Origin of the sequence: Micromonospora sp. NPDC005305 (genome assembly GCF_040607315.1) — a bacterium.
GTDB lineage: Bacteria > Actinomycetota > Actinomycetes > Mycobacteriales > Micromonosporaceae > Micromonospora.
This window is the reverse complement of the sequence record NZ_JBEXGL010000002.1, coordinates 1-113,236: the sequence shown is the minus strand read 5'-3', so window position 1 is coordinate 113,236 and position 113,236 is coordinate 1. Positions and strand designations below refer to the sequence as shown.

Here is a 113,236-nt window from a genome sequence, read left to right as displayed (position 1 = left end):
GGCGAGGGCGTCCGGCACGGTGGCCTGCTGGATCTCGAACGGGGTGGTGATGCCCTGCCGGGCGAGCGCCTCGACCAGCTGGCGGGGCAGGCCGAGGGCGGCGAAGTCAGGGGTGTCGACGGTGGGGTCGGCGGACGGGGACGTGCCGGTGGCAGCGAACGTGGTCAAGAAATGCCTTTCGAGCGGGGCGCATCTTCGCGATGGCCGCCGCGGCTTCGTCACGCCGCCGATTCGCCCGCAAGATCGCCCATGGGCGCGCAACGGGCGCGCCAGGTCAGTGATCTCCACCAGTGTACGGCGGCGCGGCGAACCTGCCACCGCGCCGCGAGGGCGTAGTGGGCGGGCTCACCCCGGTCACCCGCCGGTGATCCCGCTCAGCGCGTCGTTGGCCAGGAAGACCACCACCAGGCTGATCGCGACCAGCAGTGCCAGCGCGCCGGCCAGGACGATCACGACCTTGGTGTTGCTCGACCGGGTCGCCGGGGCGTCCTCGGTCCAGCCCTGCGCCAGGATGTGCCCGGTGAGTGAGCCGGAGTTCTCCAGCGGGTTGCCCTGCGGGAAGGAGACCGTGGCGAAGCCCGGCCCCTCGGTGCCGCCGCCGTACACGCTGCCGGCCGGGCCGCCCGGCGCGGCGGTCGGCCCGGGGGTGCGGCCGGCCGGCGCGGACCCGTGCCCGGTGGGGTTGGTCGACGGCGGCCAGGTCGGCAGGGCCGGGGCCGGCACCGCCGGTGGCGCGGTGGGCAGCGGCGGCGCGGCGGACGGCCCCGCGGCCCACGGCGCGGCGGGCCCGCCCGGCTGTCCGGCGCCCGCGAACGCCGTCGACCCCGGCACCCCGGCCATGGCGGGCGGCGGCGGGAACGGCGGCGCGGGCATCGGGCCGGGCGGCGGCGGAGGCGGGGGCATCGGCGGTCCCGGCGGCGGCACCGGCGGGCCCGGCACCGGGGGCACCGGTCCCGGCGGGGTCGGGCCCGGCGGCGGTGCGGGCACCGGCGGCGCGGGCCGGAACGGGGGCTCCGGCGCCGGCCCGGGCGGCGCCGGGGAGGGCGGGGTCGGACCGGGTACGGGGGTCGGCGCCGGCTCGGGCTCCGGCACGGGCGGCGTCGGGGGCTGGGCCGGCTCCGGGGGCTGGGCCGGCTCGGGCGGCTCGGGATTGACCGGGCCGGACCGGTAGACCTTGGCGGTGCCGGACGTGCCGGCGACCGCGGCGGCGACCTCGTCGGCCGAGGCCCGGGTCAGCCCGGGGACCGACGCGCTGGCCCGGGCCTGTCCCTGAGCGGGCACGGAGGGCTTCGCGGCCGGCGGCTGGCCGGGGTCCGACGCCTCCGCTCCGGGGCGTTCGGCGGCGGCGAACGCGGACCAGGTCGAGGGCGGCGGAACGGAGGCGCCGGGCTGGCGCCGGTCCAGCGGCGGGACCGACTCCGCGGGACCGCCCGCCCGGTACGTGGTGGCGGTGGCCGGCGCGCCCGCCCGATCCTCGGCCGGCGGCGGTGCCGCGGCGCCGGCGACGCTCACCCGGGCCCGGGCGACGGCCACCGGGGCGTCGTCCTGGCCCGGCCGCTCCTCCACGGCGTCGGCCGGCCGGTCGGCGGCGTCGGGCGCGGATCCGGGATGGACCGTCTCCGCCGGAACGTCCTGCTCGCCCATCTCGCCCCTCCGCGCCCACGCTCGCCCCCGACCGTGGCGCCGGCCGGGCGTGCCTGGATCTCACCGTGCCACATTCCGGCCCGGGAGCACAGCCGGAGTGGACGGTTGGGTCAGTCGGTGGCGCTCGCGCTCGCCGAGGTGCTCCCGGCCGCGCTGCCGGTCGGGTCCGCGGCGTCGCCGGTCGGCACGGCGGCGGTGCTGGTCGGCGGCGCCGAGGTGGGCGAGTCGGTCGGGCTCGGCGGCGGCGTCGTGGGCGGCGTCGTGCTCGGCGAGGTCGACGGGGTGGGCGTCGGGCTCGACGTGCTCGGCGTCGGCTTCGGCGTGGCCGTCTTCGTCGGCTTGGGCGTCGTCGGCTTCGGCGTCGCGGTCTTGGTCGGCTTCGGCGTGGGGCTGGGCTTCGGCGGGGTGGCCGGCGGCCTCGGGGCCGGTGGCGGGGTCGCCGGGGCGGGGACCGCGCCGAGCACCCGGGTGGCCGCGTAGAGCCGGGACCACCGGACCACGGAGATCTTGACGACGTCGCCGGTGCGCGGCGCCTCGACCATCTTGCCGTTGCCGATGTACATGGTGACGTGGTGGATGCTCGTCCAACTGCTGCCCGAGGCGAAGAAGAGCAGGTCGCCGGGGAGGAGCGCGTTGGGGTCGACCGTGCGGGAGCGCGTGGCGTAGTACTGGTCCCGGGAGACGCGGGGCAGGCCGTGGTAGCCGGCCGCCTGGTAGGAGGCGAGCACCAGGCCGGAGCAGTCGAACCGGTCCGGCCCCTCGGCCGCCCAGAGGTAGGGGTCGCCGAGCTGGGCGAGGGCGTAGCGCACCGCGGCCAGCGCCCTCGGGTCGGCGACCCGCCCGCTGACGCTCTGGTTGACGACGTACGAGCTGCCGATCTGCTGCTCGGCGGCGTCCTCGAGGCGCTCGATCTCGCGCAGCTTGGCGGCGTTGTCCCGGCGGAGCTTGAGCAGCGCGGCTTCCTGCTTGTGCAGGTCGGTCTCGACCCGGGTGTACTCCGCGGTCTTCTCGGTGGCGCGCCGCTCGGCCGAGGCGTGCGCCTGGCGGGCGACCTGCTCCGCGGTGGTGGCCCGGGCCAGCTCGCCGGTCACCGCGGTGGTGGCGCCCTCGGCCTTGTCGCCCCGGGTGATTCGCTGGAGGTTGGCGAGGTCGCGCAGGCTGGCCCCGAACTCGCCGGGCGGCAGCGCGGCGTCGGCCTTGACCGCGTCGGCGGCGGCGGTCTTCGCGTTCTCCTGGGCCCGGACGAGCGCGTCCTGGGCCTCCTTCAGCCGGGCGGCGGCCAGCGCCAGGTCCGCCTGCGCGGTGTCCCGTTCGCCCTTGATGCTCAGCAGGGTGTCGCCGAGCTGGGCGACCTGCGCGTCGACCTGGTTGATCTGGGCGATCAGCGGCCCGTCGGCGGGGTTGGTGACGCCGGGGAGGCCCGGGGTGGCGCCGGGCACGCCGGTCACTGTGCCGGGCAGGCCCGGGACGGCGCCGGGCACGGTGGGAAGCTGGAGGGTGCCGGCGGCCCGGGGACGGGAGCCGGCGTCGGGGACGCTGTCGGGCAGCGGGTCGGCCCAGGCCGGGGTGGCCAGCGCCGCGGCGGCGACCGCCCCGAGCAGGGCGGACCAGAGCGCCGGACGCAGTACCGGCGAGATCACCGGATTCCGGTTTCGTCGGCGTCGGTCCTGGGTGCTCTCGGCCATTCCGCTCCCCGTCGTCTGGTGCTTTTCGCGCGAGGTGGGCGCGCTGAGGCAGGACGGTACCGGTGTGTGTTCCGCCCCATCCTGTCTTACCTCACGAACGCAGCTATGTCGATGTGCGGAGGGTGACGACCGGCCGGGAGTCCGGTGAAGTAGGTCGCTGCGGTTGACCGGGTCGCCGGGTCGTCGGTCGCGCGACGTACGCTCGACCGGGACCGCAGGTGGAAGGGACGTGGCTTTCGATGGACGCCGGACTCAAGCGCGAGCTCGAAGCGAAGGTCTACGCGGGGGAGCGGCTCACCCGCGCGGACGGCATCGCCCTCTACGAGAGCGACGACCTCGCCTGGCTGGGGCGACTGGCCCACCACAAGCGCACCGAGATGAACGGTGACCGGGTGATGTTCAACGTCAACCGGCACCTCAACCTCACCAACGTCTGCTCCGCGTCGTGCGCGTACTGCTCGTTCCAGCGGAAGCCGGGTGAGAAGGACGCCTACACGATGCGCATCGACGAGGCGGTCCGCAAGGCCAAGGAGATGGAGGACGAGCAGCTCACCGAGCTGCACATCGTCAACGGCCTGCACCCGACCCTGCCCTGGCGCTACTACCCGAAGGTGCTCCGCGAGCTGAAGGCGGCGCTGCCGAACGTCAAGCTCAAGTGCTTCACCGCGACCGAGGTGCAGTGGTTCGAGAAGATCAGCGGCCTGAGCGCCGACGAGATCCTCGACGAGCTGATGGACGCCGGCCTGGAGTCGCTGACCGGCGGTGGCGCGGAGATCTTCGACTGGGAGGTCCGGCAGCACATCGTCGACCACGCCTGCCACTGGGAGGACTGGTCGCGGATCCACGCCCTGGCCCACAGCAAGGGCATGCAGACCCCGGCGACGATGCTGTACGGCCACATCGAGGAGCCCCGGCACCGGGTCGACCACGTGCTGCGGCTGCGCGAGCTGCAGGACGAGACCGGCGGCTTCGCGGTCTTCATCCCGCTGCGCTACCAGCACGACTTCGTGGACTCGGCGGACGGCAAGATCCGTAACAAGATCCAGGCGCGCACCACGATGGCCTCGCCGGCCGAGTCGCTGAAGACGTTCGCCGTCTCGCGGCTGCTCTTCGACAACGTGCCGCACGTGAAGAACTTCTGGGTGATGCACGGCCTCTCGGTGGCCCAGCTGTCGCTGAACTTCGGTGTCGACGACCTGGACGGCTCGGTCGTGGAATACAAGATCACTCACGACGCCGACTCGTACGGCACGCCGAACACCATGCACCGCGAGGACCTGCTGAATCTGATCTGGGACGCGGGCTTCCGTCCGGTCGAGCGGAACACCCGCTACGAGGTCGTCCGCGAGTACGACGCGGCTCCGTCGCTCGCCGAGCGCCGCGCCGAGCCGCAGCAGGTCTGGGCCTGACCGCACGCCGATGAGCACCGAGGAGCAGCAGCGCAGCTTCCCCCGGCGGGACGCCGAGGGGCGGATCCTCACCCTGGGCGACCTGCTCGGGGTGAGCCTGGCCGGGCTGGTGATCGGGGTGCTGGCGCTGGTGCTCTTCGAGTGGGCGTTCGCCACCATGGGCGCGGGCCGGTTCGGGCGGACCAACGGCTGGCTGGCGGTGATCCTGCCGCTCTGGCTGTTCTGGGACGACTTCCGGGCCTGGGAGTTCGGCGCGGCCCGGGTGCTCGCGGCGCTGGCCGGGATCGCGCTCGGCGTCCTCGCCGGGCTGCTGGCGGCCGGTCTCGCCGCCGGGCTGCCGGCGCTGGTCTCCGGCGCGCTGGCCGCGGCGGTGTTCACCGTGGTCTACGCGGTGGTCTGGTTTCATGGCGTGCACTGGCTGGCCCGGCGGACGGGCTGAGGCGTGGAGAGAGAAGGAAGTGCTGGCTTGAGCGCGGCGGTCAAGTACACGCTGGGCCGGATCGGGCTGTTCGTCGGCGTGCTGGCGGCCCTCTGGTTCGTCGAGATGAACATGTTCCTGCGGCTGATGCTGGCGCTGGTCTTCTCCGCCGCGCTGTCGTTCTTCCTGCTCCGCGGCTGGCGGGACGAGATGGCCGGCGAGATGTCGGAGGCGTCCGAGCGGCGCCGCGCCGAGAAGGAGCGGCTGCGCTCCGCGCTGGCCGGGGACGACCAGGCCGAGCGCACCGACGAGCGCCGCGAGAGCTGACCTTCGCGGAACGGGGCAGCGGAGAACGCCGCCGGCCGCTAGGGTCTGCCGCCGTGAGTTTCCTGAACACTGTCAACGGGTGGCGGACGAAGGTCTTCGTCTGGATCGGCCTGCCGGTCATCGCCGCCATCGGACTTATGCTGAGCGTCACCGACCTCGCGCCCACCTGGGAGGCGAAGAACGGTGGCGGCACGCCGGGCACCTTCACCGCGGTCCACGAGGACTGCGGCCGGCGCAACTGCGAGTGGCGCGGCACCTTCGTGGCCGACGAGGGCGGTGCCCGCCGCGCCGACGTGATCCTCTACGACGCGCCCGACGGCCTCGCCCCCGGCGCCACCGCCCCGGCCCGGGACACCGGCGCCCGGGCGGGGGTCTTCTCCACCACCGGCGGGTCGACGTACCTGCTGGTGACCGGGCTCGCCCTGGCCGGGGTGGCCGCCCTGGTGGCCTGGGTGTGGATCATCGTGCGGGCGATCCGGAACCGCCGGCGGGCGAAGCAGCCCGCCGCCCCACCCGCCTCCTTCGCCCCGTCCCTCTGACGAGACCCGGGCCCGGCGCGATCCCCCACCGGGGACCGCGCCGGGCCCGCGGCGTTTCACCAGTTGGTCGAGCCCGGGACCACCGGCCAGGGCCGGTTGGTGGGCTTGATCAGGTACGCGATGCCCCCGGAGCCGGAGGCCACGGTGCCGTTCGCCCGGTAGCGCTTGGTGCGCAGCCAGATCTGCTCGAACTGCTCCCGCTTGTAGACGTTGCGCACCGCGTCGTCGGACGACGAGGCGGGGTCGTTGACGATCACGTCACCGTCGGCGGTGAAGCCGACGATCACGAACAGGTGCCCGGAGGTGCCGTAGTTCGCCCCGTCCAGCTCCTGGGCCAGGAAGGACTGGGAGGTGATCACCGGGATGCCGGCCTTGATGAAGCGTTCCACCTCGTCCAGCGAGTGCATCCGGGTGACCCGGGCGTCCAGGCCGGGGAAGCTGGCCGCGTACGCGGTGTTGAACGGCCAGTTGCCGGCGCCCTCGTACTCGTAGTCGTAGGTCATCCGGGCGGCGTGGTCGACGGTCGGGTCGGCGTAGCTCGGGTCGACCCAGGCGATGTCCTCGGCCGAGGGCTTGCGGCCCCAGTACTCCACCACCATCTCGGTGGAGGTGGGGGAGCACCAGGCTTCCCCGCCGCCGTCGTACTCGGGGTACTCCCCGACGTGGATGTTCTGCGAGTAGCGCGGCACGGCCAGTTCCCGGCCCCAGGCGATGCCGCCCTTGCTCGGGGCGACGGTGAAGCGGTCCGGCACGTTGGAGCTCATCGCGCCGAGCATCCAGACCCGCGGCGAGGCGGTCTGTCCCGGCGCGCGGTAGAGGGTCAGCCGGAGCTGGTAGGACCGCAGCAGCACGCCGGCCTTGGCGTCGTCGATGGAGAACGTGTCGGTCCAGATGGTCGACCAGGGGTCGCCCTGGCCGTCCAGCGTGGACCGCTTGATGTCCTGGTCGCCCGACGCCCAGCGGCCCATGACGTACCAGGGGGTCTGCTGCCCGGTGTTGTAGGTGCCGTGCAGCTCGACCTGGATCCAGGTGCCGGCCGGGGTCGCGGCGTTCCACGAGGCGACCAGTTCGCTGGCGTCGAAGCCGACCTGCCGCTCCGGCGAGGTCCAGGTCGCGTACTCCCAGGTCCGGGTCGTGCCGGTGTGTTCGTCGGTGAACTCGGTGGTGCCGGCCGGGCGGCCCATGGTGATCCCGGTGCGGTGCCCCGGGATGGCGAAGGTGCCCTGGTGGCTGCCGCCACGCCAGTCGGGGTACTTGGACCACTCCTGGAAGGTGATCTGCTCGTCGTGCGAGACGGCCGGCAGGTTGTTGCCGGCGTGGGCGGGTGCCGTCACACCGACGAGGGCGAGCGCGGCGGCGCCGACGAGGGCGACCGCACGCAGGGCTGGTCTGACCATGTGCACTCCGTGAGGTGGGAAGGGCTTCGTTGCTGTTCACTGTCGCGCCTGGAGGGAAGTTTCGCCAGAGGGTGACACATGGAAAATCATTGCCGGCGTGAGGACGCGGTCGGGATGGAAGCACGTAGTGATGAATGTTGATATGACCATGTGACTCCTGGTGAAGTGTGCGGACAACGGGATCGCCCGTACCCCGAGGAGGTTGTCCATGGCCCTCCGCACGTCCCCGCTCCGCCGCCGGCTGGCCCTCGCCGCCGCCGTCGGCCTGACCCTCGTCGCCGCGGTCACCGGCCCGGCCGCCGCCCGGCCCGTCCCGGGCGGCGAACCGGCCGCCGTCGCCTACCGGGTGCTCGGCCCGCGCACGCTCGCCGACCGGAGTGCCGTCGCCCGCACCGGCGCGGCCATCGACCACTCCGAACACGGCGTGCTGCACGTCACGGCCACCACCGCCGAGGCCGCCGCGATCACCCGGCTCGGCTTCCGGCTGGAGAAGGACGTCGCGCCGGCCGCGGCCCCCGGCGCCGTGGCGTACGCCTTCCCGCCCGCCGACTCCAACTACCACGACTACGCCGAGTTGACTTCGGTCGTGAACACGGTGGTCGCCGACCACCCGGCCATCGCGCGCAAGCTCAGCATCGGGCGGTCCTACCAGGGCCGGGACCTGATGGCCGTGAAGATCTCCGACAACGTCGGCACCGACGAGAGCGAGCCGGAGATCCTCTTCAACGCCCAGCAGCACGCCCGCGAGCACCTGACCGTCGAGATGGCGATCTACCTGCTCAACCTCTTCACCGACAACTACGGCAGCGACTCCCGGATCACCAACCTCGTCAACTCCCGCGAGATCTGGATCGTCCCCACGGTCAACCCGGACGGCAGCGAGTACGACATCGCCACCGGCTCCTACCGCTCCTGGCGAAAGAACCGGCAACCCAACAGCGGCTCCTCGGCCGTCGGCACCGACCTGAACCGGAACTGGTCGTACCAGTGGGGCTGCTGCGGCGGCTCGTCCGGCTCGACCTCGTCGGAGACCTACCGTGGCCCGTCCGCCTTCTCCGCCCCGGAGACCGCGGCCCTGCGCACCTTCGTCAACAGCCGGGTCGTCGGCGGGGTGCAGCAGATAAAAGCGAACATCGACTTCCACACCTACTCGCAGCTGGTGCTCTGGCCGTACGGCTACACGTACAGCAACACCGCCACCGGGATGAACGCCGACCAGTACAACACCTTCGCCGCCATCGGCCGGCAGATGGCGTCCAGCAACGGCTACACCCCGGAACAGTCCAGCGACCTCTACATCGCCGACGGCACGAGCATCGACTGGATGTGGGGGACCCACAAGATCTGGGCGTACACCTTCGAGATGTATCCCGGGTCGGCCTCCGGGGGCGGCTTCTACCCGCCCGACGAGGTGATCCCCGCGCAGACCTCCCGCAACCGGGAGGCCGTGCTGGTGCTCTCCGAGTACGCCGACTGCCCCTACCGGGCGATCGGGAAGCAGAGCCAGTACTGCTGAGCACGAGCCACGGTGGGGCCCCGTAACCGGGGCCCCACCGTGGCTCCCGTCCGGACGATCTCCGCTGGTCATGCGCTACGGTGGCACCGACCACCCCGCAGCGAAGCCGGTGCGAAACCGGCGCTGTCCCGCAACTGTGATGCCCCGCACACGGCGTCGGCCCCGGCCGGCGCCGACACCTGTGGGGGGACGAGTCAGGTCGCCTGCGGCACGGTCGCGACTCGCGCTCTCGAGGAAGGGCGCCTCGCGGACGGGCCCGCCCAGGTCCCTGTCGGCGAAGCACCACGCTCCTCGACCGACAGGAGGACCGATGTCCAGACGTACCCCCCGGCTCTTCGCCGCCGCCCTCGCGGTCGGCGCGCTGCTCCTCGGCGGCTGCGCCGAGAAGACCTCGAACGACACCCCCGCCGCCGGCGGCAGCGGCTCGGCGGCGGCCGCCTTCCCGGTCTCCGTCGGCAAGCTGACCCTGGAGAAGCGCCCCGAGAAGATCGTCTCGCTGTCGCCGTCGACGACGGAGATGCTCTTCGCCATCGGCGCCGGCAAGCAGGTCACCGCCGTCGACGACCAGTCCAACTACCCGGCCGAGGCGCCGAAGAGCGACCTCTCCGGCTTCCAGCCGAACGCCGAGGCGATCGCCGCCAAGGCACCCGACCTGGTGGTGCTGGCCAACGACCTCAACAAGATCGTCGACCAGCTCACCACGCTGAAGATCCCGGTGCTGCTCACCCCGGCGGCGACCACCCTTGACGACACGTACCAGCAGCTCACCGACCTGGGCAAGCTCACCGGCCACCCGGCCGAGGCGGACGCCGTCACGAAGAAGATGAAGGACGACATCGCGGCGCTCACCAAGGACCTGCCGCAGCGGGCGAAGAAGCTCACCTACTACCACGAGCTCGGCCCGGAGCTGTACAGCGCGACCAGCAAGACCTTCATCGGCTCGATCTACACGCTCGCCGGCCTGGAGAACATCGCCGACCCGGCGGACGCCGACGGCAAGAGCGTGGGCTACCCGCAGCTCTCCCAGGAGGTCATCGTCAAGGCGAACCCCGACTTCGTCTTCCTGGCCGACACCAAGTGCTGCAAGCAGACCCCGGAGACCGTCAAGGCGCGCAGCGGCTGGGCCGGCGTCACCGCCGTGAAGAACAACCAGATCGTCGGCCTGGACGACGACGTCGCCTCGCGCTGGGGCCCGCGGGTCGTCGACCTGCTCAAGGCGATCATCGACGCCACCGCCAAGGTCCCGGCCTGACGGTGACCGTGCGACCGGCGGACAACCCTCACCGGCCGGCCGGGACGCCCCGCGCGTCCCGGCCCGCCGGCGCGCCCGGCACGCCCCGGCCCGCGCCTGGTGACCGGGCCGAGCGGGGTGCGTCCGCGGCGGGCGGCGGCGAGCCCCCGGCCGGACCGGGTGCGGCGGTCCGGCCGGCCGGGCTGCGCACCCGCTGGCTGCTCGCCGGCATCGTCGCCGTGCTGGTGGCGCTGGTGGCCGGCGTCTCGCTCGGCCCGGTCAGCCTGCCGCCGGGCAGCGTCGCCGCCGAACTGCTCAACCTGCTGCCCGGGGTGCACCTCGACAGCGGGCTCACCGAGCGGGAGATCGCCATCGTCACCGAGCTGCGGCTGCCCCGGGTCGTGCTCGGCCTGCTCGTCGGCGCCCTGCTCGCCCTGGCCGGCGGTTGCTACCAGGGCGTCTTCCGCAACCCGCTGGCCGACCCGTACCTGCTGGGTGTGGCGGCCGGGGCCGGGCTCGCGGTGACCGCCGCGATCGCGCTCGGCGCCGGGGCCGGCGGGGCGCTCACCGGGATGCCGCTCACCATCCCCCTGGCCGCGTTCGTCGGCTCGCTCGGCGCGGTCGTCATGACGTACCTGCTCGGCGCGGCCGGCGGGCGCGACCGGTCACCGGCCACGCTGATCCTGGCCGGGGTGGCGGTCTCGGCGTTCCTCGCCGCCGGGCAGACCTACCTGCTGCAACGGAACTCCGACAGCATCCAGCAGGTCTACTCCTGGCTGCTCGGGCGGCTGGCCACCGCCGGCTGGCACGACGTCCGGCTGGTCCTGCCCTACTTCGTGCTCACCGCCGTGGTGGTGCTGCTGCACCGGCGCGAGCTGGACGTGCTCTCCGTCGGCGACGACGAGGCCACCAGCCTCGGCCTGCACCCGCAGCGCTCCCGCTACCTGCTGATCGCCGCCGCCTCGCTGGGCACCGCCGCCGCGGTCTCCGCCTCCGGCCTGATCGGCTTCGTCGGCATCATCGTGCCGCACACCGTACGGCTGCTCGCCGGGTCGAGCTACCGGGTGATCCTGCCGCTGTCGATGCTCTTCGGCGGCGCGTTCCTGGCGCTGACCGACGTGGTCGCCCGCACCGCCGCCGCCCCCGCCGAGGTCCCCATCGGCGTGGTCACCGCCCTGCTCGGCGGCCCGTTCTTCGTGCTGGTCCTGCGCACCGCCCGCCGGGTGCTGACATGAGCGCGCCCGCCGTCGAGCTGCGCGGCCTCCGGGTCGAGCTGGGTGGCACGCCCATCCTGGCCGGCGTGGACCTGTCGGTCGCGGTGGGCGAGTGGGTCACCGTGATCGGCCCGAACGGCGCCGGCAAGTCGACCCTGCTGCGCGCCGTCGGCGGCCTGCTGCCCGCCCCGAACGCGGTCTCCCTCTTCGGTACGCCGATCAACTCCCTCCGCCGCCGCGACCGGGCCCGGGTGGTGGCCACCGTGGCGCAGTCCCCGGTGGTGCCGGCCGGCATGCCGGTCCTCGACTACGTGCTGCTGGGACGCACCCCGTACATCCCGGCGCTGGGTCGGGAGTCCGCCGCCGACCTGGCCGCCGTGCACGAGGTGCTGGACCGGCTCGACCTGGGCGCGTTCGGACGCCGCGAGCTGGCCACCCTCTCCGGCGGCGAGCGGCAGCGGGTCTTCCTGGCCCGGGCGCTGGCCCAGGGCGCCACGCTGCTGCTGCTCGACGAGCCGACCAGCGCGCTGGACATCGGGCACCAGCAGGAGGTGCTTGAGCTGGTCGACCAGCTTCGCCGGGAGCACGACCTGACCGTGCTCGCCACCATGCACGACCTCTCCATCGCCGGCGAGTACGCCGACCGCCTGGTCCTGCTCGCCGAAGGGCGGGTGGCCGCCGCGGGCCCACCGCAGGAGGTCCTCACCGAGGCCCTGCTGGCCCGCCATTACCGCGCCAACGTCCGCGTCATCCCCGGCGACCACGGCCCCCTGGTGGTCCCCGTCCGCCCCCGCTGAAAGGAGGGGCCCCCTCTTAACGCCTCCGGTAGAGGAGGGGGCCCCTCCTAACACGGGGTCAGCGGAGGGCCGTGACCGAGAAGAGCGCGCCCTGGGGGTCGCGGAGCGCGGCGCTGCGGCCGGCCGGGTTGTCCCGGGGTGGGACGAGGATGGTGCCGCCCAGCTCGGCGGCCCGGGCCGCGGTGGCGTCCGCGTCCTCGACCGCGAAGTAGACCGTCCAGTAGGCCGGCAGGTCCTCGGGCAGCGGCTCCAGCTGCGGCATCATGCCGGCGACGATCCGGGCGCCGCACCGCCATCCCGTGTAGGTGACCGGGCCGGACGGCTGCTCCTCGGGGTGCCAGCCGAAGACCAGCGCGTAGAAGTCCTTCGCCCGCTCGGGGTCGGGCGTGACCAGCTCGTTCCAGCACATCGAGCCGGGGGCGTTGAACAACTCCGCCCCGCGCATGGCCATCGGCTGCCAGACGCTGAACACCGCACCGGCCGGGTCGGCGAGGACCGCCATCCGGCCCTGGTCGAGGACGTCGAACGGGGAGACCACCACCTGGCCGCCGGCCGCCTCCACCCGGGTGGCGACCAGGTCCGCGTCGTCGGTGGCCACGTACGTCGACCAGACCGGCACCTGGTCCGGCGCGGCGGGCGGCCCCGCCCCGGCGACGGCTCGGCCGTCCTTGAGGAACGTGGTGTAGCCGCCGTCGGCGGGCTCCGCCGCCACCCGGCCGGTCCAGCCGAACAGCTCCGGGTAGAACCGTTTCGCGTCGTCCAACCCGGGCGTGGCCAGGTCGGCCCAGCAGGGCGTGCCGGGCTCCACGCCGTCCACGCTGACCCCTCTCGCCGGGAGCGGCCCCGCTGGCACGCCCTGCCGGCATCGTGGCACCGTCCCGCCGGCCACCGGGCCGGATTCGGACAAAAGGTCAGGTGAAGCGGCGTCCCTCGTCCCGGCGGTACGCCCACCCGGCGACCGCCGCGAGCGTCACCACCCAGACGACCAGCATCACGAGGGCCCGGGGGTCGGGCCGCCAGTCGGTGACGGCCGCCCACATCAGCTCGACCGCTCCGCGGGTCGGCAGGTAGGGGGCGATCGCCTGGATGAAGCCGGGCGCGTCGTCCGGGCCGGAGAGCAGGCCGCCGCCGAAGGCCAGCGGGAAGAACACCACCTGGGCCACCACGATGGCCGCCTTGCTCGGCAGCGAGTAGCCGATGGCCATGCCCAGCAGGGTGAACGGCACCGAGATCACCGCCACGCCGGCGAGGCCCAGCAGGAACTGCACCGGCGTCACGTGGGCCGCGGTGGCGACCGCGGCGATCACCACCACCGGGATCATCGAGAAGTAGGTCAGCACCAGGCCGGCCAGGATCCGCCCGGCCAGGCGTGGCCCGGGACCAGCCGGGAGGGTGCGGGTGTACGGGTTCCAGGGCTGGTCGCGGTCCTCGGCCACGCCGATGCCGTACTGGAAGATGTTGGCGCTCATCACCGCGAAGGTGACCATGGCGGCGGTGGCGTAGGTGGCGCCGGCGGCGTCGTCACCGGCGAACGGCACCACGAAGAAGAGCATGGCGGCGGCGGGGAAGAAGGCGCTGCCGACCACCGCGACCGGGATCCGGACGATCTCCAGGAGCTGGTAGCGGGCGTGGACCAGGGCGAGCGGCACGGCGGTCTCCTAGGCGGGGGTGGGTGCGGGCCGGTCGCCGGCGGTCAGGGTGAGGAACGCCTCCTCCAGCGAGGTGGGCCGGACCTCCAGGTCACGGAACGCCACGCCGGCGGTGACCAGGTCCCGGACGAGCTGGTCGGCGTCGGTGGTGAGCAGGTGCGTGCGTCCTTCGGCCTGTTCGGTGGCCACCACGCCGGGCAGCGGCGGCAGATCGTCGGCGACCAGGCTGACCCGGCGTACGCCGACGATGCCGCGGATCGCCGCCACCGAGTCGTCGGCGAGGACGCGGCCGTGCCCGATCACCACCACCCGCTCGGCCAGCGCCTCCACCTCCTCCAGGTAGTGGCTGCTCAGCAGCACCGTGCCGCCCTCGGCGTGGAAGGCCCGGACGGCCTCCCACAGGGTGCGCCGGGCCTCCACGTCCAGCCCGGTGGTGGGCTCGTCGAGGACCACGAGCCGGGGCCGGCCGACGAAGGCGAGCGCCACGGCCAGCCGGCGGCGCTGCCCGCCGGAGAGCCCGCCGGTCTGCCGGCGCACCTGGTCGCTGAGGCCGAACCGGTCGAGCAACTCGTCCCGGGGCACCGGGTCGGGGAAGTGCGCGGAGACGAAGTCGACCACCTCGCCGACCCGCAGCGTGCCGGGCAGGCCGGTCTCCTGCGGGGTCACCCCGAGCTGGCGGCGGCTCGCCGGGTCGCGCGGGTCGCCGCCGAGCAGCTCGACCCGGCCGGCCGTGGGCCGGCGCAGCCCGACCAGCAGGTTGAGCAGGGTGCTCTTGCCGGCACCGTTCGGGCCGAGCAGGCCCACCAGCTCCCCGGCGCGGACGGTCAGGTCGACCCGGTCCAGTGCCAGCACCTCGCCGTAGCGGCGGCTGACCTGGTCGGCGCGGGCCAGGATCATCGTCGGGCTCCTCAGGGGTTGCGGTGCCGGGCGGGGCATGCAATCACCTGTGTACCGTGCCGGTGCGAGTTCCACTGCCCCGCGCGGACGGGTGCCGATCGCCTACTGTGGTAATCCCGTTGTCCGGCCGCGCCGGCGACGGGTGACTGTCGACTGGACACTGGGGAGGGTCCGTGACGAGTCCGAGCAGGAACCTGGAGGTCCAGCCGGAGGCGTTGACCGCTTTCGCCGCCGCGTCCCGGGACCGGGCCGGCCGCTTCCGCGAGCTGCGCCGGGTCTTCCACGACGGGCACGTGCCCCGGCACGCCTTCGGCATCATGCCGGCGTCGTTCGGCCTCGCCGCCGCGTACGCCGAGCAGTTCGAGGCGTGCCTGCAGGGGCTGGAGGACGGCGCCGAGGTGATGGCCGACATCGCCGAGGGGATCAGCGACACCGCCGACGCCTACACCGGGACCGACGTGGCGACCACCGACATGTTCACGCCGGGCGGCTGAGGGAGCCTGATGAGCACCGAGGCGTTGCAGCGCAACAAGACCTACTTCGAGCAGATCGTGGCGGGCACGCCCGACCCGTTCAAGCCGCTCTCCAACGCGGTGCTCTGGCCGTTCGAACAGCTGCTGGAGCTGGTCGCCGGCGAGCCCGACGACCTCATGCAGGCGGCCCAGCTCGCCCTCACCACCGGCGAGGCGGTGCGGCAGATCGCCGGCGACCAGATCGCCGACCGGGCTCGGCTGCGCGGCGCGTGGGACGGCGACGCGGCGGAGAAGTTCCACGCCTCGATGGAGTCCGTCGAGGAGGCGATCGAGGAGCTGGCCAAGGGGCTGGACGGCACCAAGGAGGTGCTGGTCGACGCGGCGAACGCCGCGGTCGACGCGTTCAACCTGCTGGTCGAGCTGATCCTGGAGTTCCTGCTCTGGTTCCTGACCGAGGTGATCATCGCCGCGGTGGCCGCCGTGCTCAGCGCGGGCGTGACGCTGGCCGCCACGGTCGTCCGGGTGCTGGCCCGGCTGGCCACCACGGTCGGCCGCATGGTCAAGATCGTGGCCCGGTTCGCGGAGATCCTCACGAAGCTGGTCGCCAAGCTGCAGCGGGTCGCCGAGCTGCTCATGGAGTACCGCCGAGTGGTGCTGGAGCTGAAGAAGGCCAAGAAGGCGTACCGGCTCTGGAACAAGTCCGGTTACAGCCGGGAGGGGCTCTCCTTCATGGCGAAGCGGACGGCCATCCTCTTCCCCGGCAAGTTCGCCATCAACCAGGCCTCGCCGGTGAACGTGAACGGCATCGGCGGCGCGCTGCTCGACACGGGGGTCGGCCTGCACGACGTCTCCGACGGCCACAAGGACCGCAACTACCTGGTCGACGGCACCTACTCGGAGGACCTGGGGCCGTACACCAAGGGCGTGCAGAACGTCTTCGACTCGATCGTGAACTGAGAGGCAGCCATGACCTTCCCGGCCCTGGACCGGATCGAGGCGCTGGCCCGCAACCTGGACGGGTGGCAGCGCGAACTCGGCGCGCGGATGGCCGAGCTGGAGCAGAGCAGCGCCGAGGGGGTGAGCGACTCCGGCCTCGTCACCGTCACGGCGGCCGCCGACGGCAGGATCCTCTCCACCGAGATCAACGCGCGGGCCATGCGGCTCGACTCCTACACGCTCGCCGAGGAGTTCACCGCCGCGGCGAACCGGGCCCAGGAGGCCGCCGCCGCGCGGGTCCGGGAGATCGTCGGCGAGGTGATGGGCGCCGCGCCGGCCGCCGAGCGCCCCAGCGACGACGGCTACGGCCACGACCGATACTGAACCGATGGACCAGACCGCATACCGGGACCGGATCGGCCAGCTCGTCGAGCCGGGCGAGCGGGTGCTGGCGTACGCGGAGGCCGAGGCGGCGAACGGCGCGCCTCCGCCTCCGCCGCCCGAGGCGGCGAAGCCGGAGGCGCCCGTGGGCCGGGTGAGCATCGGGGCCGTGCTGCTCAACGTGATCTCGCCGCTGGTCAGTTGGGCCTGGGGCGATCGGCTGGTGGACCGGGTGGTCTGGGGGATCGCCGGGCGCGGCGCGCCCGGTTCGGCGGCCTCCCGCCTGTGCCACGCGCTGCGCCCGCCCGGCCCGGACCTGGCGGTGCGGGACACCCTGCTGGTGGCCACCGACCGGCGGCTGCTGGTCTGTGTGAGCGGGCCGAGGAAGTTGCTGTCCCGCCGGGCGGACGACGAGCGGTCCGTGGCGGAGACCGGGATCGCCTGGTCGGCGTCGCGGGCGGAGGTGGCGTCGGCCCGGGTGGGTTGGCACCGGCTCAACCCGAAGCGCCTGCGCCTCGACTTCGCCGACGGCTCGTGGCTGGCCTTCACCGTGCCGATCGCCGAGTCCGGCCGCCCGCTGCGGGACGTCGCTGCCGCCCTGTCCGCCTGAGCCGGCCCGGCGCGTTTGCCGCCGGTTGGTCGCCGGCGGCCGTCCATCGCGTCGCGCGACCGGTCAGCCGGCCGCCGGCGCGTCCGGCGGCACCGGTCAGCCGGCCAGCGGGGCGGGCAGCGGCTCGCGGTGCAGCACGGCCAGGCGGGACACCGCCCGGGTCAGCACCACGTAGAGGCGGTGCAGGCCGCGCGGCTCGGCGGCCACGATCGCGGCCGGCTCGACGACCACCACGTGGTCGTACTCCAGGCCCTTGACCAGGGTCGCCGGGACGACCGTGACCCGCGCCCCGGCCTCCACGTCGTCGGCGGTGGCGGTCTCGACGTCCGCCTCGGCGAGGGCCGCGCGGAGCCGGTCCACCGTGTCGTCGGCGGCGATCACGCCGACCGATCCGTCGTGCGCGAGCGCCGTCCACACCTCGGCCACCGCCGCGGCCGTCAGATCGTCGACGGTACGCACATCGAGCGTCCCGTCGCGGCGCAGCGACTGCGCCGGGGGCACGTCGACGGCGAGCGCCGGCAGCAGCCGGTTGGCGAAGGCGACCACCGCGGCCGGCACCCGGAAGCCGATGCTCAGCGGCACCACGGCCGCGTCCGGCTTGCCCAGGTGGGCGAGGGACTCCCGCCAGTCGGTGGCCGCCCAGGGCGCGGTGCCCTGGGCCAGGTCGCCGAGGAGCGTGATCGAGCCGTGCTCGCTGCGCCGGGCGATGGCCCGGCACTGCATCGGGGAAAGATCCTGCGCCTCGTCGACGACCACGTGCCCGAAGCCGGCGGGCCGCTCCAGCAGCCCGGCGGCCTCGTCGATGAGCACCGCGTCGGCGGCGGTCCACCGGGTCGCCTTGGGGGTGCGCCCGACCGGGCCCGACCGGAACAGGTCCTGCTCCTCGGCCGTGAGCAGGCCGTCGGCGGCGGCGGCGAGCGCGGCGGGGTCGGTCCGCAGCCGGTGCAGCAGCCCGTCGGGGGTGAGCGCCGGCCAGACCGTGTCGAGGAACTCGGTGACCGGCTTCGCCCTGCTCATCCGGCGCAACCAGGCGTCGCTGGGCGACTCGGCCCGGCGGGCCTCGGACTGGCGTTGCAGCAGCCCCACCACGCGGGCTCGGACCCGGTCCCGGCCGGTTGCGTACGGCAGGTCCTCGCGGCGGGTCTCCTCGACCAGCCGGTGCAGCGGGTCGAGGCCGATCCGCCAGCGGAACGAGCCGTCCGAGACCATGATCGGCTCGGTGGGCGTGCCGATGTGCGCGTCGACCGCGCGGCGCAGCACCTCGGCCATCCGGACGTCGTGCTTGAGGGCGGCCACCGCCGGGTCGTCGACCGCGCGGACCGGCACCCGCACGACCAGGTCCTCCACCGTGGCCTGCTCGACCTCGACCTCGCCCAGCGCCGGCAGCACCGCCGCGATGTAGGACAGGAAGGCCCGGTTCGGCCCGACGATCAGCACGCCCGACCGGCGCAGCCGCTCGCGGTGCAGGTAGAGCAGGTACGCGGCGCGGTGCAGCCCGACCGCCGTCTTTCCGGTGCCCGGCGCGCCCTGGACGCAGATCGAGTCGGCGAGGTCGGCGCGGACCAGCTCGTCCTGCTCGGGCTGGATGGTGGCGACGATGTCCCGCATCGGGCCGACGCGGGGGCGCTCGATCTCGGCGGTGAGGATGCGGCTGGCCGTCCCCAGCTCCTCGCCGCGGTCCAGGCGCTCGTCCTCGAAGCTGGTCAGCACTCCGGAGCTGAACCCGAACCGGCGCCGGACCGCGACGCCCTGCGGGTCCCGCGCGCTGGCCCGGTAGAACGACCGGGAGACCGGCGCCCGCCAGTCCAGCACGAGCGGCTCGCCCAGCTCGTCGGTGACGTGCCGGCGGCCGACGTGGTAGTCGCGCCCCGCATGGTCGGGATCGATGTCACCGAAGTCGAGCCGGCCGAAGAAGAGCGGCGTGGTCGGGTCGTCGGCGAGTTCCTTCACCCGCCGGGCCATGTGCCGGCCGAGCTGCTCGGCGGTGTACGCGTCCCCGGCCACCTTGTCGCCGGTGGCGAAGAGGGACTCGGCGCGCTCGCGCATCCGGCGCAGCGCCGCGCGGGAGGTGTCCAGGTGGGCGCGCTCGGCGACGAGCTCGGCGTCCAGGGTCTGTTCTTGGGCGTGCAGGGTCATCCACGTACTCCTCGTCACGGGGAACAACGCTGCCGCTCGCGTCTCCGACCTCGGGTCGGCGCGGGACGTCCTGTGCGGTGCTACTCACCACGGCCGTCAGGCGGGACAGGAAGCCTACTCCGGCCGGGCCGGTGGGCAACCGAATTTCCCCGGGCCCCGGCCGAGGCGGGATCATGGGTGGCATGACCGAGGCGCGTCCGGAGCAGCGCCGGGTGACGATCAGCGACCCGCAGGTGATGCGGGCCCTGGCCCACCCGGCCCGTATGGCGATCATGGAGCATCTCAGCACGGTGGAGGGCGGTGCGACCGCCACCGAGTGTGCCGAGATCGCCGGGCTCTCGCCGAGCGCGACGAGCTACCACCTCCGGGAGCTGGCGAAGTTCGGCCTGATCGAGGAGGCCCCGAGCCGGGGGGACGCCCGGGAGCGGGTCTGGCGGTCGTTCAGCCCGTCCTACCACGTCGAGTCGGGGCAGGACGCGGACTCCGAGGCCCGCGCCGCCGAGTTGGCCCTCGTCGACGCGCACCTGGCCCGGGACGGTCAGCGGGCCCGGGACTGGATCCGGCGCGCACCGGACGAACCGAGCGACTGGTATCGGGCGGCCTGGTTCAGCGACAGCCTGCTCCAGGTCACCGCCGAGGAGTTGACCGAGCTGAACGAGGCCGTCCAGGCGCTGCTGAACCCCTATCGGCGCCGGCTGCGGAAGGACCCGCCGGAGGGCGCGCGCACGGTCGCCGTGCAGTACCGCACGCTGCCGATCGACTGATCCAGGGTTGCGCCGACCAGGTGTGAAGGATTATTTTCGAAATATGTCCTTCGCATCTGGTCCGTCGCGCTGGCCGGACGTCTGGCTCGCCACCGCCACCCGGGGCGTCTCCAGCTGCGGGGACTTCCTCGCCGCGAGCGCGCTGACCCTGGCCCTCCAGTCCGCCGGGGCCGGCGGCCTCGCCGTCTCCGGCTTGCTCCTCGCCGCCACCCTGCCGCTGGTCGCGCTCGCCCCGCTGACCGGCCGGCTCGCCGACCGGGTGGACAGCCGGGTCCTGCTGGTGACCGCCGGGCTCGCCCAGGCCGCGATCTGCCTGGCGCTCGCGTACGCCGGGCACCCGGCCTTGGTCATCGCGCTGGTGGCGCTGCTCGCGGCCGGGCTCGCGGTCACCCAACCGGTGCTCTCCGCGCTGGTGCCGGTGATGGTCCGGGCCGAGGACCTGCCCCGGGCCGGAGCGCTGAACCAGACCGCCGGCACGCTCGGCGCGCTCGCCGGGCCGGCGCTCGCCGGGCTGCTCGTCGGCCAGTTCGGCACCCGGGTGCCCCTGCTCGTCGACGCCGTCAGCTACCTCGCGCTGGTGGTGGCCGGCCTGCTCATCCGTACCCGGCGGGGTGGCCGGCGGACGACGGCGCCGGCCGCCAACGGTGCCACCCCGCCGCCCGCGTGGCGGTTCCGGCGCGATCCGCTGCTCATGGTGATGGTGGGCAGCCTCGCCGCGGTGATCGCCGCGGTCGGCGCCATCAACGTCATCGAGGTCTTCTTCATCCGGGAGACCCTGCACAGCACCACGACGGTCTACGGCCTGGTCACCGGCGCCTGGCCGCTGGGCATCGTGGTCGGCGGCTGGCTGTTCGCCCGGCTCGCCCGCCGGCTCACCGACGACGGGGCGCTGCTCGGCGCCGGGCTGGTCCTGCTGGGCGGCTGTTGCCTTGCGGTGCTGGCCTCGGCCGCGGTGCCGTCGGCCTGGCTGCTCGTGCCGATCTGGCTGGTCGGCGGGGTGGGCAACGGCGGCGACAACGTCTTCAACAACCTGCTGCTGGCCCGGCGGGTGCCCGAGGCGGCCCGGGGCCGGGCCTACGCGATCTTCGGCGCCGCGGCCCAGGGGGCCGGGATGGCCGGCTACCTGATCGGCGGCCTCCTGCTGGAGGTGGCCGCGCCCCGGCCGCTGGTCGCCGGCTGCGGGGTGGCCGGGGTGCTGGTGGTCGTCGCGGCGGCCTGGCCGGTGTGGCGGGCGGTCCGTGCCGAGCGCGCCGCGCCCGCCGCCGCGCTCGGAAGCGAGCCGCGTGGGGAGTTGGCCACTTCGACCCCCTCCCGCTGAGCCGGCCCGGTGCGGCAGGGATACGGTCGGGTCATGTCCGATCGCACCGCCCGCCCCCGCGTGGGGCACATCCAGTTCCTCAACTGCCTGCCCATCTACTGGGGGCTGATGCGGTCCGGCGCGCTGATCGACGTCGACCTGCACAAGGACTCGCCGGACCGGTTGAACGCCGGGCTGGTCGCCGGTGACCTGGACATCGGCCCGATCTCGCTCGTGGAATACCTGCGGCACGCCGACGAGCTGCTGCTCCTGCCGGACCTGGCGGTCGGCAGCGACGGCCCGGTGCTGTCGGTCAACGTCGTCTCCACCCGGCCCCTCACCGAGCTGGACGGCGCCCGGGTGGCGCTCGGCTCCACCTCGCGTACCGGGGTGCTCCTGGCCCAGTTGCTGCTCGGCGAGCGCTACGGGGTCCGGCCCGAATACTTCCGCTGCCCGCCCGACCTGACCCAGATGCTGCTGGAGGCCGACGCCGGGGTGCTGATCGGCGATGTGGCGCTGCGCGCGCTCTACGAGGCGCCGCGCAAGGGCCTGGCGGTGACCGACCTCGGGCAGGCCTGGCGCGAGTGGACCGGGCTGCCCATGGTCTTCGCCGTCTGGGCGGTTCGCCGCGAGTTCGCCGCCGCGCACCCCGGGCTGGTCAAGGAGGTGCACGAGGCGTTCCTGCGCTCGCGTGACCTGTGCCTGGCCGAGCTGGACCAGGTGGCCGAGGCGGGGGCCCGCTGGGAGCCGTTCGACGCCGAGACCCTGGCGACCTACTTCCGTACCCTCGACTTCTCGCTGGGCGAGCGGCAGGTGGCCGGCCTGCGCGAGTTCGCGCGCCGCGCCGCGGCGATCGGCGAGGCCCCGGCGCTGCCCGCGGGCGGCCCCGAGTTCTTCCAGGGCTGACCCGCCCACAACAGCGATGTGGCGGTGTCCCGGGGTCGGGACACCGCCACATCGGCGAGCGGGGGACGCGCGGGTCAGGTCGCCGGGCGGAGCAGCGCCTCGGTGATCTTCTCGCAGTTCTGCATGCCGTAGTCGTAGCCCATGTCGATCGGGTAGCGGACCATCACGCCCATCGTCCAGGTGTCGCCGATCGCCAGGCAGTTGATGTGCATCTCCTGCTCCTTGGTCCGGTCGATCCAGCCGTTCTTGATGGCGATGGTCTTCCGCTCCGTGGTCGGGAACGCCTTGCGGATGCCGAAGTCACCGGCGCCGCGGACCAGCCGCATCTCGTTCAGGAGCCACTTGGTCCACTTCGGTCCGGCCGCGCGGCCGTCGTCGATGCAGCGGCCGAGCCGGGCGGTGTCGCGGGGGGACAGCTCCGTCCGGCTCCAGCCGCCGTCGGTCGCCACCTTGCTGTCGGTGAGGTCGCACATCTCGATGAGGCGCTTGATCGAGGCCGACCGGCCGACACCGTTGTAGAACTGCTCGGCCCGGGTGTTGTCGCTGTCCCGAATGATCTTCGTGGCGTCGGCCAGCTTGGCGTCGCTCGGCGTCTGCCCGGCGTCGGCCGCCCGGCGCAGGTAGTCGGCGACGATCCACGACTTGATCATCGAGGCCGTGGTGCTGGTCTCGGCCATGTTCTTCGAGCCGATGATCTCGCCGGTCCGCTTGTCCAGCACGCTCCAGGCGTACCAGCCCTTGATGTTCAGATCGAGGTTCTTCGCCTCGAACGGCAGCGGCGCGAGCGAGGGCGACGGGGACGGCTCGGGGCGCGCGTTGCGGTCCGGCGGGGTGCCCGTGGACCGGCCGGCGCTGGTGGTGGCCGGGTGCGAGGCGGCCGTCGGCCGCAGCGGCGAGCCGGGGACCAGCCGGAGCGAGACGAGCACCAGGCCCACCAGGATCACGGCGACGGCGCTGTAGAGCAGGGGCCGTCGGTCGCTGCCCGGCCGGCGCCGGCTGCCCGCCATCAGAGCTTCCCGACCGGCTGCGGCACCTTGAGCGCGGCGCCCGGCTGCGGGGTGACCAGTTGGGTGGCGACGCTGGCGCAGACCTTCGCGCCGTACGAGGGGGTCTTCGTGTTGCCGGCGCCGGGGTAACGCATCATCACGGCCAACGTCCAGTCGTCGGTCACCGCGAGGCAGTTGACGTGCCACTGACCGTCGGCCCAGAGCATGGTGAAGCCGTTCTTGATGCTGACCGGCCCCTGCGATGTGATCGACTCGGGCAGGCCGTCGACGATGCCCCAGTGACCGCCCTGGACGGTGGTGGACTTCTGATCCTTGACGCTGCCGCGCACGTTGGCCATCTCGTTCAACACCCACTTCGTCCACTTCGGCCCGGCGGCGGTGCCGTCGCCGATGCAGTCGCCCATGCGCACCGCGTCCTGCGGCGACATCTGGGTGTACGCCCACTTGGCCTTGGCGGGTTCAATCTTCGTGTCGGTCAGCTTGCACATCTTGATCAGCCGTTCCAGCACCGGCTTGCGCCCGCCGGCGTTGTAGAGCGCCTCGGCCGAGATGTCGTTGCTGTCCCGGATGGCGGTCTCGGCCTGCTTCTTCCGCGTCGCGCTGGGCGCCTTGTCGCGGAGGTTACGCAGGTAGTCCGAGACGATCCACGCCTTGATCATCGACTCGGTCGAGTTGGTCGAGGTCATGTTCGGCGCGCCGTTGATCTTGCCGGTCTTCCGGTCCATCAGCGCCCAGGAGAAGAACTTGCCCTTGAAGTCCACCGAGACCGGCCCGGCGGCCAGCGTCGGCTCCGGGGGCGCGCTGGGGGCAGGCGCGGGAACCTGCGCCACGCCGCCGCCGATGCCGCCCAGGCCGTCGCCGTCCGAGAACTTGGCGTACGCGGCGGGGACGAGCATGACGCCGCCGATGAGGACCGCCACGATGGCGAGCACCATGGTCACGCGAGGTCGCATGAGTGGGTGAACTCCAGGTTGTCTGGCCGGGGGGACCGGCGCTTCCGAATGTGTTTCGGCCTGATCGCCGGGGCCGGGGGAGCGGGCCTGGAGCCGTGGCGATCGTCAGCAGCCGATCGGTGTGCCGGGCGAAGTCTACTTCCGGACACGCCGGATGCCAGGTCCCTAGGGCCGGCAACTCGCCGTGAAGGCGGGACATTGGACCGCTATGCCGCCCTTGTCAGGATTCATCTTCGTGGCGTGGTCGAGGTCACATGGTTTGCGCAGGTCAGGCCTTGTCACAGGAAGCGGTCGTGCGGTGACAGAAGGTGGGTCGGGAAACCTGTTACACCCTCTGGTGTCATCGCGCGCGAGCTGTAACACTGGCCTCATGTATGGCAATGACTTCGCCCCGCCCGAGGACGGCCCGGGCGGCGGCCTGCTCGGCGAGGTGGAGGCGGCGGAGGCCGCGCTGCGCGAGGCGGCGGCACGCGCCCGGCGCGGCGGGCCGGCGCCCGACGAGGACTTCGCGGCGTACTTCACGGACGTGATCGACGCCGACCAGAAGATCGAGCCGCGCGACTGGATGCCGGAGGCGTACCGGAAGACGCTGATCCGGCAGATCGCCCAGCACGCGCACTCCGAGATCATCGGCATGCAGCCGGAGGGGAACTGGATCAGCCGGGCCCCGTCGCTCAAGCGCAAGGCGATCCTGCTGGCCAAGGTGCAGGACGAGGCCGGCCACGGCCTCTACCTCTACGCCGCGGCGGAGACGCTCGGCGTCAGCCGGGACGAGCTGGTCGAGCTGCTGATCGACGGCCGGCAGAAGTACAGCTCGATCTTCAACTACCCGACGCTGACCTGGGCCGACGTGGGCGCGATCGGCTGGCTGGTGGACGGCGCGGCGATCGTCAACCAGGTGCCGCTGTGCCGCTGCTCCTACGGCCCCTACGCCCGCGCCATGATCCGGGTCTGCAAGGAGGAGTCGTTCCACCAGCGCCAGGGCTACGAGATCCTGCACACCATGGCCCACGGCACCCCGGAGCAGAAGGCCATGGCCCAGGACGCGCTGGACCGCTGGTGGTACCCGTCACTGGCCATGTTCGGCCCCCCGGACGGAGACTCGACGCACAGCGCCCAGTCGATGGCCTGGAAGATCAAGCGCTTCTCCAACGACGAGCTGCGCCAGCGCTTCGTCGACATGTGCGTGCAGCAGGCGGAGATCCTCGGTCTCACCATCCCCGACCCGGACCTGCGCTGGAACGAGCAGCGGCAGGCCCACGACTACACCCAGCCCGACTACGACGAGCTGATGCAGGTGATCAAGGGCAACGGGCCGTGCAACCGGCAGCGGATGGAGCACCGGCGCCGGGCCCACTCCGACGGCGCCTGGGTGCGGGAGGCCGCCTCGGCGTACGCGGCGAAGCAGCGGAACAAGGAGAAGGTGGCGGCATGAGCATGGATCACTCACCGCTGTGGGAGGTGTTCGTGCGGGCCCGGCGCGGGCTGTCGCACACCCACGTCGGCAGCCTGCACGCCCCCGACGCCGAGCTGGCCCTGCGCAACGCCCGCGACCTCTACACACGGCGCCAGGAGGGCGTCTCGATCTGGGTGGTGCCGGCGAGCGCGATCACCGCGTCCAGCCCGGACGAGAAGGACGCCTTCTTCGACCCGGCGGCCGACAAGGTCTACCGCCACCCCACCTTCTACGAGGTGCCGGACGGGGTGGCCCACCTGTGAACGAGCTGTTCGATTTCACGCTCGGGCTGGGCGACGACGCGCTGATCGCGGCGCAGCGGCTCGGCGAGTGGACCTCCCGTGCGCCGGAGATGGAGGAGGACATCGCACTGGCCAACATCGCCCTCGACCAGCTCGGCGCGGCCCGCCTCCTGCTCACGTACGCGGGCGAGCTGGAGGGAGCCGGCCGGGACGAGGACGCGCTGGCCTACCTGCGCGGCGACCGGGAGTTCCGCAACTGCCTCCTGGTCGAGCTGCCCAACGGCGACTTCGGCGTGACCATGGCGAAGCTGTTCCTCCTGGCCGCCTACCAGCTCCCGCTCTACACCGCGCTGAGCGGGTGCGCCGACGAGCGGCTGGCCGCGATCGGGGCGAAGGCCCGCAAGGAGTCGGCGTACCACCTGGACCACGCCTCGCTCTGGGTGAAGCGGCTCGGCGACGGCACCGAGGAGTCGCACCGGCGCATGCAGGACGCGGTCGACCAGGTGTGGCCGTACACCCATGAGCTGTTCACCGCGGACCCGGCGGCGCCGGTCGACCCGGCCACCCTGCGGGCCGACTTCGACGCCGTCGTGTCCGCGGTGCTCGACGAGGCGACGCTGACCCGGCCGGCCGACGGCTGGGCACCGGGCGGTGGCCGCGACGGCGTCCACACCGAACACCTCTCCTACCTGCTGGCCGAGATGCAGGTGCTGCACCGCGCCCACCCCGGAGCGCGCTGGTGAGCGCGAGGAGTGCAGCGGAGCGGAGCCCCGCAGTCGCGAACGCAAGCAGGCACTGGTGACCGATCCCAGGGCGGCCGTGGCGGCGGTGGTCGACCCGGAGATCCGCGTCGTCACCATCGACGAGCTGGGCATCCTGCGGTCGGTCGACGAGGACCCGGGCACCGGCCGGGTCGTCGTCACCATCACCCCCACCTACACGGGCTGCCCGGCCATGGACGTGATCCGGGCGGACATCCGCCGCGCGCTCACCGCCGCCGGCCACCCGGACGCCGAGGTCCGCACGGTCTACGCCCCGGCGTGGAGCACCGACTGGATCTCCGAGGGCGGCCGGGCCAAGCTGTCCGCCGCCGGCATCGCCCCGCCCGCGCCGGCCGCGCGGGGCGGCGGCGTCGTCCCGCTGACCCTGTCCGTCCGCTGCCCGCGCTGCGGCTCCCCGGAGACCGAGCAGGTCAGCCGGTTCGGGTCCACCGCGTGCAAGGCCCTGTGGCGCTGCCGCTCCTGCTCCGAACCCTTCGACCACCTGAAGGCGCTGTGACTGTCACGATCACCCGACCGGTCCGCCGCCGGCCGGCCTTCCACCCGCTGCCCGTCGCCGCCGTCGACCGGCTCACCGACGACGCCGTGGCGATCACCTTCGCCGTGCCCGAGGAACTGCGGGAGATGTTCGCGTTCTCCGCCGGCCAGCACCTCACCGTGCGGCTTCCCGCCGGAGGCGGGCTCACCGGCTCCGCTGGTGAAGGCGGGGCGGACGTGCGGCGGTCGTACTCGATCTGCTCGACCCCCGACGAGCTGGCCCGGCACGGCCGGCTGCGGATCGGGGTGCGGGAGGTTCCCGGCGGTGCCTTCTCCGCGTACGCGTGCGGCGCCCTGCGCGGCGGCGACACCGTCGAGGTGCTGCCCCCGCTCGGGAACTTCACCTCCGCGTTCGCCCCGGACCGGGTCCGCCACTACGGCGCGGTGGTCGCCGGCTCCGGCATCACCCCGGTGCTCTCGCTGGTCGCGACCGCACTGTCCGTCGAGCCGGCCAGCACCTTCACCCTGGTGTACGGCAACCGCACGGCGAACACGGTGATGTTCGCCGAGGAGTTGGCCGACCTGAAGGACCGGTGGCCGACCCGGCTGCACCTGGTCCACGTGCTCTCCCGGGAGATGGGCGAGTCCGCGCTGCTCTCCGGGCGGATCGACGCCGACCGGCTGACCCGGCTGCTCGACACCGTCGTCCCCGGCGAGGCGATCGAGGAGTGGTTCCTCTGCGGCCCGTACGGGATGGTGGTGGACGCCAAGGCGGTCTTCGCCGACCGGGGCGTGGCCGACTCGGCCGTGCACGCCGAACTGTTCCACGTCGACGCCCCGCCGGAGCCGGTCCGCCGCCCGTCCGACGAGCCCGGCACCGGCGCCGAGGTGACGATCGTGCTGGACGGGCGCTCGTCGAGCTTCACCATGGGCCACGACGAGCGGGTGCTGGACGCCGCCCTCAAGGTCCGGGGCGAACTGCCCTACGCCTGCAAGGGCGGGGTCTGCTCGACCTGCAAGGCCAAGGTGGTCGCCGGCGAGGTGACCATGGCCCGCAACTACGCGCTGGAGCCGGACGAGGTGGCCGCCGGCTACGTCCTCACCTGCCAGTCCAGCCCGGTCACCGACAAGCTCACGGTCGACTACGACGCCTGACGGCACGCCGCGTGCCGGTCCCGTCCGCACGCGAGGACCGGCACGCGGCGGTAACCGTCAGCGGTTCGCGCCGAGGCAGAGCACCAGTTCCTGCGATCCGTCCCGCTGGGTGTAGGCGGCGACCGCGCCGGAGAACCGCTCGCACTGGGCGTCGTCCGTGGTGTCCTCGATCTTGCCGAGGACGACGTAGGCGGCCGACTGGTCGCCGCAGTCGACGACGTTGACGAACGGGTCGGTGCTCAGGCCGGAGGCGCTGACGCAGGCGCCGACGTCGGCGTAGGACGGGTCGGTGGAGATCGACCAGCCCACGGCGAAGGCGATCGCCACGGGTATGCCGAGACCAAGCACCGCCGCCCGCCGGAACACCGGCTTGCCCGGCGTCGCGGGCGTGCCCGGAGCGCCCGGCACCGGCTCGCCGAGGCGGCCGAGCCGGACCCGGGTCACGAGGTTCCCGATGAGGAGCAGCGGCGTGATGATCATGGAGATGGGACCCCACCAGCCCTGCCAGAGCGTCTTGGCGCTCAGGTCCCGGCAGAGGGCGATGCCGCACGACCGGCAGAACGGGCCGCGCTGGGTGAGGGTGCGCATGAGGAGGAGGAAGCCCTGGTGCCCGTGAAGGGTCCCCTTGATCGCGGGGACCGAGCCGCAGCAGCGGCAGGTGAGGGTGGCGCCGGGCCAGGCCGCCGGCTGGGGCGCGGGCGGGACCTGTGGGGGATTGGCGAACGGTGCGGTCACGATTCTTCCTTGATCGAAGTCTGAGAGCACCGCACGATAAGCCAGGACCAGCAACTTCGTTGTCCCGCCGATGCGACCCGTAGAACAAATCGTTCTACACTCGGAGCATGGAGCAGATCGCGGTCCGGGAACTGAACCAGCACACGAGCCGGGTGCTGGCTCGGGTGCGTGCGGGGGAGACGGTCGAGGTGACCGATCGCGGGCAGCCGATCGCCCGCCTCGTCCCGGTGCTGGCCGGCGACGCGCTCCTCGGCCGCCTGGTTGCCGAGGGGCGGGCGACAGCACCGACCGCGGCCGGGCCGATTCCGATGCCGCCGGTGCTCGGCGATCCCGCGGTGGACGTCGCGGCCGTCCTAGCGGAGGCGCGGGACGAGGAGCGCTGGTGATCTATCTCGACTCGGCGGCGGTCATCAAGATGCTCCGACGCGAGGATGAGACGCCTGACCTGATCGCCTGGCTCAACGACCACGCCGGAGCGCCGCTCGTCTCGTCGGCGCTGGTCGAGGTCGAGGTACCGCGAGCGTTGCGTCGTGCCGCGCCGCAGGCGCTGGTCGGCGTCCCGTCGGTGCTGGGGCGGCTCTACCGGGTCGAGATCGACGCGGCGGTCCGGGCGGCGGCCGGTGCGTATGCCGAACCTCTGTTGCGCAGCCTGGACGCCATTCACCTCGCCACGGCGCAGGCCCTGGCCCGCCAGGCCGGGGCCGACTTCGTCGCGTTCGTCACCTACGACCGGCGACTGTTGGACGCCGCGAAGTCGGTCGGTCTTGCGGTGGCCAGCCCCGGGATGAACTGAGCCGGGTGGAGGGGTCACATCGCCGAGCACCCCTGGCAGGCTCGGCGCTCCACCGGCGTACCCTCGGGGACGTGACGGTGAGCCGGGAGATCGACGACATCCTGCAGCGCGGCGCGGACGGCGGGCGGATCACGCCCGAGGAGGCCCTGCTGCTCTACACCGAGGCGCCCTTCCACCCGCTGGGCGAGGCGGCGGACGCGGTGCGCCGGCGGCGCTACCCGGACAACATCGTCACGTACCTGATCGACCGCAACATCAACTACACGAACGTCTGCGTGACGGCGTGCAAGTTCTGCGCCTTCTACCGTGCCCCCAAGCACAAGGAGGGCTGGACCCACCCGACCGAGGAGATCCTGCGCCGCTGCGGCGAGGCGGTCGAGCTGGGCGCCACCCAGGTGATGCTCCAGGGCGGCCACCACCCGGACTACGGCGTGGAGTACTACGAGGAGCTGTTCTCCTCGGTGAAGCAGGCGTACCCACAGCTCGCCATCCACTCGATCGGCCCGAGCGAGATCCTGCACATGGCCAAGGTCTCCGGGGTGAGCCTGGACGAGGCGATCGGCCGGATCAAGGCCGCCGGGCTGGACTCGATCGCCGGCGCGGGCGCCGAGATGCTGCCGGACCGGCCGCGCCGGGCCATCGCGCCGCTCAAGGAGTCGGGTGCGCGCTGGCTGGAGGTCATGGAGCTGGCGCACCGGCAGGGCCTCGAATCGACCGCGACCATGATGATGGGCACCGGCGAGACCCACGCCGAGCGGATCGAGCACCTGCGGATGATCCGCGACGTGCAGGACCGCACCGGCGGCTTCCGCGCGTTCATCCCGTGGACGTACCAGCCGGAGAACAACCACCTGAAGGGCCGCACCCAGGCGACCACGCTGGAATACCTGCGGCTGGTCGCGGTGGCCCGGCTCTTCTTCGAGACGGTGCCGCACCTGCAGGCGTCGTGGCTGACCACCGGCAAGGACGCCGGCCAGCTCGCCCTGCACATGGGGGTGGACGACCTGGGCTCGATCATGCTGGAGGAGAACGTCATCTCCTCGGCCGGCGCCCGGCACCGTTCGAACCTGCACGAGCTGATCTCGATGATCCGCACCGCGGACCGCATCCCCGCCCAGCGGGACACCCTCTACAACCGGCTCGCGGTGCACCGGACGCCGGCCGACGACCCGAGCGACGACCGGGTGGTCTCGCACTTCTCCTCCATCGCCCTGCCGGGCGGCGGCGTCGGCAAGTCCCTCCCGCTGGTCGAGGCCAACTGACTTCGTTCCGTCCACCGAACGGCCGGCCCGACGGCCTCCCAGGTAACAGGACGGCGGCGACCAGCGCGACCCTGGCCCGCGCGACGCTGCCGGCGGCTACGCTGCGCCTGACGGTCGTCCTCCATCGGCCCGCGAGGGTCGTTCACATAACGCACAGCAGCAGGGGCGGGATGGGTCACCATCCCGCCCCTGCTGTTTGTGTCTCCCCAGAGGACGGAGGAATCCGTCGAACGGTTCTGGCGCGTCCCGACGTCGCTCCGGTAGCGTCCGTTCGTTCCGAGTCCCGCGCCGACCGAGGGTGGCGGTGCCGGCGGCGGCCTGCCGGTGACCGGTGTGCAGGTCGGCCTCATCGGCGGCGTCGGTGGAGCGATCCTGCTGGCCGGCGGGGCGCTGCTGGTGCTCTCCCGCCGCCGGAAGGTGGTCCTGGTCACGCCGACCGACGAGCGGACCGAGGACTGACCGACCGACCTGGACAGCGAGCGGGCGCCGGTGGGCGACCACCTCGCCCTTTCGCGTACCCGGGAGGAGTCGGGCGCGGGTCGGCTGGCAGAGTGGAGGCGTGAGCCGTACCCCCCAGGGCCAGCGCGCCAGCCTGGACAAGCAGCCGCACGAGGTCGCCGCCATGTTCGACGGCGTGGCCGCCCGCTACGACCTGACCAACACCGTGCTCTCCTTCGGGCAGGACCGGTTCTGGCGGCGGGCCACCCGGGCGGCGTTGGGGCTGCGTCCGGGCGAGCGGGTGCTGGACGTGGGCGCCGGCACCGGCGTCTCGACCGAGGAACTGGCGCACTCCGGGGCGTACGCGGTGGGCGCGGACCTGTCGCTCGGCATGCTGCACGCCGGCAAGCGCACCCGGCCGGGGGTGCCGCTGCTGGCCGGGGACGCCCTGCGGCTGCCCTTCGCCGACGCCAGCTTCGACGCGGTCACCATCTCCTTCGCGCTGCGCAACGTCAACGACACCGACGCGGCGCTGCGTGAGCTGGCGCGGGTGACCCGGCCGGGCGGCCGGCTGGTGGTCTGCGAGTTCAGCACCCCGGTCAACCCGGCGTTCCGCACCGTCTACCTGTCGTACCTCATGCGGTCGCTGCCGGCGGTGGCGCGCACGGTGTCGAGCAATCCCGATGCCTACGTCTACCTGGCCGAGTCCATCCGGGCCTGGCCGGACCAGGCGGCGCTGGCCGCGCGGATCGGCGCGGCCGGCTGGGGCCGGGTGGCCTGGCGCAACCTGACCGGCGGCGTCGTGGCGCTGCACCGCGCGACCCGGGCGTGACCTCCGGGCCGGCGAAACCGGCCTTTTCGTGAATATCCGTTTTAGGTCTACTTTGTCCCGTAAGCTCGCCCCCATGACGGGACCAGACCGAGCGACCACCGACGACGACGCGGCGGAACTGATCGCGCAGCTCCGGGACCTGGCCGGCGCGGATCCCGCCGACGTCCGCCAGGTGGTCGCCGAGGTGCTGGCCGCACTCGACCGCGCGGCCGGCGGCGCGCTGCGCGATCACCTGCCGGAGGCGATCCGGCTCGACGCCGGCCTGGGGCCGGCCACGGCCGCGCGCTCCTGACCGCCGGACAGGCTCCGGCCCGGCCTGTTTCCGCGAGTTAGGCCCCCCTCAGCGCATACAGGTGTAACGCCGGTCATAGACTCCAACCCGATCGGCTTGTGAAGCATTTCACGAGCATGCGGGAGGAGGCGCGGATGACCGCGGTGGAGAACGACGCCGACGTCATCGTCGTGGGCGCCGGTCCCGGAGGATCGGCGACGGCGTACCACCTGGCGCGGCACGGCGTACGCGTGCTGCTGCTGGAGAAGACCGAATTTCCCCGGGAGAAGGTCTGCGGCGACGGGCTCACGCCCCGGGCCGTGCGGCAGCTCATCCGGATGGGCGTGGACACCTCGCCCGAGGCCGGCTGGCTGCACAACAAGGGCCTCCGGGTGATCGGCGGCGGGGTACGCCTGGAACTGGACTGGCCCGACCTGGCCAGCTTCCCCAACTACGGCCTGGTCCGGACCCGGCTCGACTTCGACGACCTGCTCGCGCAGCGGGCCGTCGCCGCCGGGGCGAAGCTGCGGACCAGCGTCAACGTGCTGACTCCGGTGCTAGACGCGGACGACCGCGTGATCGGGGTGCAGGCCGAGGTGGGCCCGGACAAGGAGCCGGCCACCTTCCACGCGCCGCTCGTGGTCGCCGCCGACGGCGTCTCCGGCCGCTTCCCCCTCGCCCTCGGGCTGGCCAAGCGGGAGGACCGGCCGATCGGCGTGGCGGTCCGCCGCTACTACCGCTCGCCCGCCAAGCACGACGACGACTACCTGGAGTCCTGGCTGGAGCTGCGGGCCAAGGGCAACGACGCGCTGCTGCCCGGCTACGGCTGGATCTTCGGCCTCGGCGACGGCCGGGTGAATGTCGGCCTTGGCGTGCTCAACTCCTCGTCGGCGTTCGGCAAGACGAACTACCGGCGGCTGCTCACCGACTGGCTGGCCAACACCCCCGAGGACTGGGGGATGACCGACGAGGCCAACGCGGAGGGGCCGATCCTCGGCGCCGCGCTGCCCATGGGCTTCAACCGGGTCCCGCACTACACCCGCGGGGTTCTGCTGGTCGGCGACTCCGGCGGCATGGTCAACCCGTTCAACGGCGAGGGCATCGCGTACGCCATGGAGTCCGGCGAGCTGGCCGCCGAGGTGGCGGTGCAGGCGCTGGCCCGGCCGGCCGGCGCGGAGCGGGAGCGGGCGCTGCTGGCGTACCCGCAGGAGCTGAAGGCCCGCTTCGGCGGCTACTACCGGCTCGGCGGGATCTTCGTGAAGCTCATCGGCCGGCCCGAGGTCATGCGGATGGCCACGAAGCACGGCATGCCGCACCCGATGCTCATGCGCTTCGTGCTCAAGCTGCTGGCCAACCTCACCGACCCCCGGGGCGGGGACGCCATGGACCGGGTCATCAACGCGATGACGAGGGTGGCACCCGCCGTGTAGACCACCGGTCCCGGCCCCCGGGACCGACAAAGATCGACCCCCGCCGTCGAGGTCGTGAGGGACGTGAATAGTGTGATTTTCGCCAACCACCGAGGCCAGGGAAGGACGAGCAGGAGACAACGATGACGCTCTCTCCTTACGCACCGATCATCGGGCTGTTCGCCCTCGCCGCGGGGTTCGCGCTGTTCTCCGTGGCCGCCGCCCGATTCGCCGGCCCCCGGCGTCTGAACAAGGCCAAGCTCGAGGCGTACGAGTGCGGCATCGAACCGAGCCCGCAGCCGGTCGGCGGAGGCCGGTTCCCGATCAAGTTCTACCTGACGGCGATGCTCTTCATCGTCTTCGACATCGAGATCATCTTCCTCTACCCCTGGGCGGTCTCCTTCGACGCCCTGCCGATCTTCGGCTTCGTGGAGATGGTCCTGTTCATCGTCGCGGTCTTCGTCGCCTACGCCTACGTCTGGCGGCGCGGCGGCCTGGACTGGGACTGAGGGAGGTACGTCAGATGGGCATCGAGGAGAAGCTTCCGGCCGGCGTCCTGCTCACCTCCGTGGAGAAGCTGGTCAACTGGTCGCGGAAGTCGTCCGTCTGGGGCGCCACCTTCGGCCTGGCCTGCTGCGCCATCGAGATGATGGCCGCCGGTGGTCCGCACTACGACATGGGCCGCTGGGGCATGGAGGTCTTCCGGGCCTCGCCGCGGCAGGCGGACCTCATGATCGTGGCCGGCCGGGTGAGCCAGAAGATGGCCCCGGTGCTGCGCCAGATCTACGACCAGATGGCCGAGCCCCGCTGGGTCATCTCGATGGGCGTCTGCGCCAGCAGCGGCGGCATGTTCAACAACTACGCCATCGTGCAGGGCGTCGACCACATCGTGCCGGTCGACATGTACCTCCCGGGCTGCCCGCCCCGGCCCGAGATGCTCATCGACGCGGTGCTCAAGCTCCGCGAGAAGATCATGTACGAGCCGCTGGGCGCGAACGGCCGCAAGATGCTGGAGGCCCGCAAGCAGCGCGGTGACGTGCCCGTGGTGCCGTACGGCTCGATGCCGTCGTCGTACCGCAACGACAAGGCCCGCCGCGCCGAGTGGACCCAGGCGGTCCGCGAGGGGCGCGAGGAGCAGTTGCGGATCGAGAACTGGATGAAGGCGCAGAACCACCTCGGCGTGCAGCGGGGCCCCAAGTGAGCGCGAGGAGTGCAGCGAAGCGGAGCCCCGCAGTCGCGAACGGAGGGCAGGCGCAGTGACGGCACCGAACGACAAGAACAACGACGGCGGCGTGCCGGTTCCCACCACGCCGGCCGGCGCCAGCAGCACCGCACCGGCCGAGTACCCGCCGGCCAGCCCGGCCGGGCGCGGCATGTTCGGCAACCAGGGCAGCGGCGACGTCTCCGGCTTCGGCGGCCTGGTCCGCCAGCGCAAGCCGATCGAGGAGGCCTCCCGGCCGTACGGGGGCTACTTCGACGAGGTCCGCGACGCGCTGGAGGAGGCGTACCCCGCGTTCGGCGACGCGATCGAGAAGGTCGTGGTCGACCGGGGCGAGCTGACCCTGCACGTCCGCCCGGAGCGGATCGCCGAGGTCTGCCAGGTGCTGCGCGACGACCTGGCGCTCCGCTTCGAGCTCTGCTCCTCGGTGTCCGGGGTGGACTACCTGGGCGCCGACGAGCGCCGGCTGCACGTGGTCTACCAGCTCACCTCGATGACCTACCGGCGGCGGCTCCGGCTGGAGGCCGCGGTCTCCGTCGAAGACCCGCACCTGCCGAGCGTCACCGGTGTCTACCCGACCGCCGACTGGCAGGAGCGGGAGACGTACGACATGTTCGGCATCGTCTTCGACGGCCACCCCAGCCTGACCCGGATCCTCATGCCGGACGACTGGGAGGGGCACCCGCAGCGCAAGGACTACCCGCTGGGTGGCGTCCCGGTGGAGTACAAGGGCGCCGAGATCCCGCCGCCGGACCGGAGGAGGTCATACCAGTGACGACGTCGAACTACGCGACCGAGCGCGAGACCACCGAGGGCAAGGTCTTCACCGTCACCGGTGGGGACTGGGACCAGGTCGTCTCCGGCACGGACCCGATCAACGACGAGCGGATCGTCGTCAACATGGGTCCGCAGCACCCGTCCACGCACGGCGTGCTCCGGCTGATCCTGGAGCTGGAGGGCGAGACGGTCCGCGAGGCCCGCTCGGTCATCGGCTACCTGCACACCGGCATCGAGAAGAACCTCGAATACCGGAACTGGGTCCAGGGCTCGACCTTCGTGACCCGGATGGACTACCTCTCCCCGCTGTTCAACGAGACGGCGTACGCGCTCGCGGTGGAGAAGCTGCTCGGCATCACCGACGAGGTCACCGAGCGGGCCACCACCATCCGGGTGCTGATGATGGAGCTCAACCGGATCTCGTCGCACCTCGTCTGGCTGGCCACCACCGGCATGGAGCTGGGCGCGATCAACATGATGTTGTACGGCTTCCGCGAGCGGGAGTACATCCTCGACATCTTCGAGACCATCACCGGTCTGCGCATGAACCACGCGTACGTGCGGCCGGGCGGGGTGGCGCAGGACGTGCCGGACGAGGCGATCGCCAAGATCCGCGACTTCCTGAAGCTGATGCCGAAGAAGCTCAAGGAGTACGAGGACCTGCTCTCCGGCCAGCCGATCTGGATCGAGCGCACCAAGAACGTGGCCGTGCTCGACGTGACCGCCTGCCTCGCGCTCGGGGTGACCGGCCCGGTGCTCCGCTCCGCCGGTCTCGCCTGGGACCTGCGCAAGACCATGCCGTACTGCGGTTACGAGACGTACGAGTTCGACGTCCCGACCCACACCGACGGCGACGTCTGGGGCCGCTACCTGGTCCGGCTCGCCGAGATCCGGGAGTCGCTGAAGCTGGTCGAGCAGGCCCTCGACCGGCTCAAGCCGGGGCCGGTGATGGTCGCCGACCGCAAGATCGCCTGGCCGGCCCAGCTCGCCATCGGCGTCGACGGCATGGGCAACTCGCTGGAGCACGTCGCCAAGATCATGGGTCAGTCGATGGAGTCGCTGATCCACCACTTCAAGCTCGTCACCGAGGGCTTCCGGGTCCCGCCGGGCCAGGTGTACGTCGGCATCGAGTCGCCCCGCGGCGAGCTGGGCGTGCACGCGGTCTCCGACGGCGGCACCCGGCCGTACCGGGTGCACTACCGGGAGCCGAGCTTCGTGAACCTGCAGGCCCTCCCGGCCATGGCCGAGGGTGGCCTGATCGCCGACGTGATCGCCGGTGGCGCCTCGCTGGACCCCGTGATGGGTGGTTGTGACCGATGACCGTTTTCACTGAAGAGACCCGGGAGCGGGCGCGCGTGATCATCGCCCGCTACCCGGCGGACCGGTCCCGCTCGGCGCTGCTGCCGCTGCTGCACCTGGTCCAGTCCGAGGAGGGTTACGTCTCCCCGGCCGGGGTCGAGTTCTGCGCCGAGGTGCTCGGCCTGAACAAGGCCCAGGTCGGCGCGGTCGCCACCTTCTACACGATGTACAAGCGCAAGCCGACCGGTGACTACCTGGTCAGCGTCTGCACGAACACGATGTGCAACGTGCTCGGCGGCCAGGAGGTCTACGACACCCTCGCCGAGCACCTGGGCGTCGGGCACGACGAGACCACCGCCGACGGCAAGGTCACGCTGGAGCACGCCGAGTGCCTGGCGGCGTGCGACTACGGCCCGGTCATGACGGTCAACTACGACTTCTTCGACAACGTCGACCCGCAGGGCGCGCTCGGCGTGGTCGAGGAGTTGCGCGCCGGCGGGCGGCCGATGCCGACCCGGGGCGCCCGGCTCTGCACCCTCAAGGAGATGGCCGTTCAGCTCGCCGGTTTCGCCGACGAGCGGGACGGCGCGGTCGGCGACGGCGGGCCGGGCGAGCCGACCCTGCGCGGCCTGCGCCTGGCCGAGCAGCACGGCATCTCGGTGCCGGGCTTCGACCCGAACACCCCGATCCGCAGCAAGGCCGAGGCCGACAAGGCCGCCGCCGAGGCGAAGGCCAGGGCCGAGGCCGCCAAGCCGACCCCGGCGGCCGAGCCGGTGAAGCCGGAGGCGGCCACCGGCAGCACCGCGCCGGACGTGAAGGCGCCGGACGACAAGTCGCCGCAGGTGCGTACCGCCGAGACCCGGCAGCCGGACGCGTCCACCGCGGTCGCTGACGCCCCCGGCACCAAGGTCCCGACGGACACCACCGCCCCGGCGCCCCGCGACGCGCAGGCGGCGGAGTCCGCCGGCGCGGCGGCCAACCCGCCGGCCGGCGACGGCAAGCCCGCCGGCGACGAGGCCGGGGCGCAGCAGCGCAACCTCAAGGAAGCGGAGGCCGGGGCGGGCGCCAACGGCGCGGGCCCGGCGGTCGCGAGCGAAACGGGGGTCCAGAAGTGACCGCTCCTCGACCGGAGACGCTGGCCAAGCTGACGCCGGTGCTCACCAAGCGCTGGCTGTCGCCGGACGCCTGGCGGATCGGCACCTACGAGAAGCTGGACGGCTACGCCGCCCTGCGCAAGGCGCTCAAGGCGCACCCGGACGACCTGATCCAGCTGATCAAGGACTCCGGGCTGCGCGGCCGCGGCGGCGCGGGCTTCCCGACCGGTCTCAAGTGGGGGTTCATCCCGCAGGGCGACGGCAAGCCGCACTACCTCGTGGTGAACGCCGACGAGGGCGAGCCGGGCACCTGCAAGGACCTGCCGCTGATGACCCACGACCCGCACGCGCTGGTCGAGGGCGTCATCATCGCCTCGTACGCGATCCGCGCCAACCGGGCGTACATCTACATCCGCGGCGAGGCCGTGCACGCCGCCCGCCGGCTGCGCAACGCCGTGCAGGAGGCGTACGCCAAGGGCTACCTCGGCCGGAACATCCAGGGCAGCGGCTTCGACCTCGACCTGGTGGTGCACTCCGGCGCCGGGGCGTACATCTGCGGCGAGGAGACCGCGCTGCTGGACTCGCTGGAGGGCTTCCGGGGCCAGCCCCGGCTGCGCCCGCCGTTCCCGGCGACCCACGGCCTGTACGCCAGCCCGACCGTGGTGAACAACGTCGGCACCATCGCCAGCGTGCCGTACATCGTGCTGGGCGGCGCCGACTGGTGGAAGACCATGGGCACGGAGAAGTCGTCCGGCCCGATGATCTACTCGCTCTCCGGCCGGATCGCCAATCCCGGCCAGTTCGAGTGCTCGATGGGGATCACCCTGCGCGAGCTGATCGAGCTGGCCGGCGGCATGCAGCCCGGGCACAACCTGAAGTTCTGGACCCCGGGCGGCTCGTCGACGCCGCTGCTCACCGCCGAGCACCTGGACGTGCCGCTGGACTTCGAGGGGGTGGCGGCGGCCGGCTCGATCCTGGGCACCACGGCCACGCAGATCTTCTCCGACCAGGACTGCCCGGTGTACGCGACCTACCGGTGGCTGGAGTTCTACCACCACGAGTCGTGCGGCAAGTGCACCCCGTGCCGCGAGGGCAACTACTGGATGGTCCGGGTCTACCGGCGGATCCTCGCCGGCCAGGGCACCCACGAGGACCTGGACACCCTGCTCGACACCTGCGACAACATCCTCGGCCGTTCGTTCTGCGGTCTGGGTGACGGTGCGACCAGTTCGGTGACCTCGTCGCTGAAGTACTTCAAGCAGGACTACCTCGACTACATCGAGGGACGTACCGCGCCGAAGCTCTCCGAGAAGCAGCTGGTGGGAGCCCACTGATGACCGACGTAGCCAAGCAGACCGAGACCGTCACCCTGACCATCGACGGCGTCCAGGTCACCGCCCCCAAGGGGGCGCTGCTGATCCGGGTAGCCGAGCAGTTGGGCACCGAGATCCCGCGGTTCTGCGACCACCCGCTGCTGGCCCCGGCCGGCGCCTGCCGGCAGTGCCTGGTGGAGGTGGAGGGCCAGCGCAAGCCGGTCGCCTCCTGCACCCAGACCGTGGCCGACGGCATGGTGGTCCGAACCCAGCTCACCTCGCCGGTCGCCAAGAAGGCCCAGGAGGGGGTGATGGAGCTGCTGCTCCTCAACCACCCTCTGGACTGCCCGATGTGCGACAAGGGCGGCGAGTGCCCGCTGCAGAACCAGGCCATGTCCACCGGCCGCACGGACTCCCGGTTCCACGAGCACAAGCGGGAGTACCCGAAGCCGCTGCCGATCAGCACCCAGGTGCTGCTCGACCGCGAGCGCTGCGTGCTGTGCCAGCGCTGCACCCGGTTCTCCGAGGAGATTGCCGGCGACAAGTTCATCGACCTGATGGGCCGGTCGTCCGCCGAGGAGATCAACATCTACCGGGACGACGCGTATGGGGAGGAGGGCGATGAGGGTGATGTCCCCTTCAACTCCTACTTCTCCGGCAACACCGTGCAGATCTGCCCGGTGGGCGCGCTGACCGGCGCGCAGTACCGGTTCCGCGCCCGCCCCTTCGACCTGGTCTCCACCCCCAGCGCCTGCGAGCACTGCGCGGCCGGCTGCGCCCAGCGCACCGACTGGCGGCGCGGCAAGGTGCAGCGCCGGCTGGCCGGCGACGACCCGGCCGTGAACGAGGAGTGGAACTGCGACAAGGGCCGCTGGGGCTTCCAGTACGCCCGCGCGTTCGACCGGCTCACCACGCCGCTGGTGCGGGACGGGAAGACCGGGGAGCTGCGCGAGGCGTCCTGGAGCGAGGCGCTCACCCGGGCCGCCGAGGGGCTGCGCGCCGCCCGGGATGGCGGGCAGGGCACGGCGGTGCTGACCGGCGGCCGGCTCACCGTCGAGGACGCCTACGCGTACGCGAAGTTCGCCCGGGTCGCGCTGCACACCAACGACATCGACTTCCGGGCCCGCCCGGTCTCCCGCGAGGAGGCCGACTTCCTGGCCAGCAGCGTCGCCGGGGTCACCGACGTGACCTACGCCGACGTGGAGAACGCGCCGGCCGTGGTGCTGGTCGGCCTGGAGCCGGAGGAGGAGTGCCCGATCCTCTTCCTGCGGCTGCGCAAGGCGTACCTGAAGAAGAAGCTCACCGTGTACGCGCTCGCGCCGTTCGCGACCCGCGGCCTGGAGAAGCTCGGGGCCAAGCTGGCCCGGGTGGTGCCGGGCGAGGAGGCCAGCGTGCTGGCCGAGCACACCACGGTGGCCGAGGCCCTGAGCCAGCCGGGTGCCGTCCTGATCGTCGGCGAGCGGCTGGGCGCGGTGCCCGGCGGCCTCTCCGCCGCGGCGGACGTGGCCCGGCGTACCGGGGCCAAGCTGGCCTGGGTGCCGCGGCGTGCGGGTGACCGCGGCGCGGTCGACGCGGGCTGCCTGCCCAACCTGCTCCCCGGTGGCCGCGTGGTCACCGAGCCGGCCGCCCGCGCCGAGCTGGGCGAGGCGTGGGACATCCCGGCCGGGGTGATCCCGAGCCAGGCCGGCCGGGACACCGACGGCATCCTCACCGCGGCGGCCAACGGTCAGGTCGGCGCCCTCGTGGTGGCCGGCGTCGACCCGGCCGACCTGGCCGACCCGCGCCTGGCCGAGCAGGCCCTGGACGCGGTGCCGTTCCTGGTCAGCCTGGAGCTGCGGATGAGCGCCGTGTCCCGCCGGGCCGACGTGGTCCTCCCGGTCGCCCCGGTGGTCGAGAAGGCCGGCAGCTTCCTGGACTGGGAGGGCCGGCTGCGCACCTTCGAGAAGGTGCTGGAAACCGGCGCGATGACCGACGGCCGGGTGCTCGACGCGATCGCCGCGCAGCTCGACGTGCGGCTCGGCACCGGCGACGTGCAGAGCGTCCGCCGCGAGCTGGGGGCGCTGCCGCCGACCCGGGTGGACCGGCCGTCCGCCCCGTCGGTCGAGCCGGCCGCCGTGCCGCAGCCCGGCGCCGGCGAGGCCGTCCTGGCGACCTGGCACCAGCTCATCGACCTGGGCAGCCTCACCGACGGCGACGAGCACCTCGCCGGCACCGCCCGCCCGCCGGTGGTCCGGCTGGGCAAGGGCACGGCCGAGGTGCTCGGCGTGGCGGACGGCGACCCGGTGACCGTCGGCACCGACCGCGGCGGGGTCACCCTGCCGACCGCGATCACCGAGATGCCGGACGGCGTCGTCTGGCTGCCGACCAACTCACCCGGCTCGACCGTCCGGCGCAGCCTCGGCGCGACGTCCGGCGAGGTCGTCAAGGTCTCGGCCGCGCCCGTCGCCGCGGACGCGGCCGGTCGTCCGGGTCCGCTCCTCAACACCGGGAGTGCCCAGTGAACACCGTCATCCTCGCGGCGCAGGACCCGACGCTGGCCGACTTCGGCAAGGACCCGTGGTGGCTGGTCCTCATCAAGATCGTCTTTGCGTTCGCCTTCGGCCTGGTGGCCACCCTGCTCGGCGTCTGGTTCGAGCGCCGGGTGGTCGGCCGCATGGCCGTCCGGCCCGGCCCGAACCAGGTCGGCCCGTTCGGCCTGCTGCAGACCCTGGCGGACGGCCTGAAGATGGCGTTCAAGGAGGACATCCTCCCGCGCGCCGCCGACAAGGTGGTCTTCTTCTTCGCGCCGACCATCTCGGTGATCTCCGCGGTCACCGCGCTGTCGGTGGTGCCGTTCGGCCCGAAGGTGAGCATCTTCGGCCACTGGACGCCCCTGCAGGTCACCGACGTGTCGGTGGCGGTGCTGGTGATCCTCGCCTGCTCCTCGATGGGCATCTACGGCATCGTGCTCGGCGGTTGGGCCTCCGGCTCGACGTACCCGCTGCTCGGCGGTCTCCGGTCCAGCGCCCAGATGATTTCGTACGAGGTCGCCATGGGGCTGAGCATCGTGGCGGTGTTCATGACCGCCGGCACGATGTCGACCAGCGGGATCGTCGCCGCCCAGGGGGACGCCACCCAGCTCACCATCGCCGGCCAGCAGATCCCGGCCCCCGGCTGGTACGCGATCCTGCTGCTGCCCAGCTTCGTCATCTTCTTCATCGCCATGGTCGGTGAGACCAACCGGGCGCCGTTCGACCTGCCCGAGGCGGAGTCGGAGCTGGTCGCGGGCTTCATGACCGAGTACAGCTCGCTCAAGTTCGCGCTCTTCATGCTCTCCGAGTACGTCTCGATGGTGACCATGTCCGCGGTCACCACCACGCTCTTCCTCGGCGGCTGGCGGGCACCCTGGCCGATCACCCTCTGGGCCGGCGCCAACTCGGGTTGGTGGCCGATGCTCTGGTTCTTCGGCAAGGTCATCGTTCTCGTCTTCGTCTTCGTCTGGCTGCGGGGCACCCTGCCCCGGCTCCGCTACGACCAGTTCATGCGGTTCGGCTGGAAGGTCCTGCTGCCGATCAACCTGGTCTGGATCCTGGTGCTGAGCGGGCTCCGCTCGATCGAGGACTGGCAGACCAAGGACCGGCTGGTCGCCACCGGCATCGGCGCGGGCGTGCTCCTGCTGGCCACGCTCTTCTGGCCGAGCCGGAAGAAGGCGCCGAAGCCGCCGCTGCAGGAGCAGGTGAACAGCCGTCCACACGGCAGCTTCCCGCTGCCGCCGATGGATCTTCAAGTTCCGCCGAGCCCGCGTACCAAGCGCGTGGTCGCCGAGCGGGAGCCGGCCAATGTCGTCGCCGGCTCGGAGTCAGGGGAGGTGTGACGTGGGCGCGATCACCGGAACGTTCAAGGGCTTCGGGGTCACCTTCTCGCACATGTTCAAGAAGGTCGTCACGACCGACTACCCGTTCAAGCCGCCGGTCTCGGCGCCGCGCTACCACGGGCGGCACATCCTCAACCGGCACCCGGACGGGCTGGAGAAGTGCATCGGCTGCGAGCTGTGCGCGTGGGCCTGCCCGGCGGACGCGATCTACGTCGAGGGTGGCGACAACTCCGAGGAGCAGCGCTTCTCCCCGGGTGAGCGGTACGCCAGCGTCTACCAGATCAACTACGCCCGGTGCATCTTCTGCGGGCTCTGTATCGAGGCCTGCCCGACCCGCTCGCTCACCATGAGCAACGAGTACGAGCTGGCCCGGGACAACCGGCAGGATCTGATCTTCACGAAGGAGCAGCTGCTCGCGCCGCTGCTGCCGGGCATGGAGCAGCCGCCGCACCCGATGCGGCTGGGTGACAGCGAGAAGGACTACTACGTCGGCGGGCTGACCAACCCGGGCACCTCGGCCGGCGCCGAGCACTCGCCGATGGGCCCGGGCCGGTACCAGGTGGAGGAGCACCCCGGTGTGACCTTCCCCGGCGCCGAGCAGGCCGCGCAGCGGGCCGAGGCGGGCAAGGGAGCAGGGGCATGACCACGCAGACGGTGCTCGCCGCGGCGGGCCAGGTGTCCGGGGGCGAGGAGGTCACCTTCTGGATCCTCGCCCCGCTGGCCCTGATCGGGGCCATCGGCATGGTCTGGGCGCGCAACGCGGTGCACTCGGCGCTCTGGCTGGTGCTGACCATGCTCTGCCTGGGCGTGTTCTACGTGCTCCAGGCCGGGCCGTTCATCGGCATGGTGCAGATCATCGTCTACACCGGCGCGATCATGATGCTGTTCCTGTTCGTGCTCATGCTGGTCGGCCGGGACGCCTCCGACTCGCTCATCGAGACGCTGCGCGGCCAGCGGGTCGCCGCGGTCGTGCTCGGGCTCGGCTTCGCCGGCCTGGTCGGCTCCGGGCTCTACCGGGCGCTGGAGGGCGTGCAGGCGGCCGGCCTGGACCAGGCGAACGCCGAGGGCAACGTGCAGGGCATCGCCCGGCTGCTCTTCACCAAGTACGTCTTCGCCTTCGAGCTGACCTCCGCGCTGCTCATCACGGCCGCGGTGGGCGCGATGGTGCTGGCGCACGTGGAGCGGCGCAAGGAGGACCGGATGGACCAGATCGCCACCATGAAGGCCCGGTTCCGTCCCGGCAACTACCCCGGCCCGAAGCCCGGACCGGGTGTCTTCGCCACGTCGTCGTCGGTGGCCACCCCGGCCCGCCTGCCCGACGGCCGGCTGACCGACCGCAGCATCCCGGAGATCCTGCCGGTGCGCGAGCTGACGGCCGAGGACACCGCACTGAAGGGGACCGACAAATGACCCCGGACTACTACCTGATCCTCGCGGCGGTGCTGTTCACCATCGGCGCCGTCGGCGTGCTGATCCGGCGCAACGCGATCGTGCTGTTCATGTGCGTCGAGCTGATGCTCAACGCGGCCAACCTGACGCTTGTCACGTTCAGCCGCATCAACGGCGACCTGAACGGCCAGATCATGGCGTTCTTCGTGATGGTGGTGGCCGCGGCCGAGGTCGTGGTCGGGCTCGCCATCATCATGTCGATCTTCCGGACCCGGCGCTCGGCGAGCGTCGACGACGCCAACCTGCTGAAGTACTGAGGGGCTCGTGGTGGAAGAGACTGTGGAATTCGCCCAGGCCAGCGGCCTTCTGGGCAGTGTCTGGCTGCTGGTGGCCATCCCGCTGGTGAGCGCGGCGATCCTGCTGCTGCTCGGCAAGCGGGCGGACCGCTGGGGTCACTGGCTGGGCGTGGCGGCCATCGGCGCCGCGTTCGTGCTCGGCCTGACCTACTTCTTCCAGCTGCGTGGCCTGGAGAACAAGCAGGTCGAGCAGAGCCTCTGGCAGTTCATCACGGTCGGCGACCTCAAGGTGGACTTCGGTCTGCTCTTCGACCCGCTGGCCGCGGTCTTCGTGCTGCTGATCACCGGGGTGGGTTTCCTCATCCACCTCTACGCGGTCGAGTACATGGCGCACGACGAGGGCCGGCGGCGGTTCTTCGGGTACTTCAACCTGTTCGTCGCCGCGATGCTGCTGCTGGTGCTCGGCAACAACTACGTGATGCTCTACTTCGGCTGGGAGGGCGTCGGTCTGGCGTCGTACCTGCTGATCTCCTTCTGGTACGGCCGGCCGAGCGCGGCCACCGCCGGCAAGAAGGCGTTCCTCATGAACCGGGTCGGCGACGCCGGCCTGGCCATCGGCATCTTCGTCATGTTCGCCATGCTCGGCACCACCCAGTACGACGAGGTCTTCAACGGCGTCGGCGCGCTGAGCAGCACCACCGTGCTGGTGCTGGGCCTGCTGCTCCTGCTCGGCGCGACGGGCAAGTCCGGCCAGTTCCCGCTCCAGGCGTGGCTGCCGGACGCCATGGAGGGCCCGACCCCGGTCTCCGCGCTCATCCACGCGGCGACCATGGTCACCGCGGGCGTCTACCTGATCGCCCGCTCCAACCCGATCTTCTCGGCCGACCACACCCTCCAGCTCGTGGTGGTCAGCGTCGGCGCGATCACCCTGCTGATGGGCTGCGTCATCGGCGCGGCCAAGGACGACATCAAGCGGGTGCTGGCCTGGTCCACGGTGAGCCAGATCGGCTACATGTTCCTCGGCGTCGGCCTGGGCGGCGCGGCGTACGCGCTGGCCATCGTGCACCTGCTGGCGCACGGCTTCTTCAAGGCCAACATGTTCCTCGGCGCCGGCTCGGTCATGCACGGCATGAACGACCAGGTGGACATCCGGCGCTTCGGCAACCTGTCGAAGTACATGAAGGTCACCTGGCTGACCTTCATGGCGGGCTGGCTGGCCATCATCGGCATGTTCCCGTTCTCCGGCTTCTTCTCCAAGGAGCCGATCATCGTGGCCGCGTTCGAGCGGGAGGGCTGGACGGCCTGGCTCTTCGGCCTGGCCGCGCTGCTCGGCGCCGGGCTCACCGCGTTCTACATGACCCGGCTGTTCGTGCTCACCTTCCACGGCCCGGCCCGCTGGACCGAGGACATCGAGCACCCGCACGAGTCGCCGAAGCTCATGACCATCCCGCTGATCCTGCTGGCGATCGGCTCGGTCGGGGCGGGCTTCCTGCTCGCGACGTCGGTGCCGGACTGGCTGGAGGCGACCGCCGGCCTGGGCGGTCAGGAGGAGGGCCACGAGGCCGTCCTCGCGCACTGGCTGATCACCGCGCTCTCCCTGCTGGTGACCGTGCTCGGCGCCGGGCTGGCCTGGTTCCTGTTCCGCAACGGCACGGCCACCGAGCCGCAGCCGGCCGGTGTGCTGGTCACCGCCGCCCGCCGGAACCTCTACACGGACGCCGTCAACGAGGCGGTCTTCGAGAAGCCGGGCATCTTCCTCACCCGGGCGCTGGTCTTCCTCGACAACCGGGGCGTCGACGGGCTGGTCAACGGCCTCGCCGCCGCGGTGGGCGGGGGCTCGGGCCGGCTCCGGCGGCTGCAGACCGGTTTCGTGCGGTCGTACGCGACCTCGATCCTGACCGGCGCGCTGCTCGTGGTGGCGGCCTTCCTGGCGGTGCAGGCGGGGTGGCTGGCGTGATCGACCTCAACGCGGCCGCCCCCGCCGGCGGGCCACGCAGTCACGACGGAGGTAAGGCCGAATAATGTCCAACTTCCCGTTCCTCTCGGTGCTGACCGTGGCACCGCTGGTCGGTGCCCTCGTGGTGGCCCTGCTGCCGCGGCGCAACCCGGACCTGGCCAAGCTGGTGGCGTTCGGCTGGTCGCTGCTGGTGCTGGTGCTCTCGGTGGCCATGTGGATCGCCTTCCAGGCCGACGGTGACCGGTTCCAGTTCCGCGAGTCGTACGCGTGGATCCCGAACTGGGGCGTCAACTTCACCTTCGAGGTGGACGGCATCGCGCTGGTCATGCTGATGCTCATCGCGATCCTGGTGCCGCTGGTGATCCTGGCGTCGTGGCACGACGCCGAGTCGTCCCGGCGCTCGGTGCCGGTCTACTTCGCGCTGCTGCTCGTCCTCGAGTGCACGATGATCGGCGTCTTCGCCGCCGCCGACGTCTTCCTGTTCTACGTGTTCTTCGAGGTCATGCTGGTGCCGATGTACTTCCTCATCGGCAGCTACGGCGGCCACCAGCGGCAGTACGCGGCGGTGAAGTTCTTCCTCTACTCCCTGGTCGGCGGCCTGTTCATGCTGGCCGCGGTGATCGGCCTCTGGGTGGTCGGCGGGAAGACCTTCGACTGGCAGGCGCTCAGCCAGGCCGAGTTCGCCACCGACACGGCCCGCTGGCTGTTTCTCGGCTTCTTCCTCGCGTTCGCGATCAAGGCGCCGTTCTTCCCGTTCCACACCTGGCTGCCGGACGCCGGTGGCGCGGCCCCGGCCGGCGCGGCGGCGCTGCTCGTCGGCGTGCTGGACAAGGTCGGCACCTTCGGGATCCTGCGGTACTGCCTGCCGCTCTTCCCCGAGGCGTCGAGGTGGTTCGCGCCGTGGGCGCTGGCGCTCGGCGTCATCGGCATCATCTACGCCGCGCTGCTGGCGGTCGGGCAGAACGACCTCAAGCGGCTGGTGTCGTACACCTCGATCGCGCACTTCGGCTTCATCGGGGTCGGCATCTTCGCCTTCACCACCCAGGCCGGCACCGGCGCGGTCCTCTACATGCTCAACCACGGCCTGGCCACCGGCCTGCTCTTCCTCGTGGTGGGCATGCTGATCGCCCGCCGGGGCTCGGCGCTGATCAGCGACTTCGGCGGCGCGGGCAAGCTCGTGCCGGTGCTCGCCGGGGTGCTCTTCTTCGCCGGTCTGGCCTCGCTGGCGCTGCCCGGCACCGCGCCGTTCGTCTCCGAGTTCCTGGTGCTGATCGGCACGTTCACCACGAACAAGCCGGTCGCGGTGATCGCCACGCTCGGCATCATCCTGGCCGCGGCCTACGTGCTGTGGATGGTGCAGCGCACCACCCAGGGCACCCTCAACCCGGCCCTGACCGAGGTCGACGGCATGCGCCGGGACCTCACCCTGCGCGAGAAGGTCGTGGTCGCTCCGCTGATCGCGCTGATCGTGCTGCTCGGCTTCTATCCCAAGCCGGTCACCGATGTCATCAACCCCGCCGTCCAGGCGACCATGCAGGACGTCGGCAAGACCGATCCCGCCCCTGAGATCGGCAGTGTCCAGGAGGCCGCGAAGTGAGTGAACTGAAGCTGCCGTCGATCGACTACGCGGCGCTCGCTCCCATCCTGATCATGTTGGGCGCCGCTCTGGTCGGCGTCCTGGTCGAGGCGTTCGTGCCGCGCCGCCTGCGCAACGCGGTGCAGCTCACGCTCGCCCTGCTGGCGGTGCTGGCCGCCCTGACCATGGTGATCCTGAACGCCGACGACCGGCTGATCACCGCCGGTCAGGCCATCGCCGTGGACGGGCCGACGCTCTTCCTGCAGGGCGCCATCCTGATCCTGGCCGCCATGGCGCTGCTGCTCGTCGGCGAGCGCACGGTGGAGCGCGGCGGGGCCTTCGTGGCCCAGGCCGCGGTCACCGCGGAGTCCGACGACGACCGGCGGCAGGCCGACGGGATGGGCGGCACCACCGAGGTGTACCCGCTGGTCACCTTCGCGATCGGCGGAATGCTGATCTTCGTGGCGGCGAACGACCTGCTGACCATGTTCATCGCGCTCGAGGTCTTCTCGCTGCCGCTCTACCTGCTCTGCGCGCTGGCTCGCCGCCGGCGGCTGCTGAGCCAGGAGGCCGCGCTGAAGTACTTCATGCTCGGCGCGTACGCCTCGGCGTTCTTCCTCTTCGGTGTGGCCCTCATCTACGGCTTCACCGCCGGGATCCCGAACCGCGGGGCCGGCGTCGACTTCGCCACCGTGCACGCCGCGGTGGCCGAGTCCTCGTCCAGCCCGGTGCTGCTCTTCGCCGGCATGGCGCTGCTCGCCATCGGCCTGCTCTTCAAGGCCGCGGCCGCCCCGTTCCACGTCTGGACCCCGGACGTCTACCAGGGCGCCCCGACGCCGGTGACCGGCTTCATGGCCGCCTGCACCAAGGTCGCCGCGTTCGGCGCCCTGCTGCGGGTCTTCCACGTCGCCTTCGCCGGCGCCTCCTGGGACTTCACCCCGGTGCTCGGCGCGGTGGCCGTGCTGACCATGCTGGTCGGCGCGGTGCTGGCGGTCACCCAGACGGACATCAAGCGGCTGCTGGCGTACTCGTCGATCGCGAACGCCGGCTACCTGCTGGTGGGCGTGCTGGCGCCCAGCAAGGACGGGCTCTCCGGCACGATGTTCTACCTGGTCGCGTACGGCTTTTCGGTGCTCGCCGCGTTCGCCGTGGTGACCCTGGTCCGGGACGCCGACGGGGAGGCCACCCACCTGTCCCGCTGGGCCGGGCTGGGCCGCCGGTCGCCGTTCTTCGCGGCCATCTTCACGTTCATCCTGCTGGCCTTCGCCGGTATCCCGCTCACCAGCGGGTTCACCAGCAAGTTCGCCGTCTTCGCCCCGGCGCTGGACGCGAACCAGGCCTGGCTCGTGATCGCCGGCGTGCTGACCAGCATGGTGCTGGCCTTCCCGTACCTGCGGGTCGTGGTGATGATGTGGCTCTCCGAGCCGGGCGACGCCACCCCGACGGTCACCGTGCCGGGCGCGCTCACCTCGGCCGCCCTGGTCATCGGCGTGCTGGCCACGCTGGTCCTGGGTGTCGCCCCGGCACCCCTGCTCGACCTGGCCAACGGTGCCGCCGAATTCGTGCGATGACCCAGGTACCCCCCGGGGGCCGGTACGCCGTGGCGTACCGGCCCCCGGTCCGTATCCCCCTCGCTGGGCAGGTCGAACGGGTGTGGCATGGTTGATGGCGTGGTGATTCCGGCTGGCGAGCGTTCAGGTGCCACCGGGCCGGGCGGTCGTCCGGGCCCGGAGAGCACGGGTCAGTTCGGCGCGCTCGGGCTGCACCTCGCCGATCCACGCGTCGAGGCGTCCGTGCTGGGCCTCCTGGATCGGGTCGAGGTCGACCTGCGCGCCAGCGTGGCCAGCGCCGACCCGCTCGTCACCGAGGCGGCCCGGCACCTGGTCGAGGCTGGCGGCAAGCGGTTCCGCCCGCTGCTCGTGGCGCTCGGCGCCCAGTTCGGCGACCCGGACGACGCGCACGTCGTCCCCGCCGCCGTGGTGATGGAACTCACCCACCTGGCGACGCTCTACCACGACGACGTCATGGACGAGGCGGCCGTGCGCCGGGGCGCCCCGAGCGCCAACTCCCGCTGGACCAACTCGGTGGCCATCCTGGTCGGCGACTACCTCTTCGCCCGGGCCGCCGACATCGCGGCCAGCCTGGGCCCGGAGGCCGTCCGCCTGCAGGCGCGCACGTTCGCCCGCCTGGTGCACGGGCAGATCGCCGAGACGGTCGGCCCGCGCGGCACCGACCCGGTTGCGCACTACCTGCACGTGATCGCCGAGAAGACCGGTTCGCTGATCGCCACCTCGGCCCGCTTCGGCGGCATGTTCGGCGGGGCGTCCGCCGAGCACATCGAGGCCCTGGCCGGCTACGGCGAGGTCATCGGGGTGGCCTTCCAGCTCTCCGACGACCTGCTGGACATCGCCAGCGAGTCGGTGCAGTCGGGCAAGACGCCCGGCACCGACCTGCGCGAGGGCGTGCCGACCCTGCCGGTGCTCTACGCGCTCGCCTCCGACGACTCCGACGCGGCGAGCGTCCGGCTGCGGGAGATCCTGGCCACCGGGCCGCTGGTCGACGACGCGCTGCATGCCGAGGCCCTCGGCCTGCTCCGCGAGTCCCCGGCGCTCAAGCGCGCCCGGGAGACCGTCCGCAGCTACGCCGAGGACGCCCGCGCCCGCCTGGCCCCGCTGCCCGAGGGCCCGGCCCGCCGCGCCCTCGAATCCCTCTGCGACTACATCGCCGACCGCACCAGCTGACCCTCCCCCGGGGACCCGGGCCCCGCGCCGTTGATCATGAAGTTATTGCCACGACACGCCGTGCGCGATGGCAATAACTTCATGATCAACGAGACGGGGACGGGGAGCGGGACAGGAGGCGGGCACCCGCCAGCATGAACAGGGCGGCCAGGAGCATGGCAGCCGCCGCGGTGCCCCACATCGCCGGATAGCCGGCCGCGTCGGCGATCGTGCCCAGGCCGAGTGGGCCGAGGCAGCCGCCCGCGTACACCCCGGTCTGGGTGATCGAGGTGGCGGCGGCCGGGGCCTGCGGGTGGAGCCGGACCACCGCGAAGTTCATCAGCCCGGGCCAGGCCCAGCCGAGGCCGAAGCCGAGCACCACGCCGGCGACCAGCGGCACCGGGCCGGCCACCGCGAGCAGGAGCAGCCCCACGGCGCCCACCACCAGCATCCCGGCGATCACCGCGACGTGCCCGGTCTCCCGCCGGTCGGCCAGCCAGCCGGCGCCCACCCGGGCCGCCACGCAGACCGCGCTGCCCAGGGTGAGGGTGAGCCCGGCCAGCGCCGGGGACAGGCCCCGGCCGGCCGCCGAGTCGACCACGAAGGTGCCCAGCGCGTTCGCCGCAGCGGCCGCCAGGGTCGCCGCCACGCCGACCACCACGAGCGCCGTCGTGGCCCGGCCCGCCCGAGCGGCGGCGGTCCGGGCCCGGTCCCGCTCGGCCAGGGGTACGGCCGGCAGCGCGGCCAGCGCCGCGAGGGCGGCCACCACGAACGCCCAGCGCCAGCCGGCGGTCAGCGCGACGGTCGGCACCGCCGCGCCGGCCAGCAGGGTGGAGATCGGGATGGCGGCCTGCTTCACGCCGAAGGAGAGCCCCTGCCGGTGGGCGGGCACGTGGCGGGCCAGCGCGGCGTTGCTGGCGAGCTGGCCGAGGGCGTTGGCGGCGGCGCTGAGCGCGAGCAGCGCCACCAGGACCGGGTACGACCGGGCCAGCCCCGCCACGGCCAGCAGCGAGCCGGCGGAGAGCAGGATGCCGGCGCGGGCCACCACGGCCGGCCCGTACCGCTCGACCAGTGCGCCGGAGGGCACCGAGGCGAGGGCGCTGACGCCGAAGTAGACCGAGACGGCCAGGCCGAGCCCGGCGGGGGTGAAGTCGAGGTCGTCGCCCATCTGCACGGCGAGGCCGCCGACCAGGAAGACGGGCAGGACGCAGGCGATCGTGGTGGCGATCGCGCCCGCGTTGATCCGGACGGTACGCCGGGACGCGGGCGGAGCGGGATGCAGCGCGATGTCGGTCATGGTCCGGCAAACCTACGCCGGTCACGTTTCGGCAGCTGATCGTGTCTGTCGGTGCACTGTCTGTGCCCGGTGATCTGGCATCCTCGATCCGAACAGGCATTTCGCACTCGGCCTGTTTTTCATATGGTGTAAGTCCCCGGCGGCGGAGGTGGTTGTGCGTGACCCCTTGGCGGAACCTTCGGACCTGATCCGAAGTGTCTCCCGCGCGCTACGAGTGCTCGAGTCGGTCGGCCGTGCGCCGAAGGGGCTCACCGTCAAGCAGATCGCCCGCCGCTGCGAGCTGACCGTCGCCACCACCTACCACCTGGTGCGCACGCTGGCCTACGAGGGTTACGTGATCCGCCGGGAGGACGGCACGTACATCGTCGGGCTGGAGGTCGCCGACCGCTACCGCGAGCTGGTCACCGCGTTCCGGGGGCCGCCGCCGGTCGGGGAGGCGCTGCGGCGGGCCGCCGCGGACACCGGCTGGAGCCACTACCTGGGCCGGTTCGTCGGCGGCCAGGTGGCCATCACGGCGGTGTCCGAGGGGCCGCGCTCGCCGTACCTGGAGGACCTGGTGCCGGGCTTCGACGAGGGGGCGCACGCCACGGCGCTCGGCAAGAGCCTGCTGGCCACCCTCACGGCCGAGCAGCGCTTCCGCTACCTGCGGGAATACGGCATGCGCCCGTTCACCGGCGCCACCCTCACCACCACCGAGGCGTTCGAGGCCGACCTGGCCGCCGGCGACCGGCGCGGCATGCAGTTGGAGCTGGGTCAGTTCCGGCAGGGGGTGGCGTGCGCGGCGGTGCTGGTTACCCCCGACAAGGACATCGAGCGCCGGGTCGTGCTGGCCTGCGCGCTGCCGGCCAGCGAGATGATGACCTCCGCCCGGGTGGTCCGGGCCAAGCTGCTCACCGTCGCCCGCGCGGTCGCCGACGGCATCGCCGCGGACACCTGAGCCGGGACGGCCGGAGGGCCGCCACCCAGGCGGGGTGGCGGCCCTCCGGGGGGCGGTTGAGGTTGCGCGGGTTCGCCTCGTCGGCCGCCGCCTTCCCGGCCTTGCCCCGGTCGGTGTTGTTGGTCAGCGCCACGTAGACCTTGCCCGTGAGGTGGCTCGGCTCGACGTCGGTGGCGCGCCCGGTCCGCCCGGTCGCGCCGACGGGCCGGACGCTGCCAGGGCCCGGTGAGCGGGCACCGGCGGGAAGCTGAACCCGGCGTGAACAAGCGCGGCGTGACCTGGGGCTGAACCGTTCGGCGTCACGGCACGTATCAAGGGGCGAACGCATCGCCGGTCTCCCCGCCGCCGGAAGCGAGGTACGCCATCAGCGACCACGACGCCCAACTGCTGCGCGCGCTGCACGACGAGCATGCCGACGCGCTCTTCGCGCACGCCCTCCGGCTGGTCAGCGGCGACCGGTCGCGGGCCGAGGACCTGGTGCAGGAGACGCTGCTCCGGGCCTGGCGGCACCCCGAGTCGCTGGACCCGCGGCGCGGCTCCGTCCGCGCCTGGCTCTTCACCACCGCCCGGAACCTGGCCATCGACGCCTGGCGCCGGCGGTCCACCCGGGTCGGCGAGGTCTACACCGACGAGCTGCCCGAACCCGCCGAGACGGTCGACGAGACGGAGCGCGCGGTGGAGGCGTGGACCGTGGCCGAGGCACTGAACCGGCTCAGTACGACCCACCGCGAGGTGCTGGTCGAGTGCTTCTACCAGGGGCGGTCGGTGGCCGAGGCGGCCGCCCGGCTCGGGGTGCCGCCCGGCACGGTGAAGTCGCGGACCCACTACGCGCTGCGCTCACTACGGTTGGTGCTGGCCGAAATGGGGGTGACCGGATGACCCGCTGCGAGTTCGAGCACGACGACGGCGCGTACGTCCTGGGCGCCCTCGCCCCCGCCGACCGGGCCGCCTACGAGCGGCACCTGGGCGGGTGCGCGTCCTGCCGGGAGGCGGTGGCCGAGATCGCCGTGCTGCCCGGCCTGCTGGGCCGGCTCGACCCGGCGGGGCTGGAGCAGTTCCTGCCGTCCGCCACCGAGGCGTCCCGGGTGCCCGCGCTGCTCGACGCCGCGCGGGAGCGCCGGCGCCGCGAGCGGTCCCGGTCCCGGCGGCGGTACGCCCTGACCGCGCTCGCCGCGGCCGCGCTGGCGGTGTTGGCGGGCGTCGGGGTGTCCCTGGTCCGCCCGCCGGCCGCCCCGCCGCCCACGGCGTTGCCCACGGCCACCGCTGCGCCGGTGACCATGACGGCCATGCGGCCGGTCGCCGGCGCCGCGCCGCTGCACGCCGAGGTCGGCCTGACCGACAAGAGGTGGGGCACCGAGGTCACCATGCGCTGCGGGTACGACCAGCGCGCCGGTCACCGGGAGGCGTACACCTTCCGGCTGGTGGCGCACGGCCCGGACGGCGCGACGGAGCAGGTCGGCACCTGGCTGGCCGCGCCCGGCGACAACGTCCGCGTGGTCGGCGCCACCCACTTCACCCACGGCGAGCTGGTGCGGCTGGAACTCGTCCGCGCCGACGGCACCCCGGTCCTCGCCTTCGACGCCCGCTGAGGCGCGGTCAGCGGGCCTCGGCGGGCACCAGGGCGGCGGCCCGCGCCTGCGCCCGGGTCCGGCGGGTGTGACGGAGGGCGTCCACCGTGAACACCACGAGGGCCACCCAGACCAGGCCGAACCCGGCCAGCCGGGCCGGCGGCATCGGCTCGTGGAAGACCAGCACGCCGCAGCCGAGCTGGAGGATCGGGCCGACGTACTGGAGCATGCCGATGGTGGAGAGCGGCAGCCGGTTCGCCGCGCCGGCGAAGAGCAGTAGGGGGATGGCCGTGGCCGCGCCCGCCAGCACCAGCAGCGCGGTGTGCCCCGCCGAGACGTGCCCGAAGGTCGCCGCGCCGCTCCGGGTCAGCCACGCCAGGTAGGCCAGCGCCGGAAGCGCCAGCACCGCCGACTCGACGAAGAGCCCTTCCGCGGCGGGCAGGCCGAGGCGCTTCTTGACCAGCCCGTATCCGGCGAAGCTGAAGGCCAGCACGAGGGCCAGCCACGGCGGCCGGCCGTAGTCGACGGTGAGCACGGCGACCGCGGCCCCGCCGACGCCGAGCGCCGCCCACTGCGCCGGGCGCAGCCGCTCGTGCAGCAGGAAGACCCCGATCAGCACGATGACCAGCGGGTTGATGAAGTAGCCGAGGGCGGTCTCCACCACCCGGTCGGAGTTCACCCCGTAGATGTAGGTGCCCCAGTTGACGGCGATCAGCGTGGCCGCGGTGGCGATACCGGCCAGCGCCCGGGGTCGCCGGGCCAGCGCCCGGAGGAAGCCGATGTTGCGCATGGCGGCCAGCAGCAGCGCCACGAAGACCACCGACCAGACGATCCGGTGCGCGAGGATCTCCACCGGGCCGGCCGGGCGGAGCAGCTTCAGGTAGATCGGGAAGAAACCCCAGATCAGGTACGCGCCGAAGCCGTAGAGGTAGCCGAGACGGGTCTGGTTCACGCCTCCACCGTAAGTGGTGAAGCGGCGCTTTGCTCCTTTCCGGTGAGCCGGGTCACGCGCTGGTCGTACTCCATCCAGCGGCCCGGCTCGACCGGCGTGAAGCCGACCTTCGCATAGACACCGTGCGCGTCGTTCGTGGCCAGCACCATCCGCCGTACGCCCCACTCGGCCAGGTGGTCGCGGGCCGCTCCGGCCAGCCAGGTGCCCAGCCCCCGGCCCCGCTCGGGCCGGTCGACGTAGACGTCGCACAGCCAGGCGAAGGTCGCCAGGTCGGTGACCACCCGGGCCACCGCCACCTGCCGACCGTCCCCGGGCCGGTAGACGCCGAAGCCGATCGACCCGGCGAAGGCCCGCCCGACGGTGTCCCGGTCCCGCCCGAGCGCCCAGTACGCGTCCGTGGAGAGCCAGTGGTGCACCCGGTCCAGGTCGAGCCGGTCCGGATCGGTGCTGAGCAGGTAGCCCTCGGGGTGGGTCAGGGTGAACATCCCTCCGACCCTAGTGGCGACCCGACCCGGCCTCACCAGCCAATTCCCGCCCGCTGGCCTGGGCCGGCGGGCGGGAACCGGCGGGTGGTGCGGGCTCAGTCGCGGTCGAGGACGGCGCCCAGGATCCAGGTGACGATGCCGACGAAGAGGGCGCCCAGCACCGCGGCCGGCCAGAAACCGTCCACGTGGAACGGCAGCCCGGCCTCACCGGCGATCCAGCTGGTGAGCAGGAACAGCAGGCCGTTGACCACCAGCGCGATCAGGCCGAGGGTCAGCAGGTAGAAACCGCAGCCGACGGTCTTGATGATCGGCTGGAGCACCGCGTTGACCACTCCGAAGATCACCGCGACGAGCACCAGCGTGGTCACCGTCTCGGTGGCCGAATCCGAGTCCAGCGTGATGCCCGGGATGAGCAGCGTGGCCAACCAGAACGCCACGGCCGTCGTGCCCAGCCGGATCAGGAGACCCTTCAGAAAATCCATGGCCGGGATCGTGCCACGCCGCGTCGACTCGCGGAACCCGTGCCGGCTCAGCCGCGGCCCGGACGACCGACCAGTTGCGACTCGATCGGCGTCGGCGAGAGCAGCGCCCAGCGCAGCGCCCGGCGGTTCACCACCGCCACCATGTCGTCCCGGATCCGGGTCAGCCACTCCGCCGAGCCGCCCAGGCCGAGGGCCGCGCCGGCCAGCGCCGCCTCGCCGGGGTCGAGCGGTTGCAGGATCGCCAGGTCGGCGCGGGCCAGCGCGGCCGTGTCGGCCGGGGTCAGCTCGTCGCGGACCACGAGGACCGACTGCCAGGCCACCGCCGGGCCGACCTCCGGCGGCACCGGGCCGGCGTCGACCACCAGCAGCAGGGGGCGCAGCGGGGAGCCGGGCGTGCCCCCGACCGGCCGCCCCGGCGGGACCAGTGGCACCGCGCCGCCCGGCCCGCCGACCCCGCGGACGAACGGCTCCCAGACCCGGGGCCGCGCCGTCTGCACCGCCACCCGTGCGCCGAGCGCCAGCGCCCGCAGGGTCAGCAGCTGGGCGGCCCGCACCCCACCCACCAGCAACAGCCGGGTCGTCGTGGGCCGGAACAGGCGTACGGTCACCGCGCCGCCGTGCCGGTTGGCGCCCACCATCAGCCCGGACTCGCCGAGGGTGAACTCCAGGGCGGCCAGCTCGGGCCCGACCGGGGGCGCGTCCGGCCGGGCCACCGCCAGCGGCAGGGTGGCGGCCAGCCCGCTCAGGTGCTCGCCGTCCAGCCGGCGCAGCTCGGCGCCGAGATCACCGGCGAGCCGGCGCAGCGCCCGCTCGGCCGCCGACAGCTCGGCCGCGGTGTGGGCGGCCAGGCGTACGGTCAGCTCGGCCGGAGCGGGCGCCGAGTCCGCCCCGGACCGCGGACCCACGCAGAGCGAGACGGTGGTGGCGGTCGCCGGCAGCGCCAGCAGCCGGGGAACCAGCCGCCGCGCGGCATCGGTGCGCGGATCCGGCCAGCGGTGCAGCCGCCACGTGGTCTGCGGGAGCCCGCCCACGGTCACGGCCGGCCAGCTCTCCCGGACCGGCGCCCCGTCGTCGTGGTGGGCCAGTTCGGCCACCACGCGCAGCGCCGCGGGACCGCCGAGGGGGCGACCGGTGAGCGGCCCGAGCCGGCGCACGATCCGCCGGACGGTGCCGGACAGCGCCCGGCGCAGCTCGTCGTCGGACCAACCGTCGGCCCGCAGCGCCCGGACGGCGAGCACCACCCGGGCCCGGGCGGCCAGCCGCCCGTCGGTGAGCTGCCGGTACGACGTGCCGGCCGCGCCCGCCCCGACGGCGGGTGCCGGCGCGGGGGACGCGGAGAACAGCAGCTGGATCCGGACCGGCGGACTCTCCGGACCCGCCGGGGGCAGCAGGCCGAGCGGCGGCGGCAGCTCCCGCGGGCCGTCGCCGAGCAGGTCGTCCGGGTCACCGATCTCCAGCAGCGCGGTCATCCCGGCGGTGTCCTCCAGCACCGCCGCCGGGCCGCCGGCCAGCTCGGCCGCATGCACCGCCGCGCCGGGGCGGGCCAGCTCCAGCAGCGCCGCCGGCCCGGAGGTGGCCGGGAGGGCCCGCCGCCGGGTGAGGTGGGCCGCGCCGACGGCGAGCCACTCGAAGAGCCAGCGGCCCCGGAGCCGGACCCAGGCGGCGGGCAGCAGCACCGCCGCCAGCAGCAGGGCGGCCGCGGTCACCAGGACGCCCCGGCCGACGGCCGCGACCAGCGCGGCGACCGCCACCTGCGCGGTCACCACCTGCCCGGCCCGGACGGGCGGCGCCGGGCGCCGGGTCCGCTGTGGAGGGTCGGCGGCCGCCGGTCGGACGCTGGTGGTCGCGGTCACCGCACCTCCCCCGCCCGTTCGCCGAGTGACGCCGCCGTGGCTCATCGTAGAGCTTTGCCGTCCACAGGGGAGCCCGAGGGGGTAGCAGAACCGGAGTCGGACGGCTACCGTCAGCGACGAGTTCCGTCGAGCGCGCCCGCCGTCCCCTTCCCCCTTCTCCGGTGGCGCGCTCCGGCGAGTCCACGGTGGTCGCTCCTGCGGCCAGCCACGACCGAGGAGACGAGGTGACGTCCGGGGTGTCCCAGACTCAGGCAGAAGCCGCGGTGATGCAGCACACCGCCGCGAAGTTCGAGCAGGTCGACCAGTCGTTGCAAACCATGCTCAGCGGCCTCATGGCCGAGCTGGAGGTGTTGCAGCAGGCCTGGCGGGGTGCCGGCGGGCGCTCCTTCGAGCAGGTCAAGCAGCAGTGGGCGCAGGATCAGAAGGCCCTGCAGCGGGCGCTGCGGGAGACCGCCACGGCCATCCGCAGCGCCGGCCAGCACTACGACGTGTCCGACACCGAGGCCGCCGGCCGCGTGGCGGGCACCAACCGCGGCATCCAGCTCCCCCTCTGACGCACGGGAAGGACCGATCGATGGACCACGGTGTGCTGGTCGTCAACTTCGCCGCCCTGCAACAGGCCGGCGCCGACATCCAGAGGGCGCTGACCACCCTCGAGAGCCAGCTCGGGCAGCTCGAACGCGACGCCGCCCCGCTGGTCGGGAGCTGGTCCGGTGAGGCGCGCGAGGCGTACGAGCAGCGGCAGGCCCGCTGGCGGGCCGCCTCACAGGACCTCCAGGCCATGCTGCGCGACATCAAGCTGGCCGTGGAGGACTCCGCGGCCGACTACCTCGACACCGAGAAGCGCAACGTCAACCTGTTCCAGTGACCGCCGCGGGGCGGCACGGGCGTTCCCGCCCGTGCCGCCCTGTCGCTTCCCTCCAACAGGACGCCGGGGCGGTGCGGGTCAGGCCGGGTCGGCCGGGTGCCACCGGCGGCGCGCCCCGCGGGGCAGCACCAGGGCGAGCAGCACCACCGCCACGGCCGAGGCGCCGGTCGCGGCGGCCACCAGCAGCGCCCGGTCCCGGGCCGACGTGCGGCGGGCCTCCCGGGCCAGCTCTGCCGCGTCCGGCCCGTCGACCGGCAGCGCCGCCCCGGCCCGGGGGCGAGCCGCCGCGACGGCGGGCGACTCGGTCACCGCCCGGTACGGGTTCAGCACCCCGGCGCCGTACCCGTCACCCCGTCCCGGGGCCGGGTCGGCGCCGGTTACGATCCGCCGGGCGACCTCCGCCGCGCCCAGGTCGGGGTGATACTGCCGGAGCAGCGCCGCGGTGCCGGCCACGAAGGGCGCCGCGTAGCTCGTCCCCTCCGCCCGGCGGTGGCCCTGGCGGGGCGCCGCCATCAGCACGTCGGCGCCGGGAGCGACCAGGTCGACGTACGGGCCGGTCTGGGAGAAGGCCGCGCGGATGCCGTCCGCCCCGATCGCACCCACCCCGAGCACCCCGTCGTACGCGGCCGGATACGGCCGGGGATCGCCGCTGTCGTGCAGGTTGCCGGCGGCGGCCACCACCACGACGTCCCGCCGCACCGCGTAGGCGACCGCGGCGCGGACGGCGGGGTTGTCCGCGTACAGCACGACGGAGAGGTTGACCACGTCGGCGTCGTGGTCCACCGCCCAGCGGATGGCCCGGGCGAAGTCGGCCGCCCCGACCGTACGCCCCGACTCCCGCCCGTCGACCACCTGCTGTTCGCTGACGCGTACGGGCAGGATGCGGGCCCCCGGGGCGATCCCCCGGAAGGCCACGCCCGGCCGGGGCGCGGCGGCGACCAGGCTCGCCACGCCGGTGCCGTGCCCGGCGCAGTCGCGGGTGCCGTCGCCGCCCGGGTCGAGGAAGTCGGCGCCGTCGAGGACCCGGCCGGTGAGCTGCGGGTGGGACCGGTCCACCCCCGAGTCGACCACCGCGACCACCACGCCGGCGCCGGTGGCGAGCGGGGTGAGCCGGTCCGGCGCGTACCGTTGCTGGGGCCACGGCTGCTCCGCGACAGGGCGGGCCGGCGCGGTCGGTGCGGCGCAGGCCGAGGGCGCGCGGGCCGAGGCCGGGGCGGCCGGCAGCCCGGCGACGAGGAGGGCCGCCAGGACGGCCAGGGCCGGGCGCGCGGTGGGCCGGGACATCGACGGCCTCCGTATCGTGTCGACTCCGGAACGGGATGTTAGCGCCTCGCCGGGCGACCCGGCCGACCGTCGACAGCCAGGCATTTGTGATCTTGTTACCACCTTGTAGGTTGTAGGCGATGCCTATGGCCTGTTCGCGGAAGGAGACGTGGCCGTGACCGGATGGGAACCGGCCACCGAGGCCGAGGTGGCGATGCGCGATGCGCTGCGCGCGCAGGACCAGCAGCTCTACTTCCGCATCCTGACCCGCCTCGAGCTGCTCCTGCCGGTCGCCGCGGAGACGCTCCCCGGGGCGGGCCCCGCGGGCTGGGGCACCTGGACCACCGGGGGCCGCACACACGTGCTGGCCTTCACCTCCGCCACCGCGCTGCGGGCCTGCCTGGGCGAGAACGCCGGTGCCACCCGCGGCATCCCCTATGCCGACCTGGCCGCGGGCTGGCCCAACCACGAGTGGTGGCTCTCGGTCAATCCCGGGCTGCCCATCGAGGGGTACCTGCCGGCCTGGTTCGTCGCGCAACTCGCCCGCGGTGACGTCCGGCTGCCGGGCCGGACCATGGGCGCCCGAGCCCGCCTGGAGCGGGTGGAGAGCGCCACCCGGGCCGCCCGGGGTGCCCCGTCCACACCCGGCCCGGACATCCCGCCGCCGGCGCCGGGACGGCGGGTCCCGCCCGACCCGGTCCCGGCTGGACGCGGTCCGGCCGTCCCCGAGCCGTCGACCGTCCCGATCCCGACCGTTCCCGCACCGAGCACCCGGGCCGCCGTCCCCGACGCGGCCGCCCCGTCGCCCCTGCGCCCCGATCCGCCCGCCCCGCCGCCGGCCCTGAGCCCCGACCCGGCCAACGGCCGGCCGGCCCGCCCGCTCGGCCGTCGTGCGCCCGATGACGGGCGGCCGGCGGACCCGGCGGGCGCCGACCCGGGCCTGGACAACCTCTCCGGCTGGCTCACCGATCTGCGCCGGCGCCCCGACGAGTCGGATCCGTTCGCCGGCGCCGGCCGTCCCGGACCGGCCAACGGCCGGCCGACCGAGCCCGCGCCGCCGCCCGCCCGGTCCTTCTTCGAACCCGCCTCGGGCCGCTCGCCCCAGCGGCCCTCGCCGCTCGACGCGCCGCGCCGCAGCGGGGACCGGGCCGTGCCGCCCTCCCGGTTCGCCGGCGGCGGCCAGCCGTTCCCGCGCCGCCGGCCGCTCAACGAGCCGGTGCCGGGGGATCCGACGCAGGCGTTCCAGGTGGACTCCGCCGGACCGGCGCCGGCGGGTCGGCCGGCGGAACCGGCCCGGCCGTTCCGCCCCGCGGCCCCGCCCGCCGATGCCACCCAGGCGCTGCCCCGCCGGCACGCGGCCACCGCTGACGGCCCGGACGAGCGCACCCAACCGATCCCCGGCCCCGGCGACCCCACCGCGGCCGAGGAGATTCCGCCGTCCATCGCCGAGCCGGTGTCCAGCCCGCCCGCGCCACGTCGGGGCTTCACCCCGATCGTCATCGAGGGCACCGTCATCGAGTCCCGCGACCTGACCGAACCGTCCGTGCGCTCCACCGCCGGCGCGCCGCCTGAGCCGTACCGGGTGCCCACGGTGCCCGCCGCCGCGTCCGCGATGGCGCCGCCCGCCTCCGGGGCCGACGGTGACGCGGACGTGCCCTGGGCCGGGCCAACCGACCCCACCCTGCCGCTGACGGTCGACCGGCCCACCTCGCCCGCCCCCGGCCACGTCGCCACCGGGCCCTCCGACCTGGGGGAGCGGCCGTTCGGAACGCCGGGCGAGCCGACCGTGCCGATGTTCGGTCCGGCGGACGACCCGCGCCCGTCACTGTTCACCCCCGCCGGCCCGGACGAGGACGCCGGCGCACCGCCGGCGGTGCCGTCGTCCGACCGGGTTCCGTCGGCGGATGAGGCGACCACGTCGCTGTTCGCGCCGACCACCCCGGCGCCCGAGCCGACCACGTCGCTGTTCGAGCCGGCCGCGCCGGCCGCCACCGCCGACGAGCCGACCACGTCGGTGTTCGCGCCGGCAGCCGCCGACGAGCCCACCGCGTCGGTGTTCGCCCCGACCACTGCCGTCGACGAGCCGGCCACGTCGGTGTTCGCGCCGGCCGCCGCGGCCGGGCCCGGGTCGACGGAGCAGGCGACGGTCCCCGGCATCCCGTCCCCGGCGGGCGTCGCCGGCAGCACCGGGGAGGCCGACTTCGTGCCGGCGAACGAGGTGGAGGAGGAACTGCTGGCGGCGGCCGGCAGCGGCAGCACCGACGGTTTCCTCACGACCCTGCTGCTGGCCCGGGTGCTGCTGCCGGTCGCACCCGAATCGGCGGCGGGCAGCCGTCCGGGGGACGCCGGCTTCGTCTGGCGTACGGAGCAGATCGACGGTGGGACCTACGTGGTCGTCCACACCTCGCCGGAGCGCCTGGCGGATCGGGCCGGCAGCCCGGCCGAGACGGTCCGCGTGAAGTTCGTCCAGCTCATCCGCCGCTGGCCGGACGTGAGCTGGTCGTTCGCCGTGAACCCGGGCACGCCGGTCGGGGCGACGTACCCGGGGGAGCAGGTTCTCGCGCTCGCCAACTGGGCCGCCGAGGTGGGGCTGGGCGACGACCCCGAGACCGAGCCGGAGCCGCGGGCCACCGCACCGGCGCCGGCGACCGAACCCCGGCCGGCTCCGCCGCCCGTGGACCCGACCCGGCCGGTGACCATGCAGAAGGCGATCGCCCCGAGCCAGCTGGCCTACTACCTGGAGCGGGGCTACGACCGGGTCTCCGGCTTCGTGCACCGGGCCAGCGAGCTGGCCCACCTCGGCACCCCGGCGGAGCTGTACGACGCGCTCGGCCTCGGCCACACCGGCTCGCCGTTCTCCCGGGACGCCGAGGAGATCTATGTGCTGCGCTGGCCGGCCTACCGGCCGAGCCTCTACCGCATCCCGTACGGCGGGCAGAACGAGGCCGCCATGCGGGCCATGGAGGGCTGGGTGATCGAGCGGCCCCCGTTCCGCGGCAACGGCTTCGCGCCGGGGGAGAGCAGCGACGTGGTCGCCGAGTTCAAGGTGGACAGCGCCCGGCTGCCGCACGGCGCGGAGCTGTGGCGGATCGGCGCGGACCGCAGCGAGCGGGTGGTCGCCGTGCTGGACACCGACGAGCTGGCGTGGCACCCGGCGGGTGACGCGTGACCCGCGACGGCTACGTGGCCCGCTGGCGGGGCCGGGAGTACCAGGCCAGCCCGGACGGCGGCGACGTCCGCCTGTACCAGCCGGAACCGGGCGAGGGCTTCACCGAGGTACGCCCGGGCCGGCACGTCCGGGTAATGCCGGTGGCCGAGGTCGAGGACCTGGCGTACGTGCGGACCACCTGCACCTGGCAGGGGCAGCCGTTCATCGTGCTGGCCGAGCACGACGGCTGGCTGCGGGTGGAGTACACGGGCGGCCGCTGGCCGGTGGCGCAGAAGATGGGGCTGGAGGCGTTCGACTTCGGCGTCTACCAGGGCTGGGCGCCCGCCGACGAGGTGACGGACCTGCGCGAGCAGCGGGTGTGAGTCAGGACTTCGTCCAGCGCAGGATCTCGCCGAGCACCAGGTCCCGGGCCTCCACGTGCGGGAAGTGGCCGACGCCATCGAGCAGCCGCCACTCGTAGGGGGCGGTGACGTAGCGGCCGGAGCCCTGTGCGGTGCGGGGCAGCGAGGCCCGGTCCAGCGCGCCGTGCAGTTGCAGGGTGGGGGTGACCAGCGGCTTCTGCATGAGCCGCACGAACCGGTAGCCGTGCAGTCGCAGCACCGACCGGAACGCCCAGCGGTAGCCCTCCATGGCGCAGAACGCCGCCTGCGGGATCTGCATGGCCACCCGGCAGCACCGGGCGTACGCGTCGAAGTCGGGCCCGTTCACCCAGCGCGGCCCGCCCCAGCGGCGCAGCATCGCCTCCACCTCGGCGGCGTCGTCGCGGGTCAGCACGTGCTCGTAGCGGGGGAGCTGGAACTTCAGCGTGGGGGTGGACGCGGTGAACTGGCCGCGCGGGTCGGCGAAGATGGCGGCCCGCAGCCGGAGCGGGTGCGGTGCGCCGAGCACCACCAGCCGCCGGACCAGAGTGGGGTGGAACGACGCGGCGGTCCAGGCGACGAGGCCGCCGGCGCCGCTGCCGACCAGGGTGGCCGACCGCTCGCCGAGGGCCCGGATCAGCCCTGCCACGTCGGCGGCGAGGGTGTAACCGTCGTACCCCCGGGGTGGCTTGTCGCTCGCGCCGTAACCCCGCAGGTCGACGGCGACCGCGCGGAAACCGGCGTCGGCGACGGCCGGCAGCATCTCGTGCCAGGCGTACCAGTATTCGGGGAAGCCGTGCAGGAAGAGCACCATGGGGCCGGTGCCGGCCTCGACGACGTGGAAGCGGCTGCCGTTCGCGCCGACGAACCGGTGGGTCCACGGCCCCTCGGGGAGCACGCAGGACTCGTCGGCGGGTCCGCCACGCTGGTCGGTCATGGGCCACAGCCTAGGGCCGGCGCCGTGCGGGCGGCCCCGCAGGTGCGGAGGATCAGGGGATTCTCCGGGAGATCGCCGGACGGCCCGGGTGCCGGAAAGGGCGATGCCCGGGCAGGTGACCTGCCCGGGCATCGCGGGGTGTAGCGGTGATCAGCGGCTCAGGAGAAGCGGACCTTCAGCGAGGCGCCGTTCTGCTGCAGAACCTTGATCTTGACGCCGGCGGCCGGGAGCTTGACGCCGTGGTTCGGCAGCTCCGGGTACCAGTACTGCTTGGTGTCGTCGAACAGCGGCTGCGCGGCCTGGCCACGGATGTACTGCGGCTGGCTGTTGATGTGCAGCGTGAACGAGTCCGCCTTCTTCAGGCTGAACGGCGCGTCGTAGACCTGGACGCGGGCCCGCCACGGGGCGCCGGTCAGGTTGTAGATCGGCCGCGGGTGCGCGTCGATGTAGAGGTTGCGACCCTCGCCCGGGTGCTCGAACGTGTCGTTGTCCGCGTACCGGAGGTTCCAGTACGAGATCAGCAGACCCTCCTGGTACGCGTAGTGGTCCACCCAGTCCGGGCGGGTGTTCGCGTAACCGAAGTAGTACGGTCCGGTCTTCAGGTACTTGTCGTAGGAGACGTACGACCGGTTGCCGGCGATGTAGTAGTTGTCGAAGAGCCGGGTGTAGCTCTCGCCGGTGATGCTCCAGCCGTCGAGCGCCCAGTCCCCGGCACCGGTCTCGGCGCCGTCGCTGAGCAGGGTCTGGCCGTCGGCGGTCACGGTGATGGCGTCACCGAAGAAGCCACCGCGGGAGAGCCCTTCGTCGGTGACGTAGTGGAACCGGAACTGCACCACCTTGCCGGCTGCGGCGTTGAGCGGGATGTTGATGTCCAGCCAGTTGCCGGCGCTGCTGCCGGTCAGGCCCGGCGTGGGGTCCTTGTCGGAAACCGGCGGGATCGGCTTGCCGTTGACCGTGCCGGGCAGCGCGGCCCAGGTCTTGCCGCCGTCCATCGACGCCTCGAAGAAGAGGTAGTCGAAGCCGGACTCGATGTTGAAGCGGCCCTTCATGGACAGCGCCGCCGAGGTCTTCCCGGTGAGGTCGAGCGTCCTGGTCATGGTGTTGTTCAGGCCGTCGTCATTACCGGAGAAGTACTGCTTGGTGCCCTCGAACGGAGCGCCGTACTGGAAGGTGTACTCCCGCTGCGGCAGCACCACGACCGCGGCCTGCGCCTTCTTGGAGTTGTACTCCTCCGGGCCCAGGTCCAGGTCGCGCTTCTGCCCTGCCTTGACCACCTCGTAGTCGAGCCAGCCGAGCTGGAGCTTGTTCCAGGCACCGAGGTCGCCGCCGCGCTCGCCGATGCCGGCGTCGTTCTTGCCGCTGAGCCGGCTCTGGGCCATCAGGGTCCAGTGCTCGTTGTTGTTGTCGCCGCCGTTGATGTTGTTGTAGTCGTCCGGCAGGCCGAGGTCGTGGCCGTACTCGTGGTAGAAGACGCTGCGGCCACCGTTCTCCGGCTGGATCGTGTAGTCGCGGATCCAGACGCCGGTGTCGCCGATCTGGGTGCCGCCGATCGGGAAGTTCGCCGGACCGACGCGGGAGGTGTTGTAGGCCGCCCAGCGGTGGCTCCAGATGGCGTCCTCACCCTGATGCGGGTCACCGTCGGCCTGGTCGCCGCCGGAGTGGACGATCTGGAAGTGGTCGATGTAGCCGTCCGGCTCGTTGAAGTTGCCATCGCCGTCGTAGTCGAACCGGTCCCACTGGTCGAACGACTGCATGTCGGCCTTGATCTGGGCGTCGGTGCGGCCCTTGGCCTTCTGGTCGGCGACCCACTGGTTGGCGGCGTCGCGGATCAGGTCCCAGGTGTTCTGGCAGACGTTGCTGTCGCAGACGGCCGGGTCGTTGGCCGGGTCGTCCGAATCGTCGGCGATCGGGTCGTCCGAGCGGCCGTACCGGGCGGCGTTGTACTTGACCTTCACCCAGTCGGTGACCGTGCCGTCGACGGTGTAGCGGCCGGACGACTGGGCCTCGTAGTACTGCTTGAGCGACTCGTCGCCCGGCTTCGTGCCGAAGTACAGCTGGCGGAAGTGCTCCGGGCTGTAGTCGGGCTGCCAGACGGTGGAGTTGTCCACGGCCCGGTTGGGCGCCGGGATCTCGTTGTGCTGCGGACCGTCGTACCCGGTCGGACCCGCGATGTCCGGGTTGATGTCCTTGTCCGGGTAGGCCGGGTCGCGGTCGTCGCCGAACTCGGCGAGGATCACGAAGATCTTGTCGGTCCGTTCCCGGGCCAGCTCGACGTACTGGTCCTTCTTGCCCGCCTTGTTGCTGGCGGTCCGGGCGCCGGCCGCCGCCGCCGCGCCGCCGGCGGTCTCGCCGACCTTGACGACGGTGCTGCCGTTGATCTTCTGGGCCTTGGCCCGGCCGGACAGGACCTCGCTGAGGCCCTCCTGGCGGAGCGCCCGCCGCTTGTCCTCAAGCTTGTCCGGCAGATCGTGAGGGGCCTGCGGCTCGGCGGCCGCCGGAGCGGCAGTCGGCAGCTTCGGCGTCGGCGCGGCGCTGGCGGCAGTGCCGGCCACCAATCCCGTCGCCGTCAGCGAAAGCCCGAGCAGACCCACTGCGACTTTGCGCACGTGGTACCTCCGGTGTGAGGGAACCGGCCCAACGGGGGTAGGGGCCGGTGGAAGGTCCCACAAGTGGGACCACTGGTGAAGATAAACATTCCCGTGACGGGTGGGAAGACAGACGCGTCGATTTGTAGCAACTTTTTGTTGGGAACGCTCCTCACCGTCACATAAGGATCGGTCGATCGGGTGGCCTGAGCTGGGGCGAAAGGTTTCGGGGTACGCGAAAGGGGCCGTCGGCGTTACCGCCGACGGCCCCTCCCGTGTGGTGCTACCCGATCAGTTGCTGACCTTGACGACCATGTCGCTGGTCGGGGTGGTGCCCTGCTTCAGGATCTCGATCTTGGTGCCGGTGCCGGCGACCTTCACCGAGTTCCACGGGTTGTTGCTGTTCCAGTACTTGTTGACCCCGTTGTCGGTGAACACCGGGTTCGCGTCGAGCTTCGGCACGGTGACCGCCACGTCGTTCTTGTGGAAGGTCTGCGCCGGCTTGGCGTACAGGCTGAACGTGGCGTCGTAGCCGTTACGCCGGTTGGTGATGTTGCCCTGGTTGCCGACCTGGATCTTGCCCGGCCGAACGTCGACCGGCAGGTTCAGACCGTAGCCCGGGTGTTCCGACGTGTTGTTGTCGCCGTACGCGTAGTTCACGTACCAGACCAGCAGGCCCGGCTGGACGGAGAACCGCTCCACCCAGTTCGGGCGGCTGGCGAACCCGTAGTTGTAGCCACCGGTCCGCAGCGTGTCGTCGTAACCGAAGTAGGTCCGGTTCTCGGCGATGTAGAAGCGGGGGTAGGTGTCGGTGACCGTACCGCCGATCCGGCTCCAGCCCTTCGCGGTCCACTCCGTGGCGAGGGTCTCCGCGTCGTCGGTCCAGGCGACGGTGCCGTTCTTGGTCAGCGTGACGTTGTCCAGGAACGCACCGGCGTAGTGCACGCCGCCGTCGGTGGCGTACCGGTACCGGAAGGTGACGGTCTGCCCGGCGTAGGCGGTCAGGTCGTAGGTCGAGTCGACCCACTGGCCGCTGCTGGAACCATCGATGCCGTCCTGGATCTGACCGTTCTCCAGCTTGTCGTGCAGCCCGTTGGTGAGCGCGTGCCAGGTGGCGCCACCGTCGGTGGACACCTCGGCGTAGAGGTAGTCGTAGTCCTCTTCGATGTCGTACTGCAGCTTCGACGTGATCGACGCGGAGGTCGCGCCGGTCAGGTCCAGGGTGCGGGTCAGCGAGGTGTCCAGGTAGTCCGCGCTGCCGCCCCACCACTCGTACGACCCGCCGAACGGCGTGTTGTAGTTCGTGGTCTGGGTCTGCGCGGGCAGGTTCACCACGACCGCCTGGGCCTTCGGCCCGTCGCTGTCGCCGGCCGGACCGAGGGTCACCTGGGTGGTGCCCGAGCCGTAGTCGACGGTCGAGTGGTTCAGCCAGCCGAGGAAGAGCTTCGACCACGGGTCCATGTAGCCCGGGGTCGAACCGATGTCGTCGGTGCCGTGGCTCAGCCACGAACCCGAGGACATCAGGCTCCAGAAGCCGACGCCGTTGTCGCCGCCCGCGGTGTCGTACAGGTCCGGCAGACCGAGGTCGTGACCGTACTCGTGGGCGAAGACACCGAGGCCGCCGTTCTCCGGCTCCGTGGTGTAGTCACGGATCCACAGACCGGTGTCGCCGATCTGCACACCACCGTTGAGGTTGCCGGCCGGGCCGGCCTTGCCCGCGAGGTTGGTGAACGCCGCCCAGCGGTGCGACCAGATGGCGTCCTCGCCCTCGGCGCCGCCGCCGGCCTCCTCGCCCTCACCGGCGTGCACCGCCTGGAAGTGGTCGATGTAGCCGTCGGGCTCGTTGAAGTTCCCGTCGCCGTCGAAGTCGTAGCGGTCCCAGACGTCGAACTGCTTCAGGTAGTCCTTGATCTCCTGCGGCGTCTTGCCGGTCTTGGCCTGGGTCTCATACCAGGACGTGGCCGTGTCCTTGATGAAGTTCCAGTAGCCGTCGGCCTCGGAGATCTTGTTGCTGCCGTACCGCGCCTCGTTGAACGGGACGGTGATCCAGTCGCTGACGTCGCCGCCAACGGTGTACCGGCCACCCGACTGCTTGAGGTAGAAGTCCCGGAACGACTCGCCCTCACCGTAGAACATGTCCATGTAGTGCTCGCGGTGGAAGTCGGAGCGCCACATGGTGCTGTTGTCGTCGGTGGAGCTGCCGTCCCAGTTGCGGTCCGGCTCAGGGATCTGGTTGACCACCGGGCCGGCAGCTCCACCGGTACGGGGGTCGGTCTTGTCGCCGAAGTTGACCAGCATCGTGAAGATCGGGTCGGTCTTCGGGGCCTGCTGGTACTCGACGAACAGGTCGTCCTTGACCTGGATGACCTTCGAGCCGTTGCGCGTCTGAAGCTTGGCCTTGCCCTGCAGCAGGTCGGAAATCGCCTGCTTCCGGAGCTCCCGGTTCTGGTCCGCCTTCGCGTCCGGGAGGTTGTCCTTGCCGTGCTTCGCCTTTTCGACGCCGGGGGTGGGCTCCGCAGCCGGGGCGGCGGATGCCGGCGTCGTGACGACGCCGGCTGCCAGCAGCGCGGCCGCGGCCGAGGCCAGGCCCACTGTGACTCGTCTCCTCAAAGGTCCTCCTCCTTTGTGGAACTGTTACATGACAGAGGCAGCCAAAGCCATCACTGTCATGTCATGCGTCACTCACAATGACAGGTGTTTGCATCGTTGTCACCGGTCAATCACCCGATCATTCGGCTTTTTTTCCCGGCCAAAACGGGACGAAATCGCCCAGCAATTTAGCGACGATTCACATTACGTTTCGGCCACGATCACCCGTAGTGACGGTGATTATGGGGTCCCCGAAGAGGAGCGCAGTGGCGCCGGAAAATGTCACACGGCCGCGGAGAAAAATTGTCCGCGTGTAAGAAGGGCGGGGCCCGTCCGGAGCAGTGTGCTCCAGACAGGCCCCGCCGTGTGGCTCCGACGCGCCCTCGGCGTGTCAGGTCACGGTTTCGGTGGGGTCACCCACACCATGGCGTACGCGTTGTCCCGCGGCGCCCACTTGATGGTGATCGAGACGCCGTACGCGACGCCGGCGTCCCGCGGGTTGCCGGTGCCCAGCACGATGGCCCCGCCGCCGAGCGTCGAACCGTAGTAGTCCGTCGCCGGCGTGCCGTCCGGGTTGACCACCCGGGTCGTGTACTTCGCGTTGCCCTTCGACGGGATGACCACCGAAGCGTCGTTGTCCCGGGCGAACGCGGAGCCGTCCCGGATCTCGATGCCCGGGTACCAGCCCTTGGCGTCGGTGAACCCCTTGACCGGCGCTTGGGCGTGGAACTTCGTGCAGTACTCGCTGTACGGCTCGTCCGCCGCCTCCAGGCACTCCCGGAACGGGTACGTCGGCTTCAGGGTGAAGGCCGCGTTGGACGACTGCGGGCGGCTGGGCAGGTTGTCCAGCACCGACGGGTCCTTGACGGCCGCCTCGCCCTTGCGGCGCAGCGGGTCGTTGTGCGAGTCGACGATCAGCAGACCGCCCTTGGCCCCATAGCTGGGCAGCGCGGTCATCTGCGCGGTGACGTGGTTGACGTCGCCCAGCTCCGTGTCCCGGTACCAGACCAGCATGCCCGGGGCGTTGTACGCGATCCGGTCGACCTTCCACGCCTCGTGCGAGTAGATCGTGTCGTACGCGTACTTCAGGCCCTTGTCGAAGCCGTCGAAGTTGCGCCACTCGGCCAGGTAGTAGTGCGCCTTGACCTGGGTGCCCGAGTCGGTGTGCCAGCCCGCGCCGCTGGTGTCGGTGAAGGTGCCACCGGTCTGGGTCCAGCCGTTGGCGCCGCCCTCGACGTCGTCGCTCCAGGTGGTGGCGCCGCCGCCGGTGACCGAGAAGTCGTCGGCGAACCAACCGCGCTCCTCGAACGCCTCGTCCGTGGCGTACCGCAGCCGGACCTGGATGGTCTGGCCGGCGTACGACGACAGGTCGACGTAGTCGTGCCGCCAACCGCCGGTGGTGCCGGTCAGGCCGTACTTCTTGTTGCCGAAGTCGACCATCCGCCCGTTCGGGTCGGCGTAGCCGTCGTCGGTGGTGACGAGCTTGCCGGTGTCGTCGTACACCTTCCGCTCGGTCCAGGTGGTGCCGCCGTCGGTGGACACCTCGACGAAGCCGTAGTCCCAGTCGGCCTCGATGACGTAGTTGTTCCACATCCAGAACTTCGCGTCCGCGGCGTTCGGGACGGTCACCGTCCGGCTCAGCTTGACGTCCGCCCAGCTCTGGTCGGCGCCGGAGTACCACATGTTGGCGCCGCTGTGCGGCTGCGCGAGCGTGATCACCTTGTCCGGCAGGTTGATCTTGATGCCGTCCTCGGTGCCGACCGGCGTCCGTGACGTCTGGCCGAGCTTGACCAGCCGCGAACGGTCACCCGCGTTGACCTCCAGCGGGTCGGCCCAGCCGAGCACCCACTTGTCCCAGAGGCCCATGTGGGTCGGCAGCGCCTGGAAGATCTCGCCGGTGTGCGACCCCGAGGCCATCAGGTCCCAGAAGTCGACGTCCGAGTCGGCGTTGCCGGAGGTGTCGTAGAGGTCCGGCAGGCCGAGGTCGTGGCCGAACTCGTGGGCGAACACGCCCACGCCGGCGTCCTCCGGCTGCACGATGTAGTTCGACACCTTGAGGTTGGTGCCGGGGATTGTGTAGCCGCCGGCCACGGTCGAGGAGTGCGCCCACACCGAGTAGACGCCCACGTCGCCGCCGCCGCGGGACTTGCCCTGGTTGGCGTGCACCAGCACCAGGTGGTCGATCACGCCGTCCGGCTCGTGGACGTTGCCGTCGCCGTCGCGGTCGCTCTGGTCCTCGATGTCGTAGTCGGCCCACGGGAAGCTCGGGTCCGCGGCCGCCAGCGCGTCGATCGCGTCGGTGGCGAGGCGGCCGGCGCCCTGCGGGTTGTCCGGGTGGCCGTTCATCGACTGCTCACGGCCGGCGACCCAGTTGCCGTTCTCGTCCTGGAAGCAGCGGGAGGCCGCGTACCAGCCCTCCGAGTGCGGCACCGTGATCCACGGGCTCGCCTGCCCGTCCACGGTGTACGCGTTCTTGGACATCTCCAGGTACATGTTGTGCATGGTCCGGCCGGCGAGGCTGATGCCCGGCTTGCCGTCCGGCCCCTTGAGGTCCTTCCGGACCCGCTCGGTGATGCCCTGCTTCGTGTAGAGCATCTTGTCGTAGTGGGCCGGCGAGAAGTCCGGCACCCACATCGAGTTGTTGTCCTTGTGTGGCAGCGTGGCCGGGTTGGGGATGGTGTTGTGCCGCGGCCCGTTCTGGACGGTGCCCGGCACGCAGGTCCGGTCCTCGAAGACGGTCTTCGGGACCATCACGTTGGTGAAGTCGTCGTTCGCCTTGTCGTTGAACTCGACCAGCAGGGTCAGCAGCTTGGCCGTCTGGGTGCTCTTGGCCTTCTTGAACTTGCGCGGGCTCTGACCCGTCCGGATGGCCTTGGCCTCGGTCCTGGCCAGCTCCCGCGCGGCGACGGGGTTGCCCCCGGCGTACTTGCGGTCGTAGGCCCGGGCCTCGTCCGCCGCCGCGGTGAAGACGCCGTCCCGACCCTTGACCTCCTTGCCGCCGGTGTCCGGCTGCACCTCGGGCTCGGCGTAGTTGATGTAGTACTCGTCCGCTCCGATCGTGACCGGCGCGGGGCCGGACGTCTGGGCGGCCGCGCTGCCCGTCACGGTCAGCGACGTGGCGGCGAGGGCGATGGCGGGCAGCGCGACGAGTAGGCGTCGGCGTGACCCGGTCCGTGGAAATGTGTGCATGCCACTCCGTTCGTAGGGCATGGGGGGAGAGAGTCGGCCGACCGGCCGTCGCAGTGACGTCCGTCTAATCCAGCCGATGCGGCTGAACCTAAATGAGAAGGGTCCCTCACCGACAGGGGTGAACTGCCCCTCTGCCCGTTCAGCCTGCCGCGCCTCCACCGAACTTCCGATTCGTGGCCGGAAAACGACGATGGGTGACGGCCCGTCCGGACCGTCACCCACCTCGGGGCACGCCTGCCGTCAGTCCTCGTCGGACTTGCCGCCACCCATGCCCGAGGAGATCAGGTCCATCACCGAGGAGTCCTGGAGCGTGGTGACGTCGCCGAGCGACCGGTTCTCCGCGACGTCGCGCAGCAGCCGGCGCATGATCTTGCCCGAGCGGGTCTTCGGCAGCTCGGGCACGAGCATGATCTGCCGCGGCTTGGCGATCGGGCCGAGCGTCTTCGCCACGTGGTTGCGCAGGTCGGCGATGAGCTGCTCGCCGGCCTCGCCGGAGATGTCGGTGCTGCCGCGCGGGATGGCGAACGCCACGATCGCCTGGCCGGTGGTCGGGTCGGTCGCGCCGACCACCGCCGCCTCGGCCACCGACGGGTGGCTCACCAGCGCGGACTCCACCTCGGTGGTGGAGATGTTGTGGCCGGACACCAGCATGACGTCGTCGACCCGGCCGAGCAGCCAGATGTGCCCGTCGTCGTCCTTCTTCGCGCCGTCACCGGCGAAGTAGACCCAGTCGTCCCCGTGGTTGGCGCCGGCGCCGAAGCGCGACCAGTAGGTCTCGATGAAGCGGTTGTCGTCGCCCCAGATGGTGCGCAGCATCGACGGCCACGGCTCCCGGAGCACCAGGTAGCCGCCACCGCCGTTGGGCACCGACTGGCCCTGGTCGTCCACCACGTCGGCCACGATGCCGGGCAGCGCGGTCATGGCCGAGCCGGGCTTGGCGTGGGTGACGCCCGGCAGCGGCGAGATCATGATCGCGCCGGTCTCGGTCTGCCACCAGGTGTCCACGATGGGCAGCTCGCCCCGGCCGACGTGCTGCCGGTACCAGATCCACGCCTCCGGGTTGATCGGCTCGCCGACGCTGCCCAGCAGGCGCAGCGAGGACAGGTCGTAACCGGCGGGGATGTCCTCGCCCCACTTCATCATGGTGCGGATCAGGGTGGGCGCGGTGTACAGGAGGGTCACCTTGTACTTGTCGACGATCTCCCAGAACCGGCCCTTGTGCGGGGTGTCCGGGGTGCCCTCGTACATGACCTGGGTCGCGCCGTTGGAGAGCGGGCCGTAGACGATGTAGGAGTGCCCGGTGACCCACCCGATGTCGGCGGTGCACCAGTAGACGTCCGTCTCCGGCTTGAGGTCGAAGACCGCGTGCGTCGTGTACGACGTCTGGGTGAGGTAGCCGCCGGTGGTGTGCAGGATGCCCTTCGGCCGGGCGGTGGTGCCGCTGGTGTAGAGGATGTAGAGCGGGTGCTCGGCGTCGAACGGCTGGGCGGTGTGCTCCGGCGAGGCCGTCTCCACCGTCTCGTGCCACCAGTGGTCCTTGCCCGACCAGGCGACCTCCTCGCCGGTGCGGCGGACCACCAGCACGTGCTCCACCGACGGGCACTTCGCCACCGCCTCGTCGACGGTCGGCTTGAGCGCGGACGGCTTGCCCCGGCGGAAGCCGCCGTCCGCGGTGATCACCACCTTGGCGCTGGCGTCCTGGATCCGGTTGGTCAGCGCGTCGGCCGAGAAGCCGCCGAAGACCACGCTGTGCGTGGCGCCGATCCGCGCGCAGGCGAGCATCGCCACCGCGGCCTCGGGAACCATCGGCAGGTAGATCGCCACCCGGTCACCGGCCGTGACGCCCAGGTCGGTCAGCGCGTTCGCCGCCTGGCAGGTGAGCCGGTGCAGCTCCGCGTAGGTGACGGTGCGGGTGTCACCCGGCTCGCCCTCCCAGTGGATCGCCACCTTGTCGCCGCGGCCGGCCTCCACGTGCCGGTCCAGGCAGTTGTACGCCACGTTGAGCTGACCGCCCACGAACCACTTCGCGAACGGCGCGTTGGACCAGTCGAGCACCTGGTCCCACTGCCGGGCCCAGTGCAGGCGCCCGGCCTGGCGCTCCCAGAAGGCGAGCCGGTCCTCGGCCGCCTCGGCGTACGCGTCCGCGGTCACGTTGGCGTTCGCGGCGAGTTCGGCCGGCGGCGGGAACTGGCGCGTCTCGTTCAGCAAGTTGGCCAATGCCTCGCTCATGCGGTGACTCCTTCATCGCGTGACCTGCGTCTCCTACCCGGGAGAGGTTAGTCCCGGCGCGGCCCCCGCCGCGACCGCCCGCGCACCGACCACGCGCCCAGTAGCCCTCCGCGCGCGCCGAGCTGTAAGGAAGGGTCCCTTCTTAACGCCTCCGGTAGAGAGGGGTTCCCTTCTCACCGCTCGGCCGCGGGCGTGGTACGCGTCGCTTCCCGGCGGCTGGCACTCCGGCAGGCTGCCGGGATCGCTAGCGTGGCGGGGTGACCACCGACCCGCTCGCCCCACTGCTCGCGCTCGCCGACATCGCGCCCGCCGTCGAACGCGCCCGCGACCGGGTCGACGGGGCCCACCGGCACCGCGCGCTGCGCCGCCAGGGCGGCCAGGTCGCCGCCGAGGTCAGCCTCCGCTCGGCCGTGGCCAGCACCGCGCTGGAGGGCCGGGTGCACGACCGCGAGGAGGTACGCGCCGGCACGGTCACCGACCCGCTGCTCCAGGGCGCGCTGCGGGTGGCCGGGGCGCTGCCCGGGCTGAGCGAACTCTGGCCGAAGGCGCCCCGCCAGGCCCTGGCCCGGCTGCACGTGCTCGCGGCCCGCGACGTCGTGACCGAGGCGGAGCTGGGCCGCCCGGTGGCCGACCCCGTGGTGGCGGCCCGCCTCGACGGGCTGGCCGGGCTGGTCGCCGGGGGCACGAAGGTGCCGCCGCTGGTGCTCGCCGCCGTGGTGCACGGCGAGCTGCTCAACCTGCGCCCGTTCGCCGGGCCGTCCGGGGTGGTGGCGCGCGCCGCCGCCCGGCTCGTGCTGATCTCCACCGGGTTCGACCCGCGCGGGCTGGTCGCCGTCGACGTCGGCCACCGCGAGCGGGAGCCCGAGTACGTCGGCGCGGCCGGCGCCTTCGCCACCGGCACCCCGGACGGGCTGCGCTCCTGGCTGCGCCACTACATGGCGGCCGTGGAGATCGGCGCGGAGCAGATCACGCTCATCGGCGACGAGATCCTCGCCGCGTCCTGATCCTTTTCGGCAGCGTCCCCGGGCTGCCGTGGTCGCGCCACGGGTGGGGCGCCGAGCGGTCAGGCGGTCGGGGTGGCCGCGGCGCGGGTGCGGCGGTGCCGCCCGTACCAGGCGATGCCGATCGCCACGCCGACGCCCACGCCGAGGGCCGCCGCGGCGACCGGCACGGCCGGGCGCTCCCGCAGCCGCCGGCCCAGCGGGATCGGGTGGCGGAACTCCAGCACCGGCCAGGAGTTCTCCACGGCCAGCTTGCGCAACGCCCGGTCCGGGTTGACCACGGTCGGGTGCCCCACGCACTCCAGCAGCGGCCGGTCACTGTACGAGTCGGAGTAGGCGTACGAGTCGGCGAGGTCGTAGCCGCGTGCCAGGGCCAGTTCGCCGACGGCGTCGACCTTGCGCGGGCCGGCCGCGTAGAACTCGACCTCGCCGCTGTAGCGGCCGTCCGCCACCGCCATCCGGGTGGCGATCACGTCGGTCACCCCGAGCAGCTTGCCGATGGGGCGGACCATCTCCTCGCCGGAGGCGGAGACCAGCACCACGTCCCGCCCGGCGGCCTGGTGCTCCTCGATGAGGGCGGCGGCCTCGGCGTACACGTAGGGGTTGATGAGCTCGTGCAGCGTCTCCGCGACGATCTGGCGGACCTGTTCCACCGGCCAGCCCTTGCAGAGCGTGGCGAGGTAGTCCCGGGTGCGGGCCATGGTCTGCTCGTCGGTGCCGCCCAGCCGGAACATCAGCTGCGCGTACGCCGACTTGACCACGTCACGGCGCGTGATCAGCCCGTCCCGATAGAACGGCCGACCGAACGCCAGTGCGCTCGACTTGGCGATGACGGTCTTGTCGAGATCGAAGAAAGCGGCACTTCGGCCCACGGCGCGAAAGTCTAGCCCGACGGGGCGCCGCCGTCGGGTCCCCGGGGCCTCCGGAACGGATCGATCGGGGTGCACCACTCCTCTGAGTGACGGCTGTCACACACTCGTACCATGAATTAGCGTTGCGTGGAGTGGACACCACTCGACGTATAAGGGTCCATTGCGGCATGCTTGTGCTCGCGACGAGACTTCACGTCCCGTCGGACAAGAAGGCTCTCGGCGGTTGCACCCCCCGTGACCGCTGAGTGGGTTCGGCTCGACCCCCCCGGAGCCGAACCTCACGACGACCCCCGTCTCCCCCCGACGGGGGTCGTCCCTTTCCCGGGTGATCCGGACCGGACACCGGCTCAGCGACCGGCCACCGCGAAGCCCACGAAGATGACGGCGGCGATCGGCAGCGCGGCGGCCAGCGCGAGCGCCCGCCGGCGGTGCGATCCGCCCACCAGCACGACGGCCAGGATGCCGAGCGCCACGTCGATCGCGACGTTCCACTCCGCGCCGGGTGGATAGGCGGGGTCCCGGGCCCGGCCGGCGAACCGTGCCGCCTCCTCGAAGAAGACGGCGGCCGGCAGCGCGGTCCCGAGGATCTGCCGCACGCCGTCCCGGCGCGCCCAGTCGCCGCCGACGCCGAAGACCACCCCGGCGACCACCCCGAAGGCCATCCAGAGCAGCGATGTCGGCGCCCACACCACGGCCGGGTCGTCGCCTTGGAGGAGCGTCGCCGTGAGGTAGTAGCTGGGCACCGCGACGACGAGCAGGACGGCGGCGCCCAGCGCCGACCGCACCGGGCCCGACCGGACCAGGCAGCCGAAGGCGAAGGCCGCGACGGCCCAGGTGGCGGTGGAGTTGCCGAGCTCGGCGAAGGGGGACGGGACCCACTTGATCCACACGAAGTCGAGGGAGCCGAGCAGGAGGCCGCCCAGCACGGCGGTGAGCGCCACCGTCCGATGATCACAGCGCACGGCGGGAAGCATACTCAGTATGCGGTTCTGCTCGGTGTGGCCGGTCTCCCCGTCGCGAACACTCCCGCCGCCATCGGCGAAGTACGGATGAGCCCTCGGCCGTGCAGGAGGGATGTGGGAACAGAAGGAGAATCCATGGGTGTGGTGACACGGGACGTGTGCACCGCCGCCGAGGAGACGGACGCGGAGATCATCAGCCGGATGCACGGGGATCCGGCGGTGTTCGACGCCATCTTCGACCGCTACTACCCGGCGATCCACGGCTACGCCACCCGGCGACTCGGCCGGGACCTGGCCGACGACGTGGCGGCGGAGACGTTCCTGGTCGCGTTCGACCACTGGCGGCGGTACGACACCACGCAGCACAGCGCGCGGCCCTGGCTGTTCGGCATCGCGTCCCACCTCATCGCCGGGCACCGGCGGGCCGAGGCGCGGCGGTACCGGGCGCTGGCCCGCGCGGAGCACACCACCGCCGCCGACCGCGAGAGCCGCGACGGGCCGGCCGACCAGGTGGCCGTACGGCTGGACGCCCAGGCCGTGCGCGGGCGGCTCGCGGCGGCGCTGGAGGGGATCGCACCGGCCGACCGGGAGGTGGTGCTGCTGGTCGCCTGGGCGGATCTGACCTGCGAAGAGGTGGCCCGCGCGCTGGCGATCCCCGCCGGCACCGTCCGGTCCCGGCTGCACCGGGCGCGCACGAGATTGCGGGCGGCGCTGGGTGGCGTCGACCCGACGGCAACCGGAGAGGAATCCGAGTGATCGACGACATCACCGCGCTGCGGGAGAGCTGGAGCGAGGTCGAGCCGCCCTCGCCGGACGCTCAGCGCCGCGCCCGGGCGGCCCTGCTGGCCCGGATCACCGAACGCGAGGCCACCCCGCCGAGCCGGCCGGAGCGGCACGGCCGGCGCCTGCCGGGCTGGGCCTGGCGGTCCGGACTCGCCGCGCTCGGGGCGGCCGCCCTGGTCGCCGGGGTGGTCACGGCCGGCGGCCTCGGCCCGGCGACACCCCCGGCGCCCTACGTGGCGAGCGGGCCGGTCGCGCAGACCTTCGAACTGGCCGCCGTGCACGCCGAGACCGAGCCGTTCACGCGACCGCGCCCCGACCAGTGGACCTACGTCGAGCTGAGGATGGTCCGCGGCAAGATCGCTCGGGACAAGGGCCAGGCCACCCGCGAGACCACGCGGTCGTGGCAGCGTGCCGACGGGCGGCAGGCTGCCGAGATGATCGACGGCAAGCTCGAAGTCATGCCGGAGAGCACGGATCCGCCGCAGGTCATGCCGCCGCAGGACTACCCGACGCTGGCCGGGCTGCCCACCGATCCGCGGGCGCTGCTTGACTGGCTGCGGACCCGGAGTCAGTCCGGCAAGGACGGCGACGCCGTCTCGTTCCTGCTCATCGAGTCGATGCTCCGGGACAACGTGCTGCCGCCCGGCGTGAAGGCGACCCTGCTGCGGGCCCTGGCCCTCATCCCGGGTGTCACCCGGTCCGGCGAGCCGGTCGACTTCGACGGGCGCCCGGCGATCGCGCTGGGGATGGTGCAGGACGGCTGGCGGCAGGAGGACATCCTGCTCGACCCGACCACCCACGAGTTCCTCGGCAGCCGGACGGTCGTGGTCGAGGACCACACGACCCCGGAGGGGGTCAGCCTGAGGAAGGGCGACGTCGAGGTCGAGCTGGTCCGGATCGCCGGGAAGATCGTGGACGCGCCGGGCCGGACCGGCTGACCATCGGGTACGCCGACAGTCGCGTGGGCGGGCGGCCGGACCGTGGTGGTCCGGCCGCCCGCGCCACGGTGGATCAGGACTTGACCAGGTCCACGATCGACGTGTCGTAGACCACGTACTGCTGGTACTCGGCGTCGTAGGCGGACGCCTCGGTGCTCACCTCGGCAGCGCCCTTGCCGAACGGCGTGGTGTCGTTGGGGGTGGCCGCGGCCGTCCAGGCCACGGGTGCGCCCGGGGTGCAGGCGACCAGCGCGTCGAAGCGACCGCGGACCAGCACCTTCTTGACCACCTGGTCGACCACGCCGCTCACCGTGACCGAGGTCGGCTGGCTGCAGGTCACCGTGCCGTGCACGATCGCCTTGCCGCTGATCGTGCTGGCCGTGCCGTCGGGGGAGACGGCCAGCCCCAGTTCGAGTGGCACCGTCTCCGCCTGTGCCGGCGAGGCGGCCACGAGCCCGCCCAGTGCCCCCGTGATCGACAGGCTGGCCGCCAGGGCCGCCCTCCGCCAGGTTCTCTGCATCCCCGTTCCTCTCTCTGTGGTCCGACAGCCGGGCATCTGGTCACCCGAACACTGCTGTCAGTGAATTATCGCGGGGACGGCCGCCGCCGTTACATCGCTCCGACAGATCCGTGCATAAAGGACGGTCGGCGGCGACGGGGCGGCCCATAGCAGATCGATCGGGCGACCGGCGGCTGTCCACAGGCGGTCCCGTCGTCCACAGCCGCACCCGGTCGGGCACCAGTGCGCCGGATCCGTTGGCAGGCTGCTCCGCGGCACGTCCGAGTCCGACCGCTGGAGGCCGCCATGCCACCCCGCACCCCGCTGCCGCCGTACCGCCGGCTGCCCCTCCTCGTCACCGCTGACGGCGACCTCCTCGACGAGCTGCTGCGGCTCGCCGCGGCCGGCGGCACCGAGGTCGAACTGGCCGCCGATCCCGCCGCCGCGCGGGCCCGCTGGACGCCGGCGCCGCTGGTGCTGGTCGGCGCCGACCAGGCGCAGGCCTGCCTGCGGGCCCGCCTCCCACGCCGACCCCGGACGGTGCTGGTCGGCCGCTCCGGCCAGCTCGATCCGGGTACGCAGGTCGCCGAGCTGATCGGCGCCGAGCACGTCGCCACCCTGCCCGCGGCCGAGCCGTGGCTGGTCGACCGGTTCGCCGAATGCGCGGACGAGCCCCCGGGCGGTGGCCCGTCCCGGGTCGTGGCCGTGCTCGGCGGCCGGGGCGGCGCCGGGGCCAGCGTGCTGGCCGGCGGCCTCGCCGTCACCGCGGCCCGGGCCCGGCTGCGCACCCTCCTGGTGGACGCCGACCCGCTCGGCGGCGGCCTCGACCTCGTGCTCGGCTGGGAGCAGCTCGAAGGGCTGCGCTGGCCCGGGCTCACCGGCACCGACGGCCGGGTGGACCCGCCGTCGCTGGTCCGCGCCCTGCCCAGCCGCGGCGACCTGGTCGTGCTCTCGTGGGACCGGGGCGCACTGCGGCACCTGCCGGCCGAGGCGATGGCCGCCACCGTCGACGCCGCCCGCCGGGGCCGCGACATGGTCGTCCTCGACCTGCCTCGACACCTGGACGACGCGGCCGTGGTCGCCCTCCAGGCGGCCGACCGGGCCCTGGTCGTCGTGCCGGCGGAGCTGCGGGCCACCGCCGCCGCGGCCCGGGTGGTCGCCGCGGCCGCCCCGCACTGCGCCGAGCTGGCGGTGATCGTGCGGGGCCCCGCCCCCGGACGGCTGAAGGCCGGCGAGGTGGCCCGCGCGCTGGGGCTGCCGCTCGCCGGCACCCTCCGGCCCGAGCCGGGGCTCTGCCGAGGACTGGAACGGGGCGAGGCGCCGGCCGCCAGCGGGAAGGGCCCCCTCGCCGTGCTCTGCCAGCGGCTCCTCGACGAGCTGACCGGCCTGCCCGCGGCGGGTGCGGCGTGAGCGGCCCGGCCGACTCCGGGGACCTGGCCGTGCGCGTCCGGCACCGGTTCGCCGCCGAGGCCACCCCGGTCACTCCCGCGGCCATCGTCTCCGCCGTACGCGCCGAGCCGGACGCCGCCGTGCTCGGCGACACCGCCCTGCTCCGGATCGCCGACCGGGTCCACGACGACCTCGTCGGCGCCGGTCCACTCGCACCGCTGCTCGCCGACCCGCAGGTGACCGACGTACTGGTGAACGGCACCCGGGTCTGGGTCGACCGGGGGCGGGGGCTGCACCAGGTGGCCGTGCCGCTCGGGACGGTCGACGACGTGCGCCGGCTGGCCCAGCGCCTCACCGCGGCCGCCGGACGCCGGCTCGACGACGCCTCCCCGTACGCCGACGCCCGGCTGCCCGACGGCACCCGCCTGCACGCCGTGCTGCCACCCGTGGCGACCGACGGGCCCTACCTGTCGCTGCGCACCTTCCGGCAGCGGCCGTTCACCCTCGACGAGCTGGTCCGGCAGGGCACCGTGCCCCGGCCGGTCGCCCCGCTGCTCGCCGCCGTGGTGGCCGCCCGCCTCGCGTACCTGGTGACCGGCGGCACCGGCTCCGGCAAGACCACCCTGCTCAACACGCTGCTCGGGCTCGTGCCCGGGACCGAGCGCATCGTGCTGGTGGAGGACGCCTCCGAGCTGCGGCCCGTGCACCCGCACGTGATCGGCCTTCAGGCGCGGACGTCGAACGTGGAGGGAGTCGGGGCGGTCGGGCTGAGCGACCTGGTCCGGCAGGCGCTGCGGATGCGACCGGACCGGCTGGTCGTGGGCGAGTGCCGGGGCGCCGAGGTGGTCGACCTGCTCGCCGCGTTGAACACCGGCCACGACGGCGGGGCCGGGACGCTGCACGCCAACGCCCCGACGGACGTGCCGGCCCGGCTGGAGGCGCTCGGGATGCTCGGTGGCCTGCCCCGGGCCGCCCTGCACGCCCAGGTCGCCGCCGCGCTCCAAGTGCTCCTGCAGGTCCGGCGGACCACGGAGGGTCGGGTGCTGGAGTCGATCGGCCTGCTCCTGCCCGAGGGACCCGAGCGGCTGGTCACCGTGGTTCCCGCCTGGATACGCGGGCGCGGGCTCGGGCTGGCCGCCCGACCGCTCGGCGCTCTGCTGCGCGAGCGGGGCGTGACCGTGCCGCCGATCCTCTGCGCGGCGTGGCCCGGCTCGGCGGGTCCGTCGTGACCGCTCAGGTGTGGCTGGTGGCGGTGCTCCTGGCCGGCGCCGCGGCAACGGTCGCCTGGCCGGTACGCGCCAACCGCGTCCGCCGGCACGCCGTCCTCGACCTGGGAAGACCCTCCGGTCCGGGCGGCCCCGGCACGATGTGCGCGGGCCCGGGACCGGTGGGGCCGACGTCTCATCCTGGCCTTCCCCAGCGGTCCGGCGCGCTGCTGGGACATCCCCTTCCGGACCGGCCGCCGGGACGACGCGACCCGACCCGCCCGGCCACCGGGCCCGGTCCGACCGATCGTGCGCGCCGGCCCCGGATGGGCGCGGCTCTCGTCCCGACCGATCGTGCGCGCCACGTCCGGCTGGCCAGCGCTCTGGTTTCCACCGTTCGCACCCTCACCTTGCGGCCGGACGCCGCTTCCATCCCCACCGACCACGCCCCCGGGCTCCGGCCGGCCACCGGACTTCCCCTCCGGGGATCGGGTGTCGCCTCGACGTCGAGCGGGCCCGCCGCTCATGCCGCGCTGTCCGGGCGGGCCGCCCTGCCTGCGGCGGCCGTGGTCGGCGCCGGGGCCGGTGCGCTGCTCGGCGGCCCGGTGGGCGCGCTGGTCCTGGCCGCCTACGGCACGCTCGCCGCCCGGGCGGTGCTGCGCCGGCGGGACCGCCGGGCGAGCGACCTGGCCCACCGCCGCGATCTCGACCAGATCGGCGCGCTCGCCGCCGACCTGCGGGCCGGGCTGCCGGCCGGCGGCGCGATCGCCGACGGGCCGCAGCGCGTCGTCCGGTTGGCACGAGCCGCCGTGCGGCTGGCCGACCGCACCGGAGCGCCCCTGGCCGAGCTGCTGGAACGGGTCGAGGCCGACGCCCGGGCGGCGGACCGGGGCCTGGCCGCGGCAGCCGCCCAGGCGGCCGGCGCCCGGGCGACCGCCTGGCTGCTCGCCGCGCTACCGCTCGGCGGGATCGGACTGGGGTACGCCATCGGCGTCGACCCGGTGACGGTCCTCCTGCACACCCCGGTCGGCGGCGGCAGCGCCCTCGCGGCAGTGGCGCTCCAGATCAGTGGTCTGCTGTGGGCGGAGCGCCTCGGCACGGCACCCGGGCGGGCCGCCTGATGCCGCGGCAGGTGGTGGCCGCGGCCTGCCTGGGCGCGGCGGCGTTGCTCCTGGTCGCGTCCGGGCCGGCCGTCCGGCCCGCGCGGCGGCTGCATCTTCTCGCGCTCACCCGGCGGGCGGAGCGGAGCCGCCCCGCCTGGTGGCCGGACCGGATCCGGCTCGGCGCCGGCTTGGGGGGCGTGGCGGCACTGGTCGTGGTGGGCGGCTGGCCCGGTGCGCTCGTCGGTGCGCTGGCCGCGGTGGCCGCCGATCGCCTGCTGCGCCGCATCGAGCCACGGGCCGTCCGGGACCGCCGGCTCCGGGAGACCGCCGACCTGCCCCTCGCCGCCGACCTGCTGGCCGCCGCGCTCCGGGCCGGCGCACCGGTGGACCGCTCGGTCCTGGCCGTGGCCGAGGCGCTCGGTGGGCCGCTCGCCGACCGGCTCGGCCGGGTCGGGCGGACGCTGGAACTCGGCGGCACGGCGGCGGAGGCGTGGGACCACCTGCGACCCGTGCCCGGGGCGGACCGCCTGGTGACCGGCGCGGTCCGCTCGTCGAGCAGCGGCGCGGCGCTGGCCGGCGCGCTCACCCGGCTCGCCGACGACCTGCGGTCCGACCGCTCGACCGCGGCCGAGGCGGCCGCCCGGCGGGCCGGCGTGCTCATCGTGTTGCCGCTCGGGCTCTGTTTCCTGCCCGCCTTCATTCTCGTCGGCCTGGTGCCGGTGATCGTCGCCGTCCTCGGCGACGTGCTGTGAACCCGAGAAAGGAAGTACGACATGCGCAAACTCCTCACCCGCCTGCGCGGGGACGCCGGGATGAACACGGCCGAGTACGCCGTCGGCACCCTCGCGGCGGTCGCCTTCGCCGGGATCCTGCTGAAGGTGCTCACCTCCGGCAACGTGCAGTCCGCGCTCACCGCCGTCATCGACCGGGCCTTGAAGTGACCCGTCGCCGGTGGGCCGGCCGCCAGCCCGGACCGGACCCGGGCTCTCCGCCCGGCACGACAGGCACCGGGCGCCCGGAACGGGTCGGCGGCCGGCGGCCGTGGGGTGCGCGGGAGCGGGGCTCGTTCACGGCCGAGTTGGCGGCCGGCCTGCCGGCGCTGATGCTCCTCCTCTTCGCCGGCCTCACCGCGGTCGACGCGGTCACCACCCGGGCGGGCTGCCTCGACGCGGCCCGCGAGGCGGCGCTCGCGGCCGCCCGGGGCGAGCCGGGGTCGACGGCCGGCTCCCGGTACGCCCCGGCCGGCGCGGACATCTCGGTGACCGTGGCCGGCGACCGTGTCACCGTGACCGTCCGGGCGCCGGTCCGGAGCTTCGGCGCCCGGCTGCCCCGGCTCACCGTGTCGGGCACCGCGGTCGCCGCCGTCGAACCCGGAGCCCCCGGACCGCAACCGTGACCGCCCGCCTGGGGACCGGGCCGGCCAGTCGGCGGCGTTGCCGGGCAGGCTGGGCTGCGAGCCTGGTCAACGGGCGGCCACACCGCGGCGCCGACCGGGGTGGGGCGACCGTGTGCCTGCTCGCGGTGGGGATGGTGCTCGTGCTGGTCGGGCTCTTCGGCGCCGGGCTCGGCGCGGCCCGGCACGCACGCCACCAGGCCCGGAACGCCGCGGACTTCGGGGCTCTCGCCGGTGCCGGCCGGGCACTGGAGGGCGCCGAGGTGGCGTGCGGTCGGGCCGCCGATCTGGCCGGGGCCAACGGCGGCCGGCTGACGGCCTGCCGGCTCGACGGGCTCGACGTCGTCGTCACGACGGAGGTGCGGGTCGCCCCACTGCCCTGGCTCGCCCGCGCGGCGACCGCCACCTCCCGGGCCGGCCCGGCCCGAGGCTGACGACCGCGGCCGGTGCCGGAGCGGGACTCCACCGCTCCGACACCGGCCGCGTCGAGCCGTCGGCGTCAGCGGGCCTGGAGGGCGTCCAGGCCGACGGCCATGGCGATCACGAGTCGCCGGTCGATCTGCGGCTGGTGGATGTCGACCACGTACCGGTCGCGCAGGCCCCACTTCTTGTCGACCGAGAACACCGGCTGGCCGCCCGCCACGAAGTCGAAGTGGTAGGGCAGCCAGGAGAGCGAGTCCACGAAGCGGCGCAGCAGGGCCACCGGCAGGCTCCGCTCCTGCCCGGTCATCTGCGGCAGGCCGGCCTGCTCGACGTGCCAGGTGGAGCGCAGCAGCGACTGGGCGAAGTCCTTGCGGAACAGGCCGATGGGGTTGCCCGCGTGGTCGGTCACGTCGTACGTGGCGCCGAGGTCGAGGCGCTGCCGGGCCTTGAAGCCGAGCAGGGGGTACTGCTTGGAGTCGTCGGTGTAGATGGTCACCTGCTCCTTGAAGGCGAGCCGCTTCTGCTGCGCGAACGCGAGCAGCCCGCCCTCCGAGCCGTCCGGCGCCACCGAATGGACCTCGTACTGGTTGACCATCATCCGGATCCGCTGCCGGACGATGAACCGCTGCTGGGCCTGCAAGCTGTCGAGCTGCATCTGGTCTCCTTGAAGAGGCGAACGCCGGAGTCTCGCACAGCCCGGCCGTCACCGCGTGCCCCCGACCGGCGCGGTCCGACGGGTGACCGCTCGCCCGGCGGCCGGCAAGGGTCAGCGGCCGCCGTCGACCGTCGCCTTCATGGCCCAGGCGTTGAGCACCTGGTGGATGCCGCGCAGGCGCTCGTTGATCTGCTCCAGGCGCTCCGCCTGGGCCAGGTTGGCCAACGCGACACCCAGCGCGATCTGCTGGTCGGGGGTGAGGTTCTCCTGGTCGATCGTGTAGAGCAGGTCGACGGTCTCGGCGATGGTGTCGGCCACGGCGGTACCTCCGGCGCGAAGAAGCTCGGGGATATGGAAGCGCTCCCATGCATCAATGCCCCGATGCCGTCCGACTCATGCGCCCGTCCCACGAACCAGGAGGTCAGTCCGCGGCCCGCCCCTCCTGCCGGGGCAGCACAGCCCCGCGCCCACCCTCGGCGGCCGCCAGGTTGGCGAGCACCACGTCGAGGACCTTGACCGCGTCCGGCTTGGAGAGCGGGTTGTTGCCGTTGCCGCACTTCGGGGACTGCACGCAGGAGGGACAGCCCGACTCGCACCCGCACTCGGCGATCGCGTCCCGGGTGGCGCGCAGCCAGGCGGCGGCCGTCCCGTACGCCCGCTCGGCGAAGCCCGCCCCGCCCGGGTGGCCGTCGTAGACGAAGACGGTGGGCGCCTCGGTGTCCGGGTGCAGCGCGGTGGAGAGCCCGCCGATGTCCCACCGGTCGCAGGTCGCCATGAGCGGCAGCAGGCCGATCGCCGCGTGCTCGGCGGCGTGCAGCGCCCCCGGGATGTCGGCGGCCTCCACCCCGGCCGCGGCCAGCGACTCCGGCGAGAGCGTGAACCAGACGGCGACGGTGCGCAGCTCCCGCGCCGGCAGGTCGAGCGGCCGGGTGTCGATCACCTCGCCGGTGGCGATCCGCCGCCGCTGGTACGACACCACCTGGCTGGTCACATCCACCTCGCCGAGGAAGAGCCCGACCGGCCCGGCGTCCACGTAGGACCGGACGGACACCACGGACAGCGAGGTGACGTCCCGGGCGTGGGTGGACCAGTCCGGCTCCTCGGCGTGCACCAGCGCGCACCCGTCGGCCAGGTCGAGCGAGTCGACCACGTACGAGACGCCCTGGTGCAGGTAGACCGCACCGGAGTGCAGCAGGAAGTGCGAGGAGCCGCCGTCGACGGTGCCGAGCAGCCGGCCCGTGGACTCCTCCACCACGCAGACCGGCGCTCCGCCCTCGCCGCGCAGGTCGACCTCCGGGCGTTCCCGGTGCCGCCAGTACCAGCCGGTGGGCCGCTGCCGCAGCGCCCCCGCCTCGACCAGCGAGTCGACCGCCTCCTTCGCGCCCTCGCCGAAGAGTTCCAGGTCGGCCGGGGTGAGCGGGGCCTCGTGCGCGGCGCAGGCGAGCTGCGGTGCGAGCACGTACGGGTTGGCCGGGTCGAGCACGGTCGCCTCGACAGGCCGCCCGAACAGCGCCTCGGGGTGGTGCACCAGGTAGGTGTCGAGCGGGTCGTCCCGGGCCACCAGCACGGCGAGGGCCTCGTCGCCGGAGCGGCCGGCGCGGCCGGCCTGCTGCCACAGCGACGCCCGGGTGCCCGGCCACCCGCAGATCAGCACGGCGTCCAGCCCGACCAGGTCGACGCCGAGTTCCAGGGCGTTGGTGGAGGCGAGCCCGAGCAGGTCGCCGGTGAGCAGCGCGCGTTCCAGCTCGCGGCGCTCCTCGCGCAGGTAGCCGGCCCGGTAGGCGGCCACCCGGTCGCCGAGCCCGGGCACCGCCTCGTCGAGCGCCCGCCGGGCGTTCGCGGCGACCACCTCCGCGCCGCGCCGGGACCGGACGAAGGCGAGCGTGCGTACCCCCTCGATCACGCTGTCGGCCAGCAGGTCGGCGGTCTCCCGCAGCGCCGAGCGGCGGACGGACACCAGGTCGGCGACCTCCTGATCAGCGGAAGAGGAGGGCAGCAGCGGCGGTTCCCAGAGCGCGAAGGTCACCCCGCCGCGCGGCGAGGTGTCCTCGGTGACGGCCGTGACGGGCAGGCCGGTGAGCCGGCCGGCCGCCGTCGCCGGGTCGCCCGACGTGGCGGAGGCCAGCACGAAGACGGGGGTACGCCCGTAGCGCGCGCACTGCCGGCGCAGCCGCCGCAGCACGTGCGCCACGTGCGAGCCGAACACGCCCCGGTAGGTGTGGCACTCGTCGACCACCACGTACGCGAGCCGGCGCAGGAAGCCCGACCAGTGCGCGTGCCCGGGCAGGATGCCGTGGTGCACCATGTCGGGGTTGGTCAGCACGAACCGGGAGTGCCGGCGGATCCACTCCCGCTCGGTGCGCGGGGTGTCCCCGTCGTAGGTGGCGGGGCGTACCCCCTCCAGCTCCAGGCCGGCGACGGCGCGGAGCTGGTCGGCGGCGAGGGCCTTGGTGGGAGCCAGGTAGAGCACCGTGGCGCGCGGGTCGGCGAGCAGGGTGCCCAGTGCCGGCAACTGGTACGCCAGCGACTTGCCGGACGCCGTGCCGGTGGCCACCACGACGTGCTTCCCCGCGTACGCCAGCTCGGCGGCCTCGGCCTGGTGCCGCCACGGTGCGAGCACGCCGCGCCGCGCGAACGCCGCCCGCAGCTCGTCGGGCGCCCAGTCCGGCCACGGCGCCGGCTCGCCGGCCCGGGCCGGGACCCGCTCGACGTGGGTGACCGGGTCGGCGGCGTGCCGCAGGCGCAGCCGCCGGAGCAGCTCTCCCGGCGCCCGCCCGGGGCCACTGCCCGGCGGCGCGGTAGGTGCACTGGTCACGTCCTGCACTCTCGCACTGGTGTTCGGAATTGAAAACCGGGGGGCCTGGGTATGGGGAAGCCTTCGCCGGTGACCTGGAAGGGCCCGCGCGGGGGGATGGTTAGATGCCCAGAAGAGCTTACCGAGGAGGGACCGATGGAGCTGTCGCTGGCGACCCGCACCGTGGGGGAGCACACGGTGCTCGAGGTCGGCGGTGAGGTGGACGTCTACACCGCGCCGCGCCTGCGGGAACGGCTCCTGGAGCTGATCGACGGCGGTGCCCGCCGGGTCGTGGTGGACCTCGGCCGGGTGGACTTCCTCGACTCGACGGGCCTCGGCGTGCTGGTCGGCGCGCTCAAGCGGCTCCGCTCGGCCGGCGGTTCGTTCGCGCTGGTCTGCGACAAGGAGCCGCTACTCAAGATCTTCCGGATCACGGCCCTGGACCAGGTCTTCCCGTTGCATCCCACGGTCGACGCGGCGATCAACGCCGACCCGACCGGCGCCGGCGCGTGATGGCGACCGTCAAGCTCTCGTTCTCCCCGGCTCCGGTGCACGTCCGCACCGCCCGCCTGGTCGGCGTCGCGGTGGCCCGGCGGGCCGGGGTGCGCGAGGACCTGCTCGACGAGGTGCGCCTGGCCATCGGCGAGGCGTGCACCCGGGCGGTCGCGCTGCACCGGCAGTACGGGCTGCCCGACCCGGTCTACGTGGAGATGTCCGACAGCGGGGCGTACACGGTGCGGGTGGTGGACCGCGCCCCGATCGAGGCGAGCATCGGCCTCGCCGCGCTGCCCCCGGACGAGCTGGCCAAGGAGTCGCTCAGCGAGGACGCGCTGACCACCGGGGTGGGGTTCGCCCTGCTCGCGGGCTTCGTCGAGGACCTCCAGGTCCGTCCGGTCGACGACGGCGTCGGCACCGAGGTCCGGATGGTCTGGCCGGCCGGCCGCGCCTGACCCCTGTCCTTCCGCAGGCCGCGTTCCCCTCGGGGAGCGCGGCCTCGTCGTGCTGCCCGGCCCTTATATCAGATTTCCTCACATAGCACAGTTACGAAGATCATCGAGACACCCTGGCCCCTCGGTGTGACCCTCACCACGCCGGAGGGCTACAGTACCCGGGTTGTCAGCAAGTGACCCGACTCGCAGCCAGCGGGAATGGGTGTTCATCGCTGGTCCGCCGGGGTGGGTTGGCGCGCGCTTGCGAGTCCGCAATCCAGGCGTCGGTCCGTGCGTCTCCATGGCCGGCGCGAGTGTTCGGTACAGGAGGACATAGATGTCCGGGACCTTGGCCGCCGACGGCGGCGCACTGTCCCTTACCGGAGCCAACGTGACGTACGTCGTCATCGCCGCGGTCATCGCGCTGGTGGCGCTCGTCTTCGCGGCCGCCCTCACCAGGGCGGTCCTGGCGGCCGGTACGGGAACCACCAACATGCAGGAGATTTCCGGGGCGGTGCAGGAGGGCGCGTCGGCGTACCTGCTGCGGCAGTTCCGCACCCTGGCGATCTTCGTGGTGATCGCCGTCGTGCTGCTGTTCCTGCTGCCGGTGCACGACACCGACGGCAGCGAGACCCTCGTGAAGATCGGCCGGTCGGCATTCTTCGTCGTGGGCGCGCTGTTCAGCGCGTTCATCGGCGGCGCCGGCATGTGGCTGGCCACCCGCGCCAACCTGCGGGTCGCCGCGGCCGCCCGGGAGCGGGAAGGCGGGCGCGAGGGCGCCATGAAGATCGCCTTCCGCACGGGTGGCGTCGTCGGCTTCCTCACCGTCGGTCTCGGCCTCTTCGGTGCGGCGCTGGTCGTCATCCTGTTCAAGGGTGACGCCCCCACCGTGCTGGAGGGCTTCGGCTTCGGCGCCGCGCTGCTCGCCATGTTCATGCGGGTCGGCGGCGGCATCTTCACGAAGGCCGCCGACGTCGGCGCCGACCTGGTCGGCAAGGTCGAGCAGGGCATCCCGGAGGACGACCCGCGCAACGCCGCCACCATCGCCGACAACGTGGGCGACAACGTCGGTGACTGCGCCGGCATGGCGGCGGACCTCTTCGAGTCGTACGCGGTCACCCTGGTCGCCGCGCTGATCCTGGGCCGCGCCGCGTTCGGCGAGGACGGCCTGGTCTTCCCGCTGATCATCTCCACCATCGGCGTGCTGGTCGCCATCGTCGGCGTCTTCATCACCCGGCTGCGCACCAGCGACCGCAACGGCCTCACCGCGATCAACCGGGCCTTCTACCTGTCCGCGGTGATCTCCGCCGTGCTGGTGGCGATCGCCGCGTTCGCCTACCTGCCGGCCACCTTCGGTGAGCTGCAGGGCGGGCTGACCGACGTCGACCGCAACCCGCGGCTCGTGGCCATCGGCGCGGTGGTCATCGGCATCGTGCTGGCCGCCGCGATCCAGGCGCTCACCGGCTACTTCACCGAGACCAACCGGCGCCCGGTGCAGGACATCGGCAAGAGCTCGCAGACCGGCGCCGCCACCGTCATCCTCGCCGGCATCAGCGTCGGCCTGGAGTCGGCGGTCTACTCGGCCCTGCTCATCGGCGCGGGCGTCTTCGGCGCCTTCCTGCTCGGCGGCAGCTCGATCACGCTGTCGCTGTTCGCGGTGGCGCTGGCCGGCACCGGCCTGCTCACCACCGTCGGCGTCATCGTCGCCATGGACACCTTCGGCCCGATCTCGGACAACGCCCAGGGCGTGGCCGAGATGTCCGGCGACATCGACGAGCACGGCGCGCGGACGCTGACCGAGCTGGACGCGGTCGGCAACACCACCAAGGCGATCACCAAGGGCATCGCGATCGCCACCGCGGTGCTGGCGGCGACCGCGCTGTTCGGCTCGTACACCGACACGCTGCGCTCCTCGTACGAGGACGCGGGCGTGGGCGACGTCGGCACCGAGATCCTCAACTCGCTGAACGTGGCCAACCCGCGCAACCTGGTCGGCCTCATCATCGGCGCCGCGGTGGTCTTCCTCTTCTCCGGACTGGCCATCAACGCGGTCTCCCGCTCGGCCGGCGCCGTGGTGATGGAGGTCCGCCGGCAGTTCCGCGAGCTGCCCGGCATCATGGACCGCACCCAGCGCCCCGAGTACGGCAAGGTCGTCGACATCTGCACCCGGGACGCGCAGCGCGAGCTGATGACCCCCGGCCTGCTGGCCATCCTGGCCCCGATCGCGGTGGGCTTCGGCCTGGGCCCGGGCGCGCTGGCCTCGTACCTGGCCGGTGCGATCGGCGCGGGCACCCTGATGGCGGTCTTCCTGGCCAACTCCGGTGGCGCCTGGGACAACGCCAAGAAGCTGGTGGAGGACGGCGCGTACGGCGGCAAGGGCTCCGAGTCGCACTCCGCGACCGTCATCGGCGACACCGTCGGCGACCCGTTCAAGGACACCGCCGGCCCGGCGATCAACCCGCTGATCAAGGTGATGAACCTGGTCTCGCTGCTGATCGCGCCGGCCGTGGTGGCCTGGAGCGTGGGCGACGACAAGAACCCCGCGCTGCGGATCACGATCGCCGTGGTGGCCGCGCTGATCATCGTGGCCGCGGTGGTGTTCAGCAAGCGCAAGGGCATCGCGATGGACGACTCCGACAGCGGTGCCGGCACCCCGGACCAGCAGGTGGAGACGGTCAACGCCTGACCCGGACGACGCGGCGGTTCCCGGTCGGCCCCGGCCGGCCGGGAACCGTGCCGTCCGGCGGTCCCGTGCACGAAACCTGACCGGTGGCACTTCCACCGCAAGGTCGTACGCTGCTTCGCATGCGTACGCGCCGGGCGGCAACCGCCGGAAAGCTCACGGTGGTCCTGGCCACGCTGGTCCTCGTCGTCTCGGGCTGCGGCGGCCCCAGCCCGCAGGCCTGGGCCGCGTCGGTCTGCCAGGCGCTCAGCCCGTGGCGCGCCGAGATCAACAAGCTGACCAGCAGCACCCAGCAGCAGATGACCGCGCGGACCACCCCGGCGCAGGCCAAGGAGAACCTGGTCCGGCTCTTCGCCGGGGCCGAGGAGGCCAGCGAGACCGCCCGGCGCAAGGTCGAGGAGGCGGGCGTGCCGGAGACCGACCACGGCGACGAGATCTCCGCCGGGTTCCGCGCCTCGCTCAGCAAGGTGCGCGACGCGTACGGGCGGGCCCGGGACACCATCGACCGGCTGGACACCGCACAGGCCGGCCCGTTCTACGACGGCGTGCGGGCCGCCGTGGACACGCTCAACAAGGAGTACGACGCGAGCGCGCTGGACACCAGCAGGCTCAACTCACCCGAGCTGAAAGAGGCCTTCGACGAGGTCCCGGAGTGTCGCTGACCCCTCCCACCCCGAAACCGGCCCGCCAGCCCTCGCTGTTCTCCACCGAGGCGGTCGACCCGTCGCTGGCGGACCTCGCCGGCCTGCTCGCCGGGCCCGCTGAGGTGGTCCGGATGGGCGGGACGGCCCGGGTCTCCGTGGTGGTGGACGCCGCCTGGCGGGTGCACGTGCTGGTGGCCGAGCTGGGCGCCCGGGGCATCCCGGCGAGCTGGGAGCCGACCGGGGACGGGCGGCACCTCGTGCGCACCGCGTACGCCACGACGCTCGCCCCCCTCGCGCTGGCCTGGCTGCGCGGCACGGTGAAGCGGCCGCCGGCAGCGTTCCACCTCAACGGGCGGCGGCTGCGGCTCTGGCTCGCCGCCGCCGGGGCGGCCGACCCGGCCGGGTTCCGGCTCAGGCTCGGCCCGGCCGACGAGGAGTGCTGGCCGCCGGTGCGCGCCGCGCTGGCCGCGGTGGGGCTGCCCGCCGCGTTCGTGGAGGCGGACGAGGGCGGGCCGGCGTACCGGATCACCGGTCGACGGCGGGTGAACCGGCTCGCGGAGCTGGTGGGGGACCGGCCGGGGGCCGTGCCGGCGGCCGAGTGGCCGGCCACGCACGGCTGATTCTCCGGCGCAAGCCCGCCGCGTGTCCGATCCCGGACACCCCCTGCGGAGGTTTGCCCAGGAAAACGACCGGTGTCTCCTCCGCCATGGGTGCGCGATCGTCACAGTGACCCGCTCGGCGCCCTACCCACGGTGTACGGTGGCGCCGTCCGGCGGGGTGCGGGCAGATGGTCGACGCCACCTGATCATTTGCCGCCCACGAAACCCGGAACGCGGACGGCGCGTTACGTTGGACATCCGGACCGCCGGTGGTCCGGCAGGGTGCAACACGCCCCGAAGCGGGCATTGCGTAGGAGTGAGGTCGGGGAGAGACGTGCCGAGCAACGCTGGAACCACCCGTCTGGTCATCGTCGAGTCACCGGCGAAGGCCAAGACGATCTCGGGCTACCTCGGCCCGGGGTATGTCGTGGAGGCCAGCTTCGGCCACGTCCGGGACCTGCCCCGCAACGCCGCCGAGATCCCGGCCGCCTACGAGGACAAGCCCTGGGCCCGGCTCGGCGTCGACGTCGACAACGGCTTCGCCGCGCTCTACGTGGTCTCGGCCGACCGGAAGAAGCAGATCACCAAGCTGAAGTCGCTGGCCAAGGAAGTCGACGAGATCTTCCTCGCGACGGACGAGGACCGCGAGGGCGAGGCGATCGCCTGGCACCTCGTGGAGACGTTGAAGCCCAAGGTGCCGGTCAAGCGGATGGTCTTCCACGAGATCACCAAGCCGGCCATCCAGGCCGCCGTCGCCAACCCCCGGGAGATCGACCGGGACCTGGTCGACGCCCAGGAGGCCCGGCGCATCCTCGACCGGCTCTACGGCTACGAGGTCTCCCCGGTGCTCTGGCGCAAGGTCCGCAGCGGCCTCTCCGCCGGCCGGGTGCAGTCCGTGGCGACCCGCATCGTGGTCGAGCGGGAGCGGCAGCGGATGGCGTTCCGCACCGCCGAGTACTGGGACATCCTGGCCACCCTGGCAGTGGCGAACCCTGGCGAGGGGCCGCGCACCTTCAACGCCACCCTGATCGCGCTGGGCGGCGACCGGATCGCCACCGGCAAGGACTTCGAGCCCACCACCGGCCGGGTCCGGGCCGGCGCCGGCGTGGTGCACCTGGACGAGAGCGGCGCCCGGGGGCTGGCCGCGCGGCTGGACGGGCGGCCGTTCACGGTCACCCGGGTCGAGGAGAAGCCCTACCGCCGCCGCCCGTACGCGCCGTTCATCACCTCCACCCTCCAGCAGGAGGCGGCCCGCAAGCTGCGGCTCTCGTCCCAGCAGACGATGCGCACCGCGCAGCGGCTCTACGAGAACGGCTACATCACCTACATGCGTACCGACTCGGTGAACCTGTCGGAGACCGCCATCGCGGCGGCCCGCCGGCAGATCGCCGAGCTCTACGGCGAGCGCAGCGTGCCGCCGGAGCCGCGCCGCTACACCGGCAAGGTGAAGAACGCGCAGGAGGCGCACGAGGCGATCCGCCCGGCCGGCGACAACTTCCGCACCCCGGGCGAGGTGGCCAAGGAGCTGTCCGCCGAGGAGTTCAAGCTCTACGAGCTGATCTGGCGGCGCACCATCGCCTCGCAGATGACCGACGCGGTCGGCTCCAGCGTGTCGGTGCGCATCCGGGCGCTCTCCTCCGCCGGCGAGGAGGCCGACTTCGGCGCCACCGGCAAGACCATCACCGACCCCGGCTTCCTGCGCGCCTACGTCGAGTCCAGCGACGACGAGAACGCCGAGGCCGAGGACGCCGAGCGGCGGCTGCCGACCCTGACCAAGGACCAGCCGCTCACCGCCGACGAGCTGGCCCCCCAGGGCCACCACACCCAGCCGCCCGCCCGCTACACCGAGGCGTCGCTGGTCAAGGCCCTGGAGGAGCTGGGCATCGGCCGGCCGTCGACCTACGCGTCGATCATGCAGACGATCCAGGACCGCGGGTACGTCTTCAAGCGCGGCCAGGCCATGATCCCGTCGTTCCTGGCGTTCGCGGTGATCGGGCTGCTGGAGCGGCACTACCCGCGCCTCATCGACTACGACTTCACGGCCAGCATGGAGAACGAGCTGGACGAGATCGCCGGCGGCGACCACGCGGCGGTCGACTTCCTCACCTCCTTCTACTTCGGCAGCGCCAACGGCACCGGCGACCAGGCCATCGCCCACGCGGGCGGGCTCAAGAAGCTGGTCACCGAGAACCTCAGCGACATCGACGCGCGCAGCGTCAACTCGATCCCGCTGTTCACCGAGGACGACGGGCGCGAGGTCGTCGTCCGGGTCGGCCGCTACGGGCCGTACCTCCAGCGGGCCCTGCCGGGCGAGCAGCCCACGCCGCCCGCGGAGGGCGAGGAGGGCGGCGGCCAGGGCGACCGGGCGCCGATCCCCGAGGGCCTGGCACCCGACGAGCTGACCCCGGAGAAGGTGCACGAGCTGTTCCTCGGCGGTGGGGGCGAGCGCAAGCTCGGCGACGACCCCGCCACCGGCGAGCCGATCCTGCTCAAGTCCGGCCGGTTCGGCCCCTACGTGGCCAGCGGCGAGCGGAAGTCGTCGCTGCTGCGCTCGCAGTCGCCGGACAGCCTCACCCTCGAGCAGGCGTTGCAGCTGCTCAGCCTGCCCCGCCTGATCGGCGCCGACCCCGAGGGCAACGAGGTGGTCGCCAACAACGGCCGCTACGGCCCGTACGTCAAGCGCGGTGACGAGTTCCGCTCGCTGGACTCGGAAGACAAGATGTTCACCGTCACGCTGGACGAGGCGCTCGCCCTGCTGGCCGCCCCGAAGACCCGGCAGCGCCGGGCCGCCGCGCCGCCGCTGCGGGAGATGGGCAACGACCCGGCCACCGAGAAGCCGCTGGTCATCAAGGACGGCCGGTTCGGCCCGTACGTCACGGACGGGGAGACCAACGCCTCGCTGCGGCGTGCGCAGACCCCGGAGGCGCTGACCCTCGAGGAGGCCTCCGAGATGCTCGCCGAGAAGCGGGCGAAGGGCCCGGCGCCGAAGAAGAAGGCGGCGAAGAAGGCCGCCCCGGCCAAGAAGACGGCGGCCAAGAAGACCGCCGCCGCGGCGAAGTCCACGGCCACCAAGAAGACGACCACCGCCAAAACCACGGCGGCCAAGAAAACCCCGGCCAAAAAGGCAGCCCCAAAAAAGGCCACCACCGCCCCGGAGTAGGTCGATCTTGCGAGATCTTGGAAGGAAAAGGTCCTCATGGGGGCCACTTCCCTCCAAGGTCTCTAGGTGCCCAGGACCTGGTTCAGGTACGGGTTGGTGAAGCGGTTGTCCGGGTCCAGGCGCTTGCGGACTGTCTGGAAGTCGGTGAACTTCGGGTAGGCGGTCGCCAAGGACTCCGCGTCCCGCCAGTGCAGCTTGCCCCAGTGGGGGCGGCCGCCGAGTTCCGTGGCGACCTTCTCGAACGCCCGGAAGTACGGCTCGTACGGCATCCCCACGTACTGGTGGATGGCGACGTACGCGGAGTCCCGCCCGTATCCGTGGGAGAGCCAGATGTCGTCGGCCGCGGTGAACCGCACCTCGACCGGGAACAGCACCTTGAACGGCAGCCCGTCCACGATGCGTTGCAGTTCCGCCAGCGCGGTGGGCAGGGCGGCGCGCGGGAGGCCGTACTCCATCTCCACGAAGCGGACCCGGCGCGGGGTGCAGAAGACCCGGTCGGAGCGACCGGTGTAGGTGCGTTCGGTGAGCGCCCGGGCGGAGATCGCGCTGATGCCGGGGGCGAGCGCGGGCGCGGCGCGGCCCAGCCGGCAGGCCCCGGCGAAGACGGTGTTGGAGAGGAACTTGTCGTCCAGCCAGCCGCGCCAGCGGGGCAGCGGCCGGTCGTCGGCGGGTACCCGGTCGTTGGTCTTGACCTGCACCCGGTCGGTGTAGGGGAACCAGTAGAACTCGGCGTGGTCGTGCTGCTCGACGAGGCCGGGCAGGTCGTCGAGCACGGCGGCGAGCGCCGCCGGCCGCTCGTGCGCGCGGAGCACGAAGGCGTCGACGCAGCGCAGCGTGAGTTCGACCAGCACTCCGACGGCGCCGAGCCCGACGCGGGCGGCGGCGAACACGTCGCGGTGCTCGTCGGCGGAGCAGCGCAGCACCTCGCCGGTGCCGGTGACCAGGGTCAGCGCGGTGACGAAGGTGGACAGGCAGCCGAGTTTCGCGCCGGTGCCGTGGGTGCCGGTGGAGAGCGCCCCGGCGATCGTCTGCGCGTCGATGTCGCCGAGGTTGGGCAGTGCCAGGCCGTGGGCGGCGAGCAGGTCGTTGAGGGTGTGCAGGGTCATTCCGGCCGGTACGGTGACCAGGCGGCGAGCGGGGTCGACGGTGACCTCGGTGTCCAGGTCGGCGAGGTCGAGCCGGTGCCCGTCGGCGACGGCGGTGCCGGTGAAGGAGTGTCCGCTGCCCACCGCCCGGATCGTCCGGCCGGTGTCGGCGGCGTGGCGCACCGCCTTGGCGACCTCCTCGACGGTGCGGGGGCGCACCGTCAGGGCGGCGGTGCTGCGCTGGTTGCCGGCCCAGTTGGACCAGGTGGCTGCCGTGCCGGCCATGGACGCTCCTCGACGTGAATATGAACTGACTTCATATCAGGAACGTTGTACCTGGTAAATACCGCAATCGAGCCCGGCTCGTTGTACCGGTAGTCACAGACTCGTGACGTGCAGATATGTTCATCCGTCGAAGGGGGGTGGCGCCGAGTGTCCACACCAGCCGCCACGACCGGGCCGCTGCGTCGGGTACCGGTGCAGGGTCGAAGTGTCGCGCGGGTCCAGCGGATGCTGGACGCCTGCGCCGAGCTCGTCGACGAGGTGGGGTACGAGGGTTTGACCACGACCCTGCTCGCCGAGCGTGCCGAGGTGGCGATCGGGTCGGTCTACCAGTTCTTTCCGGACAAGCGGGCCATCGTGCAGGCGCTGACGCTGCGCACGATGGAGTCCTATCTCCAGCGGCTCGACGAGCGGTTCTCCTCCGCCGACCTGACCCACTGGTGGGACGGTGTCGACGCGGCCATCGACGAGTACATCTCGATGCACCGCACGGTCCCGGGCTTTCGTACCCTGCACTTCGGCGACGTGGTCGACCTGCACCTGCTCGACGAGCAGCGGGACAACAACGGGGTGATCGCCGATCAGCTTGCCCGTGTGCTCACGGAACGGTTCGGTCTGGCCGGCGTGCCCGACCTCCGCTTCCACCTGGAGGTCGCGGTCGAGGCCGCCGACTCGCTGATCAAGCTGGCGTTCCGGCGGAAGACCGAGGGCGACGAGCGGGTGCTGATCGAGGCGAAGGCGCTCATCCGGGAGTACCTGCACCGGCAGGTCGACGCCCGGACGGAGGCCGTGCAACAGGGTTGAGCAGGACGTCACCGCTCTGGTGCCGGCGGTGACGATCACAGGTGCGACGCCCGGGTGCGACCGGGCAGGAGACGAGCGGCGGGTTCCCGAGGTGTACCGGGACCCGCCGTCACCGTCTAGAGGAACGCGTGGCCCTCGCCCCGGTAGGTCGGCACGGTGGCCACCACGCTGTCGCCGTCGACCAGGTGCACCTCGTTGACGTGCTCGCACAGCTCGCCGGCCTTGGCGTGGCGGAACCACACCCGGTCGCCGATCCGCAGGGCGGTGGCGACGTCGCCGGCGAGGGGGGTCTGCACCTCACCCGCACCCTCCGCGCCCAGCAGCTTCAGACCGGCCGGCAGCCACGGCCGGGGCAGCCGGCTGTCGGCGGCCGGGCCCGACGCGATCCAACCGCCGCCGAGCACCGTGGCCAGCCCCGGCCCGGGGCGGCGGACCACCGCGCAGGCGAAGAACGCCGCGGGGGTGGGGCGCCAGGCACGGTACGCGTCGAAGAGCGTCGGCCCGTACAGGCCGGAGCCGGCGGTGACCTCGGTGACCGCGGGGTCGGCGCTGGTGGCGGCCACGCTGCCGGTGCCGCCGCCGTTGACGAATTCCAGGTCGGCGTGCTCGCGTACCGCGGCGACCGCGGCCGCCCGGCGGGCCAGCAGTTCCCGGTACGACCCGCGCTGGGTGACCCGGATGGCCGTGCCCAGCACCGCCTGCCCGGGCGGGGCGTCGCCGAGGCCGGCGATCTGCGCCTCGTACGCCATGAGGCCGACCAGCCGGAAGCCCGGCCGGCCGGCGACGGCGGCGGCGAGGCTGCCGGCCGCCCCGGCGCTGTGCACCGGGGAGCGCCGCACGCCGACGTGCACCCGGCCGCCTAGGGGTCGCCAGGAGGCGTCCAGTTCGAGGCAGACCCGCAGCGCCGGCCGGCGACCGGGCGGGCTGACCTGGTCGATCAGGTCGAGCTGCCCGGCGTCGTCGACCATCAGGGTCACCGCCTCGGCGAGCGCCGGGTCGGCGGCCAGTTCGGCGAGCGCCCCGCGGTCGGCGGTCGGATAGGCGACCAGCACGTCGTCGCTGACGCCGCTGCGGGCGAGCCAGAGCGCCTCGGCGAGGGTGAACGCCATCACGCCGCGCCAGCCGGGCCGGGCCAGCGCCCGGGTCAGCAGCTCCCGGACCCGGACCGACTTGCTGGCGATCCGGACCGGCTTGCCGGCCGCCCGGTCGACCAGCGCGCCGGCGTTCGCGTCGAAGGCGGAGAGATCGACCACCGCGTACGGCGGGTCGAGGTGGGCGGTCGCCCTGTCGAGGCGATCGCGAAGTTTGTCACGGTCGATGGCCACGTCTGCACGCTAACTGTCTGGGCGCCAATGCGAAATACCCTCGCGTCTGTCCGGGCTGCGGGCGGTGGTGCCGGCGGCCTAGGCTCGGCGAGCAGGCGAATGTCGCGGAGGGGGTCGCAGCTCGCCGCGACTAGAGTGTTCCACCGGGGATGCCCAGCTCTGGGCCGGCACGTGGAGGTACGGCCATCGAAAGCCAGAACAACGGCGAGTCGCCCGGCGTGTCGTCGCCCGCCGACCGCTCCGGTGCGGCCGCCATCCGGTCCGTGCTGCGCATCCGGCCGTTCCGCCGGCTGTGGATCGTGCTCGGCGTCGCCTCCTTCGGCGACTGGCTCGGCCTGCTCGCCACCGCCCTCTTCGCCGCCGCCCAGGTATCCGGCAGCACCGCCCAGGGCGCCGCCTTCGGCGGCGTGACCGCGATCCGACTGCTCCCGGCGCTGGTGCTCGGCCCGGTGGCGGGTGTCTTCGCCGACCGGTTCGACCGCCGGTGGACCATGGTCATCTGCGACGTGCTGCGCTTCGTGCTCTTCGCGTCCATCCCGCTCTACGCGCTCACCGGCGCCAGCGGCGGCCTGGTGGTCGGATGGGCGCTGATCGCCACCTTCCTGATCGAGTCGGTCACCCTGCTGTGGATCCCGGCCAAGGAGGCCGCGGTCCCGAACCTGATCCCGCGGACCCGGCTGGAGACCGCCAACCAGCTCACCCTGATCACCACGTACGGCCTCACCCCGGTGGCCGCCGCCATCGCGCTGGCCGTGCTGGACCGTGGGGTGCGTGGGGCGGTCGGCGGCGACCTGCCCGACTGGGCCGAGCCGGCCCAGCTCGCCCTATGGTTCAACGCCTTCTCCCGGCTGGCCACCGCACTGGTGGTGGCCTTCGGGATCAAGGAGATCAGCGAGGCCCAGCGCGGCGAGACGGAGCGCGTCGAGCAGAGCATGTTCCGCCAGTTCGCCGACGGCTGGAAGTACATCGGCCAGACCCCGCTGGTCCGCGGCCTCGTGCTGGGCATCTTCGGCGCCTTCGCGGGCGGCGGCATCGTGGTCGGCACGGCGAAGTTCTTCGCCAGCTCGCTCGGCGCCGGTGACGCCGCCTTCTCGCTGCTCTTCGGCGCGATCTTCGTCGGCCTGGCGCTGGGCATCGGGCTCGGGCCGATGATCGTCCGGGACATGTCCCGGCGCCGCTGGTTCGGCATGAGCATCGTGCTGGCCAGCGCCTCGGTGCTGGTGCTCGCCTTCGCCATCCACCTGTCCATGGCGATGCTCGGCGCGGTCCTGGTCGGCGCGGGCGCCGGCATGGCCTTCCTGGCCGGCACCACGCTGCTCGGCGGCGAGGTCGCCGACGAGGTGCGCGGCCGGGTCTTCGCCGTGGTGCAGATCGGCACCCGGCTGGTGCTGATCCTGGCCATCGCGCTGAGCAGCCTCCTCGTCGGCGTCGGCGGTTCGCGCCAGCTGACCATCGCCGACCTGGGCATCTCGGTCTCCTCGACCCGCCTGCTGCTGCTCGCCGCCGGCGCCGCCGGCATCTTCGCCGGGATCAGCGCCTTCGGTCAGATGGACGACAAGAAGGGCGTGCCGGTCCTGGCCGACCTCTGGGGCTCGATCCGGGGCCGCCCGCTGATGCCGTCCGAGCCCTTCGTCTCCAGCGGCCTCTTCGTGGTCTTCGAGGGCGGCGAGGGCGCCGGCAAGTCCACCCAGCTCGCCGCGCTCGCCGACCGGCTGCGCGAGCAGGGCCGCGACGTCGTGGTCACCCGCGAGCCCGGGGCCACCGGCATCGGGGAGCGGATCCGCTCGCTGGTGCTGGATACCTCCGGCGACGAGGCCCCGTCGCCCCGCGCCGAGGCGCTGCTCTACGCCGCCGACCGGGCGCACCACGTGGCCACCGTGGTCCGGCCGGCACTGATCCGCGGCGCGGTCGTGATCAGCGACCGGTACGTCGACTCGTCGCTGGCGTACCAGGGGGCCGGGCGGACCCTGCCGGTCCAGGAGGTCTCCTGGCTCTCCTCGTGGGCCACCGGGGGCCTCAAGCCCGACCTCGTGGTGCTCCTCGACGTCGATCCGCACACCGGCCGCTCCCGCGTCGACTCCCGCAGCCAGGGCACCGACCGGCTGGAGGCCGAGTCGCTCCCGTTCCACGAGCGGGTCCGGTACGCCTTCCTCGACCTGGCCGCCGCCGACCCCAAGCGCTACCTGGTGCTCGACGCGTCCCGCCCGGTCGAGGAGATCGCCGCGGCGGTGGCCCGCCGGGTGGACGAGTTCCTCGTCGACCCGGCCGGCATCGTGCACCCGCGCCCGGCCCAGGGCCCCGACACCACGGTCCAGCCCGAGTTATCCGACGCGGAGCTCGTGACGATGGAGCGCCCCCGACGATGACGGACGTCTTCGCCGACCTGGTCGGGCAGGACGAGGCGGTGGCCACGCTCCGGCGGGCCGCCGCCTCGGCCGCCGCCCTGCTGCGCGCCGCCGCCCCGGCGGTGGCGCGGGCGGGCGCCCCGGCGGCCGGCGGAGCCCACCCGACCGGCGGGCACGACGACCTCGACGCGCTCGCCGAGGAGTTCGACGAGCCCGGCGGCGCCACCCCCCGTGACGGCGCCGGCGCGGATGGCGTCCAGCCCGGCGCCGGGATGACCCACGCCTGGATCTTCACGGGGCCGCCCGGTTCCGGCCGGTCGGTGGCCGCGCGCGCCTTCGCCGCCGCCCTGCAGTGCGTGCACGGCACCGGCTGCGGCCACTGCCCCGGCTGCCACACCACCCTGGCGGGCACCCACGCCGACGTGCGGCTGGTGGTGCCCGAGGGGCTCTCGATCGGCGTGAACGAGATGCGCGCGCTGGTGCTGCGGGCGGCCAGCACGCCGTCCGGCGGCCGCTGGCAGGTCGTCATCATCGAGGACGCCGACCGGCTCACCGAGGCCGCGGGCAACGCGCTGCTCAAGGCGGTCGAGGAGCCGCCACCGCGTACCGTCTTCCTGCTCTGCGCCCCCTCCACCCACCCGGACGACATCTCGGTGACCATCCGGTCGCGGTGCCGTGTCGTGCCGCTGCGGCAGCCGCCGGCCGGCGCGGTGGCCGAGGTGCTCGTACGCCGGGACGGCATCGCCCCCGACGTCGCCGAGTGGGTCGCCGCGGCGGCGCAGGGGCACGTGGGCCGGGCCCGGCGGCTGGCCCGCGACCCGGAGGCCCGGCAGCGCCGCGAGGCCGTGCTCGCCGTGCCGCGCCGGCTGACCGGGGTGGGTGCCGCGTTCGACGCGGCCTCCGCGCTGATCGAGGCCGCCGAGGCGGAGGCCGCCGCGACGGTCGCCGAGATCGACGAGGCGGAGCGGGTCGCGCTCCAGACCGCGCTCGGCGCGGGCGGCACCGGCCGGGGTGCGGCCGGGGCCATGCGGGGTGCCGCCGGGCAGCTCAAGGACCTGGAGCGGCGACAGAAGTCGCGGGCCACCCGGGCCCAGCGGGACGCGCTCGACCGGGCCCTGGTCGACCTGGCCGGCTTCTACCGGGACGCGCTCACCATGGCGCTGCGGGCGCCGGTCGCCCCCGTGCACACCGACACCGCGGCGCTGGCCGGGGCCGGCGCGCAGAAGTGGGACGCCGAGGGGGCGCTGCGCCGGCTGGAGGCCGTGCTGGAGTGCCGGGCGGCGATCGAGGCGAACGTCAAGCCCCGGATCGCGGTGGAGGCCATGATGCTCGCCCTGTGGAAGGGCTGACCACCGCCGTCGAGGTTGTCCACAGGGCATCGACAGGCTTTGTTGACTGCGGTACGGTCCGGTGTGGCCGCGCGGTGACGGTGGCGGCACGCTCAGTGACGGGGTCAGCCGGGAGGAGTCCGCCGATGCCACGGGGGGAGATCGACGAGGCCTGGATCGAGGAGGCGGTGCGGCGCTACCGGCGCATCGAGACCCTCCAGGCCGAGTTCGACCAGGCAGTGGCGACGGTCGAGGTGACCGTCCGCTCGCCGGACGGCCTCGTCGAGGTGGTGGTGACCGCCGGCGGGCGGATCACCGACGTGCGCTTCCTCGGCCCGCTGCACCAGCGCAACCCCCGGGACGTCGCCGGCTCCGTGCAGGCCGCCGTGACCGCCGCCGCCGACGCGGCGCAGTGGGCCCGGGAGAAGCTGCACAACGAGACCTTCGCGGCCTACCGGCCGCTGGCGGGAGCCTGAGATGGAGACGTTGCGCGCGCTCGCCGCCCGCCTGGACGAGGCCGGCGCCACCCTCGCCACGCTGGCCCACACGGTCACCGCCACCGACCCGCCCCACCCCGCCTTCGGCGCACACGCCACCGGCCGGCCCGGCGAGGTCGGCCGGGCCCTGCACCGGCAGTGGACCGAGGCCACCGGCGACCGGGCCCGCGAGGCGCAGGCCGCCGCCACCCGCCTGGCCGCCGCCGCGGCCGCCCTGCGCAGCGCCGCCGACCGCTACCCGGCGACCGACGAGCACGTCGCGCGGCGGCTGGCCCGGGAGGCGTGATGGACGCCCTCGACCGCCTCGCCGAGCCGGGCCTCGACCTGCTCGCCCGGGTCGACGCGCTGCTGGCCGCCGGCGCGCCCGAGGGGCACCGGTTCTGGCCGCTGCTGCGCCGGATGCGGGTGCTGCCCGGCACGGCCGTGCGCGAGTTCCTCGACCTGCACCCCGCGCCGCTGACCGGCGCCGGCCACGCCGTGCGCCGGCTCGTCCGGGGGTACGACGACACCGGCGCCGTCCTCGCCCACCCGGTCGCCTGGTCCGGGCCGGCCGCCGCGGCCTACGACGAGGCCCGCGCCGCTCTCCTCCGGCACGTGGACGAGGGGCCGGAGAGCCTGGTCGGGCGGCTGGAGTCGACCGCCGGCTACGCCGACGCCCTGGCCGACTGGGTGGAGGCGAGCCGGGCCGCGCTGGCCCGGGCGCTGGCCGAGGCGCTGCACTCGGCCGAGGCGGTCACGGTGCACGCCGCCACCCGCCCGGGCGCCGAGGCCGGCCGGTCCGGTGCCCTCGCGGCCGCCGAGATCGCCACCCGGGTGCTGGGCGTGCTCGGCGTGGCCTACGACGGCGCGGAGACGCTGCTGCGGCAGTGGGCGCCGAGCCTGGCCGAGACGACCTGGCGGGACCGGACCACGAGCGTGCCCCGCTACGGCGGCACCACCCGGATCGGGCAGTGACTGGGCCGCGCAAGCCCACGGCGTCGCGCGCCGAACCGGCCGTGGCCGGGCTCCGGCGGCGACGCCGTGGCTTCCCCTGCACCCCCCGCAGGTATGGCTTCACTCAACGCGGTCGGCCGCCGTTTGTCCCGTAGCTGACTCATGTTTCAGCCGTCCGGGCGAGGATCAACGACACGAGGGGTCGGGATCGGTTCGGTCGAGTCGACAAACATGGATCGCTGCGCCGGGTGACCGGACGGCGACGGGCGGCCGGCCCGGATCCGTCCGAAGGTCGTAGGGTGGTGGGCATGGGCATGCTCTGCGCGGTCAGTTTCAACCGGTACGGGCGCCTCTTCTACCTCGACCCTGGTGAGCTGCGCCCCCAGGTGGGCGACAAGGTGCTGGTGCCCACCGACGACGGGCCCGAGGTGGCCGAGTGCGTCTGGGCCGCGCAGTGGGTCAGCGAGGACACGGCCGGCTTCCCCCGCCTGGCCGGGATGGCCGCCGACGACGACCTGCGCCGCGACGAGCTGCTGCGCCGGCGCAAGGCCGACGCCAAGGTGGCCGCCAAGCGGCTGATCCGCGAGCACGGCCTGCCCATGAAGGTGGTGGCCATCGACCACGTCTTCGCCACCCCGGAGACCGGCAGCGACCGCACGACCGTCTACTTCACCGCGCCGCACCGGGTCGACTTCCGCTCCCTCGTCCGCGACCTGGGCGCGACCCTGCACTGCCGGGTCGAGCTGCGGCAGCTCTCCGCGCGGGACTCGGCGCGGGTGCAGGGCGGGATCGGCTCCTGCGGGCGGGACCTGTGCTGCGCCACCTTCCTCACCGACTTCGAGCCGGTGACCATCCGGATGGCCAAGGACCAGGACCTGCCGCTCAACCCGCTGCGCATCTCCGGCGCGTGCGGCCGGCTCATGTGCTGCCTGAAGTACGAACATCCCCTGTACGCCAGGTTCCAGGAGTCCGCCCCGGCGATCGGGGCCCGCGTCACCACGCCAGAGGGGGAGGGCCGCGTGGTGGGCCACAGCGTCCCGAGAGACGCGGTGACCGTCCGCCTGGACGCCGACGGCTCGCGCTCCATGTGCTCCCGCGCCGACGTCTGCGGCTCCCGCCGCGCCTACGAAAGCCGTGACCAGTCCGGCTCGGAGAACGCCGCACGCTGATCGCCGCCCCGCCCCGCCCCGGCCCCGGCCCGCGTTGATCAAGAAGTTTGCGTCAGGATCCGCGCGTTTCCTGACGCAAACCTCTTGATCAACTGGTGGGTCAGCGGAGGACGATGGGGGGCTCGGCCAGGCGGGGGGTCACGGGGGTTTTCGGCTGGATCCAGCTTGCGGTGGGGGACTGGTCGGGGTTCAGTTGCCAGGAGTGGGAGACCTTGTCGACGGCGATCGGATAGATCGTCAGTGTGCCGTCCGGGTCGATGCGGAGGCGGAGGAACGACTTCGAGTCCTCGATGCCCTGGCCGGCGAAGAGCTCGTTGACGTTCACCCCGAACGACCCCGCCACCAGCAGGTAGAGCGCCACCAGTTGGCTGGCGACCAGCCCGCTCACCGGCCCGTACAGGACGGCGGCGGCGACCGCCGGCAGCGGCCACGGCCAGTCGTAGAACGGCAGTTGCAGCCAGAGCCAGGTGCCGCCGGCGGCCAGCGCCACGTGGGCCAGCCCGTGCGTCACGCCGAGGATCCAGTGCCGGGCGTGCCGCTTCCCACCGGCGCTGGGCGGCTTGGCGAAGAACGCCGCACCCAGCAGGGTCACCGCCAGCATGATCACCAGCGGCACGCTGAACAGCCGCTGCTCGGTGGTGCCGACGTGGTTCCCCGCCACCCCGGCCATGGCCAGCATCAGCAGCGTGTGCAGGGTGCCCAGCAGGGTCGTGAAACCCGGGTTGCGGAACGGCAGCCGGGCGAAGATCCCCCAGCCGTACCGCCGGGAGCGGGCCTTGTCCGGATAGCGGGCGGCCAGGTCGTACTCGCGGGTGCGGCTGGACCGCCGGGCCAGGGTGTCCCGCGGCGGCACCTCCAGCCGCTCGGGCAACTGGTGCGTGGGGTAGAGGTAGGCGCCGCCGCCCCCGCAGGTGATGAGCTGCCGCTCCGGGCCGGTGTAGCGGGCGTAGTGGTGCAGGTCGCCGGAGACCAGCAGCCGCACCTGCGCGCCGGTGGGCGCGACGATCGTACGGATGAAGTAGTCGATCGAGTCGTAGGCCGTGGGATGGTCGTGGGCCTTGACCCAGGTCGGCGCCGGCACCGCCAGGATCACCTTCGACCGGGGCGTGAGCTTCCGGGCCACCTCGTCGAAGTAGGTGAGCTGCGGGTCGTCCAGGTACGACCCGGACTGGTCGTCGAGGCCGAGCAGCCACCAGTCCGCCGGCAACTCCACGGCGAAGTACGAGCGGGACTGGCCGGTGCCCCAGCCCGCGAAGTGTCGGTCCCGGGAACGGACGAACAGCCGCAGGAACGCGGTCAGGCCGTCGTACCAGTCGTGGTTGCCCGGCACCGCGAAGAGCGTCGGCCGCTGCGGCGGCGCGACCGGGAGCGCGGCCTGGTACGGCCCCTTGCACCGGTCCTCGTACGCCTCGTAGGCCGCCGACGGGTAGACCTGGTCGCCCCCCATCACCAGGGTCTGCGCCCGGGGCAGCCGGTGGCCCTCGACCTCCAGCTCCGGCTGGGCGAGCAGGTACGCCACCGAGTACGTGGCGTCGAAGCCGTCGCCCAGGTCGGCCACGTAGTCCAGCCAGAGCCCGCCGTCCGGCCCCACCTGCCGGAACGTGTCGTCGCCGAACGCGTTCTGCAACTCGCGCTTGTCCAGGTACGCCCCGAACAGCATCGCCAGCAGGGTCCGCAGCCCGGTGCTGATGAGCAGCAGCGGCGCGAGCCACGGCACCGGCTTGCGCGGGGTGAAACCCAGCTCCAGCGGGTCCAGGCTGCGCGGGCGCCGGCTGGCCCGCTCGCCCGGGTGCGCCTCGGGGATCGGCTGCTGCGGCGGCACGTGATCGTCACTCACCCGCCGCAGGGTAGTCCCGACCGGCCGCGAAGTCTCTCCCGCGCACGTGCCGAAACTCCCGGATGTCCGGTTCGGAGGTCAGGGGGATCCCGTTCGGCGTCCGCCGGGGTGTGCCGTACACTTGACGATCGTTGCCGCCTTAGCTCAGTCGGCTAGAGCGACGCACTCGTAATGCGTAGGTCGACGGTTCGATTCCGTCAGGCGGCTCGGTACAGAAGCCCAGGTCAACGACCTGGGCTTCGCCGTTTTCCGAGATCGATCACGTGGGCGCTGGCGGACCGAGTCCTTGAATAGTCCTTGTCCCGTGCCGCTACCGCGTCGTCTAGCCGGTTTGCGACCGCGTCCAGGTCGTCACCGAACAGGCCCGCGTACACGTCCAGCGTCATGGACGCCGAGGCGTGTCCGAGCATCCGCTGCACGGCCTTGACGTTGGCGCCCGCCGCCACGGCAGGCTCGCCGCCGTGTGCCGCAGGTCGTGCGGAGTCAGCCCGGCCAGCCCGACCGACGCCGCCGCCGCCGGCCCGAACACCCGAGACCGGAAGTTGGTGTTGCGCAGCGGGCCGCCGTTGGGGGCGGTGAACACCAGTGCATTCCGGCGCTTGCCGGCGACGTGGGCCGCCAGCTCGTCGACGAGGAACCGTGGGATCGGCACCGACCGGCGTTGATGGTTCTTCGGCGTGCCTTCGACCAGCTCCCCGCTGACTTCCGCCAAGGCGACCGCCACGGTCACCCGGCGCCGCAGCAGATCCAGACGGGACACGTGCAACGCCGACGCCTCGCCCCACCGCAGCCCGGTATACGCGAGGAACCGGACCAGCAACCCGTAGCGTCCGCACGCCTCCGCGAGCCTCGCCACCTGGTCGTGGTGGAGAAACACCGGCTCCTCCCGCACGACCCGAGGCAGCCGCACGCCCTCTGCCGGAATCCGGGACAGGCGGCCATCCCGCACGGCGTGCGACAAGGCCAGCGACAGTACCCGGTGCGCGTACCGGACCGTTGCCGGGGCGAGGCCCGACGCGGTGAGCCGCTGCACCCAGGCCGCCACCTCGGCGTATGAGACTGCCGAAAGCGGGATGTTCGCCCACGTCGGAAGGATCTGCCGCCGTAGCGCCAGCTCATACCGGGCGCGAGTCGACGGCTTGAGCTGCACCTGAGCGGCCATCCATTGCGATGCCCAAGCGCCGACCGTCACTCGCGCCCGAGCAGGGTCGATCCAATCGCCTCGGGAGATAGCTGCCTTGGCTGACGCCTCCCACCGCTCCGCGTCCGACTTCCGGTCGAAGTGCCGAGCTATCTCCTTGCCGGAGGCGTCCCGGACGCGCGCCCGCCACTTCCGGTCCGGTCGCTTCTGAATGCTCACGCTACCCCGCCTGCTTGACGAGCCAGGTCCGCACGTCGGCCGGGTCGTAGCGCAGATGACAACCGACCCGAGACGCTCGCGGCCCGATCCGGCGGTACCGCCACTGATAGAGGGTGCTCACCGGCACGCCGAGGAACGTCGACACGTCCTCAGCCGTCCACAGCGGTTCGATGGTCCGGGCCTTCATGCTGCTCCCTCCTGAGGCGTGGCAGTTGCCGAATCGTCGGGCGGGTCGGCGGCCCGTCTGGCGGCGTTGAGTTGGGCGCGCCATTGGATGCGTTCGGAGATGGCGCGGAGGCCCCGGTGGCCGAGGGGTGGGACATCGGGGTCGGTGGGTTTGGCGAGTTCCCAGGCGTGCCGCACGGTGTCAGAGCCGGCCGGGGCCGAGTCGGCGTCGGTGGTGACGCCGAGCAGAGCCTTGACCCATTCCTTCCGGTCGGCCCGGTGGTCGGACAGCGTCTTTCCCGACCACTGCCGGGAGATGAGGACGCGTCCGTAACTCGGTTGCGTGCTTGGCCCCCTTTATGACGGGATGGGCCGTGTGGTGACTGAGATTCGTCCTGTGGAGCGTCGCGAGGTCGTCGAGTATTTGCGGGCGCTGCCGTTCGCGAACGGGCTACCGAGCTGGGAGCCGTACCCCGCAGCGTGGCACGGTGGCGCGGAGGCTTGGCCGTGCCCGCGGCCGCCAGCGACTCGGGAGCAGCTGGAGTCGTGGGCCGATGAGTTGATGGCGGACGACACCTTCCGACCACAAGCGGCGATCGTGGACGGCAAGGTGGTGGGGGCCACGGCGATGCTGTCGCTCGAGGTGACCGCTCCAGGGCTGCGCGTGGTGCCCATGGGTGGCGTCACCAGCACCGGCGTCATCGCCACTCATCGGCGGCAGGGCCTGCTGCGGGGCATGATGCAGGCGATGTTCACTGATGCCCTTGAACGTGGTGAGGGGATCGCCGAGCTCAGCGCGAGCGAGGGCAGCATCTATGGGCGGTTCGGGTTCTCCCCAGCGACGCTGCGCACCCGTTGGGAGATCGAACGGTCGGCCGCCCGGCTTGTCGACGCCGATCCTGACCCGGGCAGCCTGGAGTTGGTCGATGCAGCGACAGCGCGGGAGGTGTGGCCCGGGATCTTTGACGGGGTGCGACGGGCACGGGTCGGCGAGATCACGGCACCCAAGGGCCGCTGGGCGGGCCTGTCCGATGAGGCCAATGGCACCGACGGGCCGCTGCGATACCTCATCCACCGCGACGCGGAAGGGCAGGTGGACGGCATCGCGAACTATCGCCTGCCGTGGTCGACAAACCCCGATGGGGTCGGCGTGCTGGTGGTCGAAGCGCTGGAGGCGCTCACCGATGAGGCCTACCGAGCCATGTGGTCCCTGCTGCTTGACTTCGACCTCACGCGCAAAGTCGTCGCCCCGACACGACCGGCCGACGAGCCTCTGCGCTGGATGCTACGCAACCCGCGGGCCATGCGCGTCACGCGGCAGTCGGACAACCTCTGGGTACGAGTCCTCGACCTTCCCAAAGCCCTGACCAGCCGCGGCTACGACACCGACGGTCACCTCAGGATCACCGTCGAGAAAGACCCAGAGTGCCCCCACAACATCGGTACGTGGGAACTTGAGATCAGCAAAGGTGAAGCCGAATGTCGGCGCGTTGATGGCGCCACGGACCTGACCCTAGACATACAGGCACTCGGATCGCTCTACCTTGGGGGGATGTCCGCTGCCGCCCTGGCTCGCGCCGGCAAGATCCGCCCACAAGAAGCGGATGCCCTCGCCACCCTTTCACGACTCTTCCGCACCGACCCCGAGCCTTTCAACTCGATCGGATTCTGAACCGAGGCTGCATCCGCTCATGGCACCCCTTTATGTCAAGGCACCGCTGGAACCAGGGGTTTAGGGTGGTTGGTGGCGGGTCCGGGAAGTGGCTTGTCCGAAGGGCCGATGT

General features: G+C 72.9%; 104 protein-coding genes, 1 tRNA gene, 2 pseudogenes and 1 riboswitch (1 of these 108 cut by a window edge). Of the genes and pseudogenes, 74 read left to right on the top strand and 33 right to left on the bottom strand.

The features are described 5' to 3' along the window. The 3 genes from ABZS80_RS03575 to ABZS80_RS03565 form a co-directional block, all read right to left on the bottom strand. Positions 1-168, bottom strand: the beginning of a protein-coding gene (locus ABZS80_RS03575) for a DEAD/DEAH box helicase (protein WP_355054269.1). It extends 1,800 nt beyond the left edge of the window; 168 of the gene's 1,968 nt are visible here — the first part of the coding sequence; its start codon is at positions 166-168; its stop codon lies off the left edge, out of view. 186 nt (positions 169-354) lie between these two features. Next, the gene (locus ABZS80_RS03570; RefSeq protein ID WP_355054268.1) at positions 355-1,644 is read right to left on the bottom strand and encodes a hypothetical protein; all 1,290 of its coding nucleotides are present in this window, start codon (positions 1,642-1,644) and stop codon (positions 355-357) included. 110 nt (positions 1,645-1,754) lie between these two features. Then, positions 1,755-3,329: an NlpC/P60 family protein gene (locus ABZS80_RS03565; RefSeq protein ID WP_355054267.1), complete on the bottom strand. Its 1,575-nt coding sequence runs from the start codon at positions 3,327-3,329 to the stop codon at positions 1,755-1,757. 239 nt (positions 3,330-3,568) lie between these two features. On the opposite strand from ABZS80_RS03565, the gene mqnE reads away from it, so the two are divergent. Genes mqnE through ABZS80_RS03545 form a run of 4 tightly spaced genes read left to right on the top strand, consistent with a single transcriptional unit; the run spans position 3,569 to position 6,022 of the window. Continuing rightward, positions 3,569-4,738, top strand: a complete 1,170-nt coding sequence (mqnE, locus tag ABZS80_RS03560) for an aminofutalosine synthase MqnE (protein ID WP_151461292.1) — start codon at positions 3,569-3,571, stop codon at positions 4,736-4,738. A gap of 10 nt (positions 4,739-4,748) precedes the next feature. Next, the gene (locus tag ABZS80_RS03555; RefSeq protein WP_151461293.1) at positions 4,749-5,177 is read left to right on the top strand and encodes a hypothetical protein; all 429 of its coding nucleotides are present in this window, start codon (positions 4,749-4,751) and stop codon (positions 5,175-5,177) included. 27 nt (positions 5,178-5,204) lie between these two features. Then, positions 5,205-5,483, top strand: coding sequence for a DUF4229 domain-containing protein (locus tag ABZS80_RS03550; protein WP_151461294.1), 279 nt, complete (start codon positions 5,205-5,207; stop codon positions 5,481-5,483). Positions 5,484-5,536: 53 nt separating this feature from the next. Continuing rightward, the gene (locus ABZS80_RS03545) at positions 5,537-6,022 is read left to right on the top strand and encodes a hypothetical protein (protein WP_355054266.1); all 486 of its coding nucleotides are present in this window, start codon (positions 5,537-5,539) and stop codon (positions 6,020-6,022) included. A gap of 56 nt (positions 6,023-6,078) precedes the next feature. Here the strand turns inward: ABZS80_RS03545 and ABZS80_RS03540 are convergent, their stop codons facing one another. After that, the gene (locus ABZS80_RS03540) at positions 6,079-7,419 is read right to left on the bottom strand and encodes a C39 family peptidase (RefSeq protein WP_355054265.1); all 1,341 of its coding nucleotides are present in this window, start codon (positions 7,417-7,419) and stop codon (positions 6,079-6,081) included. A 208-nt stretch (positions 7,420-7,627) separates the two neighbouring features. On the opposite strand from ABZS80_RS03540, the pseudogene ABZS80_RS03535 reads away from it, so the two are divergent. The 4 genes and pseudogenes from ABZS80_RS03535 to ABZS80_RS03520 all read left to right on the top strand — a co-directional run. Beyond that, positions 7,628-8,932, top strand: a pseudogene (locus ABZS80_RS03535) (M14 family metallopeptidase); the annotation flags it as partial. A gap of 108 nt (positions 8,933-9,040) precedes the next feature. Next, positions 9,041-9,134, top strand: a riboswitch (cobalamin riboswitch). Positions 9,135-9,245: 111 nt separating this feature from the next. Further along, a complete protein-coding gene (locus tag ABZS80_RS03530) occupies positions 9,246-10,187 on the top strand; it encodes an ABC transporter substrate-binding protein (protein WP_355054264.1) in 942 nt (313 codons plus the stop codon). A 182-nt stretch (positions 10,188-10,369) separates the two neighbouring features. Continuing rightward, on the top strand, positions 10,370-11,401 hold the full coding sequence (locus ABZS80_RS03525) for an iron ABC transporter permease (protein ID WP_355054655.1): 1,032 nt from the start codon (positions 10,370-10,372) through the stop codon (positions 11,399-11,401). Beyond that, positions 11,398-12,177: an ABC transporter ATP-binding protein gene (locus tag ABZS80_RS03520; RefSeq protein WP_151461301.1), complete on the top strand. Its 780-nt coding sequence runs from the start codon at positions 11,398-11,400 to the stop codon at positions 12,175-12,177. Before ABZS80_RS03525 ends, ABZS80_RS03520 begins: the two co-directional genes overlap by 4 nt. Positions 12,178-12,235: 58 nt before the next feature. On the opposite strand, the gene ABZS80_RS03515 is transcribed toward ABZS80_RS03520, so the two are convergent. The 3 genes from ABZS80_RS03515 to ABZS80_RS03505 all read right to left on the bottom strand — a co-directional run bounded on the left by ABZS80_RS03515 (position 12,236) and on the right by ABZS80_RS03505 (position 14,723). Next, positions 12,236-12,994 carry a VOC family protein gene (locus ABZS80_RS03515; protein ID WP_355054263.1) on the bottom strand — a complete coding sequence of 253 codons (759 nt, stop codon included), beginning with the start codon at positions 12,992-12,994 and terminating at the stop codon, positions 12,236-12,238. A 94-nt stretch (positions 12,995-13,088) separates the two neighbouring features. Next, on the bottom strand, positions 13,089-13,826 hold the full coding sequence (locus ABZS80_RS03510) for an ABC transporter permease (protein ID WP_355054262.1): 738 nt from the start codon (positions 13,824-13,826) through the stop codon (positions 13,089-13,091). A gap of 9 nt (positions 13,827-13,835) precedes the next feature. Next, positions 13,836-14,723 (bottom strand): ABC transporter ATP-binding protein, encoded by an 888-nt coding sequence (locus ABZS80_RS03505; protein WP_355054261.1) that lies wholly within the window; start codon positions 14,721-14,723, stop codon positions 13,836-13,838. Positions 14,724-14,896: 173 nt separating this feature from the next. On the opposite strand from ABZS80_RS03505, the gene ABZS80_RS03500 reads away from it, so the two are divergent. The 4 genes from ABZS80_RS03500 to ABZS80_RS03485 are packed head-to-tail and all read left to right on the top strand — an operon-like array spanning position 14,897 to position 17,123. Continuing rightward, complete coding sequence (locus ABZS80_RS03500; protein ID WP_355054260.1) at positions 14,897-15,217, top strand: type VII secretion target; 321 nt, start codon at positions 14,897-14,899, stop codon at positions 15,215-15,217. A gap of 9 nt (positions 15,218-15,226) precedes the next feature. After that, the gene (locus ABZS80_RS03495) at positions 15,227-16,153 is read left to right on the top strand and encodes a WXG100 family type VII secretion target (protein WP_355054259.1); all 927 of its coding nucleotides are present in this window, start codon (positions 15,227-15,229) and stop codon (positions 16,151-16,153) included. A 9-nt stretch (positions 16,154-16,162) separates the two neighbouring features. Further along, entirely contained in the window at positions 16,163-16,516 is a 354-nt protein-coding gene (locus ABZS80_RS03490; protein ID WP_355054258.1) for a YbaB/EbfC family nucleoid-associated protein, read from the top strand. 4 nt (positions 16,517-16,520) lie between these two features. After that, positions 16,521-17,123 (top strand): hypothetical protein, encoded by a 603-nt coding sequence (locus ABZS80_RS03485; protein WP_355054257.1) that lies wholly within the window; start codon positions 16,521-16,523, stop codon positions 17,121-17,123. A gap of 96 nt (positions 17,124-17,219) precedes the next feature. On the opposite strand, the gene ABZS80_RS03480 is transcribed toward ABZS80_RS03485, so the two are convergent. Then, positions 17,220-19,259, bottom strand: coding sequence for an AAA family ATPase (locus ABZS80_RS03480; protein ID WP_355054256.1), 2,040 nt, complete (start codon positions 19,257-19,259; stop codon positions 17,220-17,222). A gap of 182 nt (positions 19,260-19,441) precedes the next feature. Between ABZS80_RS03480 and ABZS80_RS03475 the strand changes: the two genes are divergently transcribed. The 3 genes from ABZS80_RS03475 to ABZS80_RS03465 are packed head-to-tail and all read left to right on the top strand — an operon-like array spanning position 19,442 to position 22,226. Continuing rightward, the gene (locus tag ABZS80_RS03475; protein ID WP_151461310.1) at positions 19,442-20,023 is read left to right on the top strand and encodes a winged helix-turn-helix domain-containing protein; all 582 of its coding nucleotides are present in this window, start codon (positions 19,442-19,444) and stop codon (positions 20,021-20,023) included. A 43-nt stretch (positions 20,024-20,066) separates the two neighbouring features. Further along, the gene (locus ABZS80_RS03470; protein ID WP_355054255.1) at positions 20,067-21,341 is read left to right on the top strand and encodes an MFS transporter; all 1,275 of its coding nucleotides are present in this window, start codon (positions 20,067-20,069) and stop codon (positions 21,339-21,341) included. Positions 21,342-21,374: 33 nt separating this feature from the next. After that, positions 21,375-22,226 (top strand): menaquinone biosynthesis protein, encoded by an 852-nt coding sequence (locus ABZS80_RS03465; protein ID WP_355054254.1) that lies wholly within the window; start codon positions 21,375-21,377, stop codon positions 22,224-22,226. 74 nt (positions 22,227-22,300) lie between these two features. On the opposite strand, the gene ABZS80_RS03460 is transcribed toward ABZS80_RS03465, so the two are convergent. Together ABZS80_RS03460 and ABZS80_RS03455 are read right to left on the bottom strand one after the other, a co-directional pair. Beyond that, complete coding sequence (locus tag ABZS80_RS03460) at positions 22,301-23,233, bottom strand: hypothetical protein (protein WP_355054253.1); 933 nt, start codon at positions 23,231-23,233, stop codon at positions 22,301-22,303. Then, the gene (locus ABZS80_RS03455) at positions 23,233-24,186 is read right to left on the bottom strand and encodes a hypothetical protein (RefSeq protein WP_355054252.1); all 954 of its coding nucleotides are present in this window, start codon (positions 24,184-24,186) and stop codon (positions 23,233-23,235) included. Before ABZS80_RS03455 ends, ABZS80_RS03460 begins: the two co-directional genes overlap by 1 nt. Before the next feature lie 370 nt (positions 24,187-24,556). Here ABZS80_RS03455 and paaA point away from each other — a divergent pair, with 370 nt between their 5' ends. From paaA to paaE, 5 genes are read left to right on the top strand one after another with little or no spacing between them, the layout of a single operon-like run. After that, positions 24,557-25,621, top strand: coding sequence for a 1,2-phenylacetyl-CoA epoxidase subunit PaaA (gene paaA, locus ABZS80_RS03450; protein WP_355054251.1), 1,065 nt, complete (start codon positions 24,557-24,559; stop codon positions 25,619-25,621). Further along, a complete protein-coding gene (paaB, locus tag ABZS80_RS03445) occupies positions 25,618-25,905 on the top strand; it encodes a 1,2-phenylacetyl-CoA epoxidase subunit PaaB (RefSeq protein ID WP_151461316.1) in 288 nt (95 codons plus the stop codon). The genes paaA and paaB overlap by 4 nt, the downstream gene beginning before the upstream one ends. Continuing rightward, complete coding sequence (gene paaC, locus ABZS80_RS03440; RefSeq protein WP_355054250.1) at positions 25,902-26,627, top strand: 1,2-phenylacetyl-CoA epoxidase subunit PaaC; 726 nt, start codon at positions 25,902-25,904, stop codon at positions 26,625-26,627. The genes paaB and paaC overlap by 4 nt, the downstream gene beginning before the upstream one ends. A gap of 55 nt (positions 26,628-26,682) precedes the next feature. Beyond that, entirely contained in the window at positions 26,683-27,162 is a 480-nt protein-coding gene (gene paaD / locus ABZS80_RS03435; protein WP_355054249.1) for a 1,2-phenylacetyl-CoA epoxidase subunit PaaD, read from the top strand. Then, positions 27,159-28,295, top strand: coding sequence for a 1,2-phenylacetyl-CoA epoxidase subunit PaaE (paaE, locus tag ABZS80_RS03430; protein WP_355054248.1), 1,137 nt, complete (start codon positions 27,159-27,161; stop codon positions 28,293-28,295). The genes paaD and paaE overlap by 4 nt, the downstream gene beginning before the upstream one ends. 57 nt (positions 28,296-28,352) lie before the next feature. Here paaE and ABZS80_RS03425 read toward each other — a convergent pair whose 3' ends face one another. After that, positions 28,353-29,030: a hypothetical protein gene (locus ABZS80_RS03425; protein ID WP_355054247.1), complete on the bottom strand. Its 678-nt coding sequence runs from the start codon at positions 29,028-29,030 to the stop codon at positions 28,353-28,355. Between the two features lie 107 nt (positions 29,031-29,137). On the opposite strand from ABZS80_RS03425, the gene ABZS80_RS03420 reads away from it, so the two are divergent. From ABZS80_RS03420 to ABZS80_RS03315, 22 genes and pseudogenes are all read left to right on the top strand, one after another. Next, a complete protein-coding gene (locus tag ABZS80_RS03420) occupies positions 29,138-29,416 on the top strand; it encodes a type II toxin-antitoxin system prevent-host-death family antitoxin (protein ID WP_355054246.1) in 279 nt (92 codons plus the stop codon). After that, the gene (locus ABZS80_RS03415; RefSeq protein WP_355054245.1) at positions 29,413-29,823 is read left to right on the top strand and encodes a type II toxin-antitoxin system VapC family toxin; all 411 of its coding nucleotides are present in this window, start codon (positions 29,413-29,415) and stop codon (positions 29,821-29,823) included. Before ABZS80_RS03420 ends, ABZS80_RS03415 begins: the two co-directional genes overlap by 4 nt. Positions 29,824-29,894: 71 nt before the next feature. Further along, positions 29,895-31,085, top strand: coding sequence for a cyclic dehypoxanthinyl futalosine synthase (gene mqnC / locus ABZS80_RS03410; RefSeq protein WP_355054244.1), 1,191 nt, complete (start codon positions 29,895-29,897; stop codon positions 31,083-31,085). Between the two features lie 297 nt (positions 31,086-31,382). Further along, positions 31,383-31,544: pseudogene (locus ABZS80_RS03405) on the top strand (LPXTG cell wall anchor domain-containing protein); the annotation flags it as partial. Between the two features lie 100 nt (positions 31,545-31,644). Then, the gene (locus ABZS80_RS03400; RefSeq protein ID WP_355054243.1) at positions 31,645-32,355 is read left to right on the top strand and encodes a demethylmenaquinone methyltransferase; all 711 of its coding nucleotides are present in this window, start codon (positions 31,645-31,647) and stop codon (positions 32,353-32,355) included. A gap of 73 nt (positions 32,356-32,428) precedes the next feature. Then, positions 32,429-32,647 (top strand): hypothetical protein, encoded by a 219-nt coding sequence (locus ABZS80_RS03395; protein WP_151461326.1) that lies wholly within the window; start codon positions 32,429-32,431, stop codon positions 32,645-32,647. A gap of 134 nt (positions 32,648-32,781) precedes the next feature. Continuing rightward, complete coding sequence (locus tag ABZS80_RS03390) at positions 32,782-34,056, top strand: geranylgeranyl reductase family protein (protein ID WP_151461327.1); 1,275 nt, start codon at positions 32,782-32,784, stop codon at positions 34,054-34,056. 122 nt (positions 34,057-34,178) lie between these two features. Continuing rightward, positions 34,179-34,544 carry an NADH-quinone oxidoreductase subunit A gene (locus ABZS80_RS03385; protein WP_073834101.1) on the top strand — a complete coding sequence of 122 codons (366 nt, stop codon included), beginning with the start codon at positions 34,179-34,181 and terminating at the stop codon, positions 34,542-34,544. A 14-nt stretch (positions 34,545-34,558) separates the two neighbouring features. After that, positions 34,559-35,236, top strand: coding sequence for an NADH-quinone oxidoreductase subunit B (locus tag ABZS80_RS03380; RefSeq protein ID WP_151461328.1), 678 nt, complete (start codon positions 34,559-34,561; stop codon positions 35,234-35,236). Between the two features lie 55 nt (positions 35,237-35,291). Further along, entirely contained in the window at positions 35,292-36,029 is a 738-nt protein-coding gene (locus tag ABZS80_RS03375) for an NADH-quinone oxidoreductase subunit C (protein ID WP_355054242.1), read from the top strand. After that, positions 36,026-37,351, top strand: coding sequence for an NADH-quinone oxidoreductase subunit D (locus tag ABZS80_RS03370; protein ID WP_151461330.1), 1,326 nt, complete (start codon positions 36,026-36,028; stop codon positions 37,349-37,351). Before ABZS80_RS03375 ends, ABZS80_RS03370 begins: the two co-directional genes overlap by 4 nt. Next, a complete protein-coding gene (gene nuoE / locus ABZS80_RS03365) occupies positions 37,348-38,445 on the top strand; it encodes an NADH-quinone oxidoreductase subunit NuoE (protein ID WP_355054241.1) in 1,098 nt (365 codons plus the stop codon). The genes ABZS80_RS03370 and nuoE overlap by 4 nt, the downstream gene beginning before the upstream one ends. Continuing rightward, the gene (nuoF, locus tag ABZS80_RS03360; RefSeq protein ID WP_355054240.1) at positions 38,442-39,758 is read left to right on the top strand and encodes an NADH-quinone oxidoreductase subunit NuoF; all 1,317 of its coding nucleotides are present in this window, start codon (positions 38,442-38,444) and stop codon (positions 39,756-39,758) included. Before nuoE ends, nuoF begins: the two co-directional genes overlap by 4 nt. Then, positions 39,758-42,238: an NADH-quinone oxidoreductase subunit G gene (locus tag ABZS80_RS03355; RefSeq protein ID WP_355054239.1), complete on the top strand. Its 2,481-nt coding sequence runs from the start codon at positions 39,758-39,760 to the stop codon at positions 42,236-42,238. Before nuoF ends, ABZS80_RS03355 begins: the two co-directional genes overlap by 1 nt. Further along, positions 42,235-43,590 carry an NADH-quinone oxidoreductase subunit NuoH gene (gene nuoH / locus ABZS80_RS03350; RefSeq protein WP_151461334.1) on the top strand — a complete coding sequence of 452 codons (1,356 nt, stop codon included), beginning with the start codon at positions 42,235-42,237 and terminating at the stop codon, positions 43,588-43,590. Before ABZS80_RS03355 ends, nuoH begins: the two co-directional genes overlap by 4 nt. A gap of 1 nt (position 43,591) precedes the next feature. Further along, entirely contained in the window at positions 43,592-44,233 is a 642-nt protein-coding gene (gene nuoI / locus ABZS80_RS03345) for an NADH-quinone oxidoreductase subunit NuoI (RefSeq protein ID WP_151461335.1), read from the top strand. Continuing rightward, positions 44,230-45,000: an NADH-quinone oxidoreductase subunit J gene (locus ABZS80_RS03340; protein ID WP_151461336.1), complete on the top strand. Its 771-nt coding sequence runs from the start codon at positions 44,230-44,232 to the stop codon at positions 44,998-45,000. The genes nuoI and ABZS80_RS03340 overlap by 4 nt, the downstream gene beginning before the upstream one ends. Continuing rightward, positions 44,997-45,296, top strand: coding sequence for an NADH-quinone oxidoreductase subunit NuoK (gene nuoK, locus ABZS80_RS03335; protein WP_073834091.1), 300 nt, complete (start codon positions 44,997-44,999; stop codon positions 45,294-45,296). Before ABZS80_RS03340 ends, nuoK begins: the two co-directional genes overlap by 4 nt. A gap of 10 nt (positions 45,297-45,306) precedes the next feature. Beyond that, the gene (gene nuoL, locus ABZS80_RS03330; protein ID WP_355054238.1) at positions 45,307-47,232 is read left to right on the top strand and encodes an NADH-quinone oxidoreductase subunit L; all 1,926 of its coding nucleotides are present in this window, start codon (positions 45,307-45,309) and stop codon (positions 47,230-47,232) included. A gap of 64 nt (positions 47,233-47,296) precedes the next feature. After that, positions 47,297-48,829: an NADH-quinone oxidoreductase subunit M gene (locus ABZS80_RS03325; RefSeq protein ID WP_151461338.1), complete on the top strand. Its 1,533-nt coding sequence runs from the start codon at positions 47,297-47,299 to the stop codon at positions 48,827-48,829. Then, positions 48,826-50,379: an NADH-quinone oxidoreductase subunit NuoN gene (gene nuoN, locus ABZS80_RS03320; protein ID WP_355054237.1), complete on the top strand. Its 1,554-nt coding sequence runs from the start codon at positions 48,826-48,828 to the stop codon at positions 50,377-50,379. Before ABZS80_RS03325 ends, nuoN begins: the two co-directional genes overlap by 4 nt. An 87-nt stretch (positions 50,380-50,466) precedes the next feature. Beyond that, entirely contained in the window at positions 50,467-51,549 is a 1,083-nt protein-coding gene (locus ABZS80_RS03315; protein ID WP_151461340.1) for a polyprenyl synthetase family protein, read from the top strand. An 85-nt stretch (positions 51,550-51,634) separates the two neighbouring features. On the opposite strand, the gene ABZS80_RS03310 is transcribed toward ABZS80_RS03315, so the two are convergent. Further along, positions 51,635-52,825: an MFS transporter gene (locus tag ABZS80_RS03310; protein ID WP_355054236.1), complete on the bottom strand. Its 1,191-nt coding sequence runs from the start codon at positions 52,823-52,825 to the stop codon at positions 51,635-51,637. Between the two features lie 154 nt (positions 52,826-52,979). Here ABZS80_RS03310 and ABZS80_RS03305 point away from each other — a divergent pair, with 154 nt between their 5' ends. The 3 genes from ABZS80_RS03305 (at position 52,980) to ABZS80_RS03295 (ending at position 55,351) form a co-directional block, all read left to right on the top strand. Beyond that, positions 52,980-53,762: an IclR family transcriptional regulator C-terminal domain-containing protein gene (locus tag ABZS80_RS03305; protein ID WP_355054235.1), complete on the top strand. Its 783-nt coding sequence runs from the start codon at positions 52,980-52,982 to the stop codon at positions 53,760-53,762. 384 nt (positions 53,763-54,146) lie between these two features. Then, positions 54,147-54,641 carry a sigma-70 family RNA polymerase sigma factor gene (locus tag ABZS80_RS03300; RefSeq protein WP_355054654.1) on the top strand — a complete coding sequence of 165 codons (495 nt, stop codon included), beginning with the start codon at positions 54,147-54,149 and terminating at the stop codon, positions 54,639-54,641. Beyond that, complete coding sequence (locus ABZS80_RS03295; protein WP_151461345.1) at positions 54,638-55,351, top strand: zf-HC2 domain-containing protein; 714 nt, start codon at positions 54,638-54,640, stop codon at positions 55,349-55,351. The genes ABZS80_RS03300 and ABZS80_RS03295 overlap by 4 nt, the downstream gene beginning before the upstream one ends. 7 nt (positions 55,352-55,358) lie before the next feature. Here ABZS80_RS03295 and rarD read toward each other — a convergent pair whose 3' ends face one another. From rarD to eccE, 4 genes are all read right to left on the bottom strand, one after another. Next, complete coding sequence (gene rarD / locus ABZS80_RS03290; protein WP_355054234.1) at positions 55,359-56,282, bottom strand: EamA family transporter RarD; 924 nt, start codon at positions 56,280-56,282, stop codon at positions 55,359-55,361. Further along, the gene (locus ABZS80_RS03285; RefSeq protein WP_355054233.1) at positions 56,279-56,767 is read right to left on the bottom strand and encodes a GNAT family N-acetyltransferase; all 489 of its coding nucleotides are present in this window, start codon (positions 56,765-56,767) and stop codon (positions 56,279-56,281) included. The genes rarD and ABZS80_RS03285 overlap by 4 nt, the downstream gene beginning before the upstream one ends. 95 nt (positions 56,768-56,862) lie before the next feature. Further along, positions 56,863-57,249: a phage holin family protein gene (locus tag ABZS80_RS03280; RefSeq protein WP_151461348.1), complete on the bottom strand. Its 387-nt coding sequence runs from the start codon at positions 57,247-57,249 to the stop codon at positions 56,863-56,865. Positions 57,250-57,296: 47 nt separating this feature from the next. Further along, on the bottom strand, positions 57,297-59,102 hold the full coding sequence (gene eccE, locus ABZS80_RS03275) for a type VII secretion protein EccE (protein WP_355054232.1): 1,806 nt from the start codon (positions 59,100-59,102) through the stop codon (positions 57,297-57,299). A gap of 236 nt (positions 59,103-59,338) precedes the next feature. Here eccE and ABZS80_RS03270 point away from each other — a divergent pair, with 236 nt between their 5' ends. Continuing rightward, entirely contained in the window at positions 59,339-59,656 is a 318-nt protein-coding gene (locus ABZS80_RS03270) for a WXG100 family type VII secretion target (protein ID WP_355054231.1), read from the top strand. A gap of 20 nt (positions 59,657-59,676) precedes the next feature. Next, the gene (locus tag ABZS80_RS03265; RefSeq protein ID WP_262283331.1) at positions 59,677-59,970 is read left to right on the top strand and encodes a WXG100 family type VII secretion target; all 294 of its coding nucleotides are present in this window, start codon (positions 59,677-59,679) and stop codon (positions 59,968-59,970) included. Between the two features lie 78 nt (positions 59,971-60,048). On the opposite strand, the gene mycP is transcribed toward ABZS80_RS03265, so the two are convergent. Beyond that, positions 60,049-61,254 (bottom strand): type VII secretion-associated serine protease mycosin, encoded by a 1,206-nt coding sequence (gene mycP, locus ABZS80_RS03260; RefSeq protein WP_355054230.1) that lies wholly within the window; start codon positions 61,252-61,254, stop codon positions 60,049-60,051. A gap of 154 nt (positions 61,255-61,408) precedes the next feature. Here mycP and ABZS80_RS03255 point away from each other — a divergent pair, with 154 nt between their 5' ends. Further along, on the top strand, positions 61,409-64,402 hold the full coding sequence (locus tag ABZS80_RS03255) for an SseB family protein (protein ID WP_355054229.1): 2,994 nt from the start codon (positions 61,409-61,411) through the stop codon (positions 64,400-64,402). After that, the gene (locus ABZS80_RS03250) at positions 64,399-64,764 is read left to right on the top strand and encodes a hypothetical protein (protein ID WP_355054228.1); all 366 of its coding nucleotides are present in this window, start codon (positions 64,399-64,401) and stop codon (positions 64,762-64,764) included. Before ABZS80_RS03255 ends, ABZS80_RS03250 begins: the two co-directional genes overlap by 4 nt. 1 nt (position 64,765) lies before the next feature. On the opposite strand, the gene ABZS80_RS03245 is transcribed toward ABZS80_RS03250, so the two are convergent. The 5 genes from ABZS80_RS03245 to acs form a co-directional block, all read right to left on the bottom strand. Beyond that, positions 64,766-65,698 carry an alpha/beta hydrolase gene (locus tag ABZS80_RS03245; protein ID WP_355054227.1) on the bottom strand — a complete coding sequence of 311 codons (933 nt, stop codon included), beginning with the start codon at positions 65,696-65,698 and terminating at the stop codon, positions 64,766-64,768. Between the two features lie 158 nt (positions 65,699-65,856). Beyond that, entirely contained in the window at positions 65,857-68,289 is a 2,433-nt protein-coding gene (locus ABZS80_RS03240) for an immune inhibitor A domain-containing protein (protein WP_355054653.1), read from the bottom strand. A 285-nt stretch (positions 68,290-68,574) separates the two neighbouring features. Then, complete coding sequence (locus ABZS80_RS03235; RefSeq protein WP_355054226.1) at positions 68,575-70,875, bottom strand: immune inhibitor A domain-containing protein; 2,301 nt, start codon at positions 70,873-70,875, stop codon at positions 68,575-68,577. A gap of 393 nt (positions 70,876-71,268) precedes the next feature. After that, on the bottom strand, positions 71,269-74,061 hold the full coding sequence (locus ABZS80_RS03230; RefSeq protein ID WP_355054225.1) for an immune inhibitor A domain-containing protein: 2,793 nt from the start codon (positions 74,059-74,061) through the stop codon (positions 71,269-71,271). Positions 74,062-74,301: 240 nt separating this feature from the next. Further along, entirely contained in the window at positions 74,302-76,290 is a 1,989-nt protein-coding gene (acs, locus tag ABZS80_RS03225; protein ID WP_355054224.1) for an acetate--CoA ligase, read from the bottom strand. 257 nt (positions 76,291-76,547) lie between these two features. Here acs and ABZS80_RS03220 point away from each other — a divergent pair, with 257 nt between their 5' ends. After that, positions 76,548-77,294, top strand: coding sequence for an oxidoreductase (locus ABZS80_RS03220; protein WP_355054223.1), 747 nt, complete (start codon positions 76,548-76,550; stop codon positions 77,292-77,294). A 59-nt stretch (positions 77,295-77,353) separates the two neighbouring features. On the opposite strand, the gene ABZS80_RS03215 is transcribed toward ABZS80_RS03220, so the two are convergent. Both ABZS80_RS03215 and ABZS80_RS03210 read right to left on the bottom strand, forming a co-directional pair. Beyond that, complete coding sequence (locus ABZS80_RS03215) at positions 77,354-78,163, bottom strand: HAD-IB family hydrolase (protein ID WP_151462054.1); 810 nt, start codon at positions 78,161-78,163, stop codon at positions 77,354-77,356. Between the two features lie 347 nt (positions 78,164-78,510). Further along, positions 78,511-79,125, bottom strand: a complete 615-nt coding sequence (locus ABZS80_RS03210) for a DUF6518 family protein (protein WP_355054222.1) — start codon at positions 79,123-79,125, stop codon at positions 78,511-78,513. Positions 79,126-79,260: 135 nt separating this feature from the next. On the opposite strand from ABZS80_RS03210, the gene ABZS80_RS03205 reads away from it, so the two are divergent. Then, entirely contained in the window at positions 79,261-79,881 is a 621-nt protein-coding gene (locus ABZS80_RS03205) for an RNA polymerase sigma factor (protein WP_355054221.1), read from the top strand. Further along, positions 79,878-80,846, top strand: a complete 969-nt coding sequence (locus ABZS80_RS03200; RefSeq protein ID WP_355054220.1) for a CU044_5270 family protein — start codon at positions 79,878-79,880, stop codon at positions 80,844-80,846. The genes ABZS80_RS03205 and ABZS80_RS03200 overlap by 4 nt, the downstream gene beginning before the upstream one ends. 73 nt (positions 80,847-80,919) lie before the next feature. Here the strand turns inward: ABZS80_RS03200 and ABZS80_RS03195 are convergent, their stop codons facing one another. Further along, on the bottom strand, positions 80,920-81,366 hold the full coding sequence (locus ABZS80_RS03195; protein WP_355054219.1) for a hypothetical protein: 447 nt from the start codon (positions 81,364-81,366) through the stop codon (positions 80,920-80,922). Positions 81,367-81,651: 285 nt separating this feature from the next. Between ABZS80_RS03195 and ssd the strand changes: the two genes are divergently transcribed. The 7 genes from ssd to ABZS80_RS03160 all read left to right on the top strand — a co-directional run bounded on the left by ssd (position 81,652) and on the right by ABZS80_RS03160 (position 86,869). Continuing rightward, positions 81,652-82,755, top strand: coding sequence for a septum site-determining protein Ssd (gene ssd, locus ABZS80_RS03190; protein WP_355054218.1), 1,104 nt, complete (start codon positions 81,652-81,654; stop codon positions 82,753-82,755). After that, entirely contained in the window at positions 82,752-83,963 is a 1,212-nt protein-coding gene (locus ABZS80_RS03185) for a TadA family conjugal transfer-associated ATPase (RefSeq protein ID WP_355054217.1), read from the top strand. The genes ssd and ABZS80_RS03185 overlap by 4 nt, the downstream gene beginning before the upstream one ends. Then, on the top strand, positions 83,960-85,060 hold the full coding sequence (locus ABZS80_RS03180) for a hypothetical protein (protein WP_355054216.1): 1,101 nt from the start codon (positions 83,960-83,962) through the stop codon (positions 85,058-85,060). Before ABZS80_RS03185 ends, ABZS80_RS03180 begins: the two co-directional genes overlap by 4 nt. Then, entirely contained in the window at positions 85,060-85,794 is a 735-nt protein-coding gene (locus tag ABZS80_RS03175; RefSeq protein ID WP_355054215.1) for a type II secretion system F family protein, read from the top strand. Before ABZS80_RS03180 ends, ABZS80_RS03175 begins: the two co-directional genes overlap by 1 nt. 21 nt (positions 85,795-85,815) lie before the next feature. Beyond that, on the top strand, positions 85,816-85,983 hold the full coding sequence (locus ABZS80_RS03170) for a DUF4244 domain-containing protein (protein WP_013283643.1): 168 nt from the start codon (positions 85,816-85,818) through the stop codon (positions 85,981-85,983). A gap of 137 nt (positions 85,984-86,120) precedes the next feature. Further along, positions 86,121-86,438 carry a TadE family type IV pilus minor pilin gene (locus tag ABZS80_RS03165; protein WP_355054652.1) on the top strand — a complete coding sequence of 106 codons (318 nt, stop codon included), beginning with the start codon at positions 86,121-86,123 and terminating at the stop codon, positions 86,436-86,438. Between the two features lie 62 nt (positions 86,439-86,500). Further along, positions 86,501-86,869, top strand: a complete 369-nt coding sequence (locus tag ABZS80_RS03160) for an Rv3654c family TadE-like protein (protein WP_355054651.1) — start codon at positions 86,501-86,503, stop codon at positions 86,867-86,869. Between the two features lie 65 nt (positions 86,870-86,934). On the opposite strand, the gene ABZS80_RS03155 is transcribed toward ABZS80_RS03160, so the two are convergent. The 3 genes from ABZS80_RS03155 to ABZS80_RS03145 form a co-directional block, all read right to left on the bottom strand. Further along, positions 86,935-87,513, bottom strand: coding sequence for a hypothetical protein (locus ABZS80_RS03155; RefSeq protein ID WP_355054214.1), 579 nt, complete (start codon positions 87,511-87,513; stop codon positions 86,935-86,937). A gap of 111 nt (positions 87,514-87,624) precedes the next feature. Then, the gene (locus ABZS80_RS03150) at positions 87,625-87,831 is read right to left on the bottom strand and encodes a hypothetical protein (RefSeq protein WP_313723462.1); all 207 of its coding nucleotides are present in this window, start codon (positions 87,829-87,831) and stop codon (positions 87,625-87,627) included. A gap of 103 nt (positions 87,832-87,934) precedes the next feature. Beyond that, positions 87,935-90,328, bottom strand: a complete 2,394-nt coding sequence (locus ABZS80_RS03145) for a DEAD/DEAH box helicase (RefSeq protein WP_355054213.1) — start codon at positions 90,326-90,328, stop codon at positions 87,935-87,937. 135 nt (positions 90,329-90,463) lie between these two features. Here ABZS80_RS03145 and ABZS80_RS03140 point away from each other — a divergent pair, with 135 nt between their 5' ends. The 6 genes from ABZS80_RS03140 (at position 90,464) to topA (ending at position 98,322) form a co-directional block, all read left to right on the top strand. Continuing rightward, complete coding sequence (locus tag ABZS80_RS03140; RefSeq protein ID WP_151462042.1) at positions 90,464-90,820, top strand: STAS domain-containing protein; 357 nt, start codon at positions 90,464-90,466, stop codon at positions 90,818-90,820. Further along, positions 90,820-91,257, top strand: a complete 438-nt coding sequence (locus ABZS80_RS03135) for an ATP-binding protein (RefSeq protein ID WP_355054212.1) — start codon at positions 90,820-90,822, stop codon at positions 91,255-91,257. The genes ABZS80_RS03140 and ABZS80_RS03135 overlap by 1 nt, the downstream gene beginning before the upstream one ends. Positions 91,258-91,573: 316 nt before the next feature. After that, the gene (locus ABZS80_RS03130; protein WP_355054211.1) at positions 91,574-93,922 is read left to right on the top strand and encodes a sodium-translocating pyrophosphatase; all 2,349 of its coding nucleotides are present in this window, start codon (positions 91,574-91,576) and stop codon (positions 93,920-93,922) included. A gap of 119 nt (positions 93,923-94,041) precedes the next feature. Continuing rightward, positions 94,042-94,581 (top strand): hypothetical protein, encoded by a 540-nt coding sequence (locus ABZS80_RS03125; RefSeq protein ID WP_151462039.1) that lies wholly within the window; start codon positions 94,042-94,044, stop codon positions 94,579-94,581. After that, complete coding sequence (locus ABZS80_RS03120; protein WP_355054210.1) at positions 94,572-95,183, top strand: hypothetical protein; 612 nt, start codon at positions 94,572-94,574, stop codon at positions 95,181-95,183. Before ABZS80_RS03125 ends, ABZS80_RS03120 begins: the two co-directional genes overlap by 10 nt. A gap of 313 nt (positions 95,184-95,496) precedes the next feature. After that, a complete protein-coding gene (topA, locus tag ABZS80_RS03115; RefSeq protein ID WP_355054209.1) occupies positions 95,497-98,322 on the top strand; it encodes a type I DNA topoisomerase in 2,826 nt (941 codons plus the stop codon). Between the two features lie 62 nt (positions 98,323-98,384). On the opposite strand, the gene ABZS80_RS03110 is transcribed toward topA, so the two are convergent. After that, a complete protein-coding gene (locus ABZS80_RS03110) occupies positions 98,385-99,692 on the bottom strand; it encodes a D-arabinono-1,4-lactone oxidase (protein WP_355054208.1) in 1,308 nt (435 codons plus the stop codon). Between the two features lie 225 nt (positions 99,693-99,917). On the opposite strand from ABZS80_RS03110, the gene ABZS80_RS03105 reads away from it, so the two are divergent. Continuing rightward, positions 99,918-100,493 carry a TetR family transcriptional regulator gene (locus ABZS80_RS03105; RefSeq protein WP_151462035.1) on the top strand — a complete coding sequence of 192 codons (576 nt, stop codon included), beginning with the start codon at positions 99,918-99,920 and terminating at the stop codon, positions 100,491-100,493. Between the two features lie 116 nt (positions 100,494-100,609). On the opposite strand, the gene ABZS80_RS03100 is transcribed toward ABZS80_RS03105, so the two are convergent. Further along, positions 100,610-101,818, bottom strand: coding sequence for an amino acid deaminase/aldolase (locus tag ABZS80_RS03100; RefSeq protein ID WP_355054207.1), 1,209 nt, complete (start codon positions 101,816-101,818; stop codon positions 100,610-100,612). 149 nt (positions 101,819-101,967) lie between these two features. Here ABZS80_RS03100 and tmk point away from each other — a divergent pair, with 149 nt between their 5' ends. From tmk to ricT, 6 genes are all read left to right on the top strand, one after another. Then, positions 101,968-104,184, top strand: coding sequence for a dTMP kinase (tmk, locus tag ABZS80_RS03095; RefSeq protein WP_355054206.1), 2,217 nt, complete (start codon positions 101,968-101,970; stop codon positions 104,182-104,184). Continuing rightward, positions 104,181-105,512: a DNA polymerase III subunit delta' gene (locus tag ABZS80_RS03090; RefSeq protein WP_355054205.1), complete on the top strand. Its 1,332-nt coding sequence runs from the start codon at positions 104,181-104,183 to the stop codon at positions 105,510-105,512. The genes tmk and ABZS80_RS03090 overlap by 4 nt, the downstream gene beginning before the upstream one ends. A gap of 125 nt (positions 105,513-105,637) precedes the next feature. Beyond that, positions 105,638-105,967 carry a YbaB/EbfC family nucleoid-associated protein gene (locus ABZS80_RS03085; RefSeq protein ID WP_091261137.1) on the top strand — a complete coding sequence of 110 codons (330 nt, stop codon included), beginning with the start codon at positions 105,638-105,640 and terminating at the stop codon, positions 105,965-105,967. Position 105,968: 1 nt separating this feature from the next. Further along, the gene (locus tag ABZS80_RS03080; RefSeq protein ID WP_355054204.1) at positions 105,969-106,274 is read left to right on the top strand and encodes a type VII secretion target; all 306 of its coding nucleotides are present in this window, start codon (positions 105,969-105,971) and stop codon (positions 106,272-106,274) included. Beyond that, the gene (locus ABZS80_RS03075) at positions 106,274-106,942 is read left to right on the top strand and encodes a hypothetical protein (RefSeq protein WP_355054203.1); all 669 of its coding nucleotides are present in this window, start codon (positions 106,274-106,276) and stop codon (positions 106,940-106,942) included. Before ABZS80_RS03080 ends, ABZS80_RS03075 begins: the two co-directional genes overlap by 1 nt. A 287-nt stretch (positions 106,943-107,229) precedes the next feature. Beyond that, a complete protein-coding gene (gene ricT / locus ABZS80_RS03070; RefSeq protein ID WP_355054202.1) occupies positions 107,230-108,090 on the top strand; it encodes a regulatory iron-sulfur-containing complex subunit RicT in 861 nt (286 codons plus the stop codon). A 100-nt stretch (positions 108,091-108,190) separates the two neighbouring features. Here the strand turns inward: ricT and ABZS80_RS03065 are convergent, their stop codons facing one another. After that, complete coding sequence (locus ABZS80_RS03065; RefSeq protein ID WP_355054650.1) at positions 108,191-109,912, bottom strand: metallophosphoesterase; 1,722 nt, start codon at positions 109,910-109,912, stop codon at positions 108,191-108,193. Positions 109,913-110,060: 148 nt separating this feature from the next. Here ABZS80_RS03065 and ABZS80_RS03060 point away from each other — a divergent pair. Next, positions 110,061-110,134 (top strand) — tRNA-Thr (locus tag ABZS80_RS03060). Between the two features lie 175 nt (positions 110,135-110,309). Here ABZS80_RS03060 and ABZS80_RS03055 read toward each other — a convergent pair. Together ABZS80_RS03055 and ABZS80_RS03050 are read right to left on the bottom strand one after the other, a co-directional pair. Continuing rightward, the gene (locus ABZS80_RS03055) at positions 110,310-111,119 is read right to left on the bottom strand and encodes a tyrosine-type recombinase/integrase (protein ID WP_355054201.1); all 810 of its coding nucleotides are present in this window, start codon (positions 111,117-111,119) and stop codon (positions 110,310-110,312) included. Positions 111,120-111,288: 169 nt separating this feature from the next. Continuing rightward, positions 111,289-111,474, bottom strand: a complete 186-nt coding sequence (locus tag ABZS80_RS03050; protein WP_355054200.1) for a helix-turn-helix domain-containing protein — start codon at positions 111,472-111,474, stop codon at positions 111,289-111,291. Positions 111,475-112,014: 540 nt separating this feature from the next. Here ABZS80_RS03050 and ABZS80_RS03045 point away from each other — a divergent pair. Next, on the top strand, positions 112,015-113,124 hold the full coding sequence (locus tag ABZS80_RS03045; protein WP_355054199.1) for a GNAT family N-acetyltransferase: 1,110 nt from the start codon (positions 112,015-112,017) through the stop codon (positions 113,122-113,124). Positions 113,125-113,236: the final 112 nt, after the last annotated feature.

What these genes read in the sequence shown, in the direction of transcription:
- ABZS80_RS03570 (WP_355054268.1), bottom strand. Translation starts at nt 1,644, where the DNA reads ATGGGCGAGCAGGACGTTCCGGCGGAGACGGTCCATCCCGGATCCGCG.
- ABZS80_RS03565 (WP_355054267.1), bottom strand. Translation starts at nt 3,329, where the DNA reads ATGGCCGAGAGCACCCAGGACCGACGCCGACGAAACCGGAATCCGGTG.
- mqnE (WP_151461292.1), top strand. Translation starts at nt 3,569, where the DNA reads ATGGACGCCGGACTCAAGCGCGAGCTCGAAGCGAAGGTCTACGCGGGG.
- ABZS80_RS03555 (WP_151461293.1), top strand. Translation starts at nt 4,749, where the DNA reads ATGAGCACCGAGGAGCAGCAGCGCAGCTTCCCCCGGCGGGACGCCGAG.
- ABZS80_RS03540 (WP_355054265.1), bottom strand. Translation starts at nt 7,419, where the DNA reads ATGGTCAGACCAGCCCTGCGTGCGGTCGCCCTCGTCGGCGCCGCCGCG.
- ABZS80_RS03530 (WP_355054264.1), top strand. Translation starts at nt 9,246, where the DNA reads ATGTCCAGACGTACCCCCCGGCTCTTCGCCGCCGCCCTCGCGGTCGGC.
- ABZS80_RS03520 (WP_151461301.1), top strand. Translation starts at nt 11,398, where the DNA reads ATGAGCGCGCCCGCCGTCGAGCTGCGCGGCCTCCGGGTCGAGCTGGGT.
- ABZS80_RS03505 (WP_355054261.1), bottom strand. Translation starts at nt 14,723, where the DNA reads ATGATCCTGGCCCGCGCCGACCAGGTCAGCCGCCGCTACGGCGAGGTG.
- ABZS80_RS03495 (WP_355054259.1), top strand. Translation starts at nt 15,227, where the DNA reads ATGAGCACCGAGGCGTTGCAGCGCAACAAGACCTACTTCGAGCAGATC.
- ABZS80_RS03490 (WP_355054258.1), top strand. Translation starts at nt 16,163, where the DNA reads ATGACCTTCCCGGCCCTGGACCGGATCGAGGCGCTGGCCCGCAACCTG.
- ABZS80_RS03485 (WP_355054257.1), top strand. Translation starts at nt 16,521, where the DNA reads ATGGACCAGACCGCATACCGGGACCGGATCGGCCAGCTCGTCGAGCCG.
- ABZS80_RS03480 (WP_355054256.1), bottom strand. Translation starts at nt 19,259, where the DNA reads ATGACCCTGCACGCCCAAGAACAGACCCTGGACGCCGAGCTCGTCGCC.
- ABZS80_RS03475 (WP_151461310.1), top strand. Translation starts at nt 19,442, where the DNA reads ATGACCGAGGCGCGTCCGGAGCAGCGCCGGGTGACGATCAGCGACCCG.
- ABZS80_RS03470 (WP_355054255.1), top strand. Translation starts at nt 20,067, where the DNA reads ATGTCCTTCGCATCTGGTCCGTCGCGCTGGCCGGACGTCTGGCTCGCC.
- ABZS80_RS03465 (WP_355054254.1), top strand. Translation starts at nt 21,375, where the DNA reads ATGTCCGATCGCACCGCCCGCCCCCGCGTGGGGCACATCCAGTTCCTC.
- ABZS80_RS03460 (WP_355054253.1), bottom strand. Translation starts at nt 23,233, where the DNA reads ATGGCGGGCAGCCGGCGCCGGCCGGGCAGCGACCGACGGCCCCTGCTC.
- ABZS80_RS03455 (WP_355054252.1), bottom strand. Translation starts at nt 24,186, where the DNA reads ATGCGACCTCGCGTGACCATGGTGCTCGCCATCGTGGCGGTCCTCATC.
- paaA (WP_355054251.1), top strand. Translation starts at nt 24,557, where the DNA reads ATGTATGGCAATGACTTCGCCCCGCCCGAGGACGGCCCGGGCGGCGGC.
- paaB (WP_151461316.1), top strand. Translation starts at nt 25,618, where the DNA reads ATGAGCATGGATCACTCACCGCTGTGGGAGGTGTTCGTGCGGGCCCGG.
- ABZS80_RS03420 (WP_355054246.1), top strand. Translation starts at nt 29,138, where the DNA reads ATGGAGCAGATCGCGGTCCGGGAACTGAACCAGCACACGAGCCGGGTG.
- ABZS80_RS03395 (WP_151461326.1), top strand. Translation starts at nt 32,429, where the DNA reads ATGACGGGACCAGACCGAGCGACCACCGACGACGACGCGGCGGAACTG.
- ABZS80_RS03390 (WP_151461327.1), top strand. Translation starts at nt 32,782, where the DNA reads ATGACCGCGGTGGAGAACGACGCCGACGTCATCGTCGTGGGCGCCGGT.
- ABZS80_RS03385 (WP_073834101.1), top strand. Translation starts at nt 34,179, where the DNA reads ATGACGCTCTCTCCTTACGCACCGATCATCGGGCTGTTCGCCCTCGCC.
- ABZS80_RS03380 (WP_151461328.1), top strand. Translation starts at nt 34,559, where the DNA reads ATGGGCATCGAGGAGAAGCTTCCGGCCGGCGTCCTGCTCACCTCCGTG.
- nuoE (WP_355054241.1), top strand. Translation starts at nt 37,348, where the DNA reads ATGACCGTTTTCACTGAAGAGACCCGGGAGCGGGCGCGCGTGATCATC.
- ABZS80_RS03355 (WP_355054239.1), top strand. Translation starts at nt 39,758, where the DNA reads ATGACCGACGTAGCCAAGCAGACCGAGACCGTCACCCTGACCATCGAC.
- ABZS80_RS03340 (WP_151461336.1), top strand. Translation starts at nt 44,230, where the DNA reads ATGACCACGCAGACGGTGCTCGCCGCGGCGGGCCAGGTGTCCGGGGGC.
- nuoK (WP_073834091.1), top strand. Translation starts at nt 44,997, where the DNA reads ATGACCCCGGACTACTACCTGATCCTCGCGGCGGTGCTGTTCACCATC.
- ABZS80_RS03325 (WP_151461338.1), top strand. Translation starts at nt 47,297, where the DNA reads ATGTCCAACTTCCCGTTCCTCTCGGTGCTGACCGTGGCACCGCTGGTC.
- ABZS80_RS03315 (WP_151461340.1), top strand. Translation starts at nt 50,467, where the DNA reads ATGGTTGATGGCGTGGTGATTCCGGCTGGCGAGCGTTCAGGTGCCACC.
- ABZS80_RS03310 (WP_355054236.1), bottom strand. Translation starts at nt 52,825, where the DNA reads ATGACCGACATCGCGCTGCATCCCGCTCCGCCCGCGTCCCGGCGTACC.
- ABZS80_RS03295 (WP_151461345.1), top strand. Translation starts at nt 54,638, where the DNA reads ATGACCCGCTGCGAGTTCGAGCACGACGACGGCGCGTACGTCCTGGGC.
- ABZS80_RS03285 (WP_355054233.1), bottom strand. Translation starts at nt 56,767, where the DNA reads ATGTTCACCCTGACCCACCCCGAGGGCTACCTGCTCAGCACCGATCCG.
- ABZS80_RS03280 (WP_151461348.1), bottom strand. Translation starts at nt 57,249, where the DNA reads ATGGATTTTCTGAAGGGTCTCCTGATCCGGCTGGGCACGACGGCCGTG.
- ABZS80_RS03265 (WP_262283331.1), top strand. Translation starts at nt 59,677, where the DNA reads ATGGACCACGGTGTGCTGGTCGTCAACTTCGCCGCCCTGCAACAGGCC.
- mycP (WP_355054230.1), bottom strand. Translation starts at nt 61,254, where the DNA reads ATGTCCCGGCCCACCGCGCGCCCGGCCCTGGCCGTCCTGGCGGCCCTC.
- ABZS80_RS03245 (WP_355054227.1), bottom strand. Translation starts at nt 65,698, where the DNA reads ATGACCGACCAGCGTGGCGGACCCGCCGACGAGTCCTGCGTGCTCCCC.
- ABZS80_RS03230 (WP_355054225.1), bottom strand. Translation starts at nt 74,061, where the DNA reads ATGCACACATTTCCACGGACCGGGTCACGCCGACGCCTACTCGTCGCG.
- acs (WP_355054224.1), bottom strand. Translation starts at nt 76,290, where the DNA reads ATGAGCGAGGCATTGGCCAACTTGCTGAACGAGACGCGCCAGTTCCCG.
- ABZS80_RS03205 (WP_355054221.1), top strand. Translation starts at nt 79,261, where the DNA reads ATGGGTGTGGTGACACGGGACGTGTGCACCGCCGCCGAGGAGACGGAC.
- ABZS80_RS03195 (WP_355054219.1), bottom strand. Translation starts at nt 81,366, where the DNA reads ATGCAGAGAACCTGGCGGAGGGCGGCCCTGGCGGCCAGCCTGTCGATC.
- ssd (WP_355054218.1), top strand. Translation starts at nt 81,652, where the DNA reads ATGCCACCCCGCACCCCGCTGCCGCCGTACCGCCGGCTGCCCCTCCTC.
- ABZS80_RS03175 (WP_355054215.1), top strand. Translation starts at nt 85,060, where the DNA reads ATGCCGCGGCAGGTGGTGGCCGCGGCCTGCCTGGGCGCGGCGGCGTTG.
- ABZS80_RS03170 (WP_013283643.1), top strand. Translation starts at nt 85,816, where the DNA reads ATGCGCAAACTCCTCACCCGCCTGCGCGGGGACGCCGGGATGAACACG.
- ABZS80_RS03155 (WP_355054214.1), bottom strand. Translation starts at nt 87,513, where the DNA reads ATGCAGCTCGACAGCTTGCAGGCCCAGCAGCGGTTCATCGTCCGGCAG.
- ABZS80_RS03140 (WP_151462042.1), top strand. Translation starts at nt 90,464, where the DNA reads ATGGAGCTGTCGCTGGCGACCCGCACCGTGGGGGAGCACACGGTGCTC.
- ABZS80_RS03135 (WP_355054212.1), top strand. Translation starts at nt 90,820, where the DNA reads ATGGCGACCGTCAAGCTCTCGTTCTCCCCGGCTCCGGTGCACGTCCGC.
- ABZS80_RS03130 (WP_355054211.1), top strand. Translation starts at nt 91,574, where the DNA reads ATGTCCGGGACCTTGGCCGCCGACGGCGGCGCACTGTCCCTTACCGGA.
- ABZS80_RS03125 (WP_151462039.1), top strand. Translation starts at nt 94,042, where the DNA reads ATGCGTACGCGCCGGGCGGCAACCGCCGGAAAGCTCACGGTGGTCCTG.
- ABZS80_RS03110 (WP_355054208.1), bottom strand. Translation starts at nt 99,692, where the DNA reads ATGGCCGGCACGGCAGCCACCTGGTCCAACTGGGCCGGCAACCAGCGC.
- ABZS80_RS03105 (WP_151462035.1), top strand. Translation starts at nt 99,918, where the DNA reads ATGCTGGACGCCTGCGCCGAGCTCGTCGACGAGGTGGGGTACGAGGGT.
- tmk (WP_355054206.1), top strand. Translation starts at nt 101,968, where the DNA reads ATGCCCAGCTCTGGGCCGGCACGTGGAGGTACGGCCATCGAAAGCCAG.
- ABZS80_RS03090 (WP_355054205.1), top strand. Translation starts at nt 104,181, where the DNA reads ATGACGGACGTCTTCGCCGACCTGGTCGGGCAGGACGAGGCGGTGGCC.
- ABZS80_RS03085 (WP_091261137.1), top strand. Translation starts at nt 105,638, where the DNA reads ATGCCACGGGGGGAGATCGACGAGGCCTGGATCGAGGAGGCGGTGCGG.
- ABZS80_RS03080 (WP_355054204.1), top strand. Translation starts at nt 105,969, where the DNA reads ATGGAGACGTTGCGCGCGCTCGCCGCCCGCCTGGACGAGGCCGGCGCC.
- ABZS80_RS03075 (WP_355054203.1), top strand. Translation starts at nt 106,274, where the DNA reads ATGGACGCCCTCGACCGCCTCGCCGAGCCGGGCCTCGACCTGCTCGCC.
- ricT (WP_355054202.1), top strand. Translation starts at nt 107,230, where the DNA reads ATGGGCATGCTCTGCGCGGTCAGTTTCAACCGGTACGGGCGCCTCTTC.
- ABZS80_RS03050 (WP_355054200.1), bottom strand. Translation starts at nt 111,474, where the DNA reads ATGAAGGCCCGGACCATCGAACCGCTGTGGACGGCTGAGGACGTGTCG.
- ABZS80_RS03045 (WP_355054199.1), top strand. Translation starts at nt 112,015, where the DNA reads ATGGCGGACGACACCTTCCGACCACAAGCGGCGATCGTGGACGGCAAG.